The sequence below is a fragment of the Nocardia sp. NBC_01377 genome (genome assembly GCF_045040005.1).
GTDB classification, from domain to species: domain Bacteria; phylum Actinomycetota; class Actinomycetes; order Mycobacteriales; family Mycobacteriaceae; genus Nocardia; species Nocardia noduli.
Genome location: NZ_CP109566.1, coordinates 6,271,896 through 6,385,050, shown reverse-complemented (window position 1 = coordinate 6,385,050; position 113,155 = coordinate 6,271,896). Strand labels below are relative to the sequence as shown.

The 113,155-nt window shown below is 67.5% G+C and carries 109 protein-coding genes, 2 tRNA genes and 3 pseudogenes (2 of these 114 only partly in view); 59 read left to right on the top strand and 55 right to left on the bottom strand.

Going from position 1 to position 113,155, the window contains the following annotated elements:
• Positions 1-229, top strand: partial view of a transglycosylase family protein gene (locus OG225_RS29590; protein ID WP_405178232.1) — the final stretch only. Its footprint begins 899 nt before the window's first position; only the last 229 of its 1,128 coding nucleotides appear in the window; the start codon falls outside the window, past its left edge; it ends in the stop codon at positions 227-229.
• A 42-nt stretch (positions 230-271) separates the two neighbouring features.
• The gene (gene rsmA / locus OG225_RS29585) at positions 272-1,153 is read left to right on the top strand and encodes a 16S rRNA (adenine(1518)-N(6)/adenine(1519)-N(6))-dimethyltransferase RsmA (protein WP_405178231.1); all 882 of its coding nucleotides are present in this window, start codon (positions 272-274) and stop codon (positions 1,151-1,153) included.
• Positions 1,154-1,360: 207 nt separating this feature from the next.
• Here the strand turns inward: rsmA and OG225_RS29580 are convergent, their stop codons facing one another.
• Both OG225_RS29580 and OG225_RS29575 read right to left on the bottom strand, forming a co-directional pair.
• Positions 1,361-2,266: a hypothetical protein gene (locus OG225_RS29580; protein ID WP_405178230.1), complete on the bottom strand. Its 906-nt coding sequence runs from the start codon at positions 2,264-2,266 to the stop codon at positions 1,361-1,363.
• Positions 2,266-2,472 carry a heavy-metal-associated domain-containing protein gene (locus tag OG225_RS29575; protein ID WP_216914490.1) on the bottom strand — a complete coding sequence of 69 codons (207 nt, stop codon included), beginning with the start codon at positions 2,470-2,472 and terminating at the stop codon, positions 2,266-2,268. The genes OG225_RS29580 and OG225_RS29575 overlap by 1 nt, the downstream gene beginning before the upstream one ends.
• A 185-nt stretch (positions 2,473-2,657) precedes the next feature.
• Between OG225_RS29575 and OG225_RS29570 the strand changes: the two genes are divergently transcribed.
• Positions 2,658-3,593, top strand: coding sequence for a 4-(cytidine 5'-diphospho)-2-C-methyl-D-erythritol kinase (locus OG225_RS29570; protein ID WP_109527948.1), 936 nt, complete (start codon positions 2,658-2,660; stop codon positions 3,591-3,593).
• An 82-nt stretch (positions 3,594-3,675) separates the two neighbouring features.
• Complete coding sequence (locus OG225_RS29565; RefSeq protein ID WP_405178229.1) at positions 3,676-5,481, top strand: ABC-F family ATP-binding cassette domain-containing protein; 1,806 nt, start codon at positions 3,676-3,678, stop codon at positions 5,479-5,481.
• Positions 5,482-5,485: 4 nt separating this feature from the next.
• Here OG225_RS29565 and OG225_RS29560 read toward each other — a convergent pair whose 3' ends face one another.
• Together OG225_RS29560 and OG225_RS29555 are read right to left on the bottom strand one after the other, a co-directional pair.
• Positions 5,486-6,385 carry an Abi-alpha family protein gene (locus tag OG225_RS29560; RefSeq protein ID WP_405178228.1) on the bottom strand — a complete coding sequence of 300 codons (900 nt, stop codon included), beginning with the start codon at positions 6,383-6,385 and terminating at the stop codon, positions 5,486-5,488.
• Complete coding sequence (locus tag OG225_RS29555; protein ID WP_405178227.1) at positions 6,382-7,704, bottom strand: DUF445 domain-containing protein; 1,323 nt, start codon at positions 7,702-7,704, stop codon at positions 6,382-6,384. The genes OG225_RS29560 and OG225_RS29555 overlap by 4 nt, the downstream gene beginning before the upstream one ends.
• Positions 7,705-8,043: 339 nt before the next feature.
• Between OG225_RS29555 and OG225_RS29550 the strand changes: the two genes are divergently transcribed.
• Positions 8,044-8,937: an Abi-alpha family protein gene (locus tag OG225_RS29550; RefSeq protein ID WP_405178226.1), complete on the top strand. Its 894-nt coding sequence runs from the start codon at positions 8,044-8,046 to the stop codon at positions 8,935-8,937.
• A gap of 371 nt (positions 8,938-9,308) precedes the next feature.
• Positions 9,309-9,896, top strand: a complete 588-nt coding sequence (locus OG225_RS29545; protein ID WP_405183408.1) for a nuclear transport factor 2 family protein — start codon at positions 9,309-9,311, stop codon at positions 9,894-9,896.
• Here the strand turns inward: OG225_RS29545 and OG225_RS29540 are convergent, their stop codons facing one another.
• Positions 9,897-11,537, bottom strand: a complete 1,641-nt coding sequence (locus OG225_RS29540; protein WP_405178225.1) for a peptide chain release factor 3 — start codon at positions 11,535-11,537, stop codon at positions 9,897-9,899.
• Positions 11,538-11,878: 341 nt separating this feature from the next.
• Here OG225_RS29540 and OG225_RS29535 point away from each other — a divergent pair, with 341 nt between their 5' ends.
• From OG225_RS29535 to OG225_RS29525, 3 genes are read left to right on the top strand one after another with little or no spacing between them, the layout of a single operon-like run.
• Entirely contained in the window at positions 11,879-12,475 is a 597-nt protein-coding gene (locus OG225_RS29535) for a 50S ribosomal protein L25/general stress protein Ctc (RefSeq protein WP_405178224.1), read from the top strand.
• 21 nt (positions 12,476-12,496) lie between these two features.
• The gene (gene pth / locus OG225_RS29530; protein WP_109527828.1) at positions 12,497-13,078 is read left to right on the top strand and encodes an aminoacyl-tRNA hydrolase; all 582 of its coding nucleotides are present in this window, start codon (positions 12,497-12,499) and stop codon (positions 13,076-13,078) included.
• A 60-nt stretch (positions 13,079-13,138) separates the two neighbouring features.
• Entirely contained in the window at positions 13,139-13,780 is a 642-nt protein-coding gene (locus OG225_RS29525; RefSeq protein ID WP_405178223.1) for a DUF2461 domain-containing protein, read from the top strand.
• 229 nt (positions 13,781-14,009) lie between these two features.
• On the opposite strand, the gene egtD is transcribed toward OG225_RS29525, so the two are convergent.
• The 4 genes from egtD to egtA all read right to left on the bottom strand — a co-directional run bounded on the left by egtD (position 14,010) and on the right by egtA (position 18,565).
• The gene (gene egtD / locus OG225_RS29520; protein WP_405178222.1) at positions 14,010-14,984 is read right to left on the bottom strand and encodes an L-histidine N(alpha)-methyltransferase; all 975 of its coding nucleotides are present in this window, start codon (positions 14,982-14,984) and stop codon (positions 14,010-14,012) included.
• A complete protein-coding gene (egtC, locus tag OG225_RS29515) occupies positions 14,981-15,811 on the bottom strand; it encodes an ergothioneine biosynthesis protein EgtC (protein WP_405178221.1) in 831 nt (276 codons plus the stop codon). Before egtC ends, egtD begins: the two co-directional genes overlap by 4 nt.
• Complete coding sequence (gene egtB / locus OG225_RS29510) at positions 15,811-17,094, bottom strand: ergothioneine biosynthesis protein EgtB (protein WP_405183407.1); 1,284 nt, start codon at positions 17,092-17,094, stop codon at positions 15,811-15,813. Before egtB ends, egtC begins: the two co-directional genes overlap by 1 nt.
• Positions 17,095-17,239: 145 nt before the next feature.
• Complete coding sequence (gene egtA / locus OG225_RS29505) at positions 17,240-18,565, bottom strand: ergothioneine biosynthesis glutamate--cysteine ligase EgtA (RefSeq protein WP_405178220.1); 1,326 nt, start codon at positions 18,563-18,565, stop codon at positions 17,240-17,242.
• Between the two features lie 288 nt (positions 18,566-18,853).
• Between egtA and OG225_RS29500 the strand changes: the two genes are divergently transcribed.
• Complete coding sequence (locus tag OG225_RS29500; protein ID WP_405178219.1) at positions 18,854-20,032, top strand: aminotransferase class V-fold PLP-dependent enzyme; 1,179 nt, start codon at positions 18,854-18,856, stop codon at positions 20,030-20,032.
• Positions 20,033-20,037: 5 nt separating this feature from the next.
• A complete protein-coding gene (locus tag OG225_RS29495) occupies positions 20,038-20,955 on the top strand; it encodes a ribonuclease Z (RefSeq protein WP_405178218.1) in 918 nt (305 codons plus the stop codon).
• A 12-nt stretch (positions 20,956-20,967) separates the two neighbouring features.
• Here OG225_RS29495 and OG225_RS29490 read toward each other — a convergent pair whose 3' ends face one another.
• Complete coding sequence (locus OG225_RS29490) at positions 20,968-21,531, bottom strand: TetR/AcrR family transcriptional regulator (RefSeq protein WP_405178217.1); 564 nt, start codon at positions 21,529-21,531, stop codon at positions 20,968-20,970.
• 105 nt (positions 21,532-21,636) lie between these two features.
• On the opposite strand from OG225_RS29490, the gene OG225_RS29485 reads away from it, so the two are divergent.
• Together OG225_RS29485 and OG225_RS29480 are read left to right on the top strand one after the other, a co-directional pair.
• Positions 21,637-22,314: a lysophospholipid acyltransferase family protein gene (locus tag OG225_RS29485; RefSeq protein ID WP_405178216.1), complete on the top strand. Its 678-nt coding sequence runs from the start codon at positions 21,637-21,639 to the stop codon at positions 22,312-22,314.
• Positions 22,315-22,528: 214 nt separating this feature from the next.
• Entirely contained in the window at positions 22,529-24,172 is a 1,644-nt protein-coding gene (locus OG225_RS29480) for a fatty acyl-AMP ligase (RefSeq protein WP_405178215.1), read from the top strand.
• An 87-nt stretch (positions 24,173-24,259) separates the two neighbouring features.
• On the opposite strand, the gene OG225_RS29475 is transcribed toward OG225_RS29480, so the two are convergent.
• From OG225_RS29475 to OG225_RS29450, 6 genes are all read right to left on the bottom strand, one after another.
• Positions 24,260-24,565: a hypothetical protein gene (locus tag OG225_RS29475; RefSeq protein ID WP_405178214.1), complete on the bottom strand. Its 306-nt coding sequence runs from the start codon at positions 24,563-24,565 to the stop codon at positions 24,260-24,262.
• 42 nt (positions 24,566-24,607) lie between these two features.
• The gene (locus OG225_RS29470) at positions 24,608-24,868 is read right to left on the bottom strand and encodes a hypothetical protein (RefSeq protein ID WP_216918189.1); all 261 of its coding nucleotides are present in this window, start codon (positions 24,866-24,868) and stop codon (positions 24,608-24,610) included.
• A 68-nt stretch (positions 24,869-24,936) separates the two neighbouring features.
• Positions 24,937-25,632, bottom strand: coding sequence for a hypothetical protein (locus OG225_RS29465; RefSeq protein ID WP_405178213.1), 696 nt, complete (start codon positions 25,630-25,632; stop codon positions 24,937-24,939).
• Between the two features lie 119 nt (positions 25,633-25,751).
• A complete protein-coding gene (locus OG225_RS29460; protein WP_405178212.1) occupies positions 25,752-26,732 on the bottom strand; it encodes a ribose-phosphate diphosphokinase in 981 nt (326 codons plus the stop codon).
• Positions 26,732-28,222, bottom strand: coding sequence for a bifunctional UDP-N-acetylglucosamine diphosphorylase/glucosamine-1-phosphate N-acetyltransferase GlmU (glmU, locus tag OG225_RS29455; RefSeq protein ID WP_405178211.1), 1,491 nt, complete (start codon positions 28,220-28,222; stop codon positions 26,732-26,734). Before glmU ends, OG225_RS29460 begins: the two co-directional genes overlap by 1 nt.
• Positions 28,223-28,351: 129 nt before the next feature.
• A tRNA-Gln gene (locus OG225_RS29450) sits at positions 28,352-28,422 on the bottom strand.
• Positions 28,423-28,869: 447 nt separating this feature from the next.
• On the opposite strand from OG225_RS29450, the gene OG225_RS29445 reads away from it, so the two are divergent.
• The 5 genes from OG225_RS29445 (at position 28,870) to OG225_RS29425 (ending at position 36,093) form a co-directional block, all read left to right on the top strand.
• The gene (locus tag OG225_RS29445) at positions 28,870-29,496 is read left to right on the top strand and encodes a TetR/AcrR family transcriptional regulator (protein ID WP_109527953.1); all 627 of its coding nucleotides are present in this window, start codon (positions 28,870-28,872) and stop codon (positions 29,494-29,496) included.
• 169 nt (positions 29,497-29,665) lie between these two features.
• Complete coding sequence (locus OG225_RS29440; protein WP_216918197.1) at positions 29,666-30,313, top strand: TetR/AcrR family transcriptional regulator; 648 nt, start codon at positions 29,666-29,668, stop codon at positions 30,311-30,313.
• A gap of 363 nt (positions 30,314-30,676) precedes the next feature.
• Positions 30,677-34,291 (top strand): transcription-repair coupling factor, encoded by a 3,615-nt coding sequence (gene mfd, locus OG225_RS29435; protein WP_405178210.1) that lies wholly within the window; start codon positions 30,677-30,679, stop codon positions 34,289-34,291.
• Positions 34,291-34,989 (top strand): MazG family protein, encoded by a 699-nt coding sequence (locus OG225_RS29430; RefSeq protein ID WP_405178209.1) that lies wholly within the window; start codon positions 34,291-34,293, stop codon positions 34,987-34,989. Before mfd ends, OG225_RS29430 begins: the two co-directional genes overlap by 1 nt.
• A 150-nt stretch (positions 34,990-35,139) precedes the next feature.
• Entirely contained in the window at positions 35,140-36,093 is a 954-nt protein-coding gene (locus OG225_RS29425; protein WP_405178208.1) for a phosphodiesterase, read from the top strand.
• 4 nt (positions 36,094-36,097) lie between these two features.
• Here the strand turns inward: OG225_RS29425 and OG225_RS29420 are convergent, their stop codons facing one another.
• Positions 36,098-37,552, bottom strand: coding sequence for a stealth family protein (locus tag OG225_RS29420; protein ID WP_405183406.1), 1,455 nt, complete (start codon positions 37,550-37,552; stop codon positions 36,098-36,100).
• 951 nt (positions 37,553-38,503) lie between these two features.
• Between OG225_RS29420 and OG225_RS29415 the strand changes: the two genes are divergently transcribed.
• Both OG225_RS29415 and OG225_RS29410 read left to right on the top strand, forming a co-directional pair.
• Entirely contained in the window at positions 38,504-38,758 is a 255-nt protein-coding gene (locus OG225_RS29415) for a hypothetical protein (protein ID WP_405178207.1), read from the top strand.
• 111 nt (positions 38,759-38,869) lie between these two features.
• Complete coding sequence (locus OG225_RS29410; RefSeq protein ID WP_109527847.1) at positions 38,870-39,445, top strand: TerD family protein; 576 nt, start codon at positions 38,870-38,872, stop codon at positions 39,443-39,445.
• Positions 39,446-39,521: 76 nt separating this feature from the next.
• Here OG225_RS29410 and OG225_RS29405 read toward each other — a convergent pair whose 3' ends face one another.
• The gene (locus OG225_RS29405; protein WP_405178206.1) at positions 39,522-40,613 is read right to left on the bottom strand and encodes a TauD/TfdA family dioxygenase; all 1,092 of its coding nucleotides are present in this window, start codon (positions 40,611-40,613) and stop codon (positions 39,522-39,524) included.
• A gap of 589 nt (positions 40,614-41,202) precedes the next feature.
• Here OG225_RS29405 and OG225_RS29400 point away from each other — a divergent pair.
• The 5 genes from OG225_RS29400 to OG225_RS29380 all read left to right on the top strand — a co-directional run bounded on the left by OG225_RS29400 (position 41,203) and on the right by OG225_RS29380 (position 45,577).
• Entirely contained in the window at positions 41,203-41,925 is a 723-nt protein-coding gene (locus OG225_RS29400; RefSeq protein WP_405178205.1) for a lytic transglycosylase domain-containing protein, read from the top strand.
• A gap of 138 nt (positions 41,926-42,063) precedes the next feature.
• Complete coding sequence (gene eno, locus OG225_RS29395) at positions 42,064-43,350, top strand: phosphopyruvate hydratase (RefSeq protein WP_109527849.1); 1,287 nt, start codon at positions 42,064-42,066, stop codon at positions 43,348-43,350.
• A gap of 78 nt (positions 43,351-43,428) precedes the next feature.
• Positions 43,429-44,097 (top strand): septum formation initiator family protein, encoded by a 669-nt coding sequence (locus OG225_RS29390; RefSeq protein WP_405178204.1) that lies wholly within the window; start codon positions 43,429-43,431, stop codon positions 44,095-44,097.
• Positions 44,094-44,615, top strand: a complete 522-nt coding sequence (locus OG225_RS29385) for a DUF501 domain-containing protein (RefSeq protein WP_109527851.1) — start codon at positions 44,094-44,096, stop codon at positions 44,613-44,615. The genes OG225_RS29390 and OG225_RS29385 overlap by 4 nt, the downstream gene beginning before the upstream one ends.
• Positions 44,612-45,577 carry an exopolyphosphatase gene (locus tag OG225_RS29380; RefSeq protein WP_405178203.1) on the top strand — a complete coding sequence of 322 codons (966 nt, stop codon included), beginning with the start codon at positions 44,612-44,614 and terminating at the stop codon, positions 45,575-45,577. The genes OG225_RS29385 and OG225_RS29380 overlap by 4 nt, the downstream gene beginning before the upstream one ends.
• 63 nt (positions 45,578-45,640) lie before the next feature.
• On the opposite strand, the gene OG225_RS29375 is transcribed toward OG225_RS29380, so the two are convergent.
• On the bottom strand, positions 45,641-46,198 hold the full coding sequence (locus OG225_RS29375) for a TetR/AcrR family transcriptional regulator (protein WP_405178202.1): 558 nt from the start codon (positions 46,196-46,198) through the stop codon (positions 45,641-45,643).
• A gap of 131 nt (positions 46,199-46,329) precedes the next feature.
• Here OG225_RS29375 and OG225_RS29370 point away from each other — a divergent pair, with 131 nt between their 5' ends.
• The 4 genes and pseudogenes from OG225_RS29370 to OG225_RS29355 all read left to right on the top strand — a co-directional run bounded on the left by OG225_RS29370 (position 46,330) and on the right by OG225_RS29355 (position 49,837).
• Positions 46,330-47,265 (top strand): esterase/lipase family protein, encoded by a 936-nt coding sequence (locus OG225_RS29370; RefSeq protein ID WP_405178201.1) that lies wholly within the window; start codon positions 46,330-46,332, stop codon positions 47,263-47,265.
• Between the two features lie 70 nt (positions 47,266-47,335).
• A pseudogene (locus OG225_RS29365) lies at positions 47,336-48,008 on the top strand (hypothetical protein).
• 90 nt (positions 48,009-48,098) lie between these two features.
• Entirely contained in the window at positions 48,099-49,568 is a 1,470-nt protein-coding gene (locus OG225_RS29360; RefSeq protein ID WP_405183405.1) for an amino acid permease, read from the top strand.
• A gap of 195 nt (positions 49,569-49,763) precedes the next feature.
• Positions 49,764-49,837: transfer RNA gene (locus OG225_RS29355), tRNA-Leu, on the top strand.
• Between the two features lie 172 nt (positions 49,838-50,009).
• On the opposite strand, the gene OG225_RS29350 is transcribed toward OG225_RS29355, so the two are convergent.
• A complete protein-coding gene (locus tag OG225_RS29350) occupies positions 50,010-50,318 on the bottom strand; it encodes a hypothetical protein (RefSeq protein ID WP_405178200.1) in 309 nt (102 codons plus the stop codon).
• On the opposite strand from OG225_RS29350, the gene OG225_RS29345 reads away from it, so the two are divergent.
• The gene (locus OG225_RS29345) at positions 50,317-50,733 is read left to right on the top strand and encodes a VOC family protein (protein WP_405178199.1); all 417 of its coding nucleotides are present in this window, start codon (positions 50,317-50,319) and stop codon (positions 50,731-50,733) included. The genes OG225_RS29350 and OG225_RS29345 overlap by 2 nt on opposite strands.
• Here the strand turns inward: OG225_RS29345 and OG225_RS29340 are convergent, their stop codons facing one another.
• Both OG225_RS29340 and OG225_RS29335 read right to left on the bottom strand, forming a co-directional pair.
• On the bottom strand, positions 50,734-51,132 hold the full coding sequence (locus OG225_RS29340; RefSeq protein ID WP_405178198.1) for a PPOX class F420-dependent oxidoreductase: 399 nt from the start codon (positions 51,130-51,132) through the stop codon (positions 50,734-50,736).
• Positions 51,133-51,245: 113 nt separating this feature from the next.
• Entirely contained in the window at positions 51,246-51,722 is a 477-nt protein-coding gene (locus OG225_RS29335) for a DUF1772 domain-containing protein (RefSeq protein WP_405178197.1), read from the bottom strand.
• Positions 51,723-51,917: 195 nt separating this feature from the next.
• Between OG225_RS29335 and OG225_RS29330 the strand changes: the two genes are divergently transcribed.
• From OG225_RS29330 to OG225_RS29310, 5 genes and pseudogenes are all read left to right on the top strand, one after another.
• Positions 51,918-52,226 (top strand): hypothetical protein, encoded by a 309-nt coding sequence (locus tag OG225_RS29330; RefSeq protein ID WP_405178196.1) that lies wholly within the window; start codon positions 51,918-51,920, stop codon positions 52,224-52,226.
• Positions 52,226-53,962, top strand: a complete 1,737-nt coding sequence (locus OG225_RS29325; RefSeq protein WP_405178195.1) for an alpha/beta hydrolase — start codon at positions 52,226-52,228, stop codon at positions 53,960-53,962. The genes OG225_RS29330 and OG225_RS29325 overlap by 1 nt, the downstream gene beginning before the upstream one ends.
• Positions 53,959-54,228 (top strand): annotated as a pseudogene (locus OG225_RS29320) (LppA family lipoprotein); the annotation flags it as partial. The gene OG225_RS29325 and the pseudogene OG225_RS29320, both read left to right, overlap by 4 nt.
• A 47-nt stretch (positions 54,229-54,275) precedes the next feature.
• A pseudogene (locus tag OG225_RS29315) lies at positions 54,276-54,533 on the top strand (LppA family lipoprotein); the annotation flags it as partial.
• 954 nt (positions 54,534-55,487) lie between these two features.
• On the top strand, positions 55,488-56,444 hold the full coding sequence (locus tag OG225_RS29310) for an alpha/beta fold hydrolase (RefSeq protein ID WP_405178194.1): 957 nt from the start codon (positions 55,488-55,490) through the stop codon (positions 56,442-56,444).
• Between the two features lie 3 nt (positions 56,445-56,447).
• Here the strand turns inward: OG225_RS29310 and OG225_RS29305 are convergent, their stop codons facing one another.
• From OG225_RS29305 to OG225_RS29280, 6 genes are all read right to left on the bottom strand, one after another.
• Positions 56,448-57,329, bottom strand: coding sequence for an STM4011 family radical SAM protein (locus tag OG225_RS29305; protein ID WP_405178193.1), 882 nt, complete (start codon positions 57,327-57,329; stop codon positions 56,448-56,450).
• Positions 57,330-57,336: 7 nt separating this feature from the next.
• On the bottom strand, positions 57,337-58,677 hold the full coding sequence (locus tag OG225_RS29300; RefSeq protein ID WP_405178192.1) for an STM4012 family radical SAM protein: 1,341 nt from the start codon (positions 58,675-58,677) through the stop codon (positions 57,337-57,339).
• A complete protein-coding gene (locus tag OG225_RS29295) occupies positions 58,674-59,495 on the bottom strand; it encodes an STM4013/SEN3800 family hydrolase (RefSeq protein ID WP_405178191.1) in 822 nt (273 codons plus the stop codon). The genes OG225_RS29300 and OG225_RS29295 overlap by 4 nt, the downstream gene beginning before the upstream one ends.
• Positions 59,492-60,631: an STM4014 family protein gene (locus OG225_RS29290; protein WP_405178190.1), complete on the bottom strand. Its 1,140-nt coding sequence runs from the start codon at positions 60,629-60,631 to the stop codon at positions 59,492-59,494. The genes OG225_RS29295 and OG225_RS29290 overlap by 4 nt, the downstream gene beginning before the upstream one ends.
• Positions 60,632-60,713: 82 nt before the next feature.
• Positions 60,714-61,727, bottom strand: a complete 1,014-nt coding sequence (locus OG225_RS29285) for an STM4015 family protein (protein WP_405178189.1) — start codon at positions 61,725-61,727, stop codon at positions 60,714-60,716.
• A gap of 129 nt (positions 61,728-61,856) precedes the next feature.
• Positions 61,857-62,810, bottom strand: a complete 954-nt coding sequence (locus OG225_RS29280) for an STM4015 family protein (protein ID WP_405178188.1) — start codon at positions 62,808-62,810, stop codon at positions 61,857-61,859.
• Positions 62,811-62,979: 169 nt separating this feature from the next.
• On the opposite strand from OG225_RS29280, the gene OG225_RS29275 reads away from it, so the two are divergent.
• Positions 62,980-63,306: a hypothetical protein gene (locus OG225_RS29275; protein ID WP_109527866.1), complete on the top strand. Its 327-nt coding sequence runs from the start codon at positions 62,980-62,982 to the stop codon at positions 63,304-63,306.
• Positions 63,307-63,361: 55 nt separating this feature from the next.
• A complete protein-coding gene (locus OG225_RS29270) occupies positions 63,362-64,375 on the top strand; it encodes a DUF6745 domain-containing protein (protein ID WP_405178187.1) in 1,014 nt (337 codons plus the stop codon).
• Positions 64,376-64,393: 18 nt separating this feature from the next.
• On the opposite strand, the gene OG225_RS29265 is transcribed toward OG225_RS29270, so the two are convergent.
• The 3 genes from OG225_RS29265 to OG225_RS29255 form a co-directional block, all read right to left on the bottom strand.
• Positions 64,394-65,815, bottom strand: a complete 1,422-nt coding sequence (locus OG225_RS29265) for an AIM24 family protein (RefSeq protein ID WP_405178186.1) — start codon at positions 65,813-65,815, stop codon at positions 64,394-64,396.
• A 150-nt stretch (positions 65,816-65,965) separates the two neighbouring features.
• The gene (gene argS, locus OG225_RS29260) at positions 65,966-67,726 is read right to left on the bottom strand and encodes an arginine--tRNA ligase (protein ID WP_405178185.1); all 1,761 of its coding nucleotides are present in this window, start codon (positions 67,724-67,726) and stop codon (positions 65,966-65,968) included.
• Positions 67,727-67,799: 73 nt separating this feature from the next.
• Positions 67,800-69,506: a GMC family oxidoreductase N-terminal domain-containing protein gene (locus tag OG225_RS29255; RefSeq protein ID WP_405178184.1), complete on the bottom strand. Its 1,707-nt coding sequence runs from the start codon at positions 69,504-69,506 to the stop codon at positions 67,800-67,802.
• Between the two features lie 172 nt (positions 69,507-69,678).
• On the opposite strand from OG225_RS29255, the gene OG225_RS29250 reads away from it, so the two are divergent.
• Both OG225_RS29250 and OG225_RS29245 read left to right on the top strand, forming a co-directional pair.
• Complete coding sequence (locus OG225_RS29250) at positions 69,679-70,533, top strand: metallophosphoesterase (RefSeq protein ID WP_405178183.1); 855 nt, start codon at positions 69,679-69,681, stop codon at positions 70,531-70,533.
• A gap of 133 nt (positions 70,534-70,666) precedes the next feature.
• Positions 70,667-70,990: a hypothetical protein gene (locus OG225_RS29245; RefSeq protein WP_405178182.1), complete on the top strand. Its 324-nt coding sequence runs from the start codon at positions 70,667-70,669 to the stop codon at positions 70,988-70,990.
• On the opposite strand, the gene OG225_RS29240 is transcribed toward OG225_RS29245, so the two are convergent.
• Complete coding sequence (locus OG225_RS29240; RefSeq protein WP_405178181.1) at positions 70,984-71,517, bottom strand: hypothetical protein; 534 nt, start codon at positions 71,515-71,517, stop codon at positions 70,984-70,986. The two genes, OG225_RS29245 and OG225_RS29240, sit on opposite strands and share 7 nt — an antisense overlap.
• A gap of 224 nt (positions 71,518-71,741) precedes the next feature.
• Complete coding sequence (locus tag OG225_RS29235) at positions 71,742-72,326, bottom strand: hypothetical protein (protein WP_405178180.1); 585 nt, start codon at positions 72,324-72,326, stop codon at positions 71,742-71,744.
• 715 nt (positions 72,327-73,041) lie between these two features.
• On the opposite strand from OG225_RS29235, the gene OG225_RS29230 reads away from it, so the two are divergent.
• Both OG225_RS29230 and OG225_RS29225 read left to right on the top strand, forming a co-directional pair.
• Positions 73,042-74,193 (top strand): class I SAM-dependent methyltransferase, encoded by a 1,152-nt coding sequence (locus OG225_RS29230; protein WP_405178179.1) that lies wholly within the window; start codon positions 73,042-73,044, stop codon positions 74,191-74,193.
• Between the two features lie 128 nt (positions 74,194-74,321).
• The gene (locus OG225_RS29225) at positions 74,322-75,176 is read left to right on the top strand and encodes a Bax inhibitor-1/YccA family protein (protein ID WP_216915696.1); all 855 of its coding nucleotides are present in this window, start codon (positions 74,322-74,324) and stop codon (positions 75,174-75,176) included.
• A gap of 73 nt (positions 75,177-75,249) precedes the next feature.
• Here OG225_RS29225 and OG225_RS29220 read toward each other — a convergent pair whose 3' ends face one another.
• From OG225_RS29220 to OG225_RS29205, 4 genes are all read right to left on the bottom strand, one after another.
• On the bottom strand, positions 75,250-75,633 hold the full coding sequence (locus tag OG225_RS29220) for a DoxX family protein (RefSeq protein ID WP_405178178.1): 384 nt from the start codon (positions 75,631-75,633) through the stop codon (positions 75,250-75,252).
• Between the two features lie 291 nt (positions 75,634-75,924).
• Complete coding sequence (locus OG225_RS29215) at positions 75,925-77,145, bottom strand: acetyl-CoA C-acetyltransferase (RefSeq protein WP_405178177.1); 1,221 nt, start codon at positions 77,143-77,145, stop codon at positions 75,925-75,927.
• A gap of 22 nt (positions 77,146-77,167) precedes the next feature.
• On the bottom strand, positions 77,168-78,121 hold the full coding sequence (locus OG225_RS29210; protein ID WP_405183404.1) for an SGNH/GDSL hydrolase family protein: 954 nt from the start codon (positions 78,119-78,121) through the stop codon (positions 77,168-77,170).
• Between the two features lie 152 nt (positions 78,122-78,273).
• Positions 78,274-78,735: a hypothetical protein gene (locus OG225_RS29205; RefSeq protein WP_355082799.1), complete on the bottom strand. Its 462-nt coding sequence runs from the start codon at positions 78,733-78,735 to the stop codon at positions 78,274-78,276.
• Between the two features lie 185 nt (positions 78,736-78,920).
• Here OG225_RS29205 and OG225_RS29200 point away from each other — a divergent pair, with 185 nt between their 5' ends.
• Positions 78,921-80,312 (top strand): cystathionine beta-synthase, encoded by a 1,392-nt coding sequence (locus OG225_RS29200; RefSeq protein ID WP_405178176.1) that lies wholly within the window; start codon positions 78,921-78,923, stop codon positions 80,310-80,312.
• A gap of 210 nt (positions 80,313-80,522) precedes the next feature.
• Positions 80,523-81,389 (top strand): mechanosensitive ion channel family protein, encoded by an 867-nt coding sequence (locus OG225_RS29195; RefSeq protein ID WP_405178175.1) that lies wholly within the window; start codon positions 80,523-80,525, stop codon positions 81,387-81,389.
• 18 nt (positions 81,390-81,407) lie between these two features.
• On the opposite strand, the gene OG225_RS29190 is transcribed toward OG225_RS29195, so the two are convergent.
• The gene (locus OG225_RS29190) at positions 81,408-82,571 is read right to left on the bottom strand and encodes an acyl-CoA dehydrogenase family protein (protein ID WP_405178174.1); all 1,164 of its coding nucleotides are present in this window, start codon (positions 82,569-82,571) and stop codon (positions 81,408-81,410) included.
• A 129-nt stretch (positions 82,572-82,700) separates the two neighbouring features.
• Between OG225_RS29190 and OG225_RS29185 the strand changes: the two genes are divergently transcribed.
• Positions 82,701-83,846 carry a cystathionine gamma-synthase gene (locus OG225_RS29185; protein ID WP_405178173.1) on the top strand — a complete coding sequence of 382 codons (1,146 nt, stop codon included), beginning with the start codon at positions 82,701-82,703 and terminating at the stop codon, positions 83,844-83,846.
• An 82-nt stretch (positions 83,847-83,928) separates the two neighbouring features.
• On the opposite strand, the gene greA is transcribed toward OG225_RS29185, so the two are convergent.
• Entirely contained in the window at positions 83,929-84,423 is a 495-nt protein-coding gene (greA, locus tag OG225_RS29180; protein WP_109527882.1) for a transcription elongation factor GreA, read from the bottom strand.
• 305 nt (positions 84,424-84,728) lie between these two features.
• Positions 84,729-85,211, bottom strand: a complete 483-nt coding sequence (locus tag OG225_RS29175; RefSeq protein ID WP_405178172.1) for a DUF4307 domain-containing protein — start codon at positions 85,209-85,211, stop codon at positions 84,729-84,731.
• A gap of 122 nt (positions 85,212-85,333) precedes the next feature.
• Here OG225_RS29175 and mca point away from each other — a divergent pair, with 122 nt between their 5' ends.
• The 4 genes from mca to OG225_RS29155 all read left to right on the top strand — a co-directional run bounded on the left by mca (position 85,334) and on the right by OG225_RS29155 (position 87,549).
• Positions 85,334-86,200 (top strand): mycothiol conjugate amidase Mca, encoded by an 867-nt coding sequence (mca, locus tag OG225_RS29170; protein WP_405183403.1) that lies wholly within the window; start codon positions 85,334-85,336, stop codon positions 86,198-86,200.
• The gene (locus OG225_RS29165) at positions 86,200-86,484 is read left to right on the top strand and encodes a hypothetical protein (RefSeq protein ID WP_405183402.1); all 285 of its coding nucleotides are present in this window, start codon (positions 86,200-86,202) and stop codon (positions 86,482-86,484) included. The genes mca and OG225_RS29165 overlap by 1 nt, the downstream gene beginning before the upstream one ends.
• Before the next feature lie 32 nt (positions 86,485-86,516).
• Positions 86,517-86,858 carry a hypothetical protein gene (locus OG225_RS29160; protein ID WP_405178171.1) on the top strand — a complete coding sequence of 114 codons (342 nt, stop codon included), beginning with the start codon at positions 86,517-86,519 and terminating at the stop codon, positions 86,856-86,858.
• A gap of 130 nt (positions 86,859-86,988) precedes the next feature.
• Positions 86,989-87,549: a TIGR03086 family metal-binding protein gene (locus OG225_RS29155; RefSeq protein WP_405178170.1), complete on the top strand. Its 561-nt coding sequence runs from the start codon at positions 86,989-86,991 to the stop codon at positions 87,547-87,549.
• A gap of 127 nt (positions 87,550-87,676) precedes the next feature.
• On the opposite strand, the gene OG225_RS29150 is transcribed toward OG225_RS29155, so the two are convergent.
• Positions 87,677-88,291: a GyrI-like domain-containing protein gene (locus OG225_RS29150; RefSeq protein WP_405178169.1), complete on the bottom strand. Its 615-nt coding sequence runs from the start codon at positions 88,289-88,291 to the stop codon at positions 87,677-87,679.
• Positions 88,292-88,426: 135 nt separating this feature from the next.
• Between OG225_RS29150 and OG225_RS29145 the strand changes: the two genes are divergently transcribed.
• Positions 88,427-90,466, top strand: a complete 2,040-nt coding sequence (locus tag OG225_RS29145) for a thioredoxin domain-containing protein (RefSeq protein WP_405178168.1) — start codon at positions 88,427-88,429, stop codon at positions 90,464-90,466.
• Positions 90,467-90,716: 250 nt separating this feature from the next.
• Here the strand turns inward: OG225_RS29145 and OG225_RS29140 are convergent, their stop codons facing one another.
• On the bottom strand, positions 90,717-92,318 hold the full coding sequence (locus OG225_RS29140) for an adenylate/guanylate cyclase domain-containing protein (protein WP_405178167.1): 1,602 nt from the start codon (positions 92,316-92,318) through the stop codon (positions 90,717-90,719).
• 261 nt (positions 92,319-92,579) lie between these two features.
• On the bottom strand, positions 92,580-93,203 hold the full coding sequence (locus tag OG225_RS29135) for a hemolysin III family protein (protein ID WP_216917869.1): 624 nt from the start codon (positions 93,201-93,203) through the stop codon (positions 92,580-92,582).
• A gap of 170 nt (positions 93,204-93,373) precedes the next feature.
• Between OG225_RS29135 and OG225_RS29130 the strand changes: the two genes are divergently transcribed.
• Positions 93,374-94,192 (top strand): isoprenyl transferase, encoded by an 819-nt coding sequence (locus tag OG225_RS29130; RefSeq protein WP_254190933.1) that lies wholly within the window; start codon positions 93,374-93,376, stop codon positions 94,190-94,192.
• A gap of 56 nt (positions 94,193-94,248) precedes the next feature.
• On the opposite strand, the gene coaA is transcribed toward OG225_RS29130, so the two are convergent.
• Positions 94,249-95,181: a type I pantothenate kinase gene (gene coaA, locus OG225_RS29125; protein ID WP_109527892.1), complete on the bottom strand. Its 933-nt coding sequence runs from the start codon at positions 95,179-95,181 to the stop codon at positions 94,249-94,251.
• A gap of 180 nt (positions 95,182-95,361) precedes the next feature.
• Between coaA and OG225_RS29120 the strand changes: the two genes are divergently transcribed.
• Positions 95,362-96,558, top strand: a complete 1,197-nt coding sequence (locus OG225_RS29120; RefSeq protein WP_405178166.1) for a DUF885 domain-containing protein — start codon at positions 95,362-95,364, stop codon at positions 96,556-96,558.
• A 372-nt stretch (positions 96,559-96,930) separates the two neighbouring features.
• Here the strand turns inward: OG225_RS29120 and OG225_RS29115 are convergent, their stop codons facing one another.
• Together OG225_RS29115 and OG225_RS29110 are read right to left on the bottom strand one after the other, a co-directional pair.
• Positions 96,931-97,371 carry a nitroreductase family deazaflavin-dependent oxidoreductase gene (locus OG225_RS29115; RefSeq protein WP_405178165.1) on the bottom strand — a complete coding sequence of 147 codons (441 nt, stop codon included), beginning with the start codon at positions 97,369-97,371 and terminating at the stop codon, positions 96,931-96,933.
• Between the two features lie 19 nt (positions 97,372-97,390).
• A complete protein-coding gene (locus OG225_RS29110; RefSeq protein ID WP_405178164.1) occupies positions 97,391-97,840 on the bottom strand; it encodes a PaaI family thioesterase in 450 nt (149 codons plus the stop codon).
• Positions 97,841-97,960: 120 nt separating this feature from the next.
• Here OG225_RS29110 and OG225_RS29105 point away from each other — a divergent pair, with 120 nt between their 5' ends.
• Together OG225_RS29105 and glyA are read left to right on the top strand one after the other, a co-directional pair.
• A complete protein-coding gene (locus OG225_RS29105; protein ID WP_405178163.1) occupies positions 97,961-98,542 on the top strand; it encodes a TetR/AcrR family transcriptional regulator in 582 nt (193 codons plus the stop codon).
• Positions 98,539-99,834 (top strand): serine hydroxymethyltransferase, encoded by a 1,296-nt coding sequence (gene glyA, locus OG225_RS29100; protein ID WP_405178162.1) that lies wholly within the window; start codon positions 98,539-98,541, stop codon positions 99,832-99,834. Before OG225_RS29105 ends, glyA begins: the two co-directional genes overlap by 4 nt.
• 71 nt (positions 99,835-99,905) lie before the next feature.
• Here glyA and OG225_RS29095 read toward each other — a convergent pair whose 3' ends face one another.
• The 3 genes from OG225_RS29095 to OG225_RS29085 all read right to left on the bottom strand — a co-directional run bounded on the left by OG225_RS29095 (position 99,906) and on the right by OG225_RS29085 (position 103,913).
• A complete protein-coding gene (locus OG225_RS29095; RefSeq protein WP_405178161.1) occupies positions 99,906-100,640 on the bottom strand; it encodes an ESX secretion-associated protein EspG in 735 nt (244 codons plus the stop codon).
• Complete coding sequence (locus OG225_RS29090) at positions 100,640-102,610, bottom strand: hypothetical protein (RefSeq protein WP_405178160.1); 1,971 nt, start codon at positions 102,608-102,610, stop codon at positions 100,640-100,642. Before OG225_RS29090 ends, OG225_RS29095 begins: the two co-directional genes overlap by 1 nt.
• A gap of 118 nt (positions 102,611-102,728) precedes the next feature.
• On the bottom strand, positions 102,729-103,913 hold the full coding sequence (locus OG225_RS29085) for an FAD-dependent monooxygenase (protein WP_405178159.1): 1,185 nt from the start codon (positions 103,911-103,913) through the stop codon (positions 102,729-102,731).
• A gap of 116 nt (positions 103,914-104,029) precedes the next feature.
• On the opposite strand from OG225_RS29085, the gene OG225_RS29080 reads away from it, so the two are divergent.
• Positions 104,030-104,776 carry a TetR/AcrR family transcriptional regulator gene (locus tag OG225_RS29080; RefSeq protein WP_405178158.1) on the top strand — a complete coding sequence of 249 codons (747 nt, stop codon included), beginning with the start codon at positions 104,030-104,032 and terminating at the stop codon, positions 104,774-104,776.
• Complete coding sequence (locus OG225_RS29075) at positions 104,773-105,195, top strand: limonene-1,2-epoxide hydrolase family protein (RefSeq protein WP_405178157.1); 423 nt, start codon at positions 104,773-104,775, stop codon at positions 105,193-105,195. The genes OG225_RS29080 and OG225_RS29075 overlap by 4 nt, the downstream gene beginning before the upstream one ends.
• A 42-nt stretch (positions 105,196-105,237) precedes the next feature.
• On the opposite strand, the gene OG225_RS29070 is transcribed toward OG225_RS29075, so the two are convergent.
• Entirely contained in the window at positions 105,238-105,510 is a 273-nt protein-coding gene (locus tag OG225_RS29070) for a hypothetical protein (RefSeq protein ID WP_405178156.1), read from the bottom strand.
• Between the two features lie 305 nt (positions 105,511-105,815).
• Between OG225_RS29070 and OG225_RS29065 the strand changes: the two genes are divergently transcribed.
• The 3 genes from OG225_RS29065 (at position 105,816) to OG225_RS29055 (ending at position 109,023) form a co-directional block, all read left to right on the top strand.
• Positions 105,816-107,222 carry a PhoH family protein gene (locus OG225_RS29065; protein ID WP_405178155.1) on the top strand — a complete coding sequence of 469 codons (1,407 nt, stop codon included), beginning with the start codon at positions 105,816-105,818 and terminating at the stop codon, positions 107,220-107,222.
• 192 nt (positions 107,223-107,414) lie between these two features.
• Positions 107,415-108,026: an LGFP repeat-containing protein gene (locus tag OG225_RS29060; protein WP_405178154.1), complete on the top strand. Its 612-nt coding sequence runs from the start codon at positions 107,415-107,417 to the stop codon at positions 108,024-108,026.
• Positions 108,027-108,162: 136 nt separating this feature from the next.
• Positions 108,163-109,023 carry an acyl-ACP desaturase gene (locus OG225_RS29055; protein ID WP_405178153.1) on the top strand — a complete coding sequence of 287 codons (861 nt, stop codon included), beginning with the start codon at positions 108,163-108,165 and terminating at the stop codon, positions 109,021-109,023.
• Positions 109,024-109,070: 47 nt separating this feature from the next.
• On the opposite strand, the gene OG225_RS29050 is transcribed toward OG225_RS29055, so the two are convergent.
• Both OG225_RS29050 and glpX read right to left on the bottom strand, forming a co-directional pair.
• Positions 109,071-110,474 carry a class II fumarate hydratase gene (locus OG225_RS29050; protein WP_405178152.1) on the bottom strand — a complete coding sequence of 468 codons (1,404 nt, stop codon included), beginning with the start codon at positions 110,472-110,474 and terminating at the stop codon, positions 109,071-109,073.
• A gap of 173 nt (positions 110,475-110,647) precedes the next feature.
• A complete protein-coding gene (glpX, locus tag OG225_RS29045; RefSeq protein ID WP_405178151.1) occupies positions 110,648-111,691 on the bottom strand; it encodes a class II fructose-bisphosphatase in 1,044 nt (347 codons plus the stop codon).
• 132 nt (positions 111,692-111,823) lie between these two features.
• Between glpX and OG225_RS29040 the strand changes: the two genes are divergently transcribed.
• Positions 111,824-112,390, top strand: coding sequence for a DUF4245 domain-containing protein (locus tag OG225_RS29040; protein ID WP_405178150.1), 567 nt, complete (start codon positions 111,824-111,826; stop codon positions 112,388-112,390).
• A gap of 33 nt (positions 112,391-112,423) precedes the next feature.
• On the opposite strand, the gene OG225_RS29035 is transcribed toward OG225_RS29040, so the two are convergent.
• The 3 genes in view from OG225_RS29035 to xseA are tightly spaced (at most 19 nt apart) and all read right to left on the bottom strand, a layout consistent with a single transcriptional unit that may run on beyond the window.
• Positions 112,424-112,768 carry a VOC family protein gene (locus OG225_RS29035; protein ID WP_405178149.1) on the bottom strand — a complete coding sequence of 115 codons (345 nt, stop codon included), beginning with the start codon at positions 112,766-112,768 and terminating at the stop codon, positions 112,424-112,426.
• Positions 112,769-112,787: 19 nt separating this feature from the next.
• Positions 112,788-113,042, bottom strand: coding sequence for an exodeoxyribonuclease VII small subunit (locus tag OG225_RS29030; protein WP_109527909.1), 255 nt, complete (start codon positions 113,040-113,042; stop codon positions 112,788-112,790).
• On the bottom strand, positions 113,039-113,155 hold the 3' portion of the coding sequence (xseA, locus tag OG225_RS29025; RefSeq protein WP_405178148.1) for an exodeoxyribonuclease VII large subunit. The gene runs 1,215 nt beyond the window's last position; only the last 117 of its 1,332 coding nucleotides appear in the window; the start codon falls outside the window, past its right edge; the stop codon is at positions 113,039-113,041. Before xseA ends, OG225_RS29030 begins: the two co-directional genes overlap by 4 nt.

The window sequence follows — 113,155 nt, the reverse complement described above, 5'->3', positions numbered from 1 at the left end:
GCTCGCGCGCTGCGAATCGACCGGCAACTGGGCGATCAACACCGGTAACGGCTACTACGGCGGTATCCAGTTCGACCAGAGCACCTGGGAGCGCCAGGGCGGCACCCGCTACGCGCCGCGTGCCGATCTCGCCACCAGGGAAGAGCAGATCGCGATCGCCGAAGTCACCCGCGCCAGGCAGGGCTGGGGCGCCTGGCCCGGCTGCACCGGCCGCCTCGGCCTCGGGTAGTCCGCGCCTTTCCCGACGTCGGGCACTTGGTAGGTTCTTCGGGTGTCAGAATCCGATACCTCCGTGCGTGGCAGCGCAGCTCTGCTCGGCCCCGCCGAGGTGCGAACGCTGGCGGAGCGTTTCGGGGTGCGTCCGACCAAACAGCTCGGGCAGAACTTCGTGCACGACGGCAATACGGTGCGTCGGATCGTCGCGGCGGCGGGTGTGGGGCGCGCCGACACCGTTCTCGAAGTGGGCCCCGGACTCGGTTCGCTGACCCTCGCCCTGCTCGACGTGGTGGATTCCGTGGTCGCCGTGGAAATCGATCCGCTACTCGCGCAACATCTTCCGGTCACCGTGGCCGACCGCGCGCCGGATTTGGCCGACCGACTGCGGGTGGTCGAGGCCGACGCGCTGCGGGTGGCCGCCGCCGACCTGCCCGCGGTGCCGACCGCGCTGGTCGCCAATCTGCCCTACAACGTCGCGGTGCCGGTGCTGCTGCATCTGCTCGCCGAGCTGCCGAGTCTCATGACCTCCCTGGTGATGGTGCAGGCCGAGGTCGCCGACCGGCTCGCCGCCGAACCCGGCGGCCGCGTCTACGGTGTCCCGAGCGTCAAGGCGGGTTTCTTCGGCACGGTGCGCCGCGCCGGCGCGGTCGGCACCCAGGTCTTCTGGCCGGTGCCGCGCGTGGAATCCGGTCTGGTCCGCGTGGAGCGCTACGCCGAACCGCCGTGGCCGACCGACGAGGAACACCGCCGCCGGGTCTTCGCCGTCGTGGACGCGGCCTTCGCGCAGCGCAGGAAGACCCTGCGCGCCGCGCTCGCCGGGTGGGCGGGATCGGCACCCGAGGCCGAGCGCAGGCTGATCGCGGCGGGGATCGCGCCGACCGCGCGCGGTGAGACCCTCGACACCGCCGCCTACGTCCGATTGGCCGCGCAGGCCTGAGTCGGGCTCGGGTCGACTCGTACGGTCCGACGATAAAAGCGGTCGTCCGAACAAACTGTGGATAACCGGTGTTTGCCTTCCTTCGGTCGACCGAAGGGCAGGGCGCGCCGGACCGTCGCCGGTACTGCCGAATCGACCTCACACTTCGATAAAAGGCCAGGTCGAACCCGGTGTATCGGCGAGATCAGGCGCGCGGGCCCGAACCTTTCACCGGTGTCCGCCACCCGTGTGACCGCCGCTGCCGGATGTGGATGGGCCTGTGAGTTTTTCCGAGCCCGTGGCCGAGGCGGTGAATTCCGCGGTGTGCACCGCGCCGCCGTGGGAGAAGTCCAGGTAGAGCCGGTAGTCGTCCGCGCTCGGGGCCTGCGCGTGGAATGTCACGTCCGGTCCGCGGGTGCCGTCGGTCTCCGGATGCACGTGCAGGTAGGCCAGATCCCCGGCGCGCAACGCGACCAAGTGGGCGTTGGCCCCGAGATAGGGATCGAGGTCGGTGACCGGTTTGCCGTCGCGCGAGATCGTGAAACGCAATTCCCCTCCGCGAGTGGTCAGCTCACCGTGGCGGGCGACCTGATAGCCGTCGACGTTCGCGGTGTCGGCGGGCGGGGGCAGCGGTGCGAGCGTCACCGGGCCCGCGACGTCGACGGTGCGGCCGAGTACCAGATCCTTTTGCTCCCCGGTGGTCTCGGGCACGAAATCGGCGAATACCCGGTAGCTTCCCGGCGCGGCCCACGTCCAGTCGGTCGACCAGACGCCCGCGGCGTCCATGCCCGGGTGCACGTGCCGGAATTCGGTGGCGTCCGAGCGGACGACGATGAGGTGCAATTTCTTCTCGTGCTGGGTGGTGAACCGTGTGACGGGTTCGCCGTCCGGCCCGATGATGCGGAATGTCAGGGGACCGGCCTGATTCGGCGCGGTGGGTGCGGTCAGGTCGACCAGGCGGTAGCCGGATTCCGAATCCGACAGCCCGCTTGCCGCCCCGGTCGCCTCGGCGTGATGCGCGCCGCGATCCACCGTCTCGTCCGGATCGCCGACCAGGGCTCCGATTCCGAGCGCGACGCCGAGCAGCGCGACGAGTCCACCGCCGACCGCGACGAATCTCAGCCGGTCCCGCATCAGACGGCGACCTCGTAGCCCGCCTCGTCGACGGCTGCCGCGATCGCGGCGTCGGTGACGGGTTCGGCGCTGTCCACGCGCACCGCGCCGGTCGCGAGGTCGACATCCACCGAGGTCACCCCGTCGATCCTGCCGATCTCCGTCTTGACCGAACTGACGCAGTGTCCGCAGGACATGCCCTTGACGGTGTAGGTGGCTGTGGCCATCTCCGACTCCTTCGCTCGTCGTCGATAATACGGTCCAGGGGTATCCGGACAATTCGAAGATACCCCCGAGGGGTACATGGTGCAAACAGTCGGTCGCGGGCTGTCGTCACCGAATCGCGACCGGCGGGTGAACGGCTCATATCGGTCGAGACGGGTGTCGTAGCCACCGGTTAGGCTTGAGCATCGTGTTGTCAGTAGTGCCAAGCCCAGTCATCGTGCGCGCGCCGTCGAAGGTGAATCTGCACCTCGGAGTCGGCGATCTGCGCGCGGACGGCTATCACGATCTGACGACCGTTTTCCAGGCGCTCTCGCTGAGCGACGATCTACGGATCGCCCCGTCCACGGTACTGAGTGTGCGCGTCACCGGCGAGGGCGCGGCGCAGGTGCCGACCGATCGGACCAATCTCGTCTGGAAGGCGGCGGTGCGGCTCGCGCACCTCGCCGGTCGCGCGCCCCTGGTCGAGATCGCGATCACCAAGGGCATTCCGGTCGCCGGTGGGATGGCGGGCGGCAGCGCGGACGCCGCCGCCGCGCTCGTCGGGCTGAACGAACTCTGGGAACTCGGGCTCGCCCGCGACGAATTGGCCGTGATCGCCGCCGAACTCGGCAGCGATGTGCCCTTCTCACTGCACGGCGGCACCGCGCTCGGCACCGGCCGGGGCGAACGGCTGCTGCCCGTGCTGTCCCGCAATACCTTTCACTGGGTGCTCGCCCTGGCCAAGGACGGACTGTCGACGCCGTCGGTCTTCGCGGAACTGGACCGGCTGCGCGCCAACGGTGATCCGCCCCGCCTCGGCGAACCGCAGGACCTCATGCAGGCACTCGCCTCGGGTGACCCGGCCCAGCTGGCCCCGCTGCTCGGCAACGACCTTCAGGCCGCCGCCCTGTCGTTGAAGCCGGAACTGCGCAGGACACTGCGCGCGGGCGTCACGGCGGGTGCGCTGGCCGCCCTGGTCTCGGGCTCGGGACCGACCTGCGCCTTCCTCTGCGAGAGCGCGGATTCCGCGATCTCGGTCGCGGCGGAACTGGCGGGCGCGGGCGTCACCCGCAGCGTGCGCACCGCGAGCGGGCCCGTCCCCGGCGCGCGCGTGATCGGCGACGAGGCGCACGGTAAGCGCTGATCGGCGCGGAACCGGACACGGCGGGCGCGTTACGCTTGCCGGGGCACGCAGCGCGCTGCCCGCGCGACCTTCGGAAGGATCCATGTCCAACCTGATCAACCTCGAACAGGTGTCCAAGAGCTTCGGCATCACGCCGCTTCTGGACAATGTGTCGCTCGGCGTACACGCCGGTGAACGCATCGGTGTCGTCGGCCTGAACGGCGGCGGTAAGACCACGCTGCTCGAGGTGCTGACCGGGATCGAGGCGCCCGACTCGGGTCGGGTGAGCCGGGTCGGCGGATTGCGCGTCGCCGTGGTCACCCAGCGCGGGGTGTTGCTTCCCGGGTCGACGGTGGGATCGATCGTGCTCGCGGGTCTCGCCGACGATCAGAGCGTCGGCGGCTCCCACGATCTGGCCGAACACGAATGGGCGTCGAATCCGCGGATCCGCTCGGTCATCGAGGGCATCGGCATCGAGGGCCTCGGCATGGACGCCTCGGTGGACAACCTCTCCGGCGGGGAACGTCGCCGGGTCGCGCTGGCCGCCGCGCTGGTGCGTGATCTCGACCTGCTCGTCCTGGACGAGCCGACCAACCACCTCGACGTCGAGGGTGTGCAGTGGCTGGCGCGGCATCTGACCGCGCGGCGCAGCGCGCTCGTCGTCGTCACCCACGATCGCTGGTTCCTCGACACCGTCGCCACGAATACCTGGGAGGTCGTCGGCGGCAAGGTCGAGAGTTACGAGGGCGGGTACGGCGACTGGATCTTCGCCAGGGCCGAACGCGCGAGGCAGTCCGACGCGAGCGAGGCCCGCCGCAGCAATCTGGCGCGCAAGGAGTTGGCGTGGTTGCGACGCGGCGCGCGGGCGCGCACCTCCAAGCCGCGCTACCGGGTCGAAGCGGCCGAGGCGCTCATCGCCGATGTGCCGGCCCCGCGCGACAGTGTCTCGCTGGCCGCGTTCGCCCGCAAACGTCTCGGCCGCGTCGTGATCGAACTCGAGGACACCACCCTCACCACCCCGGACGGGCGGGAACTGGTGCGCGACCTCACCTGGCGTCTCGCGCCGGGCGAGCGTGTCGGTCTGGTCGGGGTCAACGGTTCGGGCAAGACCACCCTGTTGCGCGCGCTGGCGGGCGAGGTGGAACCGGCCGCGGGCAAACGGATTCAGGGCCAGACCGTCCAGATCGGCTGGCTGCGACAGGAACTCGACGACCTGCCGGTCGATATGCGGGTGCTCGAAGCCGTCCAGCAGGTCGCGCAGCGAATCATGCTGGGCGACAAGGAGATCTCCGCCGGTCAACTCGCCGAGCGGCTCGGGTTCACCCCCGCGCGTCAGCGCACCCCGGTCGGTGATCTGTCCGGCGGCGAGCGCAGGCGACTCCAGCTCACCCGCATCCTGATGGCCGAACCGAATGTGCTGCTGCTCGACGAGCCGACCAACGATCTCGATATCGACACCTTGCAGCAGTTGGAGGATCTGCTCGACAACTGGGCGGGCACCCTGGTCGTCATCAGCCACGATCGCTATCTCATCGAACGCATCGCGGATTCGACGTGGGCGCTGTTCGGCGACGGGAAACTCACCAACCTGCCCGGCGGCATCGACGAATACCTGAAAAAGCGTGCGGCACAGGGGGAGACCTCTGGCAAACCGGGCGACGGCAAAGCGGTCGTTACGGCGGCCACGGCCACCGATTCCGCCGCCTACCGCGCCGCCCGCAAGGAATTGTCCAAACTCGAACGCGCCATCGACAAACTCACCGAGCGCGAGCGGAAACTGCACGCGGCGCTGGCCGACGCGGCCACCGAGCCGGACCGGCTCGTCACGCTCGGCGCCGAACTCAAACAGGTGCTCGCCGACAAGGAGATCGCCGAGGAACGCTGGATGGAACTGGCCGACGAATCCTGAGACGTCAGCTGGTGCCGGAGGCGCGGCCGTCCTGTACGACCACCGGAAGGCAGGTCTGCACGAAATCCGCGCCGAATCCGGTGAGCACGATGCTGCGGTAGTACACCTTGGTCCCGAATCCTGAGCGCTTGAGCACTTCCCGCACCGGCGACTGCGCCTCGAGGATCTGGTAGCGGTTCGGATTGCCGACCGGTTCGCGCGCGAAGTCGATCAGCCCGAGTCGGCGCAGGTTGGGCAGATACTGCTGGATCCGGTTCGGGAAACGCAGGCCCGCGTGGTCACCGATCAGATTGAGTCCCGACACGACCCGCTCCGCGCCGAGTCCGCGCGGACGCCCGGTGCGGATATCGATGGAAGGCTGCGGGCCGTCCATGTGCAGGAAACGCAGGATGCGGGCTTCGTCGGGGGTCAGATCGGCGAGCATCCGCGCGAAGGCGGGGTGGATCTCCCCGGCGTCGGCGTGGGTGCTCGCGGACAGTTTCAGCAGCGCCGCGCCCTGTTCGCGCAGTGTCGGCACCTCGGCGTCCCGGCTGGTGGCCGGTGCGGAGGAAATACCGAGGGCTTTGCGGACCGCGCCCTTGAATTCGGCTTCGGCCTCGGCGAGGACCTCCCGCGTCGGCGTGCCCGCGATACTGCCGCGCACCACGGCGGCGCCGACGCCGAGCGCGGTGTCGACACTCCACGCGGTCACCGCGCCCGCGGCCGTGACCGCGACCTTGGCGACGCCGGTGGCGGCGCGCACGGTGTCACGAGCGGAAGGGCGGTGGCGTCCGTGTTCGGGAAGATCGACCGTGCCTGCCGGCCGTCGCGCCAGTTCCGTGGAAGGCGTCGGCGACACCGACTCGACGGTTCCGGAGGGCTCGACGGCCTCGATATCGCCGCCGTCGCCGTCCGTATCCGTCATAGCCATGTCGTCGCCACTCCCGTTCCGAAGATCAGGATATGAGCGTATCCGGCGAACAGCCCGAGCACACCGCCATGCAGAAAAAGGAGCCATTCGTCCTGTTTGATGGCCGCTCGCAGCATATCCACGAAGTCGTTGGGCGAGAGCGCCGACATCTGTTTGGCGATGTAGTCGTTGATCTGCTTGCCCTGGCGGACGTTGAACTCCGGGTCCGCGAAGGCGATGGGGGCGATTCCCATGGCCTCGGTGGTCAGGGTGGATTGCAGCGAGTCGTACTCGCGGCTGCCGAGCATGAACTTGACCGCGGGCCTGGCCGCGCCGAGCGCGCGGTCGGCGGCGGGGCGCAAGGTGTCCTCCAGCATCTGCATGGTGCGGTCCGAGCGCGGGCCGTTGAGCAGTTCGTCACCGATATTGGCGACCGTCATGACCTGGCTCGATACCAGTTCGGCGTAGCCCGCGGTGATCTCGTCCTGGCGTTTGATCAACAGACCCTGCCGCCACGGGCACCACCATTTCGGGTAGGCGGGCGCGAAGATCATGTTCAGGCCGACGTAGTTGACCACCCAGCCGATGATCACACCGCCGATCGGCAGTAGGACCAGACTCGACCAGCCCGTCAGGTGCAGCACGCCGACCAGCACCACACCCATCGGCGCGCCGAAGTAGAAACCGAAGTTCTGCATGAACCGCAGTTCCTTCGCGCCGAGCACCTGGAACAGCGTATTGAGCAGATGCGGCCTGGCTTGGAAGTACCGGATCACCATTTGCTTGACGTCGATCAGTTGATCGATATTCGCGCCGAGTTCATTCGTCAGTTCCAGCAGAATCTCGGGCAGCTGCTGCTTGACGCGCGCGTGCACCATCTCGCGCACCTGGGTCGGCAGGTTGTACCAGAACTGCGGATGTTCGCGGCGCAGGATTTCCTCGACGATGTCGCGGATCTGTGCGTCGGCGATGGACGTCAGATGTTCGGCGAGTTTGTCCGGCTCCAACTCCCGATAGAAGTCGGCCACGCTGCCGAGTTTGGCCAGCCCTTTGTCGACGGCGATGCTCGCCATTTTGTCGGCGCGGGACGGAACGATGCCCTGCCAGCCGATTCGCCCGTCGTAGCTCAGCAGCGGAAGAACCTGAATTCGCTTGGGCAGGAAGGGGAAAACCGCACGAAGACCGGGTAGCCGGACCCCGTGGAAAGCGATCGGCTTGAACAGCATCAAGATGCCGGTCCAGTTCGTGATGTAACCGATCACGCCAGTGAAGAGCGGAATGGTCACAAGCTCGAGAAGGATTGTCGGGTGGATTCCGAAAATATTCTCCAGCACGACACCCTCCTGCAGGTACAACCGGTGGTCCGCCGCCTCACCGGCACCCCAAACTAGCACCCCTGGGCGTGCTGGACCCCATTGTGAGCTGTCGAGCCGTGTCGGATTCGACGCCGCGCCGACAGCCGTGCGCCGGAGATATCGGTCACAGTGCGCGGCGGTAATGTCGCAGCCCGGTGCGGCTGCGGCGACAATGGCCACCACCACATTCCGGCGCGGGGTGGCACGGATGTGGACAGGGGTGGCCCGGAGAACGCCGAGTTCGGCGTACCTGGAAGGCTGACGGACAATAGTCTCGGGCAGACAGACTCGTTCACTTGGCAATACATCGGAGTAGACGTGGCAGACGACAGGGCCGGACAGGACATCACCCGAGCCGGTTCCCGCTCCGTGGAACGCAGCTCGGATGTCGAAGAGCGGCAGATCAGCAACGAGGCCAGGCTGATCCGCGGTGTGTTCCGCGCGGCGGGACTCGCGGCGGGCACCGCCGTGCGCGGTGGACAGTGGGCGGTCAACACCTCCTACGAGGTCACCAAGGAGATCACCAAGGCCGCGCTCGACGGTGAGTCGTCGGCCGATATCGCCGACCGCACCGGCAACGCCCTGCGCGCCATCGCCCGCAGCGCGCTCGGCGTCACCGAGGGTTCGGTGCGCGAAATCGTCAGTTATGTACCGACTCCCGGCAACGGCAACGGCACCGGCACCGCGGGCGCGCAGCCGGTGGCGATCGGTTCGCATCTGCGTTCGGCCACCACGCAGGAATTACGCCGTCGCGGTGACGCGCTGCTCGCCCGTTCGGCCGACGTGTACTTCACCGAGGACGTGCACCCCGCCTACGACCGCATCCTCGATGAACTCGCCCCCGACGAGGCGCGCATCCTGCGCTTCATGGCGCTCAACGGTCCGCAGCCCGCGGTGGATGTACGGACCAATCGTCCGCTCGGTATCGGTTCGGAACTGGTGCGCGGCGATCTCACCTCGGTGCCGGAGCAGGCGGGCGTTCGCTACCCGGACCGTGCCCGCCCGTATCTGATCAACCTCAACCGCCTCGGCCTGACCTCGACCTCCGACGATCCGGTGGTGTTGAGCCGGTACATGGTCCTGGAAGTGCAGCCGGTTGTCGAGGCCGCGTTGAAGAAGGCCGGTCGCGCGCCCAAGATCGTGCGCAAGAGTTTGCGGCTGACCGAATTCGGCGAGGATTTCTGCCGGACCTGCTTCACGATCGGAAATTGATCTTCCGACCCCGCCGCATACGCAATAGGCTCGTCTGGTGATAGCAATCTGATACAGATCTCCCCCAAATCGTGAGGCATGGCAGCTTCGGATGGGATCGTTGAGATATGCATCAGGGAAGCGGCGAGCAGTGGCGTGGCGACCCGGGGGCGAACGCCGCCGAAAGGCACGTCGGCGACACGACCTCCGAGAGCGTCACGACCGTTGCCGAGGTGAACGGGGCGACCGAGGCGCCGACCCCCGCCGGTGACGGCCGCCCCGGCGCCGACGACGATGTCACCGCCGGTGCTGTCGTCACCGACGACCCGACCGCGCCGGACGGCGAGCAGGCGGACCCGGCCATCGCCGCCGACGAATCCGCGGCCGACGAGATGAATCCCAACGGTGACCCCCGCATCCGCACCACCCCTCAGCGGCGCGACGAACGCGGGGTCGATGACATCTCCGCAATCAGCAGGCTGAAATTCCGCTATCTGCGCACACTCGACACGAAAGAGTGGGAAGAGTTCGCGGACACGATGATTCCCGAGGCCACCGCCACCTACAGCGAATATCTTCAATTCGAATCCCGTGACGCGTTCCTCGCATTCATGCGCAATACTCTCGGTCCGCACGTCATCACCGAGCATCGCTGCGACCACCCGGAAATCGACGTCGACGGCGATACCGCGACCGGTACCTGGTACCTGGCCGATACCGTCCTCATTCCCGAGCACAACATGCTGTTGCGCGGGGCCGCGTTCTACACCGACCGCTACGTGCGCTGCGAGGACGGACAGTGGCGGATCGCGCACACCGGATACGAACGCTCCTACGAGGTGGTGCTCTCGCTGAGCGATCTGCCCAGCCTGCGCCTGACCTCCAGTCGCTGGGGGTTGATCGCGCGCGAGAGCGGAATCGCGCCGGTCGAACGGGATCCCGGCGCCGCGCCGGTGCGGCGCGAACCCGAGTCGCGGTAGTCAGTCCGCGGTCGCGACCAGCGGTTCCAGCAGCAGTTTCGGATGCTCCTTCTCGATGTACTGCAACCGCCATTTGTCACTGAACAGCGCGAGAATCGCACCGTCGGTGCGGGTGAACACCTCGACGCCGCGCTGACGATCGAGTTCGGGAGCCGATTCCGCGTCGGTGCGCCGCGCGAGGGTGTAGCCGAGGAATTCCATTTTCGTCTCGACATTGAATTCGGCCATCATCCGGGCGGTGACCACCTCGAACTGCATCGGACCGACGGCGGCGAGCACGGGGGAGGCGTCACCGCGCAGATCGTTGCGCAACACCTGCACCACGCCCTCGGAATCGAGCTGGTCGATCGCCTTGCGGAACTGTTTGTACTTACCCGCGCTCTGCGCGCGCAGGGCGGCGAAATGTTCGGGCGCGAACGAGGGAATCGGCGGGAATTCCACTTTCTTGTCCACGAAAAGGGTGTGGCCAGGGGCGAGCGCGGTCGCGTTCACGAGTCCGACCACATCGCCCGGATAGGCGGTGTCGACCGTGGTGCGTTCGCGGCCGAAGACGGTCAGCGCGTATTTCGTCGCGAACGGTCTGCCGGTCTGGGCGTGCGTGACCACCATGCCGCGCTCGAATTCGCCGGACACGATGCGCATGAACGCGAGCCGGTCGCGATGGGCGGCGTCCATCCCCGCCTGGACCTTGAAGACCACCGCGCTGAACGGGGCGCCGGTCTCGCGCGGCGTGCCGTTGATGTCGGCGCGCGCGGCCGGGGCGGGGGCCAGCGCGACCAGCGTCTCCAGCAGTTGCCTGACACCGAAGTTCAGCATCGCGGAGGCGTAGATAACCGGGGAGGTCTGACCGGCCAGGAACATCTCCTGGTCGTGGTCCTGCCCGGTGGCCGAGAGCAGTTCGCTCTCCTCGGCCGCGGTCTCCCACGCCTCGCCCTCGCGCTCGCGTGCCTGGTCCGGGGTCAGCGATTCCTCGGGGGCGATGGTCGCGCCGCCCGCGGTCCGGGTGAAGTGGATGTACTCGACGGCCGCGCCGTCCTCGCCGCGGCGCAGCAGGCCGCGGAAATCGCCCGCGATACCGACAGGGAGGAACAGCGGGGTCGGAGTGAGGCCGATGCGCTCGTTGATCTCGTCGAGCAGTTCCAGCGGCGCCTGACCCGGTCTGTCCCATTTGTTGATGACGGTGACGACCGGAATACCGCGGTGGCGGCACACCTGGAACAGTTTCAACGTCTGCGGTTCCAGGCCCTTGGCGGCGTCGATCAACATGACCGCCGCGTCGACGGCGGTGAGCACGCGATAGGTGTCCTCGGAGAAATCCGAGTGACCGGGGGTGTCGACCAGATTGATGACATTGTCGATATCCGAGCCCGCGGCGCGGTAGTTGAACTGCAACGCGGTGGAGCTGACGGAGATGCCTCGGGCCTTCTCCATCTCCATCCAGTCCGAGACCGTCGACTTGCGTCCGGCCTTGCCGTGGATGGCGCCCGCCTCGGAGATCATCCTGGCGTGCAGCGCGAGTGCCTCGGTCAGCGTCGACTTGCCCGCGTCGGGGTGCGAGATCACCGCGAACGTGCGTCGACGCGAGACTTCGGCGGGCAGTCCGCGCGGCGTGGGAGCGACGACATCCTCAGGGGCGGTCACGGAACAACCTTTCACTTCACGACCGATCGGCAACCGCTCCAGCGTACGTGACGGCCGATGTCGGCTCGTCGCCGCGCCGCTCACCACCACCCCGATGCTGACCAGGCCGATTGAAATATGTCCGGGCTGCTGCGGTATGGTGTTCGGGTTGTCTCGGCGAGGGTGACCGCAGACGTTTTGCGTTCACCGTGATCGACGCGGCTCGGCTTCCGGCCGTCCTCGTTCAGTCTTCGCCCGACGAGTAGACCACCGCCACGATTACGACAGCCACTGGTTTTTCTGTAATCGCCGGCGAGCAACCGTTGATCCAGCCCGGAAGAGCCGTAGGAGTAGATCCAGTCATGTCCGACGCCAACCTTCTCGAAGCCGCCGTACGCACCGAGTTCGGTAAGGGCGCCGCGCGCCGCACCCGTCGTGCCGGCAACGTCCCCGCCGTGCTGTACGGCCACCAGTCCGACCCGCAGCACCTGTCGGTGAACGCCCAGGCGTTCGCCGCGATCCTGCGTGAGCACGGCACCAACGCGGTGCTCAACCTCGTCATCGACGGCGAGAAGCAGCTCGCGCTCACTAAATCGGTTGTCGTGCACCCGATCCGTCGTTACATCGAGCACGCCGACCTGCTGGTCCTCAAGCGTGGCGACAAGGCCACCGCCGATGTCCCCGTGACCCTGGTCGGCGAGGCCGCCTCCGGCACCCTGGTCACCCAGGACGCCATCACCGTCTCCATCGAGGCGGATGCGATGAACCTGCCCGAGGCCATCGAGATCTCGATCGAGGGCGCCGAGGCAGGCACCCAGATCAACGCGGGCGATGTCGTGATGCCCGAGGGCGTCACCCTGGCCGCCGATCCCGATCTGCTGATCGTCAACATCATCGCCGCGCCTGCCGCCGAGTCCGAGGGCGAAGCGTCCGGCGAGGCCACCGAGTCCGCCGAATAGTCTTTCGCACCGGTTCTCTTCATGACCGAATCCGTGACCGGACCGGCGCTCGTGGTCGGACTGGGTAACCCAGGCCCCGAATACGAGCGCACCCGGCACAACATCGGCTTCCTGGTCGCCGACGTGCTCGCAGAGCGCGTCGGCGGCCGTTTCGCCGTGCACAAGAAATCCGGCGCCGACCTGTTGCAGGCGCGCCTGGACGGCCGTCAGGTGCTGATCGCCAAGCCGCGGTCGTTCATGAACCTCTCCGGCCGTCCGGTGGCCGCGCTGGCGAAATTCTTCTCCGTCCCCGCCACCGAGGTCATCGTCGTCCACGACGAACTCGACCTGCCCTTCGGTGAGATAAAACTCAAACGCGGCGGCGGCGAAGGTGGTCACAACGGTCTGCGTTCCATCTCGAGCGCGCTGACCACCAAGGAATACCTGCGCACCCGCATCGGCATCGGCCGTCCGCCCGGTCGCCAGGACCCGGCCGACTACGTCCTGAAACCCTTCGCCGCCCCGGAGCGCAAAGAGGTCCCGGTGATCGTGGAGCAGGCCGCCGACGCCGTGGAACTCCTCCTGAAACTCGGGCTCGAACCCGCCCAGAACCGTCTGCACTGAGCTCCGCTCGTAGCCGGGCTCACGGCTGACCTGTCACCGTCCCGGCGTAAGTTCGTCCCCATGAGCGGATTCACCGGTTTCCCGCTGGCGGGACTGGACTTCTACGAAGATCTCGAAGCCGACAACTCGAAGACGTTCTGGAATGCGCATAAGGCGGTCTACGACGAATCGGTGCGCGCGCCGATGGTCGCGTTGACCGCCCTGCTCGAACCCGATTTCGGAACGGCGAAGATCTTCCGGCCCTATCGCGATGTCCGGTTCTCCAAGGACAAACTGCCGTACAAGACCGCGCAGGGCGCGGTGGTCGGCACCGCGCCGGGAACCGGCTGGTACGTGCAGATCGGCGCCGCCGGACTCTTCGTCGGCGGTGGTTTCTATTCCGGCACCCCCGCGCAGATCGCCCAGTACCGCGCCACCGTCGACGACGAGCTGCGCGGTCCCGAACTCGAGGCGATCCTGGCGAAACTCCGTAAGAAGGGTTTCGCCATCGGCGGCGACACGTTGAAGACCAAACCCAAGGGATACGAGGCCGACCACCCGCGCATCGAACTCCTGCGGCACAAGTCGATCACCTGTCACAAGGAATACGGCGCGCCCGACTGGCTCCCCACCGCCCGCGCCGCCACCGAGGTCCGCAAGACCTGGGAATCCATGCGCCCGTTCATCGATTGGCTCACCGCCGTCGTCGCTCCGACCGGGTAATCCCACCCCACCGTCACCACCGTGGTCGGCGCCGCAGCGGGTGCGACGCTGGCAGGACTCCGCGGCCGATCTCGATCACAGCGGAGCGCGACTCCGGAGTAGGCAGGCAGGAACCGGCTGCGCTGGACAGAGCGAGCAGCGATGCTGCCCACTCTGTCCAGCGATTCTCGAAGTCTCGTTCCGGCTCGACGATGGCGAACCGCGAAGTCGGGACCGGGCGGCAACCGGGTCAGACTCGCTCGGACAGCACCAGGGCGAAGCGGTCGTCCGGGTCGGTCCACACCCGCTCGGTGCGGAATCCGGAGGCGGCGAGTTCGCCCCGCAGTCCGTCGATGCGGAATTTGGCCGAGATCTCGGTGCGCATCTGCTCGCCGGGCGCGAATTCGACGGTCAGATCCAGTTCCCGGACCTTGACCGTGGTGGCCTCGGTCGCCGCGAGGCGCATCTCGATCCATTCGTTCTCGGCATCCCACACCGCGATATGGTCGAATTTCTCCGGGACGAAATCGGCGTCGAGTCGATTGTTCAGTACGTGCAACACATTTCGGTTGAATTCGGCGGTGACCCCGGCCGCGTCGTCGTAGGCGGGCACGAGTACCGCGGGGTCGATCACCAGGCCCGCGCCGATCAGCAGTTGTTCGCCGGGTTCGAGTACTTCGTGGATACCGGCGAGGAATTCCGCGCGCTCGGCCGGGACGAGATTGCCGATGGTGCCGCCGAGGAAGGCGATCATGCGACGTCCGCCGCGCGGCAGATTGCCGAGGGTTCCGGTGAAATCGCTGACCACGCCGTGGACGGAGACGGCGGGGAATTCGGCGGCGATCTCCTCGACCGCGGCGCGCAACGCCGACGACGAGACATCCTGGGGCACATACGTCTCCAGCGCGCCTTCGGCGGTCAGCGCGTTCAGCAGCAGCCGGGTCTTCGCCGACGAGCCGGAACCGAGTTCCACCAGAACCTCCGCGCGGGTACTGCGCGCGATCTCGCCGACCACCCGTTCGAGCAGCGCCCGCTCGGTGCGGGTCGGGTAGTACTCGGGAAGTTCGGTGATCCGCTCGAAGAGTTCACTGCCGCGCGCGTCGTAGAACCATTTGGGCGGCAGCCATTTGGGGGCCGAGGTCAGGCCGAGCAGGGCGTCGGCCCGCAAGGCGGCGGTCAGATCGTCGTCGGAGAGGTGGGTCTCCAGTGTCGGTACGGCGTTCATGGCGCGAGCCTTTCGGGGTCGGGAAGCGGTTCGACGACGAGGTGATCCGGACGCGCGGTGACGAGACTGCGGTCGGGGATCGACTGCCAGCGCGGATCGTCGTCGAAGGGTTCGGAGGACAGGATGGCGAAATCTTCGGTGACCAGGGCCGAGAGCGAATGGTGCCAGGTGGTCGCCCACAGTTGGGCGCCGTCGCCGAGCAGAAAATTCAGCCGCGCCCCGGGCGCGTGCGCCGACACCGCCGCGATCAGCAGTCGGAGCGCGGCGGGTGCGGCCGTCCACGCGCCGTCCGGGAAGTCGGTGGCGAGCAGTCCGCGCAGGAGAACCCACAGCGTCGCGGAATCGGTGGCCGACTCGGCTTCGAGCAGGCGGGCCGCGTCGAACAACGCACCGGCCCCGAGTTCGGCCGCGGTGTCGGCGAATTCGGCGGCGACCGCGGTCGATGTCCGACGCCAGTCCGGGACGACCCCGTTGTGGCTGAAGGCCCAGCGGCCTTCGGTGAACGGCGCGCACGCGGTCCGCTCGACCGGCATGCCGACCGTCGCCGAACGCACCGAGCCCAGTACCGCCCACGATTCGAGTTGCGGCAGAACTTCTTCCACGGCCGGATCGGTCCAGATCGGCGCGGGGTTGCGGTAGCGGCTCACCGACACGGTGTCCTCGTCGTCGTCGCGCCACCACGCGACACCGAAACCGTCGGCGTTGATGGTGCCGCCCTTGCGCATATCCCGTGGCGCCCACGCCTGGATGCGCAGCGAATGCGTGCCGAGGGTGAGCATGTCACCGACACGCACGGGCGGGCCGACATAGCCGAGATGTCGGCACATCAACGTTCCTCGGGGCGCAGATCACGGGCCAGGCGGAACCCGGCGAAGATCTGGCGTCGGATCGGATGATCCCAGTTGCGGAAGGTGCCGCGGCAGGCCACCGGATCGGTGCCGAAGGAACCGCCGCGCAGCACCCGGTAGTCGCCGCCGAAGAAGACATCGGAGTATTCGGCGTAGGGGAACGCGCGGAAGCCGGGGTAGGGCTCGAAACCCGACGCCGTCCACTCCCAGACGTCACCGATGAGCTGGTGCACGCCCGCGGGCGAAGCGCCCTTCGGGTACGCGCCGACCTCGGCCGGTTCGAGATGACGCTGACCGAGATTCGCGGTGGCGTCGTCGGGTTCGGCGTCGCCCCAAGGGTATTCGCGGGCACTTCCGGTCGCCGGATCGAAACGCGCGGCCTTCTCCCATTCCGCTTCGGTGGGCAGTCGCTTACCCGCCCACCTCGCGTAGGCTTCGGCCTCGTACCAGCAGACGTGCACCACGGGCTGACGTGGGCGCAGCGGCGTCATCACGCCGAAGACCCTCCGCCACCGCTGTCCGCTCGGATCGCGCTCCCAGAATTGCGGGGCGATCAGCCCCGATTCCCGCCGGTGCGCCCACCCCCGTTCGGACCACAGCTCGGCACGGTCGTAGCCACCGTCGTCGACGAAGGCCGCGTACTGCTCGTTGGTGATCGGCGCGGCATCGATGGCGAAGGCGTCGACGTGCACCGGGTGGGCCGGGCGCTCGTTGTCCAGCGCCCACGGATGGATGGAGGTGCCCATCGTGAATTCCCCTGCGGGAATGACGATCTCGCCGTCGACGGGGGTGACGGCGGTGGGCGCGGGCGGCGCGGACAGCACCGCTTCACCCGCGCGCAATTGGTGGGTGGCCAGCATCGTCTCGTCATGCTGCTGTTCGTGCTGGGCGATCATGCCGAACGCGAAACCGTCTTGGACGAGGGGATCGCCGCGCAAGGTGTTGCGGTCCAGCACATCCCACACCTTGTCGCGGACCGTGCCGACGTAGTCGCGTGCCTGTGTCGGATCGAGCAGCGGCAGGCCCGGCCGGTTGGCCCTTGCGTGTTTGAACGCGTCGTAGAGTTCATCGATATCGGCGCGAACGGGCTCGCGACCGCCGACATCGCGCACCAGCCACAGCTCCTCCTGATTGCCGATATGGGCGAGATCCCACACCAGCGGACTCATCAGGCGGGAATGCTGGGCTACCAGTTCGGACTCGTCCAGGGCGTCGGTGAGACCGAGGGTACGGGCGCGCGCACGGGCCAGTGCCGAGGCGATCCGGTCGCGTAATCGCTCGACGTCGTCGGTGGGTGCGGAAAAGTGCGTGGTCACGGCAGAACTCTCCGAGGGTTGTTCGGTGCGGAACGGGGGAACGCCGGGCCGGGCGGCGGCTCGCGCTGGTAGCCGGTGCGGATCCGGCCGGTCACGAGCTCGCTCCGGCCCGCTCTCCGCTCGGTGTCAGGCTCGCGCGGCAGCGTCGGGCCGCGGCCTCCAGTTCGGTCGCCGCGGCCGGTGTCGCGGCGTGCGCGGCGGCGAGGACGAGTATGTCGGCCGCGATCTCCCGGATCTGCGGGTCGGCCAGTCCCTGCCGGGCCGCGTCGAGCCAGCGGCCGGTGAGCGGAGCGGCCAGCGCCGTCGCCTCGGCGACGATCTCGGGGGTGGACAGCAGCGCGTCGACGGCGTGGACGGGCACGGCCCACACGTCCTCGGGCTGGGCGTCGATGTAGCGGATCTCCAGATGACCCGAGGCGCGGACCGGCGGAAACAGGGTGGTGAGGTGGTAGTCGAGGTCGGCGAGACCGGGTCTTCGGCCTATCTCGTCATCGAGCGCGCCGCCGAGCCAGTCGGCGAAGGTGGCGCACGGCGGCGCCGACCAGTTGTCGCCCGAGCCGTTGGCCGCCGAGCCGTTGGCGCCGCCGTCGGGGCGGCGCACACACAGCAGGGGGACGTCCAGCGCCCAGCGGGCGTAGGAGGAGATGGGGTCGGACCAGTCCTCGGCGGGCGGACGGGTGCGCGCGTTGTCCAGCCGCAGCCAGGTCCGCATGCGCTGGGAGGCCCACGCGCCAGCCGGAGCGCCACACAGGACGGGGGAGCACGCGAAGGCGGCGAGCAGCGCGGGGCCGATGACATGGGTGGCCGTCCAGCGCGCGGCGACCTGCGCGGCGTCGGCGCCCGCGTCAACGCTGACCTGGGTGGCCGCAGTGTTGCACATCATGAGTTTGCCGAAGGGGCCGATTCCGCCGAAGCACTGCTCCATCGCGCGGTAGCGGGGTAGTCGCAGCACGCGTTCGGGGTGGCGATCCGCGTCGGCGGAGGCGGCCACCACGCGGATCGATCGGGAACCGAGAAGTTCGGTCAGCAGCCCGGCATCCTCGCTCAGGCGCTCGCACAATGCGGCGGCGGTAGCGAAGGGGGCGCTGGAGAGTTCGATCTGACCGCCGGGTTCCATGGTGACCCGGCTGCCCCCTGGCAGCGGGGCCGCCGGTGAATCGGGGGCGATGGACCTCGGTGCGTAGGGTCCGAGTGCGGCTGCCAGTGCAGCCAACCGCGGGCGTGGGGCGGCCGTCGGGCCTGACGCCGAACACTCACCCTGCACGGTGAGCCATTCGAGTTCGGCGCCGATCAGCGTGGGTGGGCCCAGCTTGAAGCAGACACCGCCCACGTACGCCTCGGCCGCGGCGCGCGAGGACAGTTCCTCCGACGCGGGGGCGGAGCCGGTCGATTCCGGATGCTCGAGAGTAACCGCCATGCCGACCTCCACCGTGAGTTCCTGCACGGGCCGGATCGGGTCCGACGCCGTAAGTTCGTATCGCGTTCGAGTTTGCCTGGTTCGAGCTGCGTGGTTCCGGCCGCCGGATCTCACCCGGAGCGTTCGATCTCGTAGTTCCGTATCGCACTGTCGCGGGCGTTTATTCCCCGCCTCGCATCAATCCAGCGTAGCGAGCGACACCGACAAGTACGGGGGGAAGAAACCGACGAATATGTGACGGCTCGGACTCGGGGGCCGTGTCGATCGTCACCCGATAGGGTCGAGTACATGCTTGACCTGAAGCGCGTGCGGGCCGACACCCCCGGTTACGACTCGGACACGGGATTGGTCTTCCTCGACAGCGCCGGATCGTCGTTGCCGCCGCGCGTCGTCGTCGACACCGTCGTCGGCCATCTGCGCCGCGAGGCCGCGATCGGCGGTTATCGGGCCGCGAGCGAACGACTCCCCGACCTCGCCGCGGTGAAGACCGCGATCGGCGAATTGATCAACGCCGCGCCGGGCAGTATCGCGCTCAGCGACAGCGCGACCAGATCGTGGGCGGATTTCTTCTACTCGGTGCCGCTCGCGCCGGGTGACCGCATCCTGATCTCGGGTTCGGACTACGCGAGCAACGCCATCGCCGCGTTGCAGCGGGCCCGCGCGGTGGGCGCGATCGTCGAGCGCATTCCGAGCGACAGCGGCGGCCAACTCGACGTCGACGCGTTCGAGAAGATGATCGACGAGCGGGTGCGACTGGTCTCGGTACTGCACGCGCCGACCAACGGCGGGCTGGTCAACCCGGCCGCCGAAGCCACCGCGATCGCGCATTCGGTGGGCGCGCTCGTCCTGCTCGACGCCTGCCAGTCGGCCGGGCAGATCCCGATCGACGTCGCGGAACTCGATGTCGACGCGTTGTCGGTCACCGGACGCAAATGGCTGCGCGGTCCGCGCGGCACCGGATTCCTCTACGTGCGACCCGAGCTGGCGGCGACCATGGAACCGCAGCGGCTCGACCTGCACAGCGCCGAATGGGTCGACGGGACCGAATTCCGCCTCGCGCGGGACGCCTCGCGCTTCGAATTCTGGGAACACGACGTCGCGGCCCGCCTCGGTCTCGGCGCCGCGGTGCGATACCTGCTCGAACTCGGACCCGACGAGGTCTACGCGGCCATCGCGGCGCGCGCCGAACATCTGCGCAAGGCATTACCGCAGATCTCCGGGGTGACCGTGCGCGACCTGGGCATCCGCCACAGCGGCATCGTCTCGTTCACCGTCGACGGCGTCGACCCGCTCGCGGTGCGCGACCGCCTCGCCGAACAGGACATCACCGTCACGGTCAGCCACGCGAGTTCCACCCTGCTCGATATGACCGAACGCGGCCTGGCCTCGGTGGTGCGTGCCTCGCCGCACTGCTTCGTCGGTTTCGATGAACTCGACCGCTTCGTCGCGGCCGTCTCGGCGCTGTAGCGACCGTGTCGCAGCGCGAACTCGTCGTCCTCGGCACCGCGAGTCAGGTGCCGACCAAACTGCGCAATCACAACGGCTACCTGCTGCGCTGGGCCGAGGAGGGCGTGCTGTTCGATCCCGGTGAGGGCACCCAGCGGCAGATGACGTACGCGGGCGTCTCGGCGACCGACATCACCCGGATCGCCCTCACCCATTTCCACGGCGATCACTGCCTCGGCCTGCCAGGGATCGTCCAGCGCATCAACCTGGACCGGGTGCCGCATCCGGTGGACGTGTACTACCCGGCCTCGGGCGAGGTGTACTACCAGCGACTGTGCAATGCCACCGCCTATCACCGGACCGTCGACCTGCGCCCGCATCCGATCGTGGAAGGTGGACCGCTGGAAGCGCCCGGTGCGCCGTTCGTCCTCACCGCTGCGCCGCTGTCGCACCCGGTCGAGGCGTTCGGGTACCGGATCACCGAACCGGACGGATTCCGGATGTCACAGCGGCGACTGCGGGAGCTGGGTCTGAGCGGACCCGTCGTCGGTGAGCTGCGGCGGCTGGGCGCGGTGGAACACGAGGGCCGTACCGTCACCCTGGCCGAGGTCGGCGAACCGAGACCGGGCCAGAGCGTGGCCTTCGTCATGGACACCCGATTGTGCGACGGTGTCTTCGAATTGGCTTCCGGCGTCGACCTTCTCGTCATCGAGGCGACATTCCTGGAATCGCAGGCCGACCTCGCCGCCGAACACGGACATCTCACCGCCGCCCAGGCCGCCGGGGTGGCCGCCGAAGCGGGCGTCCGCACCCTGGTCCTGACCCACTTCTCCCAGCGCTATCGCACCCTGGACGGCCACCGCGCCGAAGCCGAACGTCGATTCTCCGGTGAGATCGTCGTCGCCGAGGATCTGGCGCGCATTCCGCTGCCCCCTCGGCTCTGATCCGAACCGCGTTCAGGGCAGATGTAATTCGATCACCCGAACGACCAGGGCGCGGGCGTCGGTGTCGGCGGCGATGAGGGCGAGACTGCGGTTGGCGCGCAGCGTGGCGACACCGTGCAGGTTGGTCCACAGCGCGAGCGCGCGCGCGGCCACCGTCTCGGGTGCGGCGTCCGGACCGAGGACGGCGCGGACCAGGTCGATGAACGCGGCGTAGGCGGGCAGCGTCGTCTCGCGCAGATTCTCTCCCGAACCCTCGAGCAGGTCGTGGCGGAACATGAGGGTGAACATCTCGGGCCTGGCGCCCGCGAATTCGACATATTCGAATGCCATGCCGCGCAACCGATCACGCGGGGTTCCGGCGACCGTGGTGAAACGTCGGAGCAGATCGCCGAAACCGCGGGCGGCGATGGCGGCGAGCAGGGCGTTGTGGCTGGGGAAATACCGGCGCGGCGCGCCGTGGGAGACACCGGCGGCACGGGTGATCGCGCGCAGGCCGAGTCCCTCCGCGCCCACCTCTTCGAGCAGGTCGACCCCGACGCCGACCAATCGCTCCCGCAGCGGCTCGCTCTCGACCATTCCGACATTGTCCACCCGGGTACCCGGTCGTCGCCCGATGGGGGTAGACACTGTCTACCCGGATCGTGTAGACAGTGTCTACGCACCCGCTCCGGAAGGAAGTCCATGTGGTACCGGCTCTTCAAACACGTTCTGCTCGGTCCGCTGCTGCGGCTGCTCGGGCGGCCGGAAATCGAAGGGCTGCACCATGTCCCGGACAATGGTCCGGTGATCATCGCGGCCAATCACCTCGCGTTCATCGACTCGCTGTATCTGGCGCTGGTACTGCCGCGCCGCGTCACCTTCCTCGCCAAGATGGAATACTTCACCGGTACCGGCCTGAAGGGGCGCTGCACCCGGTGGTTCTACACGGTGGCGGGGCAGGTCCCGGTCGACCGCACCGGCGGTAGCGCGGCCGCTGACGCCTTGGCCGCCGCCACCCGCATCCTCGAATCCGGTGGCGTCTGGGCCATTCATCCGGAGGGAACGCGGTCCCCCGACGGTCGGATCTATCGCGGCCGCACCGGCACCCTGCGGGTCGCCATCGCCACCGGCGCGCCCGTGATCCCGGTCGTGCTGTCCGGTACCGACCGTGTCAATCCGCGCGGCACTCGCCGCTGGCGTTTCGCCAAGGTGCGGGTCAGCTTCGGCGCGCCCCGCTACTACGGAGCCGCCGACAATCACCACCCGCGCGCCGCCACCGACGAACTGATGCGCGACCTGGCGGCCAGGGCGGGCCGCCCCTACGTGGACCGGTACGCGGCCACGTTCGCCCACGATCGGACACAGGTCCGCTCGGCCTGATCACGGCAGGGCGCACGCCCGTCACCGCAAGGTCCCGACCACCGAGTCGACGGAATCTCTTCCTCGGATCGAGTCCATTTTCGCGGCGTGTCGGGGGTGTCGCACTCAGCTTGTGACCGTCGGGGATGGGAAAGGGGGTTAACGTACGGACTCTTCGGCGGGATAGTTGGAACAGGGCGGGCGATCGGCCTGTTTCATACCGAGGAGACCGACAGTGAGCAGGTTCACCGAGGAGATGTACGCGACCGCGGGTAGCTCCGACCGCGGTCTGGTCACGGGGGAGCCGGACGCGCCCACACGCTCGACGTGGGGCGAGATCCACGGAATCGCCCGGCGGATGGCCGGTGGGCTCGCGGCGGCCGGAATCGGGCCGGGGGACGCCGTCGGCGTGCTGGCGGGAATGCCGGTCGATATCGCCCCCGCGTGCCAAGCCGTCTGGATGCGCGGCGCCTCCGTCACGATGCTGCACCAGCCGACGCCGCGCACCGACCTGGGTGTGTGGGCCCGCGATACCGAGACCGTCCTCGGGATGATCGAGGCACGCGCGGTCGTGCTCGGAGCGCCGTTCGAGATCGCCGCGCCGCTGCTGCGCGAACGCGGCATCACCGTCGTGCTGATCGATGAATTGCGCGGCGGCGACGAGATCGATCCGCTCCCGACCGGCGAGGACGATATCGCCCTCCAGCAGTTGACCTCGGGGTCGACCGGTTCACCCAAGGCCGTGCGGATCACCCACGAGAATTTCTACGTCAACGCCTACGCCATGTTCGACCGGGTCAAATTCCAGCTCGACGACGACGTGATGATCAGCTGGTTGCCACTGTTCCACGATATGGGCATGGTCGGCTTCCTCAGCGTGCCGATGCACCTGGGCGCCGAAGTCGTGTGCATCACCCCGCTCGACTTCCTGAAGCGGCCGCTGCTGTGGGCCGAGCTGATCGACAAATATCGCGGAACAGTGACCGCCGCACCGAATTTCGCGTACTCGCTGCTGGCGCGCAGGCTCGCCCAGACTCCCGACGGCGCACTCGATCTGAGCTCTGTGCGCTACATGTGGAACGGCGCGGAACCGGTGGATCCCGACACCATGGAGGCACTCGCCGCCGCCGGAGCGCGTTTCGGACTCAACCCGATGGCGCTGACTCCCGTCTACGGCATGGCCGAAACCACGCTCGCGGTCTCGGTGCCCGACCCCGGGCACGGCCAGGTGCTCGACATCATCGACGCGGGCCTGCTCGAAGCGCTCGGCAAGGCGGTGCCGGTGCACGCCGACAACACCCACGGCGTGGCGCGTCGACTGCCGACCCTGGGCTACCTCGTCGACCATCTCGAAGGCCGGGTCGTCGACGCCGAACGGCAGCCGCTGCCGACGCGATCCGTCGGTGTCATCGAATTGCGCGGTCCCGCGGTCACTTCCGGCTATGTCACGGTGGAGGGGTTCCGCGCCGCGCAGGACGCGGACGGATGGCTCGACACCGGCGACATCGGCTACTTCACCGAAGCGGGCCTGATCGTGGTGTGCGGGCGCATCAAGGACGTCATCATCATGGGCGGGCGCAACATCTACCCCACCGATATCGAACGCGCCGCGATGCGGGTACCCGGCGTGCGACCGGGCAACGCCGTCGCCGTGCGGCTCGACGCGGGCGACAAGCGCGAAAGTTTCGCGGTGGTGGTGGAATCCAACGATCACGAGAGTCCCGACGAGGTCAAGCGCATCGAACGCGAGATCGTGCACGCGGTCTTCTCCGAAGAGGGCGTCCGTCCGCGCACCGTCGCGGTCCTCGGTCCCGGCGCGCTGCCCAAGACGTCGTCGGGCAAACTCCGTCGCGCCGCGACGGCGGTCCATCTGCGCTGAGCGGCACCGGCCCACGCGGACACTGTCGCGCCCGCACGCGGGAAGTCCGCGCGCGAGGCGTCGGAATGTCCGCGTGGGCCGTCCCGTCTACCTGTTGTAGACGATCAAACTCACGACCAGCCCGAGCACGAGGGCGACCGCGGACGCGACGGCGACCCATTTGCCGAATTTCTCGCCCTTCTTGTGCGCCAGGTAGCCGAAGACGATGCCCGCGGGGCCGAACAGGATCGGGCACAGCAGCAGCGCGAGCACCGCGCACACGGCGCCGATGATGGTCAGGGTGGGCGGGCCCTGCTCGCGCGGGGCAGGCGCCAACGGTTCGTAGGGTGGCGGCGGGGGATAGCGTGGCGGGTCCTGGTCGGGGTTGTCGCCGGGTTGCTGCGGTGTGGTCATAGCGCCTTCCTCGAGCGGGGTGGGTCGCTAGCTGACGGATACCTACAGATCGGTGTCGTCCACGATATCCATCGCGGCAGCTTCGGCCGGACGATCGTCCTGTTCGGCTTCCTCGGCCGCCCGATCGCCCCGTGACCACTCCTGCTCGAGTTCTTCGCCGATTCCGAGCCTGCCGTCGTCCTCGTTCTCCCGATAGCGGATGCGCAGGTCGTCCGGCGGATTCTCGACGTTCCGCTCGTATTCGCGGATCTCGTCGGCCTGCTCGTCGTCTCCCATATCCATATCCAACGGTTCACGGTCCATACCGGACAGTATTCCCGGATTCGGCGCGGCGACGCGGATCCGAACCCGGGAATTCGCGCGAGCCGCGATCAGCTGTAGCCGATTCCCGCGATACCGACGACGGCGACGACCAGCACGATCGCGAGGGCGAGGACGACGCCGTTGGCGATCGCGGCCCACTTGCCGAGTTGTTCACCCTTCGAATGGCCGACGATCCCGAAGATGATCCCGGCGGGCGCGGTGACGACGATCGGTATGAAACACAGCACCGCCGCGACCGCCGTGATTCCGAGGCAGACGAAACTCGCGATCGACCACGCCGGGGTATCGGATCGGGGCGGGCCGTACGGGCCGTAGGGCTGGTAGCCGGGTCCGCCGTACTGCGCCAGGTAGCCGTACGCCGCGGGCTGCGGATATCCGGGCTGCCCGTAGGCGCCCCCGGCCTGTGGATAACCGGGTTGCTGGGGATAACCACCCTGTTGCGGATAGCCCTGCTGTGGATACGTGGGGATGGATTGCTGCGGGTAGGCGGGATGACTCGGCGCAACCGCGCCCGCCGGGTCGGCCGGGTAACTCGACGGAGCCTCGCCGGTCGGATACGCGGGATAACCCCCCGGCGGTGTGTACTGCGGCGGCCCGGCGTCTTGCGGCTGGGCCTGCGGGAACGGCGCGGGTCCGGTACCCGGCCGGTAGACCTGGGTCTCGGCGGCCCTGGCCGGATCGGCGACGTTGTCCTGTGCCTTCTCCAGGCTCCAGCCCCGCTGCGGTTCCTGCGGTGTCGTCACGGTGACTCCCCCTCCTACGAACGTATGTCTGTCGCACGCGTTATCGCCGTCGACGGCGCCCACGTAACGCAGTCGGCGGCCCGGACCGGAGTCCGAGCCGCCGAACCATGACGAACGTACTACGCGTTGCCGTTGAACAATCCGGTGACCGAACCGTTCTCGAAGACCTCGCGGATGGTGCGCGCCAGCAGCGGAGCGATCGAGAGCACCGTCAGCTGCGAGAACTTCTGGTCCTCGGTGAGCGGCAGGGTATTGGTGACGACGACCTCTTTGGCCCCGCAGGTCGCGAGACGCTCGGCGGCCGGATGGCTGAGCACGCCATGGGTCGCGGCGATGACCACGTCGCCCGCGCCCGCCTGCTTCAGCACGTTGACCGCGCCGGCGATGGTGCCGCCGGTGTCGATCATGTCGTCGATCAGGATGCAGGTGCGGCCCTCGACGTCACCGACCACGCGGTTGGCCTTGATCTGGTTGGGCACCAGCGGATCGCGGGTCTTGTGGATGAACGCCAGCGGTGAGCCGCCGAGTGAATCCGCCCACTTCTCGGCGACGCGCACGCGGCCGGAATCCGGCGAGACCACGGTGATGTGATCGAGGGTGTAGTTGTTGCGGATGTACTCCGCGAGCTGCACCTGCGCGTGCATGTGATCGACCGGGCCGTCGAAGAAACCCTGGATCTGGTCGGTGTGCAGGTCGACGGTGATGATGCGGTCCGCGCCCGCGGTCTTCAGCAGATCGGCGACCAGGCGAGCCGAGATCGGCTCACGGCCGCGGTGCTTCTTGTCCTGACGGGCGTAGGGGTAGAACGGCAGGACCGCGGTGATCCGCTTGGCCGAACCGCGCTTGAGCGCATCGATCATGATGAGCTGTTCCATCAACCACTGGTTCAGTGGCGCCGGAAAGCTTTGCAACACAAAGGCATCCGAGCCGCGAACGGACTCCTCGAACCGGACGAAGATCTCGCCGTTGGCGAAATCACGCGCGGTCTGCGGGGTGACGTGGACATCGAGTTCCTTGGCGACCTGCTCGGCCAGCTCAGGATGAGCGCGTCCCGAGAAGAGCATGAGGTTCTTCTGGTTGTCGATCCATGACGCGGTCACTACTGTTTGCCATCCTTTTGCTCTATAACCTGACTCGACATCTCGTCGGCCGCCGACACCGCCGCCGCCGCCGCGCGCGCCGCATCCGTCCCTGGACGGTGGCGCTGCACCCAGCCCTCGATATTCTTCTGCGGTCCACCGGACACCGCGAGAGCTCCGGGGGGAACGCTTCTGCGCAGTACAGTACCCGCCGCCGTATAGGCGCCGTCACCCACCGTCACCGGGGCGACGAACATGGTGTCGCTTCCGGTGCGCACGTGCGAGCCGACCACGGTGTGATGTTTGCGTACCCCGTCGTAGTTGACGAACACGCTGGACGCGCCGATGTTGCTGTGTTCACCGATGGTTGCGTCACCGACATAGGTCAGGTGCGGCACCTTCGAATGCGCGCCGATCGACGCGTTCTTGGTCTCGACGAAAGCGCCGAGCTTGCCCGATTCGCCGACGACGGTTCCCGGCCGCAGATAGGCGAAGGGACCGATGGCGGCACCCGGCCCGATCGACGCGCCCTCGCCGTGACTGCGCACCACCTTCGCGCCGTCGCCGACCAGCACATCGGTGAGCGTGCTGTCCGGGCCGATCTCGGCGTCCTCGCCGATGACGGTGGTGCCGAACAGCTGGACCCCGGGCCGCAGCACCGCGTCCCTGCCGATCTCCACACCCACATCGACCCAGGTACTGGCCGGATCGATCACGGTGACGCCCGCGCGCATATGCCGTTCGAGGATGTAGCGGTTGAGCGTGCCGGTCGCCTGGGACAGCTGTACCCGGTCGTTGACACCGGTCACCTTGGCCGAATCGACCAGGCGCGCGCCGTGCACCGGATGCCCGGCGTCGTGGGCGAGTCGCAGCACATCGGTCAGGTACAGCTCGTGCTGGGCGTTCGCGGTGGAGAGCCTGCCGATCATCGCGCGCAGGACCGACGCGTCGAAGGCGTACACGCCGGAGTTGACCTCGGTGAGCGCGCTCTGCTCCGGTGTCGCGTCGGCGTGCTCGACGATCTCGACGACCTGACCGTCCACGTCGCGCACGATGCGGCCGTAGCCGTTCGGATCGTCGGGGACGAAGGTCAGCACCGTCACGGCCGAGCGTTCGGTGTAGCTGCGGTGCTCATCGAGCAACGCGCTCAACGTATGGCCGTCGAGCAACGGCACGTCGGCGGAGGTGACGAGCAGATCGCCGGTGAAATCGGCGGGCAGCGCGTCCAGCGCGCACCGGACCGCGTGGCCGGTGCCGAGCTGTTCCTCCTGGATGGCGAGGCTTATCTCGCGGCCGAGATCGGCGGCGACGGCGTTCGCGGCCGCCCCGACCTGCTCCCTGTCGTGGCCGATCACGGTGATGAGGTACGCGGGGTCGATCTCGTTCGCCGCATGCAGCGCGTGCGCGAGCATGCTCCGACCGGCTAGCGAATGCAGCACTTTGGGGGTCTTCGACCGCATTCGCGTTCCGGCTCCGGCTGCGAGAACGACGACGGCGGTCTGCTGTGGCATGGATCTCCCTCGGCTGCCTGTCATCGTGCTTCGGCGGCTTCGTTCTCGGTCAGCGCTGTGTGCTTGTGGGTCCGCATATATGTGGTCCGCGATCGTGCGCGGCCAACGATAGGCCATCGTGCCGGTGTGCTCCGCCGCCAGGACTCGAACCTGAACTATCTGAACCAAAATCAGAGGTGCTGCCATTACACTACGGCGGATCGTCACACCGGCGGATCGGGAAACCCGCCGCTGCGCCCCGCGGCACGGCATGAATCCTCGCATGAGACCCCGCGTCAAGTCGAGCTAGCCCGCCTGCCCGCGGATTTTTCCCCGCGCGCGTCGTACGCGAGGTACCCGTCGGGCCGCCGAAGCCGTGTCCTCCGGTCGGCCGAACGTCGATCGCGCCCCGGCAGTCCGCGGGTCGGCGCACCCGCGAACACCGCTGTCTGGAACAGTTGTCGCGGAACGGTAAATGTCCGTGCAGGGAGGCCAGACAATGCGTACGACCCACTTCCCCACGCAACGACCGACACTCCACCGCCATGGGTAATCCGCAGGGGACCTCGAGGAGCGGGCCGGACGCGGGGCGATCGGCCGGGCGCGAACCCGTCGATCCGGCCACCGGCGACAAACTCCGCAGGAGCGGTTCGCCCGCACGTCCTCGGATGACCGGCACCCAGCGCCGCCAGCAACTGATCGAGATAGGCCGCGCGCTGTTCGCCGAACGCGGATACGAGGCGACCTCGATCGAGGAGATCGCGCAACGCGCCCAGGTCTCCAAACCCGTAGTGTACGAACACTTCGGGGGTAAGGAAGGCCTGTACGCGGTGGTCGTCGACCGCGAGATGTCGATGCTGCTGGACATGATCACCTCCTCGCTCACCCAGAACCGCTCACGCGTGCGGCTCGAACAGGTGGCGCTCGCGCTGCTCACCTACATCGAGGAACGCACCGACGGATTCCGAATCCTGGTGCGCGACCAGCCGGTCGCCACCGACGACGGTCGCTACTCCAGCCTGCTCAACGAGGCCGTCAACCAGGTGGCGCACATCCTCGCAGGCGATTTCGAGCGCCGCGAACTCGATACCAGCCTGGCCACGCTCTACGCGCAGGGACTCGTCGGTATGGTGTCCACCGCCGCGACCTGGTGGCTCGATGTCCGCACACCGCCCAAAGAGGTTGTGGCAGCCCATTTGGTGAACCTCTGCTGGAACGGACTGCGCCACCTGGAGGCCGATCCGCAGCTGGACTCGGAGTGGCCGACCACGGCCACCGACCGACCCGAGAGGTAACCAGCGAATTGCGATGGAGGCCCGGCTGAATGCTCGAATTGGTTAACGGGCGTACACCTGGTGGTACGGTTCACGCATCCTCTGGGTGCTGTTCGGGCGGTGTATCGGTCTACTTCGAGATGTCGGTCTACTTCAGGATGGCTGGGTTCAAGAATGACAGGCGGATCTGATGGCTAGGCAAGCGCGCGCGGAAATCACCCGCGACTCCGTCCTTGCGGGCGCTGCCGATGTCTTTCTGCGCTTGGGCTATGCGAATGCGAGCCTCAGCGAGATCATCGCGCAATCGAACGTGACCAAGGGCGCCTTGTACTTTCACTTCGGTTCGAAGGAAGAACTCGCACGCGCCGTGGTCGACCAGGGCAACGAGCGCCTGGTCGGTTCGTGCCAGGGATTCTTCGATCCCCGAGTGCCCGCGCTGGAAGCATGCATCGGCATCACCTACGTGGTGGCCGACCTATCCATGAACGACCCCATGGTCGGCGCGATGCTCAAACTCACGCACCAGATCGGCGACTACCGCGGCGCCCAAGGCGACAACATCGCCAAAACCTGGGGCGACACCTACCGCGTACTCGCCGAACGTGCCATCGCACAAGGCGATCTGGAAGCGGAACTCGACTCGGACGTGGTCGGGCTGCTACTCCAGGAAATCACCGCGGGCGTACACATCGTCGCCGTCGGCACGGACTCCATCGACCAGATGGCCACCCGTATGGAACGCGCGTGGTACTTCCTGCTGCCGTCGCTCGTGCCGGGCGAAAAACTCTCGTACTTCCGCGAATTCGCGGCACGAAGGCTCCGCAGATACGTGCCGTAATTTGGCGGCCCGGGGGCCGCGGGTTCGCGGCCCTTCTTGTCTCGCGTCCGAGCGGTCGAGACTCGCGACTTCGTCGCATTGTCTCGACCGCTCGGACGCGAGACGGCCGCGAACGGGTCGCTCGTAAGACTCGCGCCGTGGGGGGTGGGGTTCGTGTCAACCGGTGCTTGGCGGGTTTGCCTCTTGGGGCGGGTGGTGTCGAGGGGTGCTTGTCTGTGGGCCGGTGGTGGTGGTGGACGGGTGCTTGTGAGGTTTGCCCGGGGCGGGGCACGCACTCGCGGTAGTAGGGGTGGAGAGGGTGTCGGTCGTGGTGTTTAGACTCAGTTGGCTGTTCTGAACCATCGCCTGAGCTCAGGAGTCGCAATGCCCACCCACCGTCCACCTCTTGCTGGACTGGCCGCGGTGGCCGGTGCCGACGCGGCCCTGCGGACCGTTGCCGACCTGGTGGGGAAGTCTTCGGTCGAGCTCGTCGCGCCGTCGGCGGCGCGGCCCTTCGTCTCGGCCACGGTCGCGGTGAAACGGCCGGTGGTCGTGGTGACGGCCACGGGGCGTGAGGCCGATGACCTGGCGGTCGAGTTGACCGAGATGCTGGGTGAGGCGGTCGCGCAGTTCCCGTCCTGGGAGACGCTGCCGCACGAGCGGCTGTCGCCGGGGGCGGATACGGTCGGGCGCAGGCTGGAGGTGCTGCGGCGGCTGGCGCATCCGGAGGATCCGGTGTTCCCGGTGCCGCTGCGGGTGGTGGTGACCACGGTGCGCTCGCTCATGCAGCCGATGGCGGCGGGGCTGGGGGATATCGAGCCGGTCGTGCTGCGGGTCGGGGCGGAATTCGACTTCGACGGATTGCTCACGCGGCTGGTGGAATTCGCTTACACGCGGGTCGACATGGTGGGCAAGCGCGGTGAGTTCGCGGTGCGCGGCGGCATTCTCGACGTCTTCCCGCCGACCGCCGATCATCCGGTGCGCGTGGAGTTCTGGGGTGACGAGATCACCGAACTGCGCCCGTTCTCGGTGGCCGATCAGCGCTCGCTCGGCGAGATCGAGGTGGATCTCGTCGTCGCGACACCGTGCCGGGAACTGCTGCTGACCGAGGCGGTGCGCGACCGGGCCTCGGAGGTGGCCGCCGACAACGCGGCCGACGCGGCGCTGGTCGAGATGCTGGAGAAACTCTCCCAGGGCATTCCCGTCGACGGCATGGAAGCACTGCTGCCGGTGCTTCAACCCGGTGAACTGCGCCTGCTGACCGAGGTGCTGCCCGACGACACCCACCTGCTGCTGTGCGATCCGGAGAAGATCCGCACCCGCGCCGCCGACCTGGTCCGTACCGGGGAGGAATTCCTGGAAGCCTCGTGGACCGCGGCCTCCTTCGGCGCCTCCGCGCCGCTGGGCGCGCACGGTCTTGATCTGGCCGCCTCCGGGTACCGGGGGCTGCCCGAGATCCACGAGAGTGCGAACCGGCGTGGGCTGTCGTGGTGGACCATGAGCCCGCTGACCTCGGGCGATCCCGCCGAGGTCGTCCTGCCGCTGCTGGCAGGACCCACCGCGCGCGGTTCCGAGGAACTGGTCGCGACGATCTTCGCCTCGCTGCGCGCGCACGTCGCGACCGGCGGACGCGCGGTGGTGGTGGTCGCGGGCCACGGCACCGCGCAGCGCGTGCTGGAACGACTTGCCGACGCCGAAGTGCCCGCGGGGGTGCTCGAGAGCGCGGAGGAACCGAGTCCCGGCCTGGTCGGTGTGCTGTGCGGTTCCCTGCACGACGGCCTGGTCTTCGAGGACGCGGGACTGGTGGTCGTCGCGGAATCCGACCTGACCGGAAACCGGGTCACCGCGCCCGGCGAAGGTAAGCGGCTGCCCGCCAAACGACGCAATCAGGTGGACCCGCTCGCGCTCAACGCGGGCGATATGGTCGTGCACGATCAGCACGGAATCGGCCGCTTCGTCGAGATGATCGAACGTACCGTCGGCGGTGCTCGCCGCGAATACCTGGTTATCGAATACGCGCCCGGAAAGCGCGGCCAGCCGGGTGACCGGCTGTTCGTTCCGATGGAATCGCTCGACCAACTCTCGCGCTATGTCGGCGGTGAGATGCCGAGCCTGTCCAAACTGGGCGGTTCGGACTGGGCCAATACGAAACGCAAGGCGCGCAAGGCGGTTCGCGAGATCGCGGGCGAACTCGTGCAGTTGTACGCGGCCAGGCAGGCGGCCCCCGGTCACGCCTTCGGCAAGGACACCCCGTGGCAGCAGGAGATGGAGGACGCGTTCGCGTTCACCGAGACGGTCGACCAGATGACCGCCATCGCGGAGGTCAAATCCGATATGGAGAAGCCGGTGCCGATGGACCGCGTGGTCTGCGGCGACGTCGGTTACGGCAAGACCGAGATCGCGGTGCGCGCGGCGTTCAAGGCGGTCCAGGACGGTAAACAGGTCGTGGTGCTGGTGCCGACGACCCTGCTGGCCCAGCAGCATCTCCAGACCTTCGCCGAGCGGGTCGCGGGATTCCCGGTGACGGTGAAGGGGTTGTCGCGCTTCACCGATCTCGCCGAATCGCGCGAGGTGCTCGCGGGGATGGCCGACGGTTCGGTCGATATCGTGGTCGGCACACACCGGCTGCTCCAGACCGGTGTGCGCTGGAAGGATCTCGGCCTGGTCGTGGTCGACGAGGAACAGCGCTTCGGCGTCGAACACAAGGAACACATCAAGGCGCTGCGGACCCACGTCGACGTGCTGACCATGTCGGCCACCCCGATTCCGCGCACCCTGGAGATGAGCCTGGCGGGCATCCGCGAGATGTCGACCATCCTGACCCCGCCCGAGGAACGTCACCCGGTGCTCACCTACGTCGGCGGGTACAACGACAAACAGGTCACCGCCGCCATTCGGCGCGAACTGCTCCGCGACGGGCAGGTCTTCTACGTGCACAACCGGGTCTCCTCGATCGACAAGGCCGCCAAGCGGATTCGCGATCTGGTGCCGGAGGCGCGGGTGGTCGTCGCGCACGGCCAGATGCACGAGGACATGCTCGAGCAGACCGTCCAGGGCTTCTGGGAACGCGAATTCGACGTCCTGGTGTGCACCACGATCATCGAGACCGGACTCGACATCTCCAACGCCAACACCCTGGTCGTGGAACGCGCCGACGCGCTCGGTCTGTCACAGCTGCACCAGTTGCGCGGTCGCGTCGGGCGCAGCCGGGAACGCGGCTACGCCTACTTCCTGTACCCGCCGGAGAAACCGCTCACCGAGACCGCCTACGACCGGCTCGCCACCATCGCGCAGAATTCCGACCTCGGCGCGGGTATGGCGGTGGCGATGAAGGATCTCGAGATCCGCGGCGCCGGAAACGTTCTCGGCGCGGAACAGTCCGGCCATGTCGCAGGCGTCGGCTTCGATCTGTACGTGCGACTGGTCGGCGAGGCGGTGGAGGCCTACCGGGCCGCCGCCGACGGCAAACCGATCGTCACCGAGGAGGTCAAGGAGGTCCGCATCGACCTCCCCGTCGACGCGCATATCCCGCCCGACTACATCGCCAGCGATCGGCTGCGGCTGGAGGCGTATCGCAAACTCGCTGCTGCGCAGGACGATTCGGCGCTCGCCCTGGTGGTGGAGGAACTCGTCGACCGCTACGGCCCACTGCCGGTCGAGGTCGGTCGTCTGGTGTCGGTGGCGAAACTGCGTCTGCTGGCGCGCGAGTACGGCGTCACCGAGATCGCGGCGGCCGGGACCACGCTGAAGATCTCCCCGCTGCTGAATCTTCCCGATTCCAAACAGCTCCGGCTCAAGCGCATCTATCCGAGCGCCTCCTACAAGCCCGCGAGCGGTGTGGTGCAGCTGCCCCTGCCCCGGGTTCAGGACAGTGTCGGCGCGGACCGGGTCCGCGATGTCCGGCTGCTGCAATTCGTCGCCGACCTGCTGCTGGCGCTGGACGGCAAGGCGCAGGGCGCGGTGGATCTCACCGTCGCGACCGAGGTGTCCGCGAATTGATGGATCGGCGCGACGAGGTCGGTGCGGTGCGTCGGGTCGCGGCGGGTCTGGCCGACGCCGTCGAGGTGATGGATCGGTTGTGGAGTTTCGGTGGCTGGGAGGTCACCCAAACACACGACTCGCTGCGCCCGTACCTGCTGGAGGAGACCTACGAACTCCTCGACGCCATCCAGGACGACGACGCGGAGACCATCAAGGAGGAACTCGGCGATCTGCTGCTCCAGGTGCTCTTCCATTCCAGGATCGCCGAGGCGGCAGGGGAGTTCACCGTCGATGAGGTGGCCGCCGCGCTCGTCGCCAAACTCGTCAATCGCAGCCCGCACCTGGTCGGCTCCTCGCTCGACCCCGCCGCGACGGTCGCCGACAAGATCGCGGCCCAGGAACTCGCCTGGGAGGAACGCAAATCGGCGGAGAAGGCCAGGCGTTCCTGCCTGGACGGCATCGCCATGGCCCAGCCCGCGCTCGCACTGGCCGAGAAGGTCATCGCGCGCGGCACCAAAGCGGGTCTGCCCGACGACCTGATCCCGGACGAACTGCGCGTGGTTCGCCTCGGCGGTCCCGACAGCGCCGAGGAACGCCTGCGCAAGGCCACGCTGACCTTCGCCGCGACGATTCGCGCCGCGGAGGACGCCGCCGAAACCGCACGCGGGGAACGTCGTCGGCTGAGCGCGGGTGAGTGGCGTCGCTACTGGCCCTGAGGCGCTCGGCGACGCCTCCGACACCGAAGTCACACCTACCCGCAAGCTTGCCGTCACCGCCCGTCGGGAATCCTGTCGGTAGGGCTTCGCTAAGGTAGCGGGGATTCCGATGCCAATGGCGGGCACACCGCCGGGAGGATGTACGGTCCGGTGCACATCGGCAGAGTCGCGGAGTATCCGCGACCGGATCACGTGTTGTTCCACTTGAGCGACACCCATCTCATCGCGGGCGACGGCGAGCTCTACGGCGCCGTCGACGCGGATCTGCGGCTGCGACAGCTGCTCGACCACGCCGTCTCCGGCGGTATCCGACCGACCGCGATCGTCGTGACCGGAGATCTGGCCGATCGGGGTGAGCCCGCGGCCTACGACAAACTGCGCGAGATCATGGAACCGTTCGCGCGCCGGACGCAGGCCCCGATCGTCTGGGTGACCGGTAATCACGACGACCGCGCCACGCTACGGCAACGACTGCTCGATGAATACCCGTCGACCGCCCCGCTGGATCGGGTGCACATGGTCGACGGCCTGCGCATCGTCGTGCTCGACACCACCGTGCCCGGCCACCACCACGGTGATCTCACCGACGACCAGCTGTCCTGGCTGCGATCGGTGCTGTCCGAGCCCGTCCCGTTCGGCACGGTACTCGCCATGCACCACCCCCCGGTGCCGTGCGTGATCGATCTCGCGGTCACCGTCGAACTGCGCGATCAGCGCCGCCTGGCCGATGTGCTCGACGGCAGCGACGTACGCGCGATCCTCGCCGGTCACCTGCATTTCTCCACCTTCGCGACCTTCGCGGGCATACCGGTCTCGGTCGCGTCGGCCAGTTGCTACACCCAGGATCTCGGTGTGGAAGCGGGGGGTCTGCGCGGGCGTGACGGCGCGCAGGCGTTCAACTACGTGCACGTCTATCCCGACACCGTGGTGCATTCGGTGGTGCCGATCGATCGTGGCCCGACCGTCGGCAGCCCGTCGACGCCGGAGGAAGCCGCGGCGACCCTGCGGGAGGCGGGCATCGTGATACCGCCCGCCGCCCGCATTCCGCACGTCATGCGCAGCGCGCAGCCGACACCGGAATCCGGCGACGAATCGATGCGCTGACCGCTCAGGCCGCGCCCGACTCGGGCATGACGGGGTGCGAAGCCGGGGCGATCCGCTCCCACGGAGCCGGTTCCGGGTAGTACTCGGCGAGGAACGCCGACACCGTGCGCACCCGTTCGGCCTCGCCGACTTCGGGGAAACTCCCGTCGTTGAGGCAGAAGAAGTCGACGTCACGTCGTTCGATCAGCTCGGGTAGTAGGCCGAGCCCCGCCCTGCTTGTGGTGTCGACGTAGCGCATCCTCGCCGATTCCTGCGGTACCGCGCGTCCGCTGAGCAGGGCGTAGTAGTGGTAGAGCGAGTTGGTGACCGAGATATCGGTGGCCGCGCGGAACCGGCTGGCCCTCGTACGCGCGAAATCCTCGGCGAATTCCGCTTCCATCTCCAGTAGGACGCTGCGACGCAACGGAACCGGGGTGTGCTCGAGATGGCGGGTGATCACATGCCCGAACCGCCGTGCGAGCAGTCCGCGATTCACCCGCGCCGCGTTCTCGAAACCGCTGCGGCGCTCGTTGTTCCGTCCCGGCCCGATGCGGGTGTCGGCCTCGATGAAACGGCTGATGCCGGCCGGGGTGAAGAACATGGACGGCCGCGTGGGGCGGGCGAAGAACATGTCGTCGTTGGAGTACAGGAAATGCTCGCTGAGCCCTTCGATGTGCTGGAGTTGGCATTCCACCGCGTGCGAGTTGAAGGTCGGCAACCCGCTCGTCTCGCTGAAATGGTCGACGGCGCGGATCACCGTCACCGCCGGATGGTCGGCAAGCCAGGCCGGAACGGCGGAATCGGTCGCGATGAAGATGTGCCGGATCCACGGCGCGTTCTTGTGCACCGAGCGCATCGCGTATTCGAGTTCGTCGATCTGACGGATCCTGGCGTCGGAGTCGTCGCCCTCGCCGACCACCACCTGTGCCAGCATGCCCGCACGGCGTGCGCGGAATTCGGGATCGGACCCGTCGACCCAGGAGAAGACGATGTCGATATCGAAGTCGACGTCGGTCGGATGCGGAGCGAACATATCGGTCAGGGTCGGCCAGGTCCGCTCGAACAGCGCGACATCGGCCATCGTCACGTCGGCGAGATCGAACACGGTGCGCGTCAGCGCGTTCGGACGCGGGCATTCGACGGTGTCGCCGTGGTAGTCCCAGAATTCGAGGTCGACGTGGTGGGCCGGGTCGGTGTCACGCCCCAGTCGCACGACATTGTCGAGGAGGTCGGCGCACGCGAATCCGGCGGACAGCGCCGCCGTCAGCACCCGCTGCGCCATCGTCCGATGCGCGGCGTCGACGGCGAGCACCAGTCGGTGTTCATTGTCACGTACCAGCAGGAACGGCACTTCCGCCGTCGCCAGTTCACCGCGCAGGTAGATCAGATCGGCGACCATCGCCTCGGAGGCGACCAGATTGCGCGTGGTCGATCGGGCGACCGTACCCACCGTCCGCGAGTGCGCTGCTCCCATATCCATCATTGTTTTCCCCATCCATCGGGTCGTTCCGTCGGAAAACGCCGAGGCACCGCGCCGGAGACGGGTGGCGGCCCCGGCCACGTGGGCGTGGGCCGAGGTCGCCTCGCACGGCGCGGTCGAATTCAGGGATGGGGCAGGATGCTGTAGGGCAGGAACGAATTCGCTGGCCGATACCAGGACGATCGGTTGACCATTCGTTCTCACCTCACTCTGGGACAGACGCGCACGGATTCGTACCGGACAGGCTGACGCGCAGGGCCGGAACAGCCGAGCGCGACGGAATCAGCGCGCAGGGCCGGACAATCATCGGCCGGCGGATTGAAGAACTCCTGATGAACAGGGAGTTGCTAGGAATGATGCATCGCATTCCGGCGTCCGTCAATCGGAATCGCCGACGTGGTTGCGAACAGTATCAGCCCCCCACTTCGCATCGACCTGAGGTCAGCCTCGCGGCGGGGAGATTGCCGCACGGACGCTGACGAGCTGTGGCGCCGTCCAGTTCGGCGAGCACGCGCGTCACGACGCCTCGACGGAGGTGCGCGCCAAGGATATGGCGCGCGACTGGGCGCGTTCGCTGCCCATCCCGGCGCATCTCCGCCTGATAACCACCTGAGATCGGTTCGGGCAAATTCGCCGGCGCCAGCGGTGGAGCGCCCCAGCGCCTTAGACTGGCTGTCAGCGCGACACAGCCCGTCGCGCGCATCGCGATCCACGAGGTGAACCCAGATGGCAGCCGGAGCGAGCTCGACGCAACAGGACCATTCGACAGATCATCCCGCCCTGGACGTGCTACCGGAATGGCCACGTAAAACCATCGCGGTGCTGGTCACCACGGATCCGGAGCCCCACGCGATTCCGGTGTCGTGGCCGGTCCGCGCGGGCGACCGGACCATACTGATCAGTCTCGAGTATGATCGCGGATCTCTGACGAGACTTCGGCAGCGGCCGCCGGTGGCACTGCTGATCCTGGGTGGCGGTAACGTCGCGCTCTGCGCACGCGGAACAGCTCAGGTAATTGCCGAGGAGATGCCCGACGCGCAAGATTACGTCGCGGTTCGCATCGATGTCGACGTGATCGATGATCACCGGCAGTCCGCTTTCGCCGTCGTCGACGGCATCCAGCGCAACGTCCTCGATGCGACCGAATTGCACGCACTCCAGGGCCGGGTGGAAACTTTGCAGGACTGGGCCCATCAATCACATTGATCCGCTGCCATACGGATCTGACATCAAAATAAAACGGCTGCAAGAACAATCGGAAACAGCGATGACAATCGCGGAGAAAGGCGGCGCGCGAGCGCCGAACGGAAGGGGATCATGAGCGTCACACTGGCCAAGGGCGGCAATGTTTCACTGTCGAAGCAGGCCCCGAACCTGACCAAGGTTACGGTGGGACTCGGCTGGGACACCCGCACGACCACCGGGGCGGACTACGACCTCGACGCGAGCGCGCTCGCCACGGGTTCGAGTCTGAAAGTGCTTTCCGATCAGCACTTCATCTTCTACAACAACCTCCGCTCGCCGGAAGGTACCATCGAACACACCGGTGACAACCTGACCGGTGAGGGCGAGGGAGACGACGAGTCGATCAATATCGATCTCGCCGCCACTCCGCCGACGATCACCAATATCTTCTTCCCGGTGTCCATCCACGACGCCGACGCGCGCGGTCAGTCCTTCGGCCAGATCCGCAACGCGTTCATCCGGGTCGTCGACTCGGTGACCGGGGCCGAACTCGCCCGCTACGACCTCACCGAGGACGCGTCGACGGAGACGGCGATGATCTTCGGCGAACTCTACCGGCACGGTCCCGAGTGGAAATTCCGTGCGATCGGTCAGGGATACGCGTCCGGATTGGCGGGCATCGCCCGCGATTACGGCGTCAATATCTGACGTACTCGATCGGGCAGGTCGCCTCGGTATTCGCCGAGACGACCTGCCCGTTCCTGTTATCCGGGGACGCGCCGCCTCACGCCCCCGCGCGGAACGGTGCGACCACCCGTTGGCCGTATCCGTTTTCCTTCGCCTCCTCCGCGCGTCGCCCGCGTTCGGGCAGGCGGATGTTGACGCGCTTGAGCCACCGATCGGTGCCGTCGTAGCGCGCGGTGAAGGGGACTCGGCCGTGGACGGCGACATCGTTGTCGACCAGCAGGAACTCACCCGGTTCGAGTGCCGCGGTGTGGCAGACCCGTTCCAATTCGGCGGTGAGATGGGCGTACGCGCGCCGGAATTCGGGATCCGCGTCGTCGAGCGGCGTGTAGGCGGGGTCGTAGCGCAACATCGAATCATCCGCGCCGTCAGGGGATTCGCACCATATCGTCGGCACCGGCGGGGCCGGATAGCGCTGGTGGCCGTCGCCGTAGGAGATATCGGGCAGGATCGGCAGCGTCGGGGTGCTCAGCAGGCGACGCTGGTCCGCGGTGAGTTCGACCTGCCGCACCGACGACAGGGTGGTGCCGACATCGTCCGGATTGCGCAGGCACGCCAGCATCAGCAGATTCGCCCGGTGCGGGTGGAACGCGTCCTCGCTGTGGGGACTGAGCAATATCGTGCTGCTCGCGCCGGACTGTTCGTACTCGTGCCCGGGCGTCGGCAGGATGTTGTTGACGAGCCTGCCGCCCTGCTGGCCCGCCCAGCCGAACGGTTCGCCGACCGCCCGCGCGATCAGCATCATGACGATGTCGAAGTGGAAGGAACGGGCGCGGCGTTCCCGATCGCCCGCCCAGGCGGCTGCCTCGCTCCATTCGGACGGGGTTGGGCCGAATTCCTCGTCGGTGACCGGCAATCGGCTGACGATCGTTGCCCCGGCATTGCTGGTCGGGGCGCGGAAGGCGGCACGAAGTGACGCGGGCAGTTCCGGGACCCCCGCGTCGATCCGGGCGATGAGCGCGGAATCGGTCAGGGTACGCGCCCAATCGGCGGGATCGCCCGGTGTCGCGTCCAGCGCGGTACAGATCCGATCCGCCAGCGCCCGGACGGCACGTCCGGCCTCTGCGGGCAGTTCGCGCCGCTCGATTTCGTGTGGGTGAAGCGTCTTACGTTCGGAGAGAACGCTTTTCACCAGGAGAAACCTTCCTTTGCATCGGCCGAACGAGGGGTGACGATCCGATCAGGAAGCGGGCGTTACTCGATGGCCGACACCGGGCGTGCACGAGGAAGCCGCTGGGTATAGCGATAACGCATCAGCGAGGGTACGCGAGAAAGACTCGGCCGGAGCAAATTCCCGGCACCCATCGGCGAGGCAGTGAACCGGGGAGCGGACGCCGTACGCTGACACCTCGGCATCGCGTCGAGGTCGGTCTCGCGACAGCTATATGCGAACTGCCGCAACACTTCCACGGCGCCGGTCGGATCGGAGAGCCGGGATCACCCACGTCGCCTGCCGCGATGCCCGACCTGACGAGATCGGCCTGTGGACAACCGGCGACACGCCACACGCCTGTGGACAACCGAAAGCGTGATTCGGCGTTCCCGACCTAATCTTGCGTGGTGGCCGAGGGTGCCGCACGAGGGGGGACGCGATGATCACGACCACACGGCACCGGCGGCGTGATTCGGCGGCGGCCCCTGCGCGCGATGCGCCCCGCGCTGCGAAGGAGTCCTCTCTCACGCCGCGCCGCCGTATCCGCTCGGATCTGGATGATGGAGTGGTGTTCGCGAAGACGATCGGCGTCGTAGCCGCCGCCCTGGTGGCCCTGGTGGTCGCCGGGTGCGGTGCGGGTCCCGCGCTGCCGCCGATTCCGGAAGGCATACCGCCCGGCCCCGGCGCGGTGCTGCCCCCGATCGACCTGGACGCTCCCGGCCGCAGCGCGTTGCAGTTGCGCGGATGGGCCTCCGAGCAGTCGAGCACCGGCATCTCCACCGTCGCACTGGAGGCATACGGCTACGCGGCAGCGGTGATGGCCCGCGCGAGACCGGAATGCGGTATCGGCTGGACCACCATCGCGGGCATCGCCAGCGTGGAGAGCAGGCACGGCACCCACGGCCGTTCCGACCTCGGCGACGACGGGAACGTGCGTCCGCCGATCATCGGCATCGCACTCGACGGCGCACCCGGTGTGGCGCTGATCCGCGATACCGACCGTGGCGTACTCGACGGCGACGGTGACCACGATCGCGCCATCGGCCCGCTGCAATTCATCCCGGAAACATGGAAGCGGTGGGGTGTCGACGCCAACGGCGACGGTGTCGCCGACCCGCAGAACATCGATGACGCCGCGTTGACCGCGGCCAGGTACCTGTGCGCGAGCGGCGGCGACCTCACCTCCGAACCGGGATGGCAGCAGGCGCTGCTCACCTACAACCGGTCCAACAGCTATCTGCTCACCGTCCGCGATCGCGCCGCCGCCTATAGCGTCGGCCGCCGAGTGTGATCCCGCGCGCACCGCGTTCCGGGGGCCGACTCGACCCGCCGTGCCGGGACCGCACCCGTCGCGTACTGCGATAGGCTCGGCACCGCACGGCCCATCCCGTGATATCCACCGTGCCAGCAGCGAAGGAGTGTCGTTTTCGTGGCCATCATCGAACAGGTCGGAGCTCGCGAGATCCTGGATTCTCGTGGCAACCCCACTGTCGAGGTCGAGATCGCCCTCGACGACGGCACGCTGACCCGGGCGGCGGTGCCGTCCGGCGCCTCCACCGGTGAACACGAAGCGGTCGAACTACGCGACGGCGGCGACCGTTACTTGGGCAAAGGCGTGCAGAAGGCCGTCGAGGGCGTCCTCGACGAGATCGCTCCCGCCGTCATCGGACTGGACGCGGTCGAGCAGCGCACCGTCGACCAGGTGCTGCTGGATCTGGACGGCACGCCCGACAAATCCCGGCTCGGTGCGAACGCCCTGCTCGGCGTCTCGCTGGCGGTAGCCCGCGCGGCCGCCGAATCCTCGGGCCTCGAGCTGTTCCGCTACCTGGGCGGCCCGAACGCGCACGTGCTCCCGGTGCCGATGATGAACATCCTCAACGGTGGCGCGCACGCCGATACCGGCGTCGACGTCCAGGAGTTCATGGTCGCCCCGATCGGAGCGCCCACGTTCAAGGAGTCGCTGCGCTGGGGCGCCGAGGTCTACCACTCGCTCAAGGCGGTGCTGAAGTCGAAGGGCCTGTCCACCGGGCTCGGCGACGAGGGCGGTTTCGCCCCCGATGTCGCGGGCACCAAGGAGGCGCTCGACCTGATCATCGTCGCCATCGGCAAGACCGGCCTCAAACTGGGCACCGATGTCACGCTGGCGCTCGATGTCGCGGCCACCGAGTTCTACACCGCGGGTAGCGGTTACAAATTCGAGGGCAGCGTCCGCTCGGCCGCCGAGATGGCGCAGTTCTACGCCGACCTGCTGACCTCCTACCCCCTGGTCTCCATCGAGGACCCGCTGTCGGAGGACGACTGGGACGGCTGGGTCGCGCTGACCGATCAGATCGGCGACAAGGTGCAGCTGGTCGGCGACGACCTGTTCGTCACCAATCCGGAGCGTCTCGAAGAAGGTATCGCCAAGGGTGCGGCCAACGCGCTGCTGGTGAAGGTCAACCAGATCGGCACGCTCACCGAAACCCTCGACGCGGTGGAACTCGCGCACCGCAACGGCTACAAGACGATGATGTCGCACCGGTCCGGCGAGACCGAGGACACCACCATCGCCGATCTGGCCGTCGCCGTCGGCAGCGGTCAGATCAAGACCGGCGCCCCCGCGCGCAGCGAGCGCGTCGCCAAGTACAACCAGTTGCTGCGCATCGAGGACGCGCTGGGCGATTCCGCCCGGTACGCCGGGGACGTCGCGTTCCCGCGGTTCGCGTTCGAAGGATGATCACCGCGATGCGCACGAGGGGTACGGCGGTATAGCCGAAGCTCTCGTGCGCATCGCAGCACAGGTACAGGGAGCGGTATGACCGAGCGGCGCGCGCGTGGAACCAGTCCGGCCGGACGCGGGGACCGCCGCACGTCACGCGTGGCCGGTTCGCGGCCGCGCGCGGGCACCGATACCGAAACCGCCGCCAGGCCCGCCGCGGCCAAACGCGCGGCGCGCCGACGCGCCGACGCCGACAAGAAGGCGTCCCCGCGCAAGATCGCCGCGCGCGGGGGCGCGGGTGGCGACAGGAACGAGCGCACGATTCTCGGCCTCTCCACCGGGAAGGCGGTCGTTCTCGCGGCCGTGGTGTGCGCGCTCGCGCTGACCCTGGCCGTGCCGATGCGAACCTATTTCGCCCAGCGCACCGAGGCGACCGAACTGGCGCAACAGCGACAGGAATTGGAAGCCGACCTCACCCGGTTGCGCGATCGGCGTGCCCAGCAGCAGGATCCGGCCTACATCCGGGCCGAGGCCCGCGACCGGTTGCGCCTGGTGATGCCGGGGGAGACGCCCTACATCGTGCAGGTACCCGGTATCGAGGCCCCGCCCCGACCCGCGGCACCCACCCCGTCGAAGGCTCCCGAACCCTGGTACACCGAACTGTGGGAGACCATCTCGCAGCCACAGCCCAGCGCGGCGCCCGCGCCGACGTCACCGGCCGGGCCGCCGCCCACAGACCCGTCAGCACCGGAAGGACCACGGTGACCGCACCGACAGACCGCGATCTCGAGATCATCGCCGCTCAACTCGGCCGTGAGCCGCGTGGAGTGCTCGCGGTGGCCTATCGGACGCCGGACGGTCTGCCCGCGGTGGTGAAGACCGCGCCGCGGTTGCCGGACGGCACGCCCTTCCCGACGCTGTACTACCTGACCGATCCGCGGCTGACCGCCGAGGCGAGCAGGCAGGAATCGGCGGGTGTGATGCGCGAGATGACCGAACGCCTCGGCGCCGACCCGGCTCTGGCCGCCGCCTACCGCGCCGCGCATGAGAGCTATCTGGCCGAGCGCGACGATATCGAGTCGCTCGGTACCGATTTCACCGGCGGCGGCATGCCGGATCGGGTGAAATGTCTGCACGTGCTGATCGCGCATTCGCTGGCCAAAGGCCACGGACTCAACCCTTTCGGGGACGAGGCGGTGGCGATCGCGGCCGACCACGGGTTGCGCGGTAAGGCGATCCCGGCCGATTGGCCGAAATACGAGCGGACGAAAGAGGACCGATGAACGCATCACCCACCGCGGCGAACCGGGTCGCCGCAGTCGACTGCGGCACCAACTCCATCCGATTGCTGATCGCCGATGTGCTGCCCGACGGCCGCCTCGCCGACGTGCACCGCGAAATGCGGATCGTCAGGCTCGGCCAGGGTGTCGACGCGACCGGATCCCTCGCACCGGAGGCGATCGAACGGACCAGGGTCGCGCTGGCCGATTACGCCGCGCTGATGCGGGACGCGGGTGTGGGTCGCGTGCGGATGGTCGCCACCTCGGCGACCCGCGACGCCGCCAACCGAGAGGATTTCTTCGGCATGGCCAGGGCCGAACTCGGCTCGGTCGTACCCGGCGCCGAGGCCGAGGTGATCACCGGTGACGAGGAGGCGCGACTGTCGTTCGCCGGTGCGGTCGGCGAATTGTCCAGCGAGGCCGGGCCTTTCGTTGTCGTCGATCTCGGCGGCGGTTCGACCGAATTGGTCTTCGGCGACAGCGACGGCGTCAAGGCCGCCTACTCCGCCGACATCGGATGCGTCCGCATCACCGAACGCTGCCTGCCCGGCAATCCGCCGACCGCCGAACAGGTCGCGGCGGCAAGGGAATTCGCCACCGAGCGGTTGACCGAAGCGTTCGAGCGGGTTCCGGTCGACGGCGCGCACACCTGGGTCGGGGTCGCGGGCACCATGACGACGATCGCCGCCGTCGCGCTCGATCTGCCCGAATACGATTCCGAGCGAGTACATCTCACCAGCCTGACGCTGGATCAGGTGCGCGACGTCTGTGATCGTCTGATCTCCATGGATCACGATCAGCGCGCCGCACTCGGCCCGATCCATCCGGGACGCGTCGACGTGATCGGCGGCGGCGGTGTGATCACCGAGGTGCTCGCGTACGAATTGTCGCGTCGCGCGGGCATTTCGGCCCTCGTGGTGAGTGAGCACGACATTCTCGACGGAATCGCGCTGTCCATCGCCTGATCCCGGGCTCGCCTCGACTGCTCGGGGCGCACATCCCGGTGTGGATTCGCCGTGACGGCCGCGCTACCGGCTCCGTTCGCTCTCGCGGTCGACGAGGTCCATGACCGCCGCGCGCAGATCGGCGCGCGGCCCGTTGTCGTACAACTCGACGAGCGCGATCTCGGCGACCATCGCGACCATCAGATGCGCCACCGCCGCGGGATCGGGCCAGCCGAGCCCGGCCAGATCGCCTTCGACCACGCCCGCGAAGTCGCGATTGCGCGTGGAGACCTCGTCGAGCAGGTCGGTGTCGGTGCGTGATTGCGCGAGAAAAGCCTTGGTGCCGCGTGTTTCCAGGCAGGCGTCCAGATAGGCGGTGATGCCCGCGCGGATGTGTTCGACGCCGGGCGGGATATCCCCGATGCGCGCGGTGATCAGTTCGGCGAGCGCGTCGTGGTACCGGCGGTGCAATGCGATCACATAGCTGCGCCGATCCGGGAAGTGGTGATAGAAGCTGCCTTTCGCCATGCCCGCCACCTCGACGACCGCATTGATCGACAGTCCACGCAGCCCGCGGTCCTGTGCGACCTGTTCGCCTGCGTTCAGGAGTGCGTTGCGGCCGGGCTCGGCTGGTCGTGGCATGAACTGATCCTCCCCGATTTCTTTGCGTGCGCGCATACCGAGGCTACGCTATGACCGACCGGTCGGTCATAGCGCTCGTGGTCATCGCGTTCGCGGGGTACCGGCCGCATCGACGAGATGAGGAGATTTCGATGTCACGCTGGCCGACACATGTCGCGGGAGTCTGCGCGGCCCTGGCCCTGGCCGTCGCGAGCGCGGTGCAGGTCGCCGCCGCCGACGACGCACCGGTCGCGCCGTCCTACAGCTACCTGGGCGGACTCGCCGCGCAGGCCACCGGCCCCGGCGCCGCGCCGCCCGGTGCGAACGACTGGTCGTGTCGTCCCGGTGCCGCCCACCCGAATCCGGTGGTGCTGCTGCACGGTCTGAGCAACGACACCATCACCTGGAATTCGCTGTCCCCGGTACTGGCCGCCGCCGGATACTGCGTGTTCACCACGACATACGGCACGGGCCCGCTGGGCCCGATCGGATCGATCACCCCGGTGGAGGAGAGCGCCGCGCAGATCGGCGCGTTCATCGATCGAGTCCTGGCGACGACCGGTGCGGCGCGGGTCGATCTGGTCGGCCATTCGATGGGCGGCGCCGTCCCCTTCTACAACCTCAACTATCTGGGCGCGGCCTCGAAGATCGACGACTACATCGCCATGGGCGCCCCGCTGCACGGCACCACCCTCAGCGGTATCCAGTCGATGTTCGCCGGATTACTCGAACAGCCCGCGATCGACGAACTGCTGACCAGCAAATGCGGACCGTGCCAGGTCTCCTACGGCGCTCCGTTCCTGCGCGTGCTCAACCCCGATCCCTCGATCGCCCCCGATATCCGGTTCACCACGATCGTCAGTCGCTACGACGAGATCGCCACCCCGTTCACCACCGGTCAGCTCGAAGGGCCGAATGTGCGCAACATCGTGCTCCAGGATCTCTGCGCCACCGACTACACCGAACACTACGAACTGACCGCGGACCCGGTCGCCGTGCGCGCGGTGCTGAACGCGCTCGACCCGGCACATGCCGAACCGGCCTCGTGCACGGTGGTATTTCCCTTCATCGGCCCGGTCGGACGCTGATCCGATCGGTGACAGCGCCGCGCCGCACGATAGTTGCTGAGCAGTTGCTAGATGTGTCACTGTCTCGACCATGTCCCACGACGTGGTGTCGGATCGGCCGATAGCCGGTCGAACCCTGTTCGGTCATCCGACCGGTCTGGCGAATCTCTTCGGCGTCGAACGCTGGGAACGTTTCTCGTTCTACGGAATGGTCAGCATCCTCGGGTACTACCTCTACTACTCGGTGACAGACGGCGGCCTCGGGCTCTCGCAGAGCACCGGGGTCGGCATCGTCGGCGCCTACGGCGGTGTCGTCGTCATGGCGGGCCATGTCGCGTTGGCCGCGCTGCCGGGGCTGGCCGGAGTCGCCGAGCACACCGCGCAAATTCGCCCTCGGCGTCATCGGGATGGGCGTGGCATTCCTGCTGTTCGTTCCGCTGGCCGGTTTCGACGGGAAAACGGTGCCGGTGCTGCTCGTGGTCGCGGTCATGGCGCTTTTCGCCGTCTCGGAACTGTTGCTCTCGCCCATCGGCCTGGCCGTCACCACCCAGCTCGCCCCGGTGGCGTTCCGCGCCCAGATGATGGCGCTGTACTTCTTCTCGGTCGGCATCGGCGCCTCGATGGCGGGCACCCTCGCCCGTTTCTCCGCCCCGGAGAACGAGGTCGCGTATTTCGGAATCACCGGATCGGTGGCGATTGCCGTCGGCGCGATTGTTGCCGTGCTCGCGCCCTGGGTAAGTCGATATATGGCGGGCGTCCACTGAATCGACATCTCCGGTAGTCGCCCGATCTCGGCAGACCACAGCATGAAGGAGTAGACCGTGACGATCTCGCGCCGTTCCGGCCGGGGCGGAATGTTCCGCACCAAATCGGTGGAACAGTCCATCCGCGACACCGACGAACCCGATTCGAAACTCCGAAAAGACCTGACCGCCTGGGATCTGACCGTCTTCGGCGTCGCGGTGGTCGTCGGCGCGGGCATCTTCACGCTGACCGCGCGCACCGCGGGCGATGTGGCCGGTCCTTCGGTCTCGCTGGCCTTCGTCTTCGCCGCGGTCGCCTGCGGATTGACCGCCCTGTGCTACGCGGAATTCGCCTCGACGGTGCCGGTGGCGGGCAGTGCCTACACCTACTCCTACGCCACCTTCGGTGAGCTGGTCGCCTGGATCATCGGCTGGGATCTGATCCTCGAATTCGCGCTCGCGGCCTCGGTGGTCGCCAAGGGCTGGTCGCAGTATCTCGGCGAGTTGATGGGGCGCAGTGCGGCAGTCGTCGAACTCGGTCCGATCACCTTCGATTGGGGCGCGGTGCTGCTGATCACCGTCCTCGGCGTACTGCTCGCGGTCGGTACCAAGATCTCCTCGCGTGTCTCGGCCATCGCCGTCGCCATCAAACTGGCCGTCATCGCCCTCGTGCTCGTGGTCGGCATCGGCTACTTCGACAAGTCGAATCTGAGCCCCTACATACCGCCGTCACAGTCCGGCGCCGCCGACGAGGGCATCCACCAGTCGCTGTTCTCCTATCTGACCGGTGCGGGTAACAGCACTTTCGGCTGGTACGGCCTGCTCGCCGCCGCGAGCCTGGTGTTCTTCGCGTTCATCGGTTTCGACGTGGTCGCGACCGCCGCCGAGGAAACGCGGAACCCGCAGCGCAGCGTGCCGCGCGGCATCCTCGGCTCGCTGATCATCGTGACCGTGCTGTATGTCGCGGTCTCCCTGGTGCTCACCGGCATGGTTCCCTACACCGAACTGTCCGGCGGTGACGCCACCCTGGCGACCGCCTTCGCGCTCAACGGCGCGGACTGGGCGAAGAACGTCATCTCCGTCGGCGCGCTCGCCGGTCTCACCACCGTCGTCATGGTGATGTACCTCGGGCAGACCCGCGTCCTGTTCGCCATGTCCCGCGACGGCCTGCTGCCGCGCCGACTCGCGCACACCGGCCAGAACGGAACCCCCGTGCGGCTCACCGTCATCGTCGGCGTCTGCTGCGCCCTGCTCGCCGGTTTCGTCGACTTCGGCACGCTGGAGGAGATGGTCAATATCGGCACCCTGTTCGCCTTCGTCCTCGTCGCGGTCGGTGTGCTGATCCTGCGCCGCACCCGCCCCGACCTGCCCCGCGGATTCCGCGTCCCCCTCGTACCGGTCATCCCCGTCCTCGGCGTCCTGGCCTGCCTGTGGCTGATGCTGAACCTGTCGGTGGAGACCTGGCTGCGCTTCCTGGTGTGGATGCTGATCGGTTTCGTGGTGTATTTCGCCTACGGTCGACGGCATTCGGTGCTCGGCCGCGCGTCGACGGTGGAGAAGCCTTCCGACCAGCGCGCGTAGCCCCGGCTGCCTCCGCTGTGATCCATCCCCCACCCGCCCACCCCCGCTGAGCGGCCGCCCTCGCAAATCACGTTGTCCACCTTGACCTCTGGCAATTCCGTGGAATACCGGCGATTGACATGATCCGCCCATTCGACCCACCAGGGTATGTCGGGATTCCGGTACAGGCGTACGAGTCGGTAGGCTGACCCGCACGCCCCTATAGCCCAATTGGCAGAGGCAGCGGACTTAAAATCCGCCAAGTGTCGGTTCGAGTCCGACTGGGGGCACTACGAAACCGCAGGTAAATCGGTATTCCGGTCATCGTCCCTGTGGTCGGCAGCTACCTCGGTCCGCAGTGAGTCCGCGGCAGTCGGAGTGCCCCGGTACATCGCCTCCGCCAGGGGTTCGGATCGTCATCGGACAAATATCCGTTCGCCTACTTCGAGGAATTGCCGACCGCTATCGACCGCCGACTTCGTCGCCCAGAATGTGCGCGTACGGGTCCTGGTCGGCGCCGACACGTTCGGGCATCGGATAGTAGGTCTTGATCAGCAGATCACCCGCGGCGTCCCACGCGAAGGTTTCGATGCTGTGGACCGTGACGATGTCCTCGCCGGTGCCGAATCGGTTCTCACACACCCACGCCATCTCGTCACCGTTGACCTGAACGGTCAGCATGGTGATCCGCAGCAGCTGCTGAAACAGATCCCACCCGTATGTGGTGGCACCCTCCGGATTCCGAACCGGACGTGGCAGCATCAATGGCATGTCGATTGCTGCCACATACATCGATCACGTCCGGCTGACGGTGTCCGATATCGAGCGGTCTCGGAAATTCTACGATCTTGTTTTCGGGTGGCCGGTGTACCTGGAGGTGCCCGCCGTCGCCGACGACGCTACCCGCGAGAAGCTCTCGTTCCTGTTCGGTGGAGTCCTCTACCGGGTGAACGACACCCAATTGCTGGGGTTGCGGCCGGTAGCCGAAGACGGTTTTCACGAGGACCGTTGCGGGCTGGATCATTTGGCGTTCACCCTGCCGGATCGCGCTGCTCTCGAGGCGGCGGTCGCGCTGCTCGATGAACACGGCATCGAACACGAACCGATCAAGGAACTCGGGGTCATGGCGATTCTGGAATTCCGCGACCCCGACAATATCGCTCTGGAACTGGTCGTACACGCCTGACTATTCGGCGCCGCGATTGGTGAAATCGAAGGATCCGCCGTCGATGCCCCAGGAGATGACCCGTTCGGGATGAATGCGAATGACCGCGCGTTCCTGGTGCGGGAAGGGTGGCTCCTCGTCGTCGAGTGCCTCGGCCGTGCCGCGTACCTCGATTCCGCGAATCACATACGGCTCCAGGGAAACCTGTTGGTCGATGACGAACGACACTCGGCTGCCCGCCTCGACATTGCGGAATTTTCGGCTGGCGCGCATCCGCATGCCGCCGATATCGATCGAGCCGTCGGCGTTCACGCGATAGCCGGTCGGGTTGTTCTGCACGACGCCGTCTGGTGACACCGTGGCCAGTCGACCGATTCCGGCCTCCGCGAGGAATCGTTGTTCATTGATGGTGAAGGTCATGTCGGATACTCCTCGGTGAATTCGATATCAGGTGTGCCCCGGCGGTCGGCCGGGAGTTGTCGGGGTGCCGGTGGCGAACTCGTCGCGCGGCTCAGGTCTCGCGTGCTCCGTGATCAGAACAGGATCAGCGCGGTGCACAGTCCGGCGATGGCGACGAATTGCAGGGTGACCCGGTACTTCAGAATGCTGTCCCACTTGTCCTGTAGCGCGCGGGCATCGGCCGGAATGATGCCGCTCAGCGCCGCGGCGGTCTGCTGGGAATTGATCGGCTTGGCGACGCGGACGTAGAAGGCCAGCCAGGTCAGCAGTGCCGCCACCGTGATCCCGGCCGCGACGGCGGCACCGATCTGCCCGGCAACCAGCGCGATCAGCAGCGTGAGCACCGCGGCGGTCACGCCGCCCGCGCCGACGATCGGCATACGCCTGTCGCCGTAGTAGTGGCCCCATCCCGCGCTGATGGTCACGGTCGCGTCATCGAGTTCGTGGTTCACGGATCGGGTGATCACGGCTCCGCAGACGTCGGTGCCGTAGACGACGGCATTGGCGAGAACGGCGACGACGGCGATGATCTGGCCGGTGACAACGAGCATTTCGGCTCCCCCTTCCTGAAATCTAGCATCGCTAGAAACTGGAGCAACGGTAACATCTGCCCGCTAGCTTGTCTAGCGTTGCTAGATTCCGGGTCGCCGATCGGGACGGGCCGGTCGAAGACGTGATGGCGAGCCGCTGCCACGTCGGCTACGGTCTCGGACCCAGGAGCGTTGCCGGCATTCCGAGGGGGGATCGTGCTGCAAGCCGATATTGATCAGATCAATGCGCTGGCCGGCACTTTGGATGCGGTCGCGGCGAACGTCGATGCCATCGACGTTCGGACACGCGCGAAGTCCGTGGCAGGTGGTCTCGCGGGGACGCCGTTGGGGGCCGCGTGCGAACTGGCGACCGAATACACCGAAGGAGCGTGGCTGCGCACGAGCGGGCGGGTCACGGCGGTGGCGTCCGCGATGCGCATTGCCGCCGACGACCTCGCGGTCACCGACGCGGAATTCGGGCGGCGGCTCGATGAATTCGACTACCGCGCGCCGGAGTGTCGCTGATGAGCGACTGGGCGTTGACCAGGCCCAATGTCGTCTCCTGGGATCCTGCCGTACTCACCGGACTCGCCGACCACGTGGACGAGGCGAACGGTCGATACGCCGACGAACTGCGGCGGATGACGCGATGGGTCGCGGACGCCCATACCTCCTGGGCCGGTGCGGCATACGATGCCGCCTCCGACCGGGTGGACGAGGATTACCGGCAGGCGTCGAAGATCAACGCGGAGGTCATCGATCTGGCGACGGTGCTGCGCCAGGCGGGGCTGCGGCTGACCGGCGAACGCGCCAATCTGATCGGCAAGGTCGAGACGGCCGAGAACATCACCCCGATCGCGGAGGAAACGTATCGGGTGCAGGACGATTGGACCCTCCGGGTGGGGTTCGCCGACAACGCCCCGGCCGACAAGCGCGCGGAGATCACCGGGAACGCGCGGGCCTACCAGGGGCTGATCGACAAGGCCTTCTTCGAATTACGTGACGCGGCGCGGTCGGCGGACCGGTTGATCCGCGCGGCGGCGCAGCAGGTTCGCGACGCCGGTGACGCGGTCGGGGAGGCGCTGGATCGGCCGGTGATCGTGGGGACCGAGGATCCCCGTGTCGACCGGGCGGTGTCGGCGCCGCCCGACAACGCGACGGTCGCGCAGAACGCGGCGTGGTGGGACAGCCTGACCGACACAGAACGCAAGGATGTCGTCGCCCGCCATCCCGAGTGGATCGGCAACCCTGACGGAATCCCGGCCGCGGCCAGGCACGAGGCGAACGTCGCGGTCCTCGCCACCGAAAGACAGCGGCTCCAGCAGCGGCTGGAGAAGTTGAACACCGATATCGACAACCATCCGACCGGTGGGTGGTTCACCAACGAGGATGCCGAACGCGATCTGGTGAAGGAGAAGTTGGCTTCGCTGGACGAGGTCGACAAACTTCTGGAAGCCAACCCGGAGCAGGGGCGGCTGCTGGTGCTCGACACATCGGGCGAGCGGGTGAAAGCGGCGTTCTCCATCGGCGATCCGGATACCGCCGCGCACATCTCCGTCGCTGTTCCGGGGAAGGACACGACCGTCGATCGGTCGTTGTCCGGCATGGTCGGCGAGGCCAGGGGGCTACAGATGGAGGCGGAGAAGGCGCTGCGGTCCCGGGGCGACGGCTCGAAGGTGGCGGCCATCGCGTGGATCGGTTACGAACCTCCCGATGCCGGAGGGGACACGCCTTGGGACTCCGGCAAGAGTCTGGACAACTGGGTCGAAGGCACGCTCGGGTCGGCGGGCGAGGACCGGATGCGAGCAGGCGCACCGAAATTGGCGAGTTTTCTGGAGGGGCTGGATACCGCGTCTACTACCCCGGACCCGCATATCACCACGCTCGGGCACTCCTACGGTTCGTCCACCACCGCGCTCGCCCTCCAGCAGTTGCAGGCGCAGGGCAAGTCGGTGGTCGATGACGCGGTGTTCCTCGGTTCTCCCGGGATCTTCGCCGACGACGCCACCGATCTCGGGTTGCGACCGGGGCACGCCTATCTCGCCGAGGCGGATGACGACCCCGTTGCCGACCTCGGAAGGTTCGGCGGTGACCCCTCGTTCGGTGATTTCGACAACCTGTCCACGAAGGACGGGGTCGGCTATGACGGGCAACAGCGCAGCGGCGTCACCGGGCACAGCCGATATCCGCACCGGGTCACGATCACCGCGTACAACTTCGCGATGTTCGCCGCGGGCCATCCGGAGATGGCAGTGCGATGACGATCCGCGCGGTCCTCGGCGCTGGTCTGGTCGGTGTGTCTCTCGTATTGACCGGAACCGCGTGTGACCCGACCGGAAAGGACGAGATGCAGGAGCACTACCTGGCGCAGCTGGAGGAGCGGCTCCGCAACTGGCCGAGTCTGGAAGATACCGCTCGGCAGATCGCCGACGCCGTCGACGAGATCGCGCGGGCGATCACCGCCCGGGTCCCCGCCTTGCGATTCGAGCTCAGTGACGAAGCGACGCAGGGCAGTTGCCGCGGTGACTTCCATCGCAACCGGATCGGAGTGTCAATCGGGAAGTCGGGAGGCTCGTCGCTCCCGGGCCGGTCCCCGATGATGTCTGGCCCGACGTGCTCGCCGATACACGCCGTATCGCGGCATCGTATGGCGTCACACAGATGGAGATCCGTGTCGACAAGCCCGGCTACCACAACGTCCGCTTCTACGATGACACCTGGAACGAGATCACCCTCGGTCATGTGGAAGCGACAGTGATCGGGGGAATCACCGGCTGCCGGTTGAAGTCGAGCACCGAACCGAACCCGCCCGTCACCCCGAGCGGCAGATGAGACCACCGCCGACGCACCGGATTCGTCCTGACCACATGCACCGGCCCAGCTCGTCGCGACGAGCTGGGCCGGCACAGTTCAACTACGCGATGGAGCTACGAGCCCGCGCTCAGGGTGGTGAGTAGCGCGGTAATCAACGCGACGAGTGCGTCCATGCTGATTCTCCTATCGCATCGCGGTGAGAACTTCCCCACCATCGCCACCAGTTTGGCGATACCTGAAACGCTAACCGGAACTATTTTGGAGGAAAAGAATTCTCCTGGCTTCGTTACCAACCATTTATCTTGAATGGGTCCCGTCGTCACGGGAGGAATCGATTGAAAACCAGCCACTCGCTGGCGTTTCAGCGGTTCGCGAGAGCCCTGGAGGTCGCACTCGTGTGGGGCGAGAAAAATCGATCTACCTGCATGTATGTCAGTGGACTCGGCGCTGGATCCGGGCTGATGGATGTTAACGTCGCCTGCGTGAACTTCTGGTCGGTTATGCGGGACGCTTAGCAAACTGCTCGTCGTATTTCCCTGTTTTCTTCCATGTGGTCAGTTGAACGACTGGAGGAATGGGTGGAGGGCAGGTTTTAAATAATCAAATGATGTTTAGGTTCGCGCTCCCGGGTAACCTCATTCGAGAGACACACTCGAGGGATCCGACCGGTCCAAGCGGGAAGGAGGGAATTCGGATGATTGTCGAATTTATCAACTCGCTGCTGGAAGCCATTCGGGCGATTGTGGGTATTTGATGCAATTCGCGCCGACGAGATATCCGCCCCCGGTCCGTGACCGCGGGGCGGATATCGGCTTCACGGCATCGTCGCCCCCGGTCGTGTCGGCTCGAACCGCAACCTTGGTGGTGATCTGCCCACCCTTGGTGCGTCGCCCCCAGCACTCGGGGACCTGATATCGGAGGTGGATGCGATGGACAGTAGAGCTGTCCCCGCAACACAGACCGGAGTATCCGATGTCGATCACCAGCACTTTCACCGCCTCGGCGGAACGTCGTGCCACGGTCTCGACCCGAGACGGCGTCGAGCTCGCGGTTCGCGAATACGGCCCGCGTGACGCCGAGTCGACCGTCGTCCTCCTGCACGGCCACTGCCTGCGCGCCGAATCCTGGACCTACGTCCGGGACGAGCTGACGCGGCGGTACGTCGGCGCCAGGGTCGTCTGCTACGACCATCGCGGTCACGGCGACTCCGCCACCGCGGCGCAGGGGACCTACAACCTCGACCAGCTCGGGCAGGACCTGCGTGACGTTCTCGACGCGGTCGCCCCGACCGGCCCGGTCGTACTGATCGGCCATTCGATGGGCGGGATGACCGCGCTGACCTACGCGGCCCAGAACCCGCACGAGATCGGCACCCGCGTCGTCGGTGTCGCGCTCATCGCCACCGCCGCCAGCGGACTGGCCGACGCGGGCTTCGGCCGCCTGCTGCGCAACCCCGTCGTGTCCCTGTTCCAGGCCGCCGTCCGGCGCGCGCCCCGCGTCATGCACCATGCCAAGCGAGTGGCGAGCACGGTGTTCGCCCCGATCATCCGCACCGCCGAATTCGGCGACCGCACCGTCAGCCCCCGGGTGCTCGCGCTGGCCAACGCGATGCACAACGAGACCCCCATCGTGACGATGGCGAGCTTCCTGAGCGCGTTCATGACCTACGACCGCACCGACGCGCTGGCCGCGCTGTCGCGGATTCCCACGCTGGTGCTGTGCGGCTCGGCCGATCTGATGACACCGCCGTCGCATTCGGTCGCGATGGCCGCCGCCGTCGACTACGCGGATCTGGTCATCCTCGAAGGCGCGGGTCATTCGGTCATCCTCGAGCAGCCGACCGGTGTCGCCGAGGCCATGGCCCGCCTGATGACGCGGGTGAGCGGTGCGGGTGAGACGCTCGATTCCGGCTTCGCCCTCGCCGCGTAACGTTCAGCCGAGCAGTGGCGGGGCCACCGTGCCGTGTCCGGTCGCGGCGGCCGGGATCCGTTCCAGAACCCCACCGGCGAAGACGTCGTAGAGCGGCAGTGATTCCAGGTGGACGTATCCGATATGGCAATCGCAGACCGCGAGCGGACAGCCGCGTGGCGCGGCCGCGCGGGAGAAGGATCCGTCGTAGAGGTTGCCGAGCGGTTCCGGCACGAAATGGCAGCGGCGCACGGTGCCCTCGCCGTCGACCGAGATCACCGAGGAGCCGGTCCTGCACGGTAATCCGGCGGAACGGTGCGGGTGACGGCTGAACGGGAACAGCGGGTCCAGGGCGGTCCAGTCGTCGGCTTCGGCATCGGTGTAGGTGTGGCCCTCGGCGGCGTTGACCCACAGGTAGACGTGGTCGGGCAGATCGGCGCGCAGCCGCCGCGCGTGCGACGAATGTTCCGGCAGCCCGACGATGCCGACACTGAAACGCACACCGGCGTTCGCCAGCCGGACGGTTTTGTCGAGGAAGCGCGCATACGGGGTCTGGCCGGGATGGTAGGTGCACCACAGGGCGACGGTGTCGCGATCGGCGTCGGCGAGCCATTCGGTGCGGCAGCTGAGATTGGTCTGGATGGCGACCCGCTCGACATGCGGATGGTGCGACAGTTCGACCATCGCCCGGCGATACCAGGAGCGGACCAGCCCCTCACCCCACGGCGTGAACAGGATCGAGAGCCGGTGCTCGGTCGCGGTACCCGCCCACCGCGTGAAACGTGCCAGTGCGGCGCGATCGGCGCGCAACTGCTCGGTCGAATCGCGCCGCTTGGCGAAGGGGCAGTACGGGCAGTCGTAATCGCACGACGACAGTGGCCCTCGGTAGAGAATCGTCAGGTCCACGGGCCGGTCACCGGTGCTCGTAGGCGGCCATGGCCGCGAGGACGGCGGGGGAGAAGAATTCCGGGCCGATGGCGTCGGAGTAGGCGAGACCGCGCGGCGACAGGCGCAGTCGGTCCGATCCCGCGTCGGCGAGCCAGCCGCGCTCGGCGAGCGACTCGAGTTCGGGGGCGAAGCCGTCGCCGGGATCGCGGCCGAAGAGCCCGCGGTACTCCGCGACGGAGAACCCGTCGGCTTGCAGCAGCGATTGCAGCAGGTACCGGCGTTCGGCCTCGTCACCGTCGATGACCCGGCCGTAGGCGGCGCCGGTGAAATCGGTGGTGGTCGTGTAGGTGTCGATGATGGCCCGGACCTCACGCGGGGCGACGGCGTAATCGAACGAGTAGTGCACGCCGGAGGTGTAGGAGCGGGCTCCGCAGCCCAGACCGATCATGCCGTCGGTCTGGCAGGCGTAGTCGTCGGGGCCCTGCGGTGGCGCGTCGAGTCGGCGGAACATCCGCATGGAGACCTGGGTGTAACCCTCGGCGAGCAGGTGATCGCGGCCCTGCTCGTAGCGGCGCAGTCGTTCCTCGTCCCAATCGTGTTCGGCCGCGACGGAGTCGACGTTCCTGCCGAGGCCGGTCAGCGGACGGACGTAGAGCGGGTAGAGGTAGATCTCCTCCGGTCGCCACGCGAGCGCGGCGTCGAGCGAGAGCCGCCAGCTGGCCGCCGTCTGGCCGTCGATGCCGTAGATCAGGTCGATGTTGAGCACCGGTATGTCGGTGTCGCGGATCCGGCCCAGTGCCGCTTCGACATCGGCGCGGCGCTGCGGGCGCACGGCGGCGCGGGCCTCCTCATCGATGAAACTCTGCACGCCCAGGCTCAGGCGGGTGGTCCCGCGCTCGGCCAGGACGCCGAGCCGGTCGGCGGTCGCCGTGCTCGGTGAGGCCTCGACCGACAGCGGGATCGCGCGCAGGTCCGCGCCCATCACCTGCTCGGCGATATCGCACAGCCTGGACAGTTCACCGGCCTCGAGGAAGGTCGGCGTGCCGCCGCCGAACGCGGCATTGGCGAAACGCACGGGCTGGGTGTCGCCGAGGGCCGCGCGCACGGTCTCGGCCTGACGCGTCAGCGCGTCGAGGTAGCGGCCGGTGAGTCCGTCGGGTGCGCCGACCCGGGTGAACAGATTGCAGAATCCGCAGCGGACCTCGCAGAAGGGGATGTGCAGGTACAGCGAGAGCGCGCCGGTGGATTCGCCCGACCACAGGTCGGCGATGGCCGGTCGAGGCGTGAGGGGACGGTAGGCGGTTTTGTGCGGATACGCGTAGACGTAGTTCTGGTACGGCCGAGGTAGCGCGACGGTGTCGATCATGCGGGAGGCTCCAGGAAGAAGTGGCCGTAGGGGACTGTCCACACCGATTCGTGGCCGAGCCGGTGTCCGGTGTAGCCGTCGTCCCCGTAGGCGGTGCCGTGGTCGGAACAGACGATGGCGAAACATCGCCGCCGCGAACGCATCACGTCGAACAGGCGTCCCACGTGACGGTCGATGTATTCCAGCGCTGCCGCGTGGGTGGCCCGGCTGTCACCCGCCTCGCGGGTAGCGCCCGGCAGGTGGAACCAGTTGGGCTGATGCAAAGCGGAGGCATTGACGAAGAGAAACAGCCGCTGGTCCTCGGGCAGCGCGGACACGATCTGTTCGGCACAGGCCACCTGCGCTTCGAACGAGGTCGGTGAGGCGACGGAAAACTCCTTCTCCCAATGGCTTTCGGTGAACAGGCCGGGCAGGACGCTGCCGAGCGCGCCCTGTTTGTTGAAGAAGCCGACACCGCCGACACATGCCGTGTGGTACCCGCGCGCGGCGAACGCGGTCACCAGATCGGGTTCGTCGAAGACGAAGGTTCCGTCCGCCGTCGTCTCGCTTCCCGCGAAACGCGCCGCGAACAGGCGCGGATGCGGGCCGGGCGCGGCCGGGGTCGGCAGGAATCCGGCGAATATCGCGTGGTGGGAGGCGTAGGTGAAACTGCCGGGGGCATGGCGTCGTTGCCACTGCCCGCCGGGCAGGTGTGCGGCCAGATTGGGCAGACGGCCGGCGGCGGCCGCTTCGACCGCGATGTCGTAGCGCAGGGTGTCGAGGGTGAGCAGCAATACGTCGTCGCGGCCGATCACCTCGGTCATATCGGGGCCGGTCATGAAGCGCACCCGGCCATGGATCGCGACGACACGGTCGGCGACGCGACGGGATGACGGTCGCGGGCCGCGCGGATCTGCGCGGTGTAGGTGTCGAGTCCGGCGGCGGGTCCGTCGGGCAGACCGGTGAGTCGCGGCAGCAGATCGCCGAAGGCATTGACCTCGCCGACGACGAATCGCCGCCAGCCGATCACGGGAAGCAGATCCACACCGACGCACAGCGTTCCGGGGAAACAGGCGGCGGCGCGTTCGCAGATCGCCATCGCTTCGGCCCAATGCTCACCCGCCGCGGCGCGCACCGCGTCCACGTCACCGCGACTCCCCCCGAGATGCAGGTTGGTCATCGGCGCCCGACTGGTCCGGACGACGACGTGGGTCGCGCGGCCCGCGATCACCACCACGCGCAGATCGGTCGATCGGTTGTCCTGCGAGGCCTTCGGAATCCAGCGCTCGACGTGCAGACCGTCCGGTGCGAGCCGGTCGACGATCGTGGCGATATCGCGTTCGTCGGTGTAACGCCGTATCCGCAGCGAGTTGTGGAGTGTGCCGTCGGAGGTGATCTCGACCGATGTCGTCGCCCGGATCCGGCCCGCGCGCGTCGATTCGACCGCGAGCACGCCCGAGGCCGACGACCCGTGCGCGAGTTTGACGAACACGCGCGCCATCTCCGCCTCGCGCATGCGCTCGCGGATCTCCGACCAGTCGCCGACCGGTGCGGCCGTGCCCGAGGTGAGCGCGGGCGGCACCGGAACGCCCGCCCGAGCGAGCCGTTCGTGGCACAGGCGCTTGTCGAACAGCACGGCGATATCGTCCGGATCGTCGAGCCTGACGCCGCCGCGCAGCGAACGCACCGCCTCGAGGAAGCGGACGTACCAGCGTGCCGAACCCTCGACCCGGGTCGGATCCGGCACGCCGCGCAGTACCCGATCCACCTCGGCGTTCTCGCCGGGCGAGTCGAGTCGCACGATCTCGTCGGCGGCGAATTCGTGACCGCCCTCGCGCAGTACGTCACGCCATTCGAGGACGCGGGGTTTCGCCGAACCCGCCGTGACAGCGGCTTCGGCGAACATGCCGACCCTGCGGTTCTCGCCGTTGCCGACGATCACCCAGCGCGGTGCGGGCCCGCGAACCTCAGTCATGGCGCGTCACCCCGCGGAGGTGCGGTAGCGCCAGGACACAACCGACTCCGCACGGACTCGCGAGGGCGCATAACGACCCTCGTCACTCGCCGACGGCGACGAAACGCCACACGGTGCCGTCTTCCTCGTCGTCCTGCTCGGCGTCGTCGGAGTCCAGACTCAGTGCCACGCCCGCGGGTTCCAGCGCGGCACGCACCCGCTCGCGCATGGCGTCGGTCAGGTAGTTGTAGTGCATATCCAGGGATTTCAGATGGCTCAGCGGCTGACCGGCGAGCAGTGCCGCCGCGCCGTCGTCGGACAGCACGCCCATCGAGACGTCGAGCGACTCGAGCCGGGCGACCACCGGCGCGGCCGAGAGCGCGGTGGCGATCTCGTCCTGGATCTCGCTGTTGCGCAACGCCAGGTGCGTCAATTTCGGCAGCCGGGTGCCCGTGAGAATCGGGGCCAGATCTTCCACGGCGGCATCGCCGCCGTATTCCGAGGTCCCCAGCCACAGATCGAGGTGGGTGAGTTCGGGGAAATCGCTCGCGCCGATACCGCGCACGGCCTCGGCGGGCAGACCGCCGCTCTCGAACGTCAATTTCCGCAGCCGCTCGTGGCGCGTCGCCGGAAATTCCAGATCCTGACCACCGCGCACCCCGAATTCCTCGAGTTCGGCGAAGGTTTCCAGCAGCGGGGTGATACGGCACTGTTTGATCCAGGAGATCTCGTTCTCCTCCATCACGATGTCGGCGAGAAACAGCGACCGCAACGCGGGGAAGCGATCCTTCGCGGCGATCAACGCCTCGATCACCGATTCCGGCCCGTTGTCGTAGGACTCGGTCCACTGGCCGACGATCAGGGCTTTGACCTGGGTGGTGTCGACGGCGTCGAGGAACCGGGTGAAACATTCCTCCCAGGTTTCCTTGGAACCCCACGACGACACCCCGACGCGCCAGGCCACCGAGCGGGCGGCGGGCAGGTTCTTCTTGCCCGCCTTCTCGTCGCCTTTCTTTTTTCCGTCCTTCTTCTTCCCGTCTTTTTTCTTCTTCTCCGGCTCGGGGAAAGCGAAGGCAGGCAACCCGCCGAACTCCTTCATGTGGTCGCCGATGCTCATATGTCGCCCAGTCCCTTTCGGCCGTTCTCGTGATCTATCCCGTGGTTTCTACCAAGCCGCACCGACAACGGCAGCGCCGGGCGTGAATCACGGCGCGGATTTCACGGTCGATCCGCGAATCGGCCCGCCTCATTCGCCGACGGCGACGAAACGTCGCAGGTCGCCGTCCTCTTCGGTGCCGTCCTCCCAGGCGGTGCCCGCGTCCGACCTCAGCTCCACATCGGCCGGTTCCAGAACTTCCCGCAAACGTGTGCGCATCGCGTCGGTCAGGTAGTTGTGCCGCATATCCAGGGATTTCAGGTGACCGAGCGGTTGGCCGGTGAGCAGCGCGGCGGCGCCGTCGTCGGTGAGCACGCCCATCGAGAGATCGAGGGAATCCAGCCGTGCGACGACCGGTGCGGCGGCCAACGCGCCGCAGATCTCGTCCTGGATATCGCTGTTGCGCAGCGCGAGATGTCTCAGGTTCGGCAGTCGCTCGCCGGTCATGATCGGTGCCAGATCGTCGATGACCACGTCCGCGCCGTAGTACTCGGTGCCGAGCCAGACTTCCAGATGGGTCAGCGCGGGCAGGTCGGCCGCCGCGATCGCGCGCACCACCTCGGCGGACAGCCCGCCCGTCTGCACCGTCAGGCTGCGCAGCCGCTCGTGCCGCTCGACGGGAATCTCCAGGTTGATGGCACCGCGCACGCCGAATTCCTCGAGTCCGGGGAAGGCTTCGAACAGTGGGGCCACCGACCCCTGCCTGATCCAGGAGATCTCGTTCTCCTCGGAGGTGATGTCGCCCAAAAAGACCGAACGCAGCGCCGGTAGCCGATCACGCGCCGCCACCAGCGCTTCGATCACCGATTCCGAACCCTTGTCGTAGTCGTCCTCGCCCATCCAGGTGCCGATGACCAGCGCACTGACAGCGGTGGTGTCGACCTCGTCGAGGAACCGTTCGAAATACTGTTCCCAGGATTTACCGGCTTCCCAGGACACTTCCACGCGCCACGCCACCGACTCCGGTGCGGGCAGCGGACCGGATCTCGGCTCGTCCTCGTCGAGTGGACAAGCGAAGACCGGCAGTCCGGCGAACTCTTCCATGTGGCCGCCTACGCGCATCGCGCGACCTCCCCTTCTGTCTGGTACTCGCGGTCGATATGCGTTTTCTACCAAACGATCCCGACGTTTTTCCGATGGGGACGAAGTTGTCGGTGCGGCGCGCTAACGTCTCGGCACGGCTCGGATCTCGGGCCGCGACGGGAGGAAAATCATGTATCGGCAGGGTGATGTTCTGATCATGCCGTTGAACGAGAGCGCGGTACCGGATTCGGCCGCCCACGCGCCCTCGGTGGCCAGGGACGCCAGGGGCAGGCTGGTACTCGCGCTGGGGGAGGTCACCGGCCACGCGCACGCGGTTCAAGGGCCCGGCAGGTTGATTCGCGAAGCGGGGGCGACCGGTCCGATGCTGCTGCACCTACCCGAGGGCGGTCGCGTCGTCCACGAGGAACACGCCGCCATCGGATTGCCGAAGGGCTGGTATCGGGTGGTGCGCCAGCGTGAGTACGTGCCCGGTTCGGTCCGCATCGTCGCGGACTGAGAACACACGAGAAGACATCGAAAGATATTCGGGAAGTGCGGAATTGAGCGAGTTCGTGACGAAGCGGGATGAGTGGCGGTCGGTGGCGTCGGCGACGGGCCCCGGCGATCGGAAAGTGACCGAGGACGCGGTGCGCGCGGCCTACCGGCAGGCCGGGCTCCCCGAGCCCGAGCGCATCGCCTGGGTGCGGTCGCCGTTGGAGGCGGTGCGGATGTTGCGGACCGACGGCGCGCTGGGTGAGACGGGTGCCTGCGTGCGCGAGGCCGTGCGCAACGGTCCGTGGGCGGCCGAGCGCGCGCGTTCGCACGCCGAACTCGGCCCGATCGGATTCGGCGAGCACTGGCAGGCGACAGGTGCGGATCTCTGGGAGTTGACCAGTACGGTCGTCGACCGCATCCGGACCGGTGTCATCGAGGAGGTGGCGTCGAAGCCCAAGAAGCGGAACAAGATTCGGCTGCTGCTGCTCGACGCCGCGCTGGGGCAGTTCGACGCCGCGTGGCTGTCCGCGTTCGGCACCGAACCCGGACAACCGCTCGCCGCGCTCGCCACCATCGCCCGCGAGGCCGGTCTGTGGTGGCCCTACGAGAAGGTCGCGCTGATCAGCGAACGTCCCACCGAACTGCACCGCGACGAAGCCGGACGGCTGGACCGCGGCGACGGGCCCGCCCTCGCCTACGCCGACGGATTCGCGTTGTACGCGTGGCGCGGTATGCCGGTGCCCGCCGAATTCCTCGACGGATTGAGCGGTTTGACCGCCGAGAAGATCCGCGAGGAGGAGAACGCCGAACTGCGCCGGGTGATGCTGGAGTACTACGGCTACGACCGCTACCTGGACGAATCGGGCGCCAAGCCGATCCACAAGGACGAGACCGGCGTGCTGTGGCGTATCGAACTCGACGGTGACGAGGATGTCGCGATGGTCGAGGTCGTCAACTCCACCCCCGAACCCGACGGCACCAATCGCACCTACTGGCTGCGGGTTCCGCCGGACACGGAAACCGCGCGCGAGGGCGTCGCCTGGACCTTCGGCGTCAGCGCGGAGGACTACGAACCGCTGAAGCAGACCTGAGCGGTTCGGGGCCCGGCGTCAGCCGAGGACGCCACCGAACAGGCCACCGCTCTGGCCCGCCTGCTGACCGCCGCCGGTGCCGCCGATGAAACCGCCCGGCGGCAGTTCGGACGGCTGGACGATCACGAATCCGCGACCGGAGAACGACAGCGAAATGCCCTCTCCGGTGCTGCGGCCCATGAGACGGCCGAGGCCGAAGGAGTCGTTGCGTTTGATCCCGGTCTGCAAACTCGACGACCAGGCCACGGCGGCCTGCGGATCGGCGTAGGTCGGCTGGTCGACATTCAGTACCACCGGGGTGCCGTGGGTGGTGATGGCGATCCGGCCGCGTCCGGTGAACACGCAGTTGAAAAGGCCCGCGTTACTGGCGTATCCGGCCGCGCCCTGCACGCGTTTGACGTCGTAGCGCAGGCTCGAATCGAAGGCGAGGACATTCGCGCCGTTGATGGTGAGCCCGTCGCTGCCGTCCAGATCGATGGTGTGCACGTCGGAGGCATTGCTGGCGACGAACAGGTCACCGCGTCCGGTGACCTTCATCAACGGCACGCCCTCGCCGGTGAGCCGCTGCTGGATCGCGCGGCCGATACCGCCGGAGCCGAGCGCCTGGAAGTTGAGATCGCCCTGGTAGGCGACCATCGATCCGGCGCGCGCCATGGTCTCGCCGTTGACGGCGACCTTGATCATCTTGCCGCCCTGCTTCTGGATACCGACGCCGGTGGCCTCGGCGAAGCTCGGGTTGAACAGATCGCTCTGCATCGGCAGTGCTCCTTGCTGCGGTGCTGACATCGGGGGCGGCGCGGCGGGCGTCGGGTAGCCCGACGCCGGAGGGTGGGGACCGGCCGGAGGAGGTGAATAGGGCTGCGCCACAGGTGGATACGGCGGCGGCTGCTGCGGTGGTTGTGAGTAGGCGGGCTGCGGCGCCGCGGGGGCGGCGGGTGCGGGTTCGGCATCGATATCCACCCCGAAGGCCGTCGCGATACCGGCGAGCCCGTTGTCGTAGCCCTGGCCCACCGCGCGCACCTTCCACGCGCCCGCGCGACGGTAGATCTCCACGCACACCACGGCGGTCTCGGTGCTCAGCCCCGTCATCGGGAAGGTCAGCGTGCCCGCGTCCGATCCGATGGTGGCGAGCAGGGAATTCGCGCCCGCGAAGGTGCGGGGACCGCTTCCGTCCAGACTCGCGGTGATGACGACGCGCTCCACGTCGGCGGGCAGCGCGCTGGTCCGCACGTCGATGACATCCCCCGCGCCCTGGCCGTGCCGGTAGGTGACCCCGGGCCCGGTGGGTTGGTTGAAGAAGACGAAATCGGCGTCGGAGCGCACCTTCCCGTTCGACCCGAGCAGCAGGGCCGAGACATCGACAGGCGCCGAGCAGTTGACGGTGATCGTCAGCCGCTCGGCGGGCGCGGGACGGTTCTCGCCCCGGGCCAGCGCGGTCATCGCGCGGCCCGTTTCACGGTAGGTCCGAATGACACGCGGCTCACGGCCTCAAGTGTGTCCCGACTTCGGCTCGCGCGCCACCGTTCCCGGTGGTTCGGCGCGTATGACTCGGCCGCTCGCACCGCGCGGGCGGTGGCGTGCGGCGCCCCGTCACATCCGCTCCGGCGCGGCGATGCCGAGTAGTCCGAGTCCCTGTTCGAGGGTGCGCGCGGTGAGGGCGCACAGCGCGAGCCGGTTGCCCCGCACCGGTTCCGGCGAGGTCAGGACCGGGCATTGGTCGTAGAAGGCGGTGAAGGCGCGGGCGAGGTCGTAGAGGTACCCGCACAGCCGGTGCGGTTCGAGTGTCGCGCCGACGTCGGCCAGAACCGTGGCGTAGCCGTCCAGTTCGAGGGCGAGTGACCGTTCGGCGGGCTCCGGGCAGACGGTGGGATCGACCTCGTGCCGCTCGTTCGCCGCCTTGCGCAGGATGGAGCGGATGCGGGCGTGGGCGTACTGGAGATAGACGGCGGTATTGCCGTTCAGCGCGACCATCCGGGCCGGGTCGAAGGTGTAATCCTTGATCCGTGAGGTGGACAGGTCGGCGTATTTGACCGCGCCGATCCCGGCTTGTTCGGCGATCCGGCGCACCGTCGTCGCGGGCAGGTCGGGATTCTTGCCCGTGACGATCGCCTCGGCGTGCGTGACCGCGTCGTCGAGCAGGTCGAGCAGCCGGACGGTACCGCCCGCCCGCGTTTTGAACGGCCGCCCATCCGGGCCGAGCACCGTGCCGTAGGCGATATGTTCGGCCTCGATATCGTCGGTGAGCCAGCTCGCCCGGCGCGCGGCCTCGAAGATCAGCCGGAAGTGCAGTGCCTGCCGCGAATCGGTCACGTAGAGCAACCGCTGCGCGCCGAGTTCGTCGATCCGTTGCCGCAGCGCGGCGAGATCGGTGGTGTCGTAGCCGTATCCGCCGTCGCTCTTGCGCACCATGAGCGGCACCGGCCGATCGTCGGGGCCGAGGACCTCCTCGGACAGGATGACGAGCGCGCCCTCGCTGTCCACCGCGATACCGGCCGCGACCAGGGCTTCGACGGTGTCGGGGAGTACCGGGGCGTAACTGGATTCGCCGACCGAGTCCTGCGGGGTGAGCAGCACGCCGAGCCGTGCGTAGACCACGGCGAAGGCCCGTTCGGATTCGGCGACGATCTCCCGCCACCGCTCCCGCGTCTCGGCGTCACCGGATTGCAGCGCGACGACCCGTGCGCGGGCGCGTTCGGCGAACGCGGCGTCGGCGTCGAACTCCGCCCGTGCCCTCTTGTAGAGGCCGTCCAACGCCGACACCGACTCGGCGTCGCCCGACACCTCGCCGTGGCGCCACCGCGCGTCGGGATGTTCGGTGAGGTACTGGATGAGCATCCCGAATTGGGTTCCCCAGTCCCCGAGGTGATTGCGCCGGATCACCGTCGCGCCGAGGAAGTCGAGCACCCGGACCAGACAGTCGCCGATGATCGTGGTCCGCAGGTGGCCGACGTGCATCTCCTTGGCGATATTCGGCCTGGAATAGTCGACGACCGTGCGCCGCCGGTCTTCCGACGCGGCGACGCCGAGGCGAGGGTCATCCAGTCGCGCGGTGATCTGTCCCCACACGGCACGGTCGGTGACCGAGAGATTCAGGAAGCCCGGTCCCGACGCCGTCGCACCCGACAGCGGTTCCGTCGCCCCGAGTTCGGTCGCCAGCGCGGCGGCGATATCGGGTGAGCTCAGCCCGGTCCGCCGGGTCAGCGCCATCGCGGCGCCGGACTGGAAATCGGCAAGCGTGGAACGTCGCACCATCGCGTCGGCGTCGGGCACATCGGGCCGCAGACGGCCGATCGCGGCGGTGACGGCGCTGCTCACCCGGTCGTTGAGCGATAGAACCCCGGACTGGTCCACGACTGGTCCCTCCTCGGTCGGAGCGGCCAGTATTCCAGTCGGGTGCGAGCCGGAGCCAGCGAATTCCGGTCCGTCAGACCGGGGTGATCGGCAGGCGCAGGGCGGCGGGGGCAGCCACCGGCACCACCGGATTCTTCGGGGCGACGGGTGCGACGCGGCGATACGGCGTACCGAGCGTCGGGCGCGGATCCTCCTCACCCTTGTTGGGCCACAGCGACATCGCCCGCTCGGACTGGGCGGTGATGGTGAGCGACGGATTGACGCCGAGATTGGCCGAGATGGTCGAACCGTCCACGACATGCAGCCCTTCGTATCCGTAGAGCCGCTGATAGGGATCGACCACACCGGTGACCGGTGAATCGCCGATCGGGCAACCGCCGATGAAATGTCCGGTGATCGGAATGTTCACCATCTCTGTCCAGCTGCCCTGCGGGATACCGTCGATCTTCTCGGCGACCCGGCGGGTGACCTCGTTGCCGACCGGGATCCAGGCGGGCGGTGGCGTGCCGTTGCCGTGTCTGGTGGTCATGCGCCTGCCGAAGAGGCCGCGTTTGTTGTAGGTGACGATCGAATTGTCGATGTTCTGCATGACGAGCAGGCCGATCATCCGCTCGGACCAGTACGAGGGATTGTGCAACGTCGTCAGATCGCGTCGCTGCCGCCATAATTCGCGCGCGCCGAGCACCCAGCGCCGTTTGCCCTCCTGTCCGTCGACCAGCACGGTGGTGAGCAGTCCCATGAAATTGCTGCCCTTGCCGTAGCGGACCGGTTCGACGTGGGTGTGCGGGTCGGGATGGATCGACGACGTGATCGCGACGCCCCTGGTGAAATCGGAATCCTTACCGCGCGCCCGTGCCGCGAGTACGGCCTCGGAATTGGTGCGCGACAGTTCGCCGAGCCGGTCGGAGATATTCGGCAGGTGCCCGCGATCCTTGAGATTGTGCAGCAGTTGTTGGGTGCCGAGCGCGGCGGCCGAGAACACCACCTGGTCGGCGGTGAAGGTGGTGCGCTGTTTGCGGATCCAGCGTCCGGTGCGGACGGTGTCGACGGCGTATCCCCCCTGCGGCCGCGGCCGCACGGTGACCGCGGTGGTCAGCGGATGGACGGTGGCGCCCGCCTGTTCGGCCAGGTAGAGGTAATTCTTCACCAGCGTGTTCTTGGCCCCGTGACGGCAACCGGTCATACATTCCCCGCAGTGGGTGCAGGTGGAACGCCGCGGTCCGGCGCCGCCGAAATAGGGGTCGGCGACCGATTCGCCCGGCCGCGCGTCCTTGTCGGCGAACAGCACACCGACCGGGGTGCGCCGGTAGGTGTCGGCGATGCCCATATCCTTCGCGACCTCGAGCAGTACCCGATCCGACGGGGTGGTCGCCGGATTGGTCGTCACGCCGAGCATGCGGGTGGCCTGGTCGTAATGCGAGGCGAGTTCGTCACGCCAGTCGGTGATGTGGGCCCACTGCTTGTCCTGGTAGAAGGTCTCCGGCGGTTCGTACAGGGTATTGGCGTAGACCAGCGAGCCGCCGCCGACGCCGGTGCCGCTCATGACGAAGGTGTCCTTGAGCAGGGTCAGCCGCTGGATGCCGAAACATCCGAGTCTGGGCGCCCAGAGATATTCACGCAGGTGCCAGGAATTCTTGGCGAATTCGTGGTCGGCGTAGCGACGGCCGGTTTCCAGCACGCCGACCCGGTAGCCCTTCTCGGTGAGGCGCAGCGCCGTGACGCTGCCGCCGAACCCGGAACCGATCACCAGCACGTCGTAGTGGTGGGACTTGCCGCTCATAACCGTCCTTTGCCGAAGTGTCGGGTGCCCACTGTTCCCGAGATCCGGTGCCGTACGAGAGAGAACCGGGGACATCCGATCCACATTTCCGGCCAGATCGGCGGCGGATCACTACCCGGCACCAGGTAGAAATGCGGATGCCCGGCCGTGCGGGCGCTGTCACCATGGGGAGATGGGGAGCGTTCTGATGACAGGTGACCTGCACGGCAATACCGGCCACGCGCTGGCGCTGTTGCGCGTCGCGCTGCGCCAGGAATGCGACCGGCTCTTCGTGCTCGGGGATTTCGGGGCGTGGGAACACATCGCGGCGGGCCGTCGCTATTTCGACGTGGTGAACCGGGCCGCGCGCAAATGCCGCGTGCAGGTGTATTTCCTCGACGGCAATCACGACAAATCCTCCCTGCTGCACGGGATGTACGGCGCCGAACCGGACGACGAGGGCTTCCTGGTGTGCCGCAAGAACATCCGCTACGCGCCGCGCGGATTGCGCTGGACCTGGGAAGGCACCCGGTTCGCCGCGTTCGGCGGCGCCTACTCCGTCGACAAGCAGTGGCGGCTCGCGCACGAGGCCTCGCAGGAGCGCACGGCCCGACGCCGCAGGCAGTTCGGCTCCGCGCGGCATCCGGTCACCGCGGAGACGCTGTGGTTCCCGGAGGAGGAGATGACCGACGACGAATGCGATGCCCTGCTCGCGGACGACACTCCGGTCGATGTCCTGCTCACCCATGACAAGCCGCGCGGCTCCGATCCGGACTGGAACCGCAAGAACCTGCCGGAATGCCTGCCGAATCAGGATCGGATCCAGCGCGTGGTGCGCACGTTGCGCCCCGACCTGCTGCTGCACGGCCATCTGCACTACCGCTATACCGACAGCGTCGACCGCGGCGACGGCGCGACGACGCGGGTCGAAGGTCTCGGCGCCGATCCCGCGGGCTCCGCGTTGCCCGACTACCGCAGCGCCGATTCCTGGCTGGTGTTGCCGCTGCCGTACGCGGCGGAGTCGGCGGCCCGCGACCTGGCGGTCTGATTCGGCACCACCTCGGTTGTTTTTGCCGCGCGCTGTTTCTCGCCGATCGGTTTGCGACCGCCGTGACGGGAAACTCGGCGCGTAGCAGAGTTCGGGCGTCCGGCCCGAATCGCACAGCCGAGGTCGTGACGCCATGAAAACCGAAGGGACGTGGGAGATACCCCCGCTCGACGACGCACCCGATATCGCGCGCCCGGAGGTGACCGGAACCGGGGCGATCCTCGCCGATCCCCGGCACTGGCCCGGAATCGGTGTCGCCGGCACCGGACTCGCCTTCGCGGTGCTGGCCGCGGTGCTCGTCACGGCGGGCTACCCGGGCCTGGCGATCGTCGGCGCCGTCATCGCGGGAGCGGCATTGATCGGTGGGGTGGCGCTTCTGGTCCTGGAGCGTCGACGCCGCACCGATCAGGGTGATGCCGGGATCGTGCCCCGACTCGGCCTCGGCGGGAATCAGTAGGCGCGGCAGGTGTCGCGCGCGACGTTCTTGGTGGCGTTGAACTTGTCGATGGCCACGTTGAGCGTCGTGATGTCCACCCGCTGTTCCAGGGCGCCGGCCAGGGCATTGGTGTCGTCGCGGTAGGCCCGCAACTTCTCGGCGACGTCGGGCAGCACCTCCCGTGTCACCGCGCGGTCGACGTTCTGCGCGTTGCCGCGCAACGCGGTGACCGCGCCGGTGGCCTTGGCGTCGGTGTCGGGTGCGCTGCTGTTGCTGGCGTCGATGTAGGCGTTGAAGCTGCTGACCGAACTCTCGTTCGCGGAGAAGAAGCTGTCGCAGGCCGCCTCGGTCGCCGTTTGCGCGGCGGCGGCGCGGGAGGAGGAGGCCGAGATGGAGGAGGCCGTCATATCGGACCGGTAGGCGGCCAGATCGGTCTGGTTCACCTCGGCGGTTCCGGTCATCAACGTGGAGCACGCACCCAGGAAGAGGATGCCGATTACGGCGGCGGCAGCTGCGGCGGTAAGGCCCGCTCGTTCCAGTTGTCGCATGTCGGTGTCGCCTCTCTCCCCTCGGGGTGTCCGGTTCCGCGAGGGTTGCGTATCGTACCGGACCACTCGACGGTACTTGTTCCACCGGGTGCACGTCAGCTGTGCGTGCCCAGATCGAGACCATCGATTTTCCGGGGGCGGATACCGATCCCGGCGGGGGTACCGCCCGCGTGCCGGAGAAGGATGAAAGCGACGATTCCGGTACGAGCGCGCGCGGGGGCGGGCTATCGCGTGGCGATATCGATGACGAGCCGGGTCGGGTTGGCGAGTGTGCTGACCGAGAACCCGGGTCTGGCTGCGTTCACGCCGATGAACGACTGTGTGGTGCCCTCGAAGACGACGGTCCGGTACACCCCGGCGATTCCGGGAGTGCCCGGGTCGGTCGCCGGATCCGGGCCCTCGTAGGGGGTCACGCCGCTGTCGAACGGATAGGCCGAACCGGTGATCTGTACTTCCAGGATCGACCGGCCCGCGACGTCGATCTGATTTCCGCTCCCGTCCTGCACGGCGCGATCGGTGTACTGCACGATCCATCCCGGACTGCCCGTGCCGCCGAGGTCGTAGACCACGCGATCGAATCCCGGTTGCGCGCCGATGCGGATACCGGTCACGGTGAGACCCGCGCCGGAGGACGGTTCGCCGCGTTCGGGTTGCGCGTCGGCGGGGACGGGCGCCGGTACGTCGGCGAAGGTGCCGGTCGTACCGGCGGTGCTGGACACATTCGACCGGGGCTGGGTGGTGTCGCTGTCGTCACAGCCCGCGAGCAGGGCCGCCGTTACCGCGATCGTCGACACAATCGTGTTACGCATGTGACTGATGTTACTGAGCGAATGCTGCGCGGCGGCGGAAACGGGCCGGACTGTGCCGCATGGATGTTCGCGCGCGGACATCCGGCGGGATCTGGGCCGTGGACGACGAGGTGAAAACCATCGCGCAGAAAGTTTGCTGAAATGATGCTGTAGGCCGGTATTCCCGCGTTTGCGGTGCCGGGACTGGTTGCGCCCGAGGTCGCGAACCCGGGTGTGGCGGGGGTGGGAGACGATCGGATGCCGGGTCTCGCGCCTCGCTGTCCGTCGCGAATTCGCCATATGCGCGCCGGGGTCGGTAATCCGTCTGTCGGTCAGTGCCTTTCGGGTGCCGAGGCCGTCGATCGCCTCGATCGGAGCCCCGTCCTTGCAGCCGTACGCACACTCGCAAGGACGGTCGATTATTCGGTGTGACCAGTACGTACGCGTACCGGACCCGGATGTGGGAGTCGAACGTGCCCGTGGCGCAGGTCGAGTCACGGTCGACATGCGACCCGCGCGGTCGGGGGTGGGACGAATTCGGGCAATTCGGCACTCGCGGAGGCGGTGTCGAGCCGGATCGCCACGCCGGACGTGGGCCGTGAAGTCGCGGCATGTCGGCACGAAATACACTGTGCCGGTGGAATTCACGGTCATCATCTCGAATCGTGGGATGTGGGGGAGAAGAAATATCGGCCCAAACGCGACTATTCGGCAACGATCTAGCACACTTGACGGTGTGGGAGATCTCGAGGACGTGCTAGCCCGATTACGCCGCTATCCGGATGTGGAGGCGCAGAACCTCTATGCCGTCGATGCGGCGGATCGGCTGATCCTCGACGTCGCCGCCGATGCCATCGGCTCCTCTGGTAGCGGGAAGGTAGCGATTATCGGGGACAGCTACGGCGCGCTCACACTCGGGGTGGTCGTCGGACACGATCTGCGCGGTATTCGCGTCCACCAGGATCTGCTGACCGGTGAACTCGCCCTGGCCAACAACGCCCGCGCCCTCGGTCTCGCCGATCGATACGCGGCGTATCCCCTCGGCGAGCAGTTGCTCGGCGGTGTCGAGGTGGTCCTGCTGCGCCTGCCGCGCGCGCTGGCAGGACTCGCCGAGATCGCCGACGCCATCGCGCGCTACGCCGATCCCTCGGTGACCGTGGTCGCGGGCGGCCGTGACAAGTATCTGACGAAGTCGATGAACGACATGCTGGCCCAGTCCTTTTCGGAGGTCAGAGCGAGCCGGGGGCGGCAGAAGTCGCGCACGCTGCTCGTCACGGGGCCGAAGCCGGTGGGGGAGCCGCGATTCCCGGTGCAGGACCGGCTGGAGGATTTCGACATCGACGTGGTCGCGCACGGTGCGGCCTTCTCCGGTCCGCGCCTGGATATCGGCACCCGATTCCTGCTCGAACACCTGAAGTGGATGAAACCGGACGCCCGCGACGCGATCGACCTCGGCTGCGGTACCGGCATCCTGGCGGTCGCGCTCGCCAAGGCGCGCCCGGCCCTGCGGGTGGTCGGCACCGATCAGTCCGCGGCCGCGGTGGCCTCGGCCCGGGCGACCGTCGCGGCCAACGACATGGTCGACCGGGTGACCGTGGTCCGCGACGACGCGATGTCGTCGGCCGCGGACAACAGCGCCGATCTGGTCGTGTGCAATCCGCCCTTCCACGTCGGCGCCGCCGTGCACACCGGTTCGGCGATCAAGATGTTCACCGAGACCGGTCGCGTCCTGCGACCCGGCGGCGAACTCTGGGCGGTGTACAACTCGCACCTGAACTACCGGGGTGTGGTGGAACGTATCGTCGGTTCCACCGACGTCGTCGGCCGGAATCGGAAGTTCACGGTGACGCGATCGGTCCGTGGTCTGCACGATGTGCAACAGCGGTAGAGTCCGAATTGTCCGCCTCATCGATCGGCCGAGGAACTCGTTGGGGATGACAGACGTTGGAACAAGCAGTTGGATATCGAGTATTCGGCTCGACAGACAGCGGCAACGACTCCAGAAAGGCATCCGCGGTGCGCACCTCCAGCAATCCGGTTTTCCGTAATTTGCCCCGCCAAGAAGGCGTTGGCGGTGGGTATGCCAACTTCGGGTCCGGGGTTGCGGGTGCCGGCCAGGTCGGCAACCAGTACGGCCAGCAGCCCTACCAGCAGCAGCCCTATCAGCAGGCCCCGGCCACCCGGTCGATGACCATCGACGATGTCGTCACCAAGACCGGCATCACCCTGGGTGTGTTGATCGTCTCGGCGATCATCTCCTACGGCCTCACCAACGCGAACACCTCGCTCGCCCCGCTGTTCGTCATCGTCGGCGGCCTGGTCGGCCTGGTTCTCGTGCTGATCGCCACATTCGCGAACAAGATGGACAACCCCGCCATCGTCCTGTCCTACGCGGTCGCCGAGGGCCTGTTCCTCGGTGCGCTGTCGTTCATGTTCACCGATGTCGAATTCGGCGGCGTCGGCGGTAGCGCGCTGATCGGCCAAGCCGTACTCGGTACGTTCGGTGTCTTCGCAGGCATGCTCGTCGTCTACAAGACCGGCGCCATCCGGGTCACCCCGCGTTTCACCCGGATGATCGTCGGCGCGCTGATCGGCGTCGTCGTGCTCGCCCTGGGCAACCTGATCGCGAGCTTCTTCATCTCCGGTGGTCTCGGACTGCGTGACGGCGGCACGCTCGCCATCATCTTCAGCCTGGTCTGCATCGCCATCGCCGCGTTCAGCTTCCTGCTCGACTTCGACGCCGCCGACCAGCTGATCCGCGCACAGGCCCCGGAGAAGGCGGCCTGGGGTGTCGCCCTCGGCCTGACCGTCACCTTGGTCTGGCTCTACGTCGAGATCCTGCGACTGCTGAGCTACTTCAACAACGACTAGTTCCAGGCGGCCCCGGCCGCACGGATACGAGAAGGGCGGTCGCCGACGCGGCCGCCCTTTCGCGTGTCCCGGATCAGGCGGCGAGGCCGAGCGTCGCGGCGACCGCGACCGGGATCAGGTACAGCAGCGGGAACGGGACGTGCCCGTAGGCCCGCGCCCGCACGATGGTCACGATCGCGCCGAGGAAGTACGCGACAATGCCGATCGCCGCCGCAAGCCCGATCACCGGCACCCACAGCCCCGCGATCAGGCCGAGCGCTCCCGCGCCCTTCACCAGCCCGAGCGGGGTCCACCACGATTCGGGGACGCCGTATTCGACCAGCGGGCCGACCACGAACTCGGCCCGCCGCAACAGCGACAACGCCGAGAACCCGACCCAGGCCGCGGCGAGAACGGTGACGATGACGTAGGCGGTGTGCATGGCGGTCTCCCGGGTGCGTACGAATAGTTCGTTCACCCGGTAGACGACGCCCGACCGCGATATGTGACATCCGAATGTCGAGCCCACGACATGGCGAGGTGATCGGCCGGATCGGTGGGCAGGGTGCGCAGGTCGGTCGACCGCCCCTACGGCGGGCCGAGGCTACCGTCGGCGCGCGCGTCGCCGCATGGGGGCGGGCATCGAGCCGGGCGGGCATCGAGCCGAGATCGTCCTGTGCCCGAACGACGAACGGCTCCCTATCGCGGGGATAGGGAGCCGTCCGGACGGTTCACCGTGACCGCCGCCTGTGCGGCGGCCGCGCGAGTGTCAGCTCAGGCGCTCGATGACCAGCGCCATGCCCTGCCCGCCGCCGACGCACATGGTCTCCACGCCGAACTGCTTGTCGTGGGTCTGGAGGTTGTTGATCAGCGTGGTGGCGATGCGCGCGCCGGTCATGCCGAACGGGTGGCCGAGGGCGATGGCGCCGCCGGAGACGTTCAGCTTGTCCTCGTCGATCTTCAGTTCGCGCGCGGAGCCGAGCACCTGCACCGCGAACGCCTCGTTGATCTCGAACAGGTCGATATCGTCGACCGTCTTGCCCGCCAGCGCGAGGGCGTTCTTGACGGCCTCGATCGGGCCGAGGCCCATGATCTCCGGCGACAGGCCGGAGACGCCGGTGGAGACGATCCGGGCCAGCGGGGTCAGACCGAGTTCGGCGGCCTTGGTGTCGCTCATGATGACCAGCGCCGCGGCGCCGTCGTTGAGCGGACAGCAGTTACCGGCGGTGACGGTGCCGTCGGGGCGGAACACCGGCTTCAGCTGGCTGACGGCCTCGTAGGTGACACCGGCGCGCGGGCCGTCGTCGGTGGAGACCACGGTGCCGTCGGGCAGCGTGACCGGGGTGATCTCACGTTCGAAGAAGCCCGCCTTGATGGCCGCCTCGGCGCGGTTCTGCGAACGAACGCCCCAGCGGTCCTGGTCCTCGCGGGTGATGCCGGTGAAGCTGGCGACGTTCTCCGCGGTCTGGCCCATGGCGATGTAGGGGTCGGGGAGCAGACCGTCCTCGCGCGGGTCGTGCCAGATGCCCGCGCCGCCCTTGGCGGTTTCGGCGGTCCTGGCCTGAGCTTCGTCGAACACCGGGTTCTTGGTGTTCGGCCAGCTGTCGGCGGAGCCGTTCTTGTAGCGCGACACGGTTTCCACGCCCGCGGAGATGAAGATGTGGCCCTCGCCCGCCTTGATCGCGTGGAACGCCATCCGCGTGGTCTGCAACGAGGACGCGCAGTAGCGCTGCACGGTCGTGCCGGGCACGGTGTCGTAGCCCAGCTGGACGGCGACATTGCGGGCGATGCCGAAGCCCTGCTCGCCCGCGGGCGAGCCACAGCCGAGGATCAGGTCGTCGATCTGGGTCGGATCGAGCGCGGGCACCTTGTCCAAGGCCGCGCGAATGATCTGGGCGGTGAGATCATCGGGCCGGATGTCGACCAGCGAACCCTTCATGGCGCGGCCGATGGGGGAGCGAGCGGTCGAAACGATAACTGCCTCGGGCATGAGGGCTCCTTTGTGCTTCTGCTCAGTTTTGTACTGGCGACTCTATGTGTACCAAATTGGCCGAGCGGCGCACCCGCCACCCCGGTGATTCGACGAGTCCGCGCAGCCGCGCGGTGATGCCACGTCGTTCGGCCGAACGGGCCTGCGGTGACTCCGCCCGTCGCTGCGCGAGTGCCGTCACCAGGACCGGCAGAATATGCCCCGCGGCCAACGCGTAGCCGTCGGCGGAGGGGTGGAAGCCGTCGGCGGCGAAGAGCCGGTCCGGCGAAGTGAGGAATTGCGGACCGAGGTCGCCCATCGGCACCGGGTGGGCCCCGGCGTCGGCGCTGACCCCGAATTGCGCCTTCGCCAGCCGCACGCTCCAGTTGTGCACGATGGTGCGCAGCGGCTGCGGTATCGCGGCGACCGTCCCCAGATCCGGGCAGGTGCCGACGACGACGACCGCACCCGCGTCGTGCAGCCTGGCCACCGCGGCGCCGAGCCGATGCGCCGAGGCGGAGATCGAATGCTTCTTGGTGACGTCGTTCGCGCCGACGAAGATGACCGCGGCGTCCGGCGGCGGACCCGCGACGAACATCGCGTCGACCTGACCGGACAGACCCTTGGAGGTGGCGCCGCAGATCGCCTTGGTGCTGAGCCTGATACTCATCCCCGTGGCCTCGGCCAAGCCGCGCGCGATCCGCACGCCGGGCACGTCCTCGCAGTTCGCGCACCCGAGTCCGGCGGCGGTGGAATCGCCGAAGATCATCAGGTGCACGTCGACCGGCTTACCCGGTCGCCACGGCTCGGGCGACTCGCAGCCCGCGGTGTAGACACCGTCGGCCTCCGGCGGTTTGGAGGTGTCGCGTCCGATGACCCCCCGCGCCGCGCCCGCCTGCGCCATGAGAAGTCGATACGCGGCCCACGACGCGGTGCCCGCGCTGGATCCGGCCAGCACGGTGGCCATACCCGTCACCGCGGCGGTACGCCTGTTCATCCGAGGTGCCACGACTACGAATAGTAGTGGCTCCGCGCACGACGACGTCGATCCCGCTTCCGCCGCCGGTCACCCGGGCGCGTACCCGATGGGTCACGCTGCCGGCTTGCCCAGGTCGTCTGGGTTCACGGAAGGCACGAACTCCCGGGCGATCAGCCGGGGACGGTGAAGGTGGCCTTGGCGGGAACGTTCGCGGAATCGGTGGTGATCGCGACCTCGACGCGGCCCGGGCCGGTGTCCTGGAACAGCGCGTAGAGGATGCTGCCGTAGATACCGGTCACCACATTGTTCTCATACACGCCGATCGCGCCGGTGTCGAGATTGCGCCATGCCACGAAGGCGCGCACCTCGCACAGCGGGGCGAACGGGTAGAGGCCGGGGCCGACGCCGGAGACCGGGGTCGCCCGCATATTGAGGATGGCCCGGCCCGGCCAGTCGGCGCTGGTATCGGCCCAGGTCTCGATACTCGTCCAGCACAGACCGCCGTGCGCGAGCGTCGGCACCTGGGGGAACGGGACTGTCGCCGCACTGGCCTGCGCGCCGGATCCGACGACCGCGGCCATTGCCGCGCACACCAGAACGGTGGCGGCTCGGACGATGTTGGGCTGCCTCATATTTCCCGATCCTAGGCCCGGCGACCGGCTCCGCGTGCGACTCGCCCCGCATCGATTTCGCCCCGTCGTGCCGGAATTCACAATGTGGCTTCCCGGCCAGCGCGTCATGGGTCGTCGCGATGCCGGGAAGCCGCGTAGAGGGCCGTCGATGCGAGCACCGCGCGGCGTTCTGCAACGATGGAGCTATGCGCATCGCGGATCACGTCGTGGACCTCATCGGCAACACGCCGCTGGTCCGGTTGAACTCTGTCGTCGGGCCGAACGCCGGGCTGGTGGCCGCCAAGATCGAATACCTCAATCCTGGCGGAAGTTCCAAGGACCGGATCGCGGTGAAGATGATCGAGGCCGCCGAGAAGTCGGGCGAACTCGGTCCCGGCGGCACGATCGTCGAACCGACCTCGGGCAATACCGGTGTCGGACTGGCCCTGGTCGCGCAGCAGCGCGGCTACAAATGCGTATTCGTCTGCCCGGACAAGGTCTCCGAGGACAAGCGCAATGTGCTGCGTGCCTACGGCGCCGAGGTCGTGGTCTGCCCGACCGCCGTGCCGCCGGACCACCCGGACAGCTACTACAGCGTTTCCGATCGGCTGGTGCGCGAGATCGACGGCGCCTGGAAGCCGGACCAGTACTCCAATCCCGGCGGCCCGGACAGCCACTACGAGACCACCGGCCCGGAGATCTGGCGCGACACCGAAGGAAAGATCACCCACTTCGTCGCCGGTGTCGGCACCGGAGGCACCATCACCGGCACCGGTCGATACCTCAAGGAGGTGTCGGGCGGCACGGTGAAGGTCATCGGCGCCGATCCTGAGGGGTCGGTGTATTCCGGAGGCACCGGCAGGCCGTATCTGGTCGAAGGCGTCGGCGAGGATTTCTGGCCCTCGGCCTACGATCCCGCGATCCCCGACGAGATCACCGCGGTGTCGGACGCCGATTCGTTCGACATGACCCGACGGCTGGCCCGCGAGGAAGGACTGCTCGTCGGCGGTTCCTGCGGTATGGCGGTCGTCGCCGCCATCGAGGTGGCCCGTCGTGATCCCGACGCCGTCGTGGTCGTGCTGCTGCCCGACGGCGGCCGCGGTTACCTGTCGAAGATCTTCAACGACGAGTGGATGAGTTCCTACGGCTTCCTGCGCACCCGGCTCGACGGCAGCATTGCCGAGCCCCTGGTCGGTGACGTGCTGCGTGGAAAGTCCGGCGCGCTGCCGGATCTGGTGCACACCCACCCGTCGGAGACCCTGCGCGACGCCATCGAGATCCTTCGCGAATACGGCGTCTCGCAGATGCCGGTGGTCGGCGCGGAACCGCCGGTGATGGCGGGCGAGGTCGCGGGCAGCGTCACCGAGCGAGATCTGCTGTCGGCGGTATTCGAAGGCCGTGCGCACCTGACCGATTCGGTGGCCGAACACATGAGCCCGTCGTTCCCGTTGATCGGATCCGGCGAACCCATCTCCGCCGCCACCAAGGCACTGTCCGACACCGACGCGCTCATGGTGGTCGAGGACGGCAAACCGGTCGGCGTCATCACCCGCCACGACCTGCTCGGCTTCCTCAGCACCGGTTCCATCGGTCGCTGACCCGGGGCCGCGATTCGATCGCGCACTCACGCTCTTCGGCGCGGCGGTGCACGATCGAATCGCGGCTGCGGGTGCGGCGGCGAACTATTATTCGCGACGCGCCAGCAAATAATTAGCAGACTCGCTGTTTCGATGATGACCCGAGGTATAACCGGCTCGGGAACAGCCACGGCACCGGCCCTGGCGTATCGGGTAGCGAAGGGACGGGCCGTGTATACCTCCAGTTCGGCTATCGATTTCGAGCAGGGGCTGACGGACGCGTGGAGTTCGATCGCGACGTTCGTTCCCGCCATGGCGGGATCCCTGGCGATTCTGCTCGGGGGCTGGATCATCGCCAGGGTCGTCGCGGCGATCGTGCGCCGCGTCCTGGCCCGGGTCGGATTCGATCGACTGGTCGAGCGCGGCGGTATCGGGGATATGTCGGCGCGCAGCCGTTACGACGCCTCGGATCTGTTGGCAAGACTGGCCTATTTCGCGATTCTGCTGATCGCGCTGCAAGTCGGGTTCGGGATATTCGGCCCGAATCCGGTCAGCGCGACGATCGACCGCATCGTCGCCTGGCTGCCGCGCGCCGCGGTGGCGATCGTCATCGTCGTCGTCGCGGGGGCCATCGCGCACGGTGTGCGCGACATGGTCGCCAACGTGCTCGGCGGCCTGTCGTACGGGCCGATGATGGGTCGGATCGCGGCGGTATTCGTCTGGGGCATCGGCATCGTCGCCGCCCTGAACCAGATCGGTGTGGCGACCTCGGTGACACTGCCGATACTCGTCACCGTGCTCGCCACCGTCGGCGGCGTCATCGTGGTCGGTGTCGGTGGCGGCCTGATCCGCCCCATGCAGCGGCGCTGGGAGGACTGGCTCACCGGCCTGGAAGAGGAGATGCCCGTGGTCAAAGGGCGTGCCGAGACCTATCGGCGCGGTCGCGACGACGCCGCCCGGGAACAACTGTGGATGGACGACCGGGCCACCCGCGCCCAGCAGCAGTGGGCGCGGGAACCGATACGCGGCGGCTACGGTCCGGGCGGGTACACCAAGGACGACGACTACTACTTCGACGATCCGGGTGAGATTCGCTGAGATTCCCGGGTCCGAGGGTCAGCGAAACGCGTCCGCATCGGTCAGCGCTTTGCCGAGAACCAGTTGGTGCACTTCCGCCGTGCCCTCGTAGGTGAGTACCGATTCCAGATTGTTGGCGTGTCGCAAGACCGGATAGTCGAGCGTGATGCCGTTCGCGCCGAGAAGTGTGCGGCATTCGCGGGCGATTTTTATCGCCTCCCTCGTGCTGTTCAATTTTCCCGCGCTGATCTGCTCGGCCTTGACTTCGTGGCGATCTTTGAGCCTGCCGATATGCAGCGCGAGCAATTGCCCTTTGCCGAGTTCCAACGCCATATCCGCGAGTTTGGCCTGTGTGAGCTGGTAGGAGGCGAGCGGTTTCTCGAAGATCTCGCGCGTGCGGGTGTATTCGATGGTGGCCTCGAGGCAGTCCCTGGCCGCGCCGAGCGCGCCGAAGATGATGCCGAAACGCGCTTCGCTCAGGCAGGCGAGCGGCGAACCCAGACCCTTCGACGCGGGCAGGATCGCGTCGGCGGGCAACCGGACGTCGTCGAGGTCGAGTTCGGCGGTGATCGAGGCGCGCAGTGACAATTTGCGATGCATCTCACGGGCGGTGAAACCGGGAGTATCCGTCGGAACCAGGAACCCGCGGATCCTCTCGTCGGTCCGCGCCCAGATCACCGCGACATCGGCGACCGAGCCGTTGGTGATCCACATCTTCGATCCGTTGAGCACCCAGTCGTCGCCGTCGCGCTCGGCACGGGTGCGCATGCCGCCGGGGTTGGATCCGAAATCCGGTTCGGTCAGCCCGAAACAGCCGATCGTCTCGCCCGCCGCCATACCGGGCAGCCAATGCTGTTTCTGTTCCTCCGAACCGAACAGGTGGATGGCCGTCATGGCCAGTGAACCCTGGACCGAGACCATGCTGCGCACCCCCGAATCCACCGCCTCCAGTTCCTGGCAGGCCAGGCCGTAGGCGGTCGCCGACATGCCCGCGCATCCGTATCCCTCGAGGTGCATGCCGAGCAGACCGAGTTTGCCGAGTTCGGGCGCTATCTCACGGGCGGGAAAAGTGCCCGCCTCGAACCAGTCCGCGATATGCGGGCGCAGTCGCCTGGCCGCGAACGCGGCGACGGTATCCCTGATCTCGCGCTCCTCCTCGGACAGCAGGGCGTCGGTTGCGAAGAGTTCGTCGACAGTCACCATGAACTCAGCCTAATCGGCCGCCCGCGCGGCGAGACCGTCATCACAAACGGGTGCCGACGTGCATATTCGGACTCGGCCATACCACCGGGCGCGCGGTTGCCCGCGATTGCCTCCCTCTAGTCTGGGGATATGACCGAGCTGGGATTCTCCACACGGGCAGTGCACGCCGGATTCGATCCTGATCCACAGACCGGTGCGGTGAACGTGCCCATTTACGCGAGTTCGACGTTCGCCCAGGACGGAGTGGGCGGATTGCGCGGCGGCTTCGAATACGGCCGAACCGGCAATCCGACGCGCACCGCCCTCGAGGCCAACCTCGCCGCCCTCGAGTCGGGTGCCTACGGGCGCGCGTTCGGCTCGGGCATGGCGGCCACCGACTGTGCGCTGCGCGCGATGCTGCGCCCCGGCGACCACATCGTCATCCCCGACGATGCCTACGGCGGCACCTTCCGGCTGATCGACAAGGTCTTCAGTCAGTGGGGGATCGAGCATTCGCCCGCCCACGTCTTCAACGTCGACGAGATGCGCGCCGCGATCCGCCCCAACACCAAACTGGTCTGGATCGAGACGCCGACCAACCCGCTGCTCAGCATCGGCGATATCCCGGCGCTGGCCGAGGTCGCCCACATCGCGGGCGCGAAACTGGTGGTGGACAACACCTTCGCCACCCCGTACCTACAGCAGCCGCTGCTACTCGGCGCGGATGTGGTCACCCACTCCACCACCAAATACCTCGGTGGGCATTCCGATGTCGTCGGCGGCGCGCTGATCACCAACGATCCCGAACTCGACGCCGCGTTCGGCTTCCTGCAGAACGGCGCGGGCGCTGTTCCCGGCCCCTTCGACGCCTACCTCACCATCCGCGGCACCAAAACTCTCGCGCTGCGGATGGAACGTCACTGCGACAACGCCGAGGCCCTGGCCGAATACCTCACCCGGCATCCGGCGATCTCCCAGGTCATCTACCCGGGCCTGCCGGAACATCCCGGCCATCTCGTCGCGGACAAGCAGATGCGCCGTTTCGGCGGCATGATCTCGGTGCGCCTGCACGGTGGCCGCGCGGCCGCGCACGATTTCTGCTCGCGCACCGAGATCTTCACCCTCGCCGAATCGCTCGGCGGCGTGGAATCGCTGATCGAGCATCCGGCCGCGATGACCCACGCCTCGACCGAGGGCTCGGAGCTGGAAGTGCCCGCCGATCTGGTTCGACTGTCGGTCGGCATCGAGGACATCGGCGATCTGCTCACCGATGTGGAACGGGCGCTCGCTGGCTGAGCACAACAGACCGAGCACATACAGAACGGCCGCTCCCGTGTTCGGGTGCGGCCGTTTCTGTTCGGGTTTCGTGACGCAGGGATCAGCTGTGGTAGGGCTCCGCGCTGATCAGCGTGACCTTCATCGTGTTGCCGTTGGGCAGCGTGTATTCCCGGGTCTCGCCGACCTTGGCATCGATGAGCGCGCCGCCGAGCGGGGAGTTCGGCGAGTACGTCTCCAGTTTGGAGTCGTTCACGCCCTCCTCGCGGGTCGCGATGAGGAATGTCTCGGTGTCGGACTCGTCGCCGTCGTAGTAGACCTTCACGACCGAGCCGGGGAGTGCGACGCCCGCCTTGGTCGGCGCGACGCCGACCTTCGCGTTGTTCAGCAGTTCTTGCAGCTGGCGGATACGCGCCTCCTGCTGGCCCTGCTCCTCGCGCGCGGCGTGGTAGCCACCGTTCTCCTTGAGGTCGCCCTCTTCCCGGCGCTCGTTGATCTCGGCGGCGATGACGGGACGGTTGGCAATGAGCGCGTCGAGTTCGCCCTTGAGCCTGTCGTGCGACTCCGGGGTCAGCCAGGTCACTTGCGTCTCGGTCATCTCGATCACTCCCTAGTAGTTGTTCCCGGCGGACCGGGATTCCCTGATACCGGCGCCCCCACCCGGAGGAGGGCATGCACCAGCCGACGGCTAGAGCCAATCCTGGGAAGTTCATCGAACCCCGACAGGTGACGTTGCGGGCAAACCCGAAAACCCGGAACTCACAGCGCTGGCCGCCAATGCAGCAAACACGGCTCCGAGCCCCGGAACCGTGTATCACGCTATTTTAGCATGAATCATAAACACGCAGGTCGGAGTTCATTTTGCCGACAAACACGCCGATAATTCCCGAGTCGGGAGATGTTTCAGCCCGCCCGCAGATACTCGGGCACCCGATCGCTACATCCGTATATGTTGCCCGCCGATGGCCGGGCCGAGGAACGGACGATCGTCGTCAATTCGACCGTTCCGCTGTCCGACGGTGTGATGAGCACCTCTCTCCGGCCGACCTCGGCTCCGTCGCGATCCATCGCCCGGACGAAACAGACCGCGGGGCGCGACGGGTCGTCGCGGGTCACCTTCAGCCGGATCGACAGGGTCGAATCGTCGACGAGGGTGTAGCCGAGTTGTTCGGCGTCGATATCGTCCGGACCGTATTTCTGGAAGCCGAGGAATGCGATTCCCAGGCCCGCGACCAGCACGATCGCGATCAGCGTCGCGGGAATCCAGCGCCTGCGAATCCCGGGCGCGTCGCGTCGGTCACGGGTGCCGTAGCGGTCGGCGCGACGAGCCGCCGCCGCGCCATCGGCGGACACGTCGCCGGTGGTTTCGGGCTGGGGCTCGTTCATGGACTTCTCGCTCCCGGGGGGCACATCGGAACAAAAGTAGGTCGAATGAAACTATAGGGAATGAAGACCCGACACCCGCGACCGAGAGCGACGGTGAACGAGACGTGAGTGGCCTTCGCCTCATGGCGGTGCATGCCCACCCAGACGACGAATCCAGCAAGGGTGCCGCAACCACCGCCCGTTACGCCGACGAGGGACACGAAGTCCTCATCGTGACGTTGACCGGCGGCGAACGTGGCAGCATCCTCAACCCGGCGATGGACACCCCGGGTGTGCTCGACCGGATCGTGGAGATCCGGCGAGAGGAGATGGCCGCCGCCGCGCGGGCGCTCGGCGTGCGCCAGACCTGGCTGGGTTTCGTCGACTCCGGATTACCCGAGGGCGATCCGCTGCCGCCGCTGCCCGACGGTTGTTTCGCGCTGGTCCCCCTCGAGGAGTCGACCGAGGCGCTCGTGCGCGTGATCCGCGAGTTCAAGCCGCATGTGATCACCACCTACGACGAGAACGGCGGCTACCCGCATCCGGATCACATCCGATGCCACGAGGTCTCGGTGGAGGCCTTCGAGGCGGCGGGCGATCCCGAACGGTTCCCCGACGCGGGCACGCCGTGGACGCCGCTCAAGCTCTACTACGACCACGGTTTCAGCCTGAAGCGGATGGAGGTCTTCGCCGCGGAGTACGAGCGCGTCGGCGAGCCGTTCCCGTTGCAGGAATGGCTGGACCGCGTGCGGCAGTACCAGGACGGGCGCGGCGACAAGATGGTCAGGGTCACCACCCAGATCGAATGCGGCAAGTACTTCCACCAACGTGACGACGCGCTGCGCTCGCACGCCACCCAGATCGATCCGAACGGCGCGTTCTTCGCGATCCCGATCGAACTCCAGCAGCGGCTGTGGCCGACCGAGGAATTCGAATTGGCCAAGACCAGGGTCAGCACCGCGCTGCCCGAACACGACCTGTTCGCGGGGATCGAGGACGCGGACCGGTGATGCTCGCTCTTCTCGCCCAAACCCCCGGCACGCCGACGGGCCCCGAATTCGGCAAGGCCTCACCGCTGGGTCTCGCGATCGTGCTCATTCTGCTCGTCGGCACCGTCCTGCTCGTGCGTTCGATGAACCGGCACCTGAAGAACCTGCCGCCCACCTTCGAGCCCGAACATCCGGAGCCGGATCAGGAGGCGGACGAGGGGACCGAACCGGGGATCATCAAGCGTCCCGAATCTGAATCCGGTGAGCCGGTGGAGGGTTCGGACGAGCGCGCGCAATCGAGCTGACGGGGCGGTCGGCCGAATCTCCTTGCGGTGCAATGCCGTCGACGTGGTCGCCGCGTCGGCCGCATGGCATTCTGGGTAGGTGGCGACTCGTCGCGCGGGCCGTAGCGGGCGTACTCGGCCTCGCCGTTCTCGCGTTATGGGCCAGGTGCGTCGGTTTGGTGGTCACCTACCGGCTCGCCACCGACCCCGTCGTCGACCCGCACGGTTACGGCCTGACCTTCGGCACGATCTTCTCCGTTCCCACCGGCTTGCTCGCCGCCGCGCTCCTACCGCAGACGTTGCGTCCGCCGCAGAGGGCGCGCGTCACCGCGGTCGCGATGGCGACCTACGTCGTCGCGACGGTCCTGTTGTTCGCCGCGTTCCTCACCGCGTGACGGTGATCGCTCGGAGTCTCCCGTCACGTTTTCACCGTGGCTCCGGGCGGGTACTCCTGAGTAGCGTATGCCGATCGGATGTCACACCGCCGTGCTACCAATTCTGTGTTCGCCCTAGCTAAGGAAGTCCATGCAGACTGTGATCGGCCGGATCGACCGTGCCCTCGACATGACCGGCACGATCGTCGACGCGATCGAGGACGGCCGATTGTCGGCGGCCACGCCGTGCGCGAAATGGGATGTGCGCGCGGTGCTCAACCACCTGGTGGGCGGTATGCGGCTGTTCGCGGCGGAGCTGGCTGGAACCGATCCGGTCGGGGCATACGACGATTGGCTGGGCGCGGATCCGCAGGTGGCCTACGCGGCCGCGGCCGAAATCGACCGCGCCGCATGGGGTCGCCTGGACGTGCCGTGGTCGGAGGTGAATCTCCCGATCGGTACGGCGACAGCGCCGGAGGCCGCGCTGGTCCACCTCACCGAGGTGGTCGTGCACGGCCTCGATCTCGCGATCGCCATCGATCGCCCCGATCTCGCCGACGACGATCTCAGCGCGGAACTGCTCGCCGCCATGGCCGAAGCCGGCGGCGTCGAGACCTTCCGCAAACCCGGCATGTTCGGCCCCGAGATCGCGATCTCCCCGGACGCACCGGCCCACCTTCGACTGATGGCCTACCTCGGCCGCACCGTCTAGCGACTTCGGGACCTCCCCGGTTGCGGGGTGCGGCAAGGGGAGGGCGCATCCACGGGTGGGGACAGGCGGGCGGGTGGCGGCGCGCATGAGCATCGGCTCGCAGGCCTCCGACGGTCGACACCCGGTCTCAGCGGACATACTTGGAAGAAATATGCGGGATTCCGTCGACTTCAGGGAGGATCGGCTGCCTGGACTGGGCCCGCACCGGGTGACGAAGGATCGTCTTGGTCCGGGTGGCGGATCTACGCGGGTCCGACAGGTAGATCTCGTGATGGCGGCCGTTCATGGTCAGGCCCTTCTCGGCCATGAACGCCTCCATGCGCGCGAGCGTCTCCGGTTCGGTCGCGTACGGGCCGATATGCAGTGCCTGTATCGCCGCGCCCTCGTGGAACCGTTCGAAGGTGGCGCCGGTGATCATCTCGCCGGTGACGAAATCGGGGAGTCGGATCATCATTCGCCACCGCCATTGCTCGCGCGGCACCGACAGCGGCGGGTCGTCGGAATCCACCCACCACTGGCCCTCCAATTTCGGCACTACGAAATCCCGATCCGCGGCCTTGGCGAGTTTCTTCGCGCCGTACACCGAGCGGTACAGGGTGCCGACGGCGTCGGTGTACTCCGATCCCAGTGGCGCGCCCTCGCCGGTCACCGTCGCATAGCCGTAGGTGTCGAAGGCGCGCAGCACCGGGTCGGTGGGCGCGGTGTAGTAGAGTTTGTCGCTTTTCGCCAGGTCGAGTTTCATCGCGGAACCTTCCTGTCTCGGGGGTGCCGTCGAGCCTGCACCCTCCAGCGGCCGGAGAGTCGAGCGCGCCGTTTCGCGGGAGCGCCGTGTCGCCCGGTCGCCGCGCTCCGGCCACGATTGTGAGACGGTGGAAATATGAACCGGCTCGGTAACGCCACCTCCCCGTACCTGCGTCAGCACGCCGACAATCCGGTGCACTGGCGGGAATGGGATGCCGACGCGCTCGCGGAGGCCGCCGAGCGCGACGTGCCGATTCTGCTGTCGGTCGGGTACGCCTCGTGCCACTGGTGCCATGTCATGGCGCACGAGTCGTTCGAGGACGAGGCGACGGCCGCGCTGATGAACGACAACTTCGTCTGTATCAAGGTCGATCGTGAGGAACGTCCCGACCTGGATTCGGTCTATATGAACGCGACCGTCGCCATGACGGGGCAGGGCGGCTGGCCGATGACGTGTTTCCTCACCGCGGACGGCGCGCCTTTCTACTGCGGTACCTACTATCCGAAGGTGCCGCGCGGCGGGATGCCGTCGTTCGCCCAGTTGCTCACCGCGATCACCGATACCTGGCATAACCGCCGCGATGACGTCCGGCAGGCATCCGAGCAGGTCAGCGAGGCGTTGCGGTCACAGGCGGGGGGTCTGCCGGACGCCGAGTTCGCGGTCAACGACGAACTGCTCGACAATGCGGTTCGCGCCGTGCTGGCCGACGAAGACCCCGAGCACGCGGGTTTCGGCGGTGCGCCCAAATTCCCGCCGTCGGCACTGCTGGAGGGTCTGCTGCGCAATGCCGAGCGCACCGGTGACGCCGAGGTGTTCGCGGCGGTGGACCGCACCGCCGAAGCGATGGCGCGCGGCGGGATCTACGACCAGTTGCGCGGCGGTTTCGCCCGCTACTCGGTCGACGCGGCCTGGGTGGTGCCGCATTTCGAGAAGATGCTCTACGACAACGCCCAATTGCTGCGCGTCTACGGACATCTCGCGCGTCGCGGCGGTTCGTCGCTGCCGCTGCGGATCACCCGGGAGACCGTGGGATTCCTGCTCGATGATCTCGGCACCGCCGAGGGTGGTTTCGCGTCCGCGCTCGATGCCGACACCCACCTCGAACCGGGCGGTCCCGGTGTCGAGGGCGCCACCTACGTGTGGACGCCCGCTGAGCTGGTCGGCGAACTCGGTCCTCTCGATGGCGCTTGGGCCGCAGAGGTTTTCGGGGTGAGCACGGCGGGCAATTTCGAACAGGGGACGTCGGTGCTCACCCGCTACGTCGACCCGGATGATCTCGACCGCCTCGAACAGGTCAGTGCGGTGTTGCGCAAAGCGCGCGACGGCAGGCCGCAGCCCGCACGCGACGACAAGGTCGTCACCGCCTGGAACGGTATCGCGATCACCGCCCTCATCGAGGCCGGTGCCGCGCTGGGGCAACAGGATTGGGTCGACGCCGCGCTGCGGTGCGCGCGCTTCCTCGTCGCCGAGCACGTGGTGGACGGTCGGGTGCGCCGCGCCTCGCTCGGTGGTGCGGTCGGCGCGGCGCCCGGCATACTCGAGGATTACGCCTGGCTGTCGGTAGCCCTGCTGGCATCGCACCAGGCGACCGGCGAGATCGACTGGCTGCATCGGGCGCAACGGCTTCTCGACACGGTGATCGAGCATTTCGCCGACCCGGACGTCCCCGGTAGCTGGTATGACACCGCGGACGATGCCGAAACTCTCGTGGCCCGCCCGCGCGACCCCATCGACGGCGCGACCCCGGCAGGCGCTTCCGTGCTCGCCGAGGCCTTGCTGACCGCCGCCGCGGTGAGTGGCCCCGCCGAAGCGGTGCGCTACCGCGAACTCGCCGACGAAACCCTGCGGCGCGGTGCGATCGTCCTCGCCCGCGCTCCCCGTTCGGCCGGGCAGTGGCTGACGGTCGCCGAAGCGGCGCTGCGCGGACCGCTACAGGTCGCGATCGCCGTACCGGAATCGGCCGAGAATACTTCCACCGCGACCGATCTCGCGACTGCGGCACGTATCGCCGCCCCCGGTGGAACCGTTGTCGTCGCCGCACCGGCCGACGCGGTTCCGCTGCTTGCCGACCGTCCCGCTGTCGGTGGCACCGCCGCCGCCTATGTCTGCCGAGGGACGGTCTGCGATCTCCCGGTCACCACAGCCGAGGGATTGCGCGCCTCGCTCATTCGCTGAGCGGCACGCGGCGGTTTCCGGAACCTCGGTCCGGAGGACGTTGACTTCACGCCTCCTTCGTCCGGCGAGCGGTCGGGGGCGGTTGGCGCACCATAGGTGTGCGTGGCGGGTACTGGGAGCCCGTGCTCGGCGATCGGCACACTCCTTCGTCCGACGAGCAGTCCGGGGGAGATCGGCGGACGATGACGTGCGCGTCGGGAACCTGGGACCTGTGGACAAGCACCGTCGATCGCACGTCAGGACAAGGCTTTCAGCGGTCCGCGTGACTCGGATCGGGGATGGAGCGGTGGGCCTCCGCCGCGGGGCTCAGCGTCTCGGATTCGGGGACGGTGGTGATTTCCGGATCCGCTGTTCGCGGCGCGGAATCGAGGCCGGAAGGCTCGAAATCGGTCCAGCACGCGGTCGGTTCGGGGCGGCCGCGCAACTGAATGTGGTCGTACAGCGTCCATTTGGCACGTTCGTGCGCGGAGGCGGCCTCGATGATCGCGTTGCTCACCAGGATTCGCCTCGGCGTCGCCTTGGCTTCGGTGGTGAGCCTGGCCGCCTCGTTGACGGCGTCGCCGATCACGGTGAATTCCAGGCGGGTGTCGGTGCCGACGTCACCGGCGAAAACCTGTCCGCGCGCGACGCCGATGCCGATATCGAGTTCACCGCTGGCGATCACCTCGTCCCTGATCCTGCGGGCGGCGCGTAAGGCCGGGGTCGCGTTGTCGCGCAGCGCGAGCGGTGCGCCGAAGACGCACAGCGCGGCGTCGCCCTCGAATTTGTTGACCAGGCCGTCGTTCTCCTCGGTGGCGGCGACCACGATGGCGAGCAGCCGATTGAGTTTGGCGACGAATTCCTGCGGCGACAATCCGGTGGACAGCGCCACCGAGCCCGTGACGTCGACGAAGAGCGCCGACACCACCCTGACGTCGCCGGTGAGGTCCATCCCGCGCGTCAGGGCGCGTTCGGCGACCTCGTCGCCCACGTGCCTGCCGAAGACGTCGCGCATCCGTTCACGTTCGAGCAGATTCGCCGACAGTTCGTTGACCGAATGTTCGAGCCGCCCGATCTCGCTGGTGCTGCCGACCGAGACCCGCACATTCGATTCGCCGTGGGTGATCCGGTCGAGCGCCAGCCGCAGCGCCCGCAACGGCGCGGCGACGGAGATGGCGAGGAATGTGGTGGCGAGCGCTCCGACACCGATGCCCACCGCAGCGAGGTAGATGGCGGTGCGGATGCGATTCGGCGCGCCCGAGACCGGATCGGCGAGGACGACGATCAGCATGAGCAGCGGCATCGCGCCCGAGACCGCCCAGGTGACGACCACTCGGATCAGCACCGACGAACTCCAGTGCATCGTCGCGCCGAGTACTCCCGCCACGACCGGGATGGTCGGCCGGATAAGCCGGTCGACGATGAGGAAGGTCACCGCCGCCGATTGCAGACCACCGAGCAGGAACAGCACGGCGGTGACGCCCATGTTGTTGTTCTCGGTGAGATGCGTGAACATCGATGCCGCGATGATCACCCCGGGAATCCACAGGGCGAGCGCCCGCGCGGTGATGGCGATGGGCAGACGCAGCAGTCGGCGCGCTTCGTCGGGTGTTGGTTTGCGTCCGGCGTCCAGCCAGGCGAAGTAGACGGTGCGGTCGCGCACGGCGAGTCCGATGCCGACGAGGAATCCGATGGCCGGGTAGATGCCGACCAGGGCCATCGTGCGCGGCCAGTCCGCGCCGAGTCTGCCGAGGAAACCGCTGAGCCACAACTCGGTGACGATGACGGCCAGACCGCTGAGATTGGCCGCGATCACCACGACGGCCAGCCCCCAGCGGGCTTTGAGCGCCCAGAACGCGAATTTGGCGATCACGACGCGCGCACATCCCGTCGCGGTGTCCTCCGGCCCGGTCCGGCGGCGTGAGTGAAGGCTGCGCGCCGCGGCGCGAACCGATGGCACCGCACCCGCGTGGTGGGACGAGGTGATCTCCCGATACTCCTTCGGTTGTCCAGCGTCACGATTCCGACTGTATTGCGGACCCGGCGCTCCCACGGTGGCACTCGCGTTTTCGACGCGCGTTTCGGTGCGGGCAGCACTCGGTCGCGAGGTATTCCGGTCACGGTGCGGTCCGGTTCAGCGCAGGACGACCAGCCAGATCGCGATGTAGTGGCACAGCGCCGCCAGCACCGTCGCCGCGTGGAAGAACTCGTGATGCCCGAAGACCTCGGGCCAGGGATTGGGCCATTTGGTGGCGTAGAGGATCGCGCCCGCGCTGTAGACGAGCCCGCCGACGAGCAGCAGGATCAGCGGGGCGAGCCCGACCTGGTCGTGCAGGCGACCGGCCACCGGCACGACCGCCCAGCCCAGCAGCAGATACAGCGGTACCCCGACCCACGGCGGTGCGGTCGGCCAGAGCAGTTTCAGCGCGACACCGGCGAGCGCTCCAGCCCACACCACGGCGAGCAGGGTCCGTCCGGTGCTTCCGGGCAGTCCGAGCAGGGCGAACGGCGTGTAACTGCCAGCGATGAACAGGAAGATCATCGAGTGGTCGGCGCGTTTCATCCGGATGCGGGTGCCGGGAGATTTCCAGGTCACCCGGTGATAGATCGCGCTGATTCCGAACAGTCCGCAGACGGTGAGGCCGTAGATCAGCGTCGACCAGCCCGCGGTCGCCGAAATGGTGGCGGCCTTCGCGACGAGGGCGATGACGGCGACGGCGGCGATACCGACCGCCCACGTGTGGATCCAGCCCCGCATCCGCGGTTTGACCAGTGCGTCGACCAGCCGTTCACTCGGGTGCGCGCCGACCGGCGCCGCGTCGACGGCACCGACTGATTCGGACAAAGCTACCTCCTGGGTGACCCGTGAGTAACCTACGGTACCGTAAGTTAGGTGCGTTCGGCTACTGCGCCGAGGAAACGCGGTCGATGCTCGGCTCGTGGTCGTGGGGCGTACTGTTGGACGCCGTGGAGCTTCCGAGTCAGGTGCGTGGTCTGCCTTACCGCATCTACGAGGCGCGGCTGTCCAAGCAGCTGGCCGGCAAACAGCACCCCCGGCACGTCGCGGTGATGTGTGATGGCAATCGCCGCTGGGCTCGGGAGAACGGTTTCACCGATGTGAGCCACGGCCACCGTGTCGGCGCGCTGAAAATCGCCGAACTCGTCGGCTGGTGTGCCGACGAGGGCATCGAGATGGTCACCGTCTACCTGCTCTCGACCGAGAATCTGCAACGCGACCCCGAGGAACTGGAAACCCTCTTCGAGGTCATCACCGACGTGGTCGAGGAACTGTCGGCCCCGGAACAGAACTGGAGCGTGCGCATCGTCGGTACGCTCGACGGATTTCCCGAACTCATCGCCAAACGTCTGCGTACCGCGGCCGAACGCACCGACGGACGCGACGGTGTGCACGTGAACGTCGCTGTCGGCTACGGCGGTCGCCAGGAGATCACCGACGCGGTCCGCAAACTGATGCGCCTGGAGATGGCGGCGGGCGAGACCGGTGAGGATCTGGTGCAGTCGATCACCGTCAACGCGATCGGCCAGCATCTCTACACCTCGGGGCAACCGGACCCGGACCTCGTCATCCGCACCTCCGGTGAGCAGCGGCTGTCCGGTTTCCTGTTGTGGCAGAGCGCCTATTCCGAGATCTGGTTCACCGAGGCCTACTGGCCGGAGTTCCGCCGCGTCGACTTCCTGCGTGCCCTCCGCGATTACGCCGCGCGGCACCGCCGATTCGGGGTGTGACACCGGGATTCGGCGCGTGTACGCGGCGGACATGGATCACGCTGTGCGCGTGGAGATCACAGTTTGCGCAGTCGCAGGCGGTTGATGGAGTGATCGGCGTCCTTGCGCAGGACGAGAGTGGCGCGCGGGCGGGTGGGCAGGATGTTGTCCACGAGATTCGGGCGGTTGGTGGAATGCCAGATCTCCTGTGCCGCCGCGGTCGCCTGCGCGTCGTCGAAGCCCGCGTAGTGGTGGAAGTGCGCGTTCGGGGCGGCGAAGGCGGTCGCGCGCAGCGCGAGAAACCTTTGCACATACCACTTCTCGATATCCTCGATGCGCGCGTCGACGTAGATCGAGAAGTCGAACAGATCCGAAACCATCAGGCGCGGACCGGTTTGCAGCACATTGAGGCCTTCGACGATCAGGATGTCGGGCTGGCGTACGCAGTGCAGCTTGCCCGGCACGATGTCGTAGGAGATATGTGAATACACCGGTGCGCACACTTCGGCGGCGCCGGATTTCACCTCGGTGACGAAACGCAGGAGTTTACGGCGGTCGTAGCTATCCGGGAAACCTTTGCGGTGCATTATCCCGCGTCGGGTCAGTTCCGCGGTGGAATAAAGGAATCCGTCGGTTGTGATCAAATCCACACGGGGGTGATGATCCCATCGCGCCAGCAATGCCTGGAGAACACGGGCCGTGGTGGATTTTCCGACCGCGACACTGCCCGCGACGCCGATCACGAACGGCACCTGCTTGTCCGGATGCTTTTCCCCGAGGAAGGTCGCGGTCGCCGCGAACAGCCGCTGACGTGCCGCCACCTGCAGGTGGATGAGTCGAGCGAGGGGAAGGTAGACCTCGGCGACTTCTTCGAGATCTATCTGTTCGCCGAGACCGCGCAGGCCGATCAGTTCTTCCTCGGTGAGCACCAGCGGAGTCGATTTGCGCAGCGTTCGCCACTGCTTCCGGTCGAATTCCACATAGGGGCTCGGCTCGCTCATTCGTGCCACTTACCCGACGCTCCATTTCCGCAAACACCCACACAATGGGTATGGACGCTGTGAGATTCGGTCTAGCTCTCGCCGCATGGCCGAATTGTCCTCCGCATCAACAATGTGTGGCACACGGGGTCTTGCTACCCGTCGGTAACCGAGTCGATACCGGGCGTTCTCCCCACTAATGTGGCGACCATGGATGCGCATCCGCTGGTGATCGAGTACCTGCGTCTCGGCTTGGCCTTCGATCGCTTGGAAGAGGGTTTCGTCGACGCCTATACCGGTGATCCGGTCCTGCGCAGGGAGGTGGAGAACGCGCCGCCGCCGCAGCCGAGCGAACTGGCGCGCCGGGCCGCGGACCTGCGCGCGGCACTGCCCGAGGCGAGACTCGCGCCCGAGCGCACCGAATTCCTCGATGTCCATCTGCGGGCGCTGGAATGCTCGGGGCGCAAGTTCGCCGAGGAATCGATCGGATTCGTCGACGAGGTGCGCGCCTATTTCGATGTCGAGATCGCCCCCGGGGATATCGACGACTACCGCGACGCGCACCGGCGGATGGACGAGGTGCTGGCGGGCGAGGGTCCGTTGGCCGAGCGGGTCGCCGCGCACCGCCGGGCCGACGAGATTCCGCCGGAACGGTTGCAGGCGTGCGTCGACGCGTTCTCCGGCGCGCTGCGCGAACTGGTGCGTGAGCGCTACCCGCTGCCCGACCACGAACATGTCACCTACGAGGTGGTCGGTGACAAGCCGTGGTCGGGATTCAACTACTACCTCGGCAATTGTCATTCCAAGGTCGCGATCAACTCCGACCTCAAACAGCACATGGCGAATCTGCCGCATCTGATCGCGCACGAGGCCTACCCGGGCCATCACACCGAGCACTGCCGCAAAGAGGCCGGACTGGTGGCGGCGGGCCAAGCCGAGCAGACGCTGTTCCTGGTGAACACCCCGCAGTGCCTGATGGCCGAAGGGCTCGCCGATCTCGCGCTGCGCTCGATAGTCGGTCCGGGGTGGGGTCGGTGGGCGCAGGAGATCTACGTCGATCTGGGGCTGCGATTCGACGGTGAGCGCGCCGAACGGCTGGCGACCGCGTCGGCGGATCTACTCGGTGTGCGCCAGGACGCCGCGCTGCTGCTGCACGATCAGCACCGCGACGAGACCGAGGTCGCCGAATTCCTGCAACGCTGGAACATGTTGACCCCGGACCGTGCGCGCCAGTCGCTGCGCTTCCTGTCCTCGCCGCTGTGGCGCGCCTACATCAGCACCTACGTGGAGGGCTATCGGCTGCTCGGCGGCTGGCTGGACCGGGCGGGGGACGCGGACGAGCGCGCCGACCGCTTCCGGCGTCTGCTCGATGAACCACTCACCCCGGGCGCGGTCCGGGCCATATAGACGAATCGGCCCCGTCGCGATGCGGCGGGGCCGGTAGGTGAAGTCTTCTCAGGTTGTGGCCGGGATTACCAGTTGGCGCACGCGGCTCCGCCGCCGGACAACGAACAGGTGGACTGGAGCAACGCCTTCAGCAGTGCTTCGATCGGCGAGGCAGCGATGAAATTGAGCAGCATGTTGTCTTCCTCGGATGTGTCAGGTGGACAGTGCCGTCCATCTGACTGGAGATAATGTCACATGCGCCCGACTATCAGATGTCACAGTATGAAATCGGTTGTGCTGCCGGATAACCGAATCTCTGATATCGGCGGAAATCGGCCTTAGTCGCGGCGTCGAAGAGTGCGTCCGCGGGCCGATATCGGATATATGTCCAGGTCAGGACGGTGTGAAGGTGATGCGCACCGAAATCGGATCCGTTTCCAGCGCCTTGGTCGCCCACGCCGTCGCGGGTTTGCCGAACCTGCCGCCCGCGAAGGTGCGAGCCCGGGCGACGACATCGTCGTCGGGGACGAACGCCGCGGTGCCGGTGCGCCAGATATCGCCGTGGCGCAGTCTGACCCGTGGATCGGCGGCGATATTGCGGGCCCAGCCCGCGCGCGGCCCGTGCTGGCAGATCACCCACGCGCCCTCGTCGTCGATCGAGACGGTGACCGGGACGCGGCGGGGCGCGCCGGTTTTCGCGCCGGTGGTCTCCAGTTCCGCGAGCAGCGCCGAGCGCACGCCGATCCGGTCGAGCAGTCGGACGGCGGGGTTGGCGAGGTAGCGGCCGATGAATCGTTCGCGCTTGAATTTGCGCAGAGTCGTGTTGTCGCTCATGGGTTTTCCGATCGTCGGATCAGCGGAAGACGACGCAGGTCGTGGTGCCGTGGGCGACCAGGCGACCCTGCTCGTCGACGACGCGCCCCTCGGCGGTCGCGGTGGTTCGGCCCACATGGATGGTGGTTCCGGTGGCGGTGAGGCGGCGGCCGTCGGTGGGGGCGGAGCGGATGTAGTTCACCTTCAGTTCCAGTGTCGTGTAGCCGACGCCCGCGTCGAGGGTGGTGTGCACCGCACAGCCCATCACCGAATCCAGCAGGGTCGCGCAGATGCCGCCGTGGGTCGTGCCGAGGGGATTGGCGAAATCGGGGCGGGTCTGTAGCGCGAACACGGCGCGACCGTGCTCGAGTGCGTCGACTTCCATGCCGAGCAGATCGCCGATGTAGGGCGGACGGTCTTCCATCGCCATGGCGGTTCGCAGCATGTCGAGGCCGGACAGTGCCGAGTAGTCGATTCCGGTGGTCGTCATCAATCCCGTCCTTTCGATGAACCGATCGGTCCATGTCTGCCATAATTGCAGCATGGACCGATCGGTTCACGCAACCTGTCGGCGTGGCGAGACCGAGGTGGACACGACTGTGGAGGCGATATGGCGGCTGGGCCACGTGACCGGCTGATCGAGGGCGCGATCGAACTCGTGCGGGAACAGGGTGTGCACGGCGCGGGCCTGTCCGCGCTGCTCGACCGCAGCAGGGCCTCGCGCAATTCGCTGTACCAGCATTTCCCCTCGGGAAAGGGCGAACTGGTCGAGGCGGCGACGAAGGTGGCGGGAGCGCGGATGGCCACCGTCATCGACATGGTCACCGCGACGGGAACGCCGCGCCAGTGGCTCGCGGCGCTCGTCGACTGGTGGAAGCGGGCACTGGAATCCAGCGGCTATACCGCGGGCTGCCCGGTCGTCGGCGCGGCGCTCGCCGAATCCGAACCGGATGTGCAGGCCGCGGCGGGTGCGGCATTCGCGGACTGGACCGCGCGACTGGCTGTCGCGCTGACCGGGGCGGGAGTGCCGGGGGAGCGCGCCGATTCGCTCGCCGGATTCGTGATCAGCGCCCTGGAAGGGGCGATCGTCCAATCCCGAGCCATGAAATCCACCCGACCGCTCGATGATGTGCTGGTCAATATCGGGCCCATGCTCGAAGCGCCGCGCGCGGCCCATACACTGAGGCCGTGACGCAGACGACCGCCTCTGTCAATACCCAGTCTCTCGGTGAGCTCGATCCGGAGCTCGCTGCCGCGATGGCGGGTGAACTCGCGCGCGAGCGTGACACCCTGGAAATGATCGCTTCGGAGAATTTCGTGCCGCGTGCGGTGCTCCAGGCGCAGGGCAGCGTCCTGACCAACAAGTACGCCGAGGGTTACCCCGGTCGGCGCTACTACGGCGGCTGCGAGCACGTCGACGTGGTGGAGACTCTGGCCCGTGATCGCGCCAAGGAGTTGTTCGGCGCCGATTTCGCCAACGTGCAGCCGCATTCGGGTGCCCAGGCCAACGCCGCGGTGCTGATGGCGTTGATGAACCCGGGTGAGAAGCTGCTCGGTCTGGACCTGGCGCACGGTGGTCACCTGACCCACGGCATGCGGTTGAACTTCTCCGGCAAGCTGTACGAGGTCCACTCCTACGGGGTGAGCAAGGAAGATCACCGCGTCGACATGGACGAGGTGCGCAAGATCGCCCTCGAGGCGCGTCCGAAGGTGATCGTGGCGGGGTGGTCGGCGTATCCGCGGCACCAGGATTTCGCGGCGTTCCGTGAGATCGCCGACGAGGTCGGCGCGTACCTGTGGGTCGACATGGCGCATTTCGCCGGGCTGGTCGCCGCGGGTCTGCATCCCTCCCCGGTCCCGTACGCCGACGTGGTCTCCTCGACGGTGCACAAGACCCTGGGTGGTCCGCGTTCGGGTCTGATCCTGGCCAAGCAGGAATTCGCCAAGAAGCTCAACAGTTCGGTGTTCCCGGGCCAGCAGGGCGGCCCGCTCATGCACGCGATCGCGGCCAAGGCCGTGGCGTTCAAGATCGCCGCGGGTGCGGAGTTCCGGGACCGTCAGGCACGCACGCTGTCCGGGGCCAAGATCCTGGCCGAGCGTCTGACCGGCGCGGACGTGGCGGGTAAGGGCATCAGCGTGCTCACCGGCGGCACCGACGTGCATCTGGTGTTGGTGGATCTGCGTAATTCCCAGCTCGATGGTCAGCAGGGCGAGGATCTGCTGCACGAGGTCGGGATCACGGTCAACCGCAACGCTGTTCCGTTCGACCCGCGCCCGCCGATGGTGACCTCCGGGCTTCGTATCGGCACCGCCGCGCTGGCCACCCGTGGTTTCGGTGATGCCGAATTCACCGAGGTCGCCGACATCATCGGTACCGCGTTGGCCGGTGGCTCCGATACCGAGACTCTGCGTGGGCGGGTATCGAAACTGGCGCAGTCGGTTCCGCTGTACCAGGGCCTCGAGGACTGGCACCTGCTCGGCTGAGCTTCCGCCCCTCCGCTTTCCGCTCGATGATCGCCCGCCCGGAAACCCGTGCGGGCGATGTCGTTTCCGCGTTACGACGTCCTGGCTCGTGCCCGGACGATCGTCTCGTTCAGGTAGCGGGTGATGTCGGCGCCGGTAGCGGGCCGGATCATCAACGCGCGGTTGGCGGGTATCTCGCAATAGCGACCGTCCTCGGTGTCGATCCATCGGATTCGGCCCATGCGCTGCGCGTCACCGTTGCGCGGGCCGCGCAGCACCGTCGCCGTACCCCGTGTGGTCGAGGGCTGACGCCAGAAACGGCGATAGCGTTCCTGCACCGCGCGCGCCGGATCGTTGTCGAACGGGTCGGGGCGATCGGTGGCGAGATCATCGAGCAGGTAGGTCTTCTCCAGCGCGGTGCCCGGTGGCGGATCGGGCAGCGCCCTGATCAATTCGGCGGCGAGCTGGTCGCCGCGACATCGCCGCAGCCGTACCTTGCCGCCGTCGGCCGCCGGATTCTGGACGGCGATCACCCCCGCCCCGGTCCGGGTCGCGCCCGCGACGCCGCGGATCTCGACACCGTCGCGCCGATCGTCGACGCCGAACAGTTCCACGCGCCACTCCGGATGACTCAGGACCCGTAGCGCCCGATGCAGGGGGACGTGATCGTCGCGGGCTAGTTCGGAGCGGAATTGCTCCTGGTATTCCTGGTATTCGCGCATCCCGGGGAAGCGGCTGGTGAATCGGAACGGGAACGGCAACCGATCCAGCCCGGTGCCGAACCAGGCCGCCGCGAACTGTTCGGCGGACAGCGTCCACTGTGACATCACTGGGCTCCGATCGCGGGCGGGACGGTCCGCTCCACCTCGCCGAGGAGTTCGGTCGCGTGTTCCTCGCTGCGCAGATACCGCGGTGATCGATGCTCACCGTCCTCCTCCGGCTTGACGCGCGGAGTCATCATGCCCGCGTATCCCGCGCCACCGGGAACGACCGGCCGGGCCGGGACGGCCGCCGGGGCAGCGGGCTGCGCCGACTGCGCCGCCGGTTGGGCGGGCACCGAAACACCGGGTCGCGGTTGCGCGCCCGAATTCGGCGCCGCGTTCGGATTGTGCGAGGCGGAGGTATCCGATCGGCCGGATGCACCAGGTGCGGTTTCACTCGGCGCGTTCGCCGTGAACTGCGGTGTTCCGGGATTGAACGGGGTGTAGGTCGGCACACCGGCGGTGGAGCCGACGCCGGGCGCGCTGCCGGAGAACGGGGTGTGCGGCACCGGTTGAGGGGCGAGGGGTTGCGGGGAGTAGGTAGGCGCTGCCGAAGCCGGTGGTGCGTAGGCCGGTGGAGCTGAGGTCGGTGGTGCGTAGGTCGGTGGTGCGTAGGTCGGCGGTGTCGAGGTCGGTGGTGTGGCGGAGGGTGCTGCGGCACTCACCGGTGCGGCGGTCTGAGGCGCCGCTGCTATCGGTGCGGTGGTCTGAGGCGCCTGCGTCACCGGTGCTGCCGCCTGCGGTGCGGCCGTCGGTGGTGCCGAGGTCTGCGGTGCTGCGGTTTGTGCCGCCGCCGGTGTCCCCGACCCGGGAGGTGCGTCTGACGTAGCCGATTGGGCGGCCGCGGCTCCGGTCGAGGTACTCGCGGCCGGCTTCTCACCCGCCGCCGAGGTCCCCGCCTCACCACCCCCGAATGCCGCCGAGCCGTTGGCGCCGCCCGCTGTGCCTGTGCCGCCTGCTGCGCCGGTGCCGCCGGAACCGCCCGGCGTCGCGGCATTGCCGTTGCTTCCGGCACTTCCGCCGCCCGAGCCACCGCTCGCCAGCTCGGCGCTGTTCCCCGTAGTGCCGGTGCCGCCTGGCGCACCTGTTCCTCCGGAGTTCCCCGGCGTGCCCGTGGTGTTGGAGTCGCCCGGTGTACCCATCAGGCCGGAGATTCCTGACGCGCTCGAGTTGGCCGAGGCGTTCGCTCCGCCGGAGCTGCTCGGCGCACCCGCTCCGCCGGAATCACCTGACGCACCGGTAACGCCGGAACCGCTTGCCGAGCTCGAGTTTCCCGCTGCGCCAGCGGTACCGGCACCGGTGGACGTGCCCGCCGTGTCAACGTTTTCTGTCGCACCGACTGAGCCCGTGCCTATCGCACCGAGACCTCCCGGAGTGCCCACGGCGCCGCTACCTACGGACGTGCCCGAGGTGCCCGAGTGCTCCGCCGCACCGGTACCGCCTGCCCCGATGGGACCGCCCGGCGCACCACCACTCGAATCGTGCGGTCCGCTACCGGATCCGAACAGTCCGTTCGAGGTCCCGATACCGCCCCCGATCGGATCGACCACCGCGGGGAGCGGCGGAATTTCCTGAGCGGCCGCACCGTAGGGCTGGATGTAATAGGCGACCATGTCGTCGCGGGCCTGTTCTTCGCTGGCATTGCGCACCTCGGGAGCGGTGGAACCACCCGAGCCGTCACCTACTTCGGGAATCGCGGCTTTGAACCGAGCCGCCGCGTTCCCCGCTGCCTCGAGCGGAACCGTTTGCCGCTGTAGCGCATCGCCGAATTCGGCCAGCCGGGTGACGTACCGGCGCAGACCGCCGACGGCCGCGTCGGCCGCCGCGCCCTCCCACCGCTGGTCCACCGCCTTTCCCGCGGCCGATTCGAATTGCTGGCCCGCCCTGGTCACCGCCGTCGCGATGGTCGTCCAGGCGTCCACCGCCCCGACCAGGCCGTCCGGGTCCATCTGTTCGGCGGCCTGTTTGATCTCGGCGTGGGAAAAGCTCTGCGCGTTCTCGGGATTCGTGATCGCCCGGCCGTCGATCGGTCTCATGGCGGTTGTCCCTTCCGTCGGTGCGGTCTGACGATATAGACGCACCCGCACCCGGCTCGGTTCCATCGAAACACTGTCGATCCACCTGCGCGGCGGAATCGACGGCCCGGGGAGGGGACTAGCGCGCGACGAGCTGGGGGGAGTCACGCAACTCGATATCGTTGCTCGCGTCGTCGGAGTACTTCGACATCAGCCGCCACAGCGGTGATTCGAGGAACCGGTTGCGCAGCGCGATTCCGTAGCCGGTCTTCGGCGCGAGGAACCGGCCCGCGTTGCTGCGCCCGGCGATCTTGGCGTAGCGGCGCATGATCGCGTCGTAGTTCGCGAAGGCGACGGTGTGATCGTCGCGCAGCGCGAGTTCGCCCGCGATCACATACGCGCCGACCACGGCGAGCCCGGTTCCGAAGCCGCCGAGCGTATTCCCGTATCCGGAGTCGCCGACCAGCGCGACCCGGCCCCGGGTGTAGCCGGATTTCGCCATGTCGACGCGGCTGAGCGAGTCGAGGTAGAAATCGTCGAACGCCGACATCTCCTCCAGCATGCGGGGCACCTGCCAGCCCAGGCCCGCGTAGGCCTCGGTGACGATGCGGCGCTGGGCTTCCACGTCGTCTCGTTGGTAGTCGAGTTCGGGTGCGGTGAAGAGGTAGAGCTGCTGGGCTTTCGGTCCGCCGCTGACGGCCAGTCGTCCCGGCGTGTTGTAGCCGTGGGCGGTCGCCCGTTCGCGCGAACCCGCGTCGGTCGTGCTCCACGGACTCGCGCCCGCCACGCAGTAGTAGTGGCCGAGATGCCGGACGAACTCCCGTTCCGGTCCGAAGGCGAGGCGTCGCACCCTGGAGTGGATGCCGTCCGCGCCGAAGACGAGGTCGAAGGTGCGGGCCGCGCCGCGTTCGAATTCCACGCGTACGCCGTCCCCGGTGTCGGTGAGCGCGGTGACGGTGTCGCCGAAGACGTAGTCGCAGCGCGCCGCCGTCCGCTCGTACATGATCCGTGACAGATCGCCGCGCAGGATCTCCACATCGCCGCCGGTGAAATCGCCGGACATGAAGGCCAGGCGCTCGCCGTGTTCGTCCAGGAACACGGTGTCGGTGGTGCCGGTGCGACGGGCGTGGATCTCCTCCCAGATGCCCATTCGCTCGAGCACGGTCCGGTGCGTGGCGCCCTTGAAGTCGACCGCCTGACCGCCTGGGCGCGGCGCGGGGTCGCGCTCGACGGCGGTCACCGCGTAGCCGTAGCGGTCGAGCCAGTAGGCCAAGGCCGGTCCGGCGATGCCGGCGCCGGAGATGAGGACGTTCTTGGTGTGCATTGGGGTGCCTCCACGGGGGTCACAATCTGTGTCCGATGGAATCTGTTTCCAATGGACACGAATTAGAGTATGGTAGACACAGTTCGAGAGTCAAGGCATCCACGGAAAGGATTCGGATGGCGCAACCGACCACCGTCGAACTGCTGTGGGGCACCCGGCAGCGGCCGAAACGCGGACCCAAACCGGCGCTCACGCTCGAGGGCATCGTCGCGGAGGCCGTCGCCATCGCCGACGTCGACGGACTGGCCGAACTGTCCATGCAGCGCCTCGCGCAAGGGCTCGGCTTCACGAAGATGTCGCTGTATCGCTACGTTCCCGGTAAAGCGGAGTTGACCGCGCTGATGCTCGACTCGGCGCTGGGCGCGCCCCCCGAGATCGCCGCCGTCGACCGGAATCCGGCCGGCGAGCCGTGGCGCGTCGGCCTGCGCCGATGGTGCGAATCGCTCTACGAGCGTTTCAGCGCCCACCCGTGGGCCCTGGAACTCGCCGTCGGCGCGCGGCCCGTCGGCCCGAACGAGATGGCGTGGATGGAGGTCGCGCTGCTCGACCTCGCCGATTCCGGCCTGACCACGTCCGAACGCCTCGACACCATCGCCATGCTGGCAGGCCACGCGCGCGGTCTGGCGCAGCAGGTGCTCGCCGCGGGTCCGCAGGATTTCCAGGACAGCATCGCGGCGCAACTGGCCGAGATGCGCGAGGCGGCGGCCCAGCGCTATCCGGTGGCGAGCGCGGCCTACGCGGAGGCGGGGGCGGCGGCGGGCGGCGACGGCGCGTTGAGCTTCGGTATCGACCGCATCCTCGACGGATTGGGCGTCCATATCGCGCGCCGTCGCGACGCGCGGCAGCCTATCGTCGGAGCATGACCGAAGAACTCGAACTGCAGCAGGACTCGATCACCACCGTGCGCGAATTCTTCGCCGCCCTGGAAATCGGGGCCGTCGGCGAAGCACTGGAACTGCTCGATCCCGAGATCGTGTGGAAGAACACCTCGCTGCCAGATGTGCGCGGCGTCAAGCGGGTCGGCGGACTGTTGCGCGGGCTCAGCCGCGATCAGGTCGGGTTCGCCGCGGAGATCCATCACATCGCCGCCGACGGCGATATCGTCCTCACCGACCGCACCGACATACTGATCTTCGGACCGGTGCGCATCGCGTTCTGGGTGACCGGCACGTTCGAATTGCGCGGCGGTCGAATCGTGCTATGGCACGACCACTTCTCGTTCGAGAACTTCATCAGGGGCACCGTGGTCGGACTCGTCCGCGCGGTCCTCGGTCGCCGCTGATCGGTTCGCGACGGGTCGGGCGTGGAGCCCGGCCCGCGCTGTTCAGGCACGCCCGGTGAGGTATTCCAGGTAGAACGGGCGCAGCATGTCGGCGATATCACCGTCGCCGGCGTGGAAGTAGTCGTCGATCATCGGGACGACCCATTTGATGTCGGCCTCGCTCTCGCCGACATTGCCCGCCGCCGCCTCCGCGGCCGGGATCGAGGTGAGCAGACGCCAGAGGAACTTCACATCCCCGTGGCGTACCGCCAGTTTCACCGCGCGGTCGTGCAATTCCTTGGACGACAGCTTCTCGAGTTCCTCGTGATCGGACATGACTTCGACTCTAACGGGCTGTGCTGACCTGCGGCTACGACCGGCGTGCCGATGCCCGTTAACGGGATCTTCACCGACATGCCTACCGCTCCGGGAGCGGAGAACGGGTAGTCGGCGGTAGCGTCGATGATGCGGGCCGCGTCGTTGTGGTTCGTACGGGAGGTCCTGACCGTGACTGAGCTACTCAGTGCGAGGGGGCCGGCACCCGGCCCTCGTGGGTTCTGACTCGAGTCGAACCCATCAGGACGGACCGGTCCAGCGAGATCGTCCGCGCGGGTGCCGCACGGACAAACAAGGAGCCCACCGTGACTGCTGCACGCTCCGTTTCCGCTCCCTCGGCGACCTCCCGTAAAACCGGGAAAGGCGCCGCTGTCACTTCTGATCCCAAGGGAGTAAGCCCCTCGCTCTCCGCTTCGTCCGGTGCCAAGACGTTCGTCATCGACACTTCGGTCCTGCTCTCCGATCCCTGGGCCTACACCCGGTTCGGCGAGAACGACGTCGTGTTACCGCTGGTCGTCATCAGCGAACTCGAAGGCAAACGCCACCACCACGAACTGGGCTGGTTCGCGCGGGAAGCCCTGCGCAACCTGGACGATCTGCGTGTGCAGAACGGCAGGCTCGACCAGCAGGTGCCGATCGGCACCGAGGGCGGAACACTGCAGGTGGAACTCAATCACACCGACCCTACGGTCCTTCCGGTCGGCTTCCGCACCGACACCAACGACTCTCGCATCCTGGCCTGTGCGCTCAATCTCGCGGCGGAGGGCCGCGAAGTCGTCATGGTGTCCAAAGATATCCCGTTGCGCGTCAAGGCCAGTGCCGTCGGTTTGCAGGCCGACGAGTACCACGCCCAGGACGTGATCACCTCCGGTTGGTCCGGAATGGTCGAAATCGATGTCGCCACCGCGCAGATCGACCAGATCTATTCCGAATCGATCATCGATCTGGACCAGGCGAGGGAACTGCCCTGCCACACCGGAATCCGGTTGCTCGGTTCCAGTTCCAGCGCGCTCGGCCGGGTGACCCCGGACAAACGCGTCCAATTGGTGCGCGAACGCGAGGCATTCGGCCTGCACGGCCGCTCCGCCGAACAGCGCATCGCCCTGGATCTGCTGCTGGACGAGAGCATCGGCATCGTCTCGCTCGGCGGCAAGGCCGGAACCGGCAAATCGGCGCTCGCGCTCACCGCGGGTCTGGAAGCGGTGCTCGAACGCCGTACCCAGCGCAAGGTGGTGGTCTTCCGTCCGCTCTACGCGGTCGGCGGCCAGGATCTGGGCTACCTGCCCGGCAGCGAGAGCGAGAAGATGGGCCCGTGGGCCCAGGCGGTCTTCGACACGCTGGACGGGCTGGCCTCCGCCGAGGTGATGGAGGAGGTGCTCAGCCGCGACATGCTCGAGGTGCTGCCACTGACCCATATCCGAGGTCGGTCGCTGCACGATTCGTTCGTGATCGTGGACGAGGCGCAGTCGCTGGAACGCAATGTGCTGCTCACCGTGCTGAGCAGGCTGGGCACCGGATCGCGGGTGGTGCTCACCCACGATGTCGCCCAGCGCGACAACCTGCGTGTCGGCAGGCACGACGGCGTCGCCGCGGTGATCGAGAAGCTGAAGGGACATCCCCTTTTCGCCCATATCACCCTCACCCGCAGTGAGCGGTCGCCGATCGCGGCGCTGGTCACCGAGATGTTGGAGGAGTACGGCCCGAACGCCTGACGGGCAAACGCCCAGGGTGTGTTTCATCTCACAAATGAGCGGGTAGTCACCGCTCGATAGCTGTTCGGCAACGACCCGGTGAGTCGGTAACGATTCGCCGGGTCGTTGCCGAACCTCGTCCTAGGCTGCGCGGTACGCACCGCGTGAAGGAGCGCCCCGACAAGCCACGGAAGCCAATTCGAGAGGATGGACATGCACCACTTCGCTCGACGCACGGCTGGATACACCACGGCGCTCATGGCCGCGACACTGCTGCTGACCACGGGATGCGGCGATGACGACGACGATTCCAATTCCGCGGCGAGCACCACGGCGCCCGCGGCCGTGACGACCACGACCGCGCGCGCCACGACCACGCCATCGGAGATCTCCGAGACCGCGCGCAGCGCCGAATCCGCGACCGCGACGACGGGAGTCGACTCCACCGGCGAGTCGACGGAGTCGGCCAAGATCCCGACCCAGGGCGGGACCGAGGTCACGGTCTCCGGCGACATCTACGAGAAGTATGTCGGCGCGGGCGGTCCGACCGGCCCGCTGGGCGCGCCGACGGAAGCGCAGGAGAACGGCCCCGACGACGGCGAGTACCAGGATTTCGTGGGCGGCACGATCTACGAGGCGAAGGAAGGCGACCCGCACATCGTCTGGGGCGAGATCCGCAAGGCGTGGGAGAGCGACGGCGGCGCGAACGGCACGCTCGGCTATCCCACCAGCGACGAGACCGATATCCCCGGCGGCAAGCAGTCGACCTTCACCGGAGGCACCATCACCTGGGTGGACGGCCAGATCACCGTCACGCCGAAGTAGGCCGCCGGAATCCGCGGCTCGATTGTGCGATGGATGCGGCGTCCGGCATCATGTGACACCATCTCCGGTGGTTTCGGACGCCGTCCGGCAATGCCGTCGTATATCCCCGCGTCGCGGGAACAGCAGCTAGGTTGTGATGGTGCAAAATCTCTTGACCGATCGTGAGCTGCTCGATTCGCTCGCGCTCGAGGTGGAACTGAATCTGCGCCGCCACATCGAGGTGGCCGACGGATGGCAGCCGCACGACTACGTGCCGTTCAGCGAGGGCCGGAACTTCCGCTTCCTCGGCGGAACCGATTGGGAGCCGGGGCAATCCGAGCTCAGCGAGGTCGCCAAGCTGGCGTTGACGGTCAGCGTCCTGGTGGCCGACAACCTGCCCTCCTACCATCGTGAGATCGGCAAGTACCTGCGCACCGGCGCGTGGTGGCGCTGGGTCGGCCGCTGGACGGCCGAGGAGAACCGGCACGAGATCATGATCCGCAACTACCTCATGGTCACCAGGGCGGTCGATCCGGTGCAGCTGGAGCGGTCGCGCATGGAACACATGACCAAGGGCTTCCGCAGGCCCTCCCTGCATCTGCTCGACGTGCTCGCCACCTGCGCGTTGGAGGAGACGGCGTCGGCGGTCCGGCATCGCAATATCGCCGCGCTCGGCGAGAACGAGATCGTCACCGCCATGGCCGACCGCATCGCGCTCGACGACGAATTGCAGGCGAAATTCTTCGCCGATCTCGTCGCCGCGGGATTCGATATCGCCCCCGATCAGACCATGCGCGCCGTCGCCGACAGCGTGGCCGCGTTCACGGTGCCGTCGGTGACCCTGCCCGACGGACGCAGCAGCGACGAACTGCTGGCCGAGGCCGGCGTCTACGATCCGGCGCAGGAACCGACGCTGGTCTTCGCACCGCTGCTGGCACGGTGGAATGTCTTCGAGCGCAACGATCTCGGCGCCGAGGGCGAGCAGGCCCGCACCGAAATCGCGCATCTGCGCGGCTGACTCGCCCCGCCGGTCGGTGCGCTAGCTGAGCGCACCGACCGAAGCGGTCACTTCCCGTTCTGGACCTTCGCCATCGACAGCACGTCCAGACGCCGATCGAGTTCCTCCAGGGAGAGACCGTCGCCGATGAGACCGCGGTCGATCACGGTCTGGCGAATCGTCTTCTTCTGCTTCAGCGCCTCTTTCGCCACCGCCGCGGCCTCCTCGTAGCCGATCGCCGAATTCAGCGGCGTCACGATCGACGGTGAGGATTCGGCCAGGGTGCGCAGATGGTCCTCGTTCGCCACCAGACCCCTGACGCACTTGTCGGCGAAGAGCCGGGAGACATTGGCCAGCAGGCGAATCGATTCCAGCAGGTTGCGCGCCATCACCGGAATGTAGACGTTCAGCTCGAACGCGCCGCTCGCGCCGGAGAACGCGACGGTCGCGTCGTTGCCGATCACCTGCGCCGCCACCTGCGTGACCGCCTCGGGGAGAACGGGATTCACCTTGCCGGGCATGATCGAGCTGCCGGGCTGGAGATCGGGCAACTGGAGTTCACCCAGGCCGGTGAGCGGCCCCGAACCCATCCAGCGGATATCGTTGGCGATCTTGGTCAGGCTCACCGCGATGGTGCGCAGTGCCCCCGACGCCTCGACCAGTCCGTCCCTGGCGGCTTGGGCCTCGAAATGATCCTCGGCTTCGGAGAACGCGTCGATACCGGTGGAGCGCCGCAATTCCGCGACCACCTTCGCGCCGAACCCCTCGGGGGCATTGAGTCCGGTGCCGACCGCGGTGCCGCCGATGGGCAGCTCACCGAGCCGGGGCAGCGTCACCATCGCGCGGTCGATGCCGAGCGCGATCTGGCGGGTGTAGCCGCCGAATTCCTGGCCGAGGGTGACCGGCACCGCGTCCATCAGGTGCGTGCGGCCCGATTTCACCACGGTGCGCCATTCGGTGGCCTTGTCCAGCAGCGCGAGCCGCAGATGTTCCAGCGCGGGAACCAGTTCCTTGATGACCGCTTCGGTCGCGGCGAGATGGGTCGCGGTCGGGAAGGTGTCGTTGGAGGACTGCGACATGTTGACGTCGTCGTTGGGATGCACATCCACGCCGTTGGCCTTGGCGATCGATGCGATGACCTCGTTGGCGTTCATATTCGAGCTGGTGCCCGAACCGGTCTGGAAGACATCGATCGGGAACTGGTCGTCGTGCTCGCCCTCGGCGATCTCGGTCGCGGCGGCGATGATGGCCTCGGCCTTACCCGGATCGAGTAACCCCAGATCCCGGTTCACCTTCGCGCACGCGCCCTTCAACAGTCCGAGCGCCCTGATTTGCGCCCGTTCCAGTCCACGCCCGCTGATCGGGAAATTCTCCACGGCCCGCTGCGTCTGCGCCCGCCACAGGGCGTGCACCGGAACCCGTACCTCGCCCATGGTGTCGTGTTCGATGCGGTACTGCGTCTCCTCGGTCATATTTCCGACCCTATGCCGACCGCGCCCCGTGTGGGGCTGCCACGCCTGAGGCGATGCGCACAGCACGGAACGGGCGATGATTGCCCCGAATCCGAGGGCCCGAAACGCGTACCCGACAGCGACGAAAAAGACGCGCAGCCAACGGCATACGCGTCTTCGTCGGATCTCACGGATCAGGGCAGCGGCGGATCCGCGTCCTCGTCGCCGATGAAGTCCACGGCGGAGTACTCGCGGAGTTTGGTGAGACGGTGGTAGGCGTCGATCATGCGGACGGTGCCCGATTTGGAGCGCATGACGATCGACTGGGTGGAGGCGCCGCCGCCGTAGTAGCGGACTCCGCGCAGCAGGTCACCGTCGGTGACACCGGTCGCGCAGAAGAAGACGTTCTCGCCCGCGACGAGATCCTCGGTGGTGAGCACACGGTCCAGATCGTGACCGGCGTCGATCGCCTTCTGGCGTTCCTCGTCGTCGGTCGGCGCTAGTTTGGCCTGTAGCGCGCCGCCCATACAGCGGATGGCGGCCGCGGCGATGATGCCCTCCGGGGTGCCGCCGATGCCGACCAGGATGTCGGTGCCGGAATCGGGACGCGCGGCCGCGATGGCGCCCGCGACGTCACCGTCGGAGATCAGCCGGATCCGCGCGCCCGCGTCGCGGACCTCCTGGATCAGCTCCGCGTGGCGCGGACGATCCAGGATGCAGACGGTCAGATCCGATTTCAGCAGACTCTTCGCCTTGGCGACGCGCGCGATGTTCTCGGCGATCGGGGCGGAGATATCGATCACGTCGGCGGCGTCGGGACCGACCGCGATCTTGTGCATGTAGAACACCGCGGACGGGTCGAACATCGCACCGCGCTCGGCGACCGCGAGCACGGAGATGGCGCCGGGCGAACCCTTGGACATCAGCGTGGTGCCGTCGATCGGGTCGACCGCGAAATCCACCTCGGGTCCGGTGCCGTCGCCGACGATCTCGCCGTTGTACAGCATGGGCGCTTCGTCCTTCTCGCCCTCGCCGATCACGACGGTGCCGCGCATCGAGACCGAGTTGACCAGCTCGCGCATGGCATCGACGGCGGCGCCGTCGCCACCCTCCTTGTCGCCGCGCCCGACCCAGCGGCCCGCAGCCATGGCGCCCGCTTCGGTCACCCGGACCAATTCGAGCGCGAGATTGCGATCAGGGGCCTCACGGCGGCTGGGTGCTGGCTTCGATGCCGTCATGGCGGGGTGCCTCCCTCGGTTGGTTTGTTTCCGCACGATTGTCTCATTTCGCCTCGGCCCGACTTCGCACCAGATGGCAGGACGTGCGGGGTGCGGGCGGGAGCGGCACGCCGACGAGTGGATACTTGGACCGTGTCCTACCAAAAGCCACGCATCCTCCACGACTACAAGGATCTGTTCTTCTCACTGATCCCGTTGGTGCTGATCGCCGTGGTCTTCGCAGGTCTGGCCAGTCAGTGCAGCTTCTCGGCGACCGGTCCGACCGAGGGGAAGATCCCGCATTTCGATGTGCAGTCCGCGCTGAACTCCGACGCGCGCACGCTGCCGTTCCCGATCAGGAATCCGGCCGTGCCCGCGGACTGGACGCCGAATTCGGGCAGTCGCGACACCATCACCGGCCCGGACGGCGGTCCGGTGAGCACCGTGGGATATATCACCCCGTCGGGGACGTACATGCAGCTCACCCAGAGCAGCGCCTCCGACGAGGTGCTCGCCCGCTCGATCCTCGGCTCCCGGTTCGCCAACGGCACCCAGCAGATCGGCAACCAGAAATGGACGGTGTTCGCCGAGCCGACCGAGGAGACGGCCTGGATCGCCGATTTCGGCCAGTCCAGGGTGCTGATCAAGGGCGCGGGTGACACGAGCGCGTTCACGACGCTGGCTCAGGCCGTCACGGCCGCCCCGCAACTGTCGCGCTGACGGCCTCGCCGCACTCTCGCGCTTCCGGCCCGGTCAGCGATGGCCGACGACGTTGACGACCGTTCCGTCGGGATCACGCACGAAGAATCGCCGCACGCCCCACGGTTCGTCGCGCAGCGCGTAGACGATATCCGCGCCCTTCGCGCTCGCCGCGGCGTGCACGGCGTCGACATCGTCGACCTCGACGCTGATATCGGGCTGGAACCGCTCGGCGCCCGGCCCGAGCAGCAGTATCTGGGCGGTCGGGTTGGTGGGCGAGGCCATGGTCACCGCCCAGCCCAGATCCATGGTCTCCTCGAAGCCGAGCAGGCGATAGAAATCGCGGCTGCGCGCCATATCGTCGGTGCGGATATCGGGTGTCGCGCGACGAATGCCCATGTCTGCTCCTACGTCCGGTTCATACCTGTTCTTCGGCCTCGGAACGGGATATCGCGTCTTCGACGCGTTTGCGCGCGCCCGCCAGATGTTCCTCGCACCGGGTGGCGAGCGCTTCGCCGCGCTCCCACAGCGCGAGCGAGTCATCCAGGTCCATTCCGCCCTGTTCGAGCATCTTCACGACGTTGACCAATTCGTCGCGGGCGCGTTCGTAGCCGAAGCCGCGAATCTCGGCCAGCTCCGTCGGCTCGGCCTCGGCGTTGCCGGAATCGGTCACCGTCGTTCCTCCCTGTCGTCGATGTCGTGCTCGCGCGGACCCGCGCCGCTCACCACGCTCTTACCGAGTGCCTGTGACCCCAACGCCGCCGCGGTGACGGCGCCGTCGGCCAC

Excerpts from the sequence above, each read along its gene's own strand:
- OG225_RS29580 (WP_405178230.1), bottom strand. The coding sequence starts at position 2,266 with ATGCGGGACCGGCTGAGATTCGTCGCGGTCGGCGGTGGACTCGTCGCG.
- OG225_RS29575 (WP_216914490.1), bottom strand. The coding sequence starts at position 2,472 with ATGGCCACAGCCACCTACACCGTCAAGGGCATGTCCTGCGGACACTGC.
- OG225_RS29565 (WP_405178229.1), top strand. The coding sequence starts at position 3,676 with ATGTCCAACCTGATCAACCTCGAACAGGTGTCCAAGAGCTTCGGCATC.
- OG225_RS29560 (WP_405178228.1), bottom strand. The coding sequence starts at position 6,385 with ATGACGGATACGGACGGCGACGGCGGCGATATCGAGGCCGTCGAGCCC.
- OG225_RS29545 (WP_405183408.1), top strand. The coding sequence starts at position 9,309 with ATGAATCCCAACGGTGACCCCCGCATCCGCACCACCCCTCAGCGGCGC.
- OG225_RS29535 (WP_405178224.1), top strand. The coding sequence starts at position 11,879 with ATGTCCGACGCCAACCTTCTCGAAGCCGCCGTACGCACCGAGTTCGGT.
- pth (WP_109527828.1), top strand. The coding sequence starts at position 12,497 with ATGACCGAATCCGTGACCGGACCGGCGCTCGTGGTCGGACTGGGTAAC.
- OG225_RS29525 (WP_405178223.1), top strand. The coding sequence starts at position 13,139 with ATGAGCGGATTCACCGGTTTCCCGCTGGCGGGACTGGACTTCTACGAA.
- egtD (WP_405178222.1), bottom strand. The coding sequence starts at position 14,984 with ATGAACGCCGTACCGACACTGGAGACCCACCTCTCCGACGACGATCTG.
- egtC (WP_405178221.1), bottom strand. The coding sequence starts at position 15,811 with ATGTGCCGACATCTCGGCTATGTCGGCCCGCCCGTGCGTGTCGGTGAC.
- egtA (WP_405178220.1), bottom strand. The coding sequence starts at position 18,565 with ATGGCGGTTACTCTCGAGCATCCGGAATCGACCGGCTCCGCCCCCGCG.
- OG225_RS29500 (WP_405178219.1), top strand. The coding sequence starts at position 18,854 with ATGCTTGACCTGAAGCGCGTGCGGGCCGACACCCCCGGTTACGACTCG.
- OG225_RS29490 (WP_405178217.1), bottom strand. The coding sequence starts at position 21,531 with ATGGTCGAGAGCGAGCCGCTGCGGGAGCGATTGGTCGGCGTCGGGGTC.
- OG225_RS29485 (WP_405178216.1), top strand. The coding sequence starts at position 21,637 with ATGTGGTACCGGCTCTTCAAACACGTTCTGCTCGGTCCGCTGCTGCGG.
- OG225_RS29475 (WP_405178214.1), bottom strand. The coding sequence starts at position 24,565 with ATGACCACACCGCAGCAACCCGGCGACAACCCCGACCAGGACCCGCCA.
- OG225_RS29470 (WP_216918189.1), bottom strand. The coding sequence starts at position 24,868 with ATGGACCGTGAACCGTTGGATATGGATATGGGAGACGACGAGCAGGCC.
- glmU (WP_405178211.1), bottom strand. The coding sequence starts at position 28,222 with ATGCCACAGCAGACCGCCGTCGTCGTTCTCGCAGCCGGAGCCGGAACG.
- OG225_RS29445 (WP_109527953.1), top strand. The coding sequence starts at position 28,870 with ATGACCGGCACCCAGCGCCGCCAGCAACTGATCGAGATAGGCCGCGCG.
- OG225_RS29440 (WP_216918197.1), top strand. The coding sequence starts at position 29,666 with ATGGCTAGGCAAGCGCGCGCGGAAATCACCCGCGACTCCGTCCTTGCG.
- mfd (WP_405178210.1), top strand. The coding sequence starts at position 30,677 with ATGCCCACCCACCGTCCACCTCTTGCTGGACTGGCCGCGGTGGCCGGT.
- OG225_RS29430 (WP_405178209.1), top strand. The coding sequence starts at position 34,291 with ATGGATCGGCGCGACGAGGTCGGTGCGGTGCGTCGGGTCGCGGCGGGT.
- OG225_RS29420 (WP_405183406.1), bottom strand. The coding sequence starts at position 37,552 with ATGGATATGGGAGCAGCGCACTCGCGGACGGTGGGTACGGTCGCCCGA.
- OG225_RS29410 (WP_109527847.1), top strand. The coding sequence starts at position 38,870 with ATGAGCGTCACACTGGCCAAGGGCGGCAATGTTTCACTGTCGAAGCAG.
- OG225_RS29390 (WP_405178204.1), top strand. The coding sequence starts at position 43,429 with ATGACCGAGCGGCGCGCGCGTGGAACCAGTCCGGCCGGACGCGGGGAC.
- OG225_RS29380 (WP_405178203.1), top strand. The coding sequence starts at position 44,612 with ATGAACGCATCACCCACCGCGGCGAACCGGGTCGCCGCAGTCGACTGC.
- OG225_RS29375 (WP_405178202.1), bottom strand. The coding sequence starts at position 46,198 with ATGCCACGACCAGCCGAGCCCGGCCGCAACGCACTCCTGAACGCAGGC.
- OG225_RS29370 (WP_405178201.1), top strand. The coding sequence starts at position 46,330 with ATGTCACGCTGGCCGACACATGTCGCGGGAGTCTGCGCGGCCCTGGCC.
- OG225_RS29360 (WP_405183405.1), top strand. The coding sequence starts at position 48,099 with ATGTTCCGCACCAAATCGGTGGAACAGTCCATCCGCGACACCGACGAA.
- OG225_RS29345 (WP_405178199.1), top strand. The coding sequence starts at position 50,317 with ATGTCGATTGCTGCCACATACATCGATCACGTCCGGCTGACGGTGTCC.
- OG225_RS29350 (WP_405178200.1), bottom strand. The coding sequence starts at position 50,318 with ATGCCATTGATGCTGCCACGTCCGGTTCGGAATCCGGAGGGTGCCACC.
- OG225_RS29340 (WP_405178198.1), bottom strand. The coding sequence starts at position 51,132 with ATGACCTTCACCATCAATGAACAACGATTCCTCGCGGAGGCCGGAATC.
- OG225_RS29335 (WP_405178197.1), bottom strand. The coding sequence starts at position 51,722 with ATGCTCGTTGTCACCGGCCAGATCATCGCCGTCGTCGCCGTTCTCGCC.
- OG225_RS29325 (WP_405178195.1), top strand. The coding sequence starts at position 52,226 with ATGAGCGACTGGGCGTTGACCAGGCCCAATGTCGTCTCCTGGGATCCT.
- OG225_RS29310 (WP_405178194.1), top strand. The coding sequence starts at position 55,488 with ATGTCGATCACCAGCACTTTCACCGCCTCGGCGGAACGTCGTGCCACG.
- OG225_RS29300 (WP_405178192.1), bottom strand. The coding sequence starts at position 58,677 with ATGATCGACACCGTCGCGCTACCTCGGCCGTACCAGAACTACGTCTAC.
- OG225_RS29295 (WP_405178191.1), bottom strand. The coding sequence starts at position 59,495 with ATGACCGGCCCCGATATGACCGAGGTGATCGGCCGCGACGACGTATTG.
- OG225_RS29290 (WP_405178190.1), bottom strand. The coding sequence starts at position 60,631 with ATGACTGAGGTTCGCGGGCCCGCACCGCGCTGGGTGATCGTCGGCAAC.
- OG225_RS29285 (WP_405178189.1), bottom strand. The coding sequence starts at position 61,727 with ATGAGCATCGGCGACCACATGAAGGAGTTCGGCGGGTTGCCTGCCTTC.
- OG225_RS29280 (WP_405178188.1), bottom strand. The coding sequence starts at position 62,810 with ATGGAAGAGTTCGCCGGACTGCCGGTCTTCGCTTGTCCACTCGACGAG.
- OG225_RS29275 (WP_109527866.1), top strand. The coding sequence starts at position 62,980 with ATGTATCGGCAGGGTGATGTTCTGATCATGCCGTTGAACGAGAGCGCG.
- OG225_RS29265 (WP_405178186.1), bottom strand. The coding sequence starts at position 65,815 with ATGACCGCGCTGGCCCGGGGCGAGAACCGTCCCGCGCCCGCCGAGCGG.
- OG225_RS29255 (WP_405178184.1), bottom strand. The coding sequence starts at position 69,506 with ATGAGCGGCAAGTCCCACCACTACGACGTGCTGGTGATCGGTTCCGGG.
- OG225_RS29250 (WP_405178183.1), top strand. The coding sequence starts at position 69,679 with ATGGGGAGCGTTCTGATGACAGGTGACCTGCACGGCAATACCGGCCAC.
- OG225_RS29245 (WP_405178182.1), top strand. The coding sequence starts at position 70,667 with ATGAAAACCGAAGGGACGTGGGAGATACCCCCGCTCGACGACGCACCC.
- OG225_RS29240 (WP_405178181.1), bottom strand. The coding sequence starts at position 71,517 with ATGCGACAACTGGAACGAGCGGGCCTTACCGCCGCAGCTGCCGCCGCC.
- OG225_RS29235 (WP_405178180.1), bottom strand. The coding sequence starts at position 72,326 with ATGCGTAACACGATTGTGTCGACGATCGCGGTAACGGCGGCCCTGCTC.
- OG225_RS29215 (WP_405178177.1), bottom strand. The coding sequence starts at position 77,145 with ATGCCCGAGGCAGTTATCGTTTCGACCGCTCGCTCCCCCATCGGCCGC.
- OG225_RS29210 (WP_405183404.1), bottom strand. The coding sequence starts at position 78,121 with ATGAACAGGCGTACCGCCGCGGTGACGGGTATGGCCACCGTGCTGGCC.
- OG225_RS29205 (WP_355082799.1), bottom strand. The coding sequence starts at position 78,735 with ATGAGGCAGCCCAACATCGTCCGAGCCGCCACCGTTCTGGTGTGCGCG.
- OG225_RS29200 (WP_405178176.1), top strand. The coding sequence starts at position 78,921 with ATGCGCATCGCGGATCACGTCGTGGACCTCATCGGCAACACGCCGCTG.
- OG225_RS29190 (WP_405178174.1), bottom strand. The coding sequence starts at position 82,571 with ATGGTGACTGTCGACGAACTCTTCGCAACCGACGCCCTGCTGTCCGAG.
- OG225_RS29185 (WP_405178173.1), top strand. The coding sequence starts at position 82,701 with ATGACCGAGCTGGGATTCTCCACACGGGCAGTGCACGCCGGATTCGAT.
- greA (WP_109527882.1), bottom strand. The coding sequence starts at position 84,423 with ATGACCGAGACGCAAGTGACCTGGCTGACCCCGGAGTCGCACGACAGG.
- OG225_RS29175 (WP_405178172.1), bottom strand. The coding sequence starts at position 85,211 with ATGAACGAGCCCCAGCCCGAAACCACCGGCGACGTGTCCGCCGATGGC.
- mca (WP_405183403.1), top strand. The coding sequence starts at position 85,334 with ATGGCGGTGCATGCCCACCCAGACGACGAATCCAGCAAGGGTGCCGCA.
- OG225_RS29165 (WP_405183402.1), top strand. The coding sequence starts at position 86,200 with ATGCTCGCTCTTCTCGCCCAAACCCCCGGCACGCCGACGGGCCCCGAA.
- OG225_RS29160 (WP_405178171.1), top strand. The coding sequence starts at position 86,517 with ATGCCGTCGACGTGGTCGCCGCGTCGGCCGCATGGCATTCTGGGTAGG.
- OG225_RS29155 (WP_405178170.1), top strand. The coding sequence starts at position 86,989 with ATGCAGACTGTGATCGGCCGGATCGACCGTGCCCTCGACATGACCGGC.
- OG225_RS29150 (WP_405178169.1), bottom strand. The coding sequence starts at position 88,291 with ATGAAACTCGACCTGGCGAAAAGCGACAAACTCTACTACACCGCGCCC.
- OG225_RS29145 (WP_405178168.1), top strand. The coding sequence starts at position 88,427 with ATGAACCGGCTCGGTAACGCCACCTCCCCGTACCTGCGTCAGCACGCC.
- OG225_RS29135 (WP_216917869.1), bottom strand. The coding sequence starts at position 93,203 with ATGCGGGGCTGGATCCACACGTGGGCGGTCGGTATCGCCGCCGTCGCC.
- OG225_RS29130 (WP_254190933.1), top strand. The coding sequence starts at position 93,374 with ATGCTCGGCTCGTGGTCGTGGGGCGTACTGTTGGACGCCGTGGAGCTT.
- OG225_RS29120 (WP_405178166.1), top strand. The coding sequence starts at position 95,362 with ATGGATGCGCATCCGCTGGTGATCGAGTACCTGCGTCTCGGCTTGGCC.
- OG225_RS29115 (WP_405178165.1), bottom strand. The coding sequence starts at position 97,371 with ATGAGCGACAACACGACTCTGCGCAAATTCAAGCGCGAACGATTCATC.
- OG225_RS29110 (WP_405178164.1), bottom strand. The coding sequence starts at position 97,840 with ATGACGACCACCGGAATCGACTACTCGGCACTGTCCGGCCTCGACATG.
- OG225_RS29105 (WP_405178163.1), top strand. The coding sequence starts at position 97,961 with ATGGCGGCTGGGCCACGTGACCGGCTGATCGAGGGCGCGATCGAACTC.
- OG225_RS29095 (WP_405178161.1), bottom strand. The coding sequence starts at position 100,640 with ATGTCACAGTGGACGCTGTCCGCCGAACAGTTCGCGGCGGCCTGGTTC.
- OG225_RS29090 (WP_405178160.1), bottom strand. The coding sequence starts at position 102,610 with ATGAGACCGATCGACGGCCGGGCGATCACGAATCCCGAGAACGCGCAG.
- OG225_RS29085 (WP_405178159.1), bottom strand. The coding sequence starts at position 103,913 with ATGCACACCAAGAACGTCCTCATCTCCGGCGCCGGCATCGCCGGACCG.
- OG225_RS29080 (WP_405178158.1), top strand. The coding sequence starts at position 104,030 with ATGGCGCAACCGACCACCGTCGAACTGCTGTGGGGCACCCGGCAGCGG.
- OG225_RS29075 (WP_405178157.1), top strand. The coding sequence starts at position 104,773 with ATGACCGAAGAACTCGAACTGCAGCAGGACTCGATCACCACCGTGCGC.
- OG225_RS29070 (WP_405178156.1), bottom strand. The coding sequence starts at position 105,510 with ATGTCCGATCACGAGGAACTCGAGAAGCTGTCGTCCAAGGAATTGCAC.
- OG225_RS29060 (WP_405178154.1), top strand. The coding sequence starts at position 107,415 with ATGCACCACTTCGCTCGACGCACGGCTGGATACACCACGGCGCTCATG.
- OG225_RS29055 (WP_405178153.1), top strand. The coding sequence starts at position 108,163 with ATGGTGCAAAATCTCTTGACCGATCGTGAGCTGCTCGATTCGCTCGCG.
- OG225_RS29050 (WP_405178152.1), bottom strand. The coding sequence starts at position 110,474 with ATGACCGAGGAGACGCAGTACCGCATCGAACACGACACCATGGGCGAG.
- glpX (WP_405178151.1), bottom strand. The coding sequence starts at position 111,691 with ATGACGGCATCGAAGCCAGCACCCAGCCGCCGTGAGGCCCCTGATCGC.
- OG225_RS29035 (WP_405178149.1), bottom strand. The coding sequence starts at position 112,768 with ATGGGCATTCGTCGCGCGACACCCGATATCCGCACCGACGATATGGCG.